The following is a 112,063-nucleotide window of genomic DNA, read 5'->3' as shown; positions in this document are numbered from 1 at the left end:
TGCGTATCCCGGCAAGCAAACATCCCCTGCTCATCGCCTATCTGGCGGAGCGGGTCCTAAGCACCGGCAACGGCCCGGTGTTTCGCCGCAGACTCAACGCGGCAAACGCGCTTTTGGAAAAGCGTGGCATAACGCCTCCCGGCAAACGAGGGGGCAGCAAATGAAATACCTAGGCAAGGCGGGCAAGGCACATGGGAAAGATATGGCTTCATATCGGGTCACCTAAAACAGGGACCACATCGCTTCAAAACTTCCTCAACGACAACGCCAACACGTTGCGTGACACAGGGCGTTTGAATTTTATGTCAACTGGGCGCGCGCATATCGCGCATAACCAGCTGGCCGCCTCGGCACGCACCGGGAACGCGACCAAGCTGATGGAGGATATGCTGCGCGAATCTGACGCCATGCCGGATATCACGCATGTCGCCTCCTCGGAGATGTTGTTCAACCTGCACACCGCTCGCAAATTATCAAGTGCCGCCCCGGTCGAGTTCAAGCAGCGTGCCAAGGTCATTTGCTACATTCGCCGTCAGGACAGCTATCTCGAGGCACTCTACAAGCAACTGCTAAAAAACAGCCGCATCCCGCCGGATCGTCAAGCCTTCCTTGATGACGCCAAACGCCGCCTGCACTATCTCAACACCTTCAACACCTATGCCGACATGTTTGGCGAGGAAAACATCATCGTACGCCCCTTCGGCCCCAAATGGTTGGTGGATGGCGATGTCGTGCGTGATTTCGCGCATCATCTGGGCATGCCGATAACCCATGACCTTCGGGTTATGGAAGGCTTCTCGAACAAGACCTTCTCGGCCGAGATGTCGGAGCTTTTGTCGCTGATGGGCGAGCGCACCGACTTTAATACCCGCGAGGTCATCCGTGAATTGATCGCCCTGAACCACCCAGGCACGATCAAGTCCCGCGATGTTTTCTCCCGCAGCGAGCGGTTGGGGTTGATGAATCAGGTCACCCGCGAGAACCGCCGTCTGGTGAAGCGCTTCATGCCTGATTGCAAAGACTTTTTCCTAACCGATGACCTCGAGGGCGAGGATACCAGCGCAAGCACCGAAGACCAACTTGCCTCGCAGCTGGCGGACCGCGCCGCAGCAACCGAGGCACTGTTGACCGCCATGGGCAACCTGCAAGCCCGCCGCAAACAAGAGGCCGAACTGGCCGCGAAAACCGAAGATATCCCCGCCGCCAGCCCTGCCAATGACGCGCTGGAAGAGACCCTTGCCCCGCCCACATGGTACCGCGAGATCTATCCCGGCGGCGATAAGCGCGGCTGGTTCCATTCACACGGCAGCTACGCCGCCTCGTTTGTGGAGCGGGACACAGACCAACTTGTGGTGTCCTTCGACAACCTCTCGCAAGCCGGCAATGACGCATATGCCCGCGAGCCGTGGGCGCAAAAGTTCTGTGCTGACCGCGAGTTTTCCCATCTTGGTATCTACGCTCAGGAGCCCACGTGGTTTCGTGACGAGGGATTGATCGCGCATCTGGAAGGGTTGCGCGACGAAGGGTTCTTTTCCGGTTTCAAAAAAGTGGCATTTGTCGGCACGTCCATGGGCGCATTCGGCGCGCTGACGTTTTCGTCACTGGCCCCTGGTGCCAAGGTGGTTGCCTTCTCCCCGCAAACCACGCTCGATGCGGCCAAAGTCCCGTGGGAAGGGCGTTTTGCCAAAGGTCGTGCCGCTGATTGGGGCCTGCCCTATTCGGACGCCTCCGAGCAGACCAAATCCGCCTCACAAGTCTATCTGATCTATGACCAGTTCCACGAGGGCGACCGCAAACATGTCGAGCGCCTCAAGGGCGGGAATCTTGTTCACCTGAAAGGGGCGGGCTTGGGCCATAAATCGGCGTTGGTTCTGAGCCGGATGAACGTCTTGAAAGACGTTATGGAAGGCGCTGTCGAGGGAACGTTGAGCGAGCTGGACTTCTACCGCGCAATTCGGGCCCGCAAGGATATCTATCTGTACCGTCAAGCTATGGAAGGGTATCTCACGGATCGCGGAAACGGCAAACGGGCCGAGCGTTTCGCCAATGCCTTCAAAAAACGCCGACGTTTGCAAAACGCATCATAAAGTTGCGAAATTACATGTGACAAAGAAAAGGGCGCTATTTGCGCCCTTTTTTATTCGATAAAGACAAAGCGTTGATCGCCCTAGCCTCTGTCAAAGGTGGTAAACGTCCCGAAAAACATGCCGCGCAATATCTTCGCGGCGCAGCCCCATTTTTTCAAGTTGGGCATCGGATCGTGCGTTCAAATGCTCCATCTCGCGGATGCGGGCGCTGGCGCTCGCCGCCACATCTGCAGCTCTGAGCAACGACGCAAAGATATCACTGATACGCTCGAAGAATGCGATTGGTTGAGTTTGGCTAAAATAGGCCATATCCGTCTCCGTCTGAATGCAAGCCTAAGCGCTTGCCTTGCGACAGATATAGGACTTGGCACCCTCCGGCACGACCGACAATCGGGCAATGCCGCATTGCAGCACACGCAACCCTAAGATACCGCTCGTCCTAGCAAACATAAACCTTGGCTGGCACGTCATAGACTTCAGCGCCTTCTGGGATCGGCTCGAACACAACCGTGTTGCCGCCAACCTCTTTGGCCTTCACCTTGGCCGCACGACGCGCATCCTTCAGGCCAATATCCTTTAACGGACCAAAGACCGCAGGAATCCCGCGCACCGTTCCGATAAACTGGCAGGACGCGACATCGGCCGCGCCGCGCTCGGCTACGTCGGCTGTGTCGTATATCTTGGGGGTACAGGCGGCCAGAACGGCCAATATCAGTGCTGCTCGCTTCATTATTCGCCTCATAACGTGTGTCATCGGAATTATTTCACTTTGGTTAGCACACCAAGATGGCCTTGCCCTGTGTAAAATGCGCACCGCGCCCGTCTCGCCGCTTCCCGCTTATTGCAGCACCGCTTTTTACCCCAATTGCTCTGCGCCCTCTGGCCTTGCGGCTGTCAAAGCGCTAATCACCGCCAACGATAGAGGTGCGACCAATGACCAGCTTAACCCTGACCCGCCCGGACGACTGGCACTTACACCTGCGCGACGGGGATATGCTCAAAGCCGTGCTGCCAGAGACCGCGCGCCATTTCGGGCGCGCGATTATCATGCCGAACCTCGTGCCCCCCGTGGTCACCGCCAAGGATGCCGCCGAATATCGTGACCGGATCATGGCGGCCAAACCTGACAACTCGAAATTCCAGCCCCTGATGACGCTCTACCTGACCGAGGACACCGACGTCAAAGACCTGCGCGCCGCAGCCGAGATCGGGCTGATCCACGCGGTCAAACTCTATCCGGCCGGCGCCACCACCAACTCCGCCTCGGGCGTAGCGGACTTCTCCAAGGTGCAACGCGTTCTCGAGAACATGGCGCAAATCGGCTTGCCGCTCTGCGTGCATGGCGAGGTCACCACCCCCGAGGTCGACATTTTCGATCGCGAAGCGGTGTTCATTGACACTGTGCTCGACCCGATCCGCCGCTCGGTTCCGGGCCTGCGCGTGGTGATGGAACATATTACCACCAAGCAAGGCGCGGATTATGCACGCGAGGGCGGCGATGACCTGGCCGCAACCATTACCACGCATCACCTTGTCATCAACCGCAACCACATCCTCGCGGGTGGCATCAAGCCGCATTACTATTGCCTTCCCGTGGCCAAGCGCGAGGAGCATCGCCTCGCCCTTCGCGCGGCCGCGACTTCCGGTGACAAAAGCTACTTTCTGGGAACCGACAGCGCGCCGCATACCGATGCCAACAAACTGCTGCCCTGCGGCTGCGCGGGCTGCTTCACCGCGACCAACACCCTATCGATCCTCGCGGAGGTGTTCGAACAGGACGGCGCCCTCGACAAGCTCGAAGGCTTTGCTTCGCTTCATGGCCCCGCCTTCTACGGCCTGAAACCGAACCCCGACACGATCACCCTGACCAAGGGCGATCCCGTCACCTATCCCGACCACATCCCAACGCCTCAAGGCGATGTCACTGTGTTCGACCCTCAAATGCCGCTGCATTGGCGCGTCACCTAACCTATCATTGCTTCATAAATACCTCCGCCGGAGGCTCCGACCTACGCCACAAGGACCGCCCATATGATCCCGACCACCTACCCCAGCCGCGAAGAAATTGCCCGCCTGTCTGCCTCCATGCTGCTGGAGGTTGGCGCGGTGCATTTCAACGCGCGCGAGCCATTCACCCATTCCTCCGGCAAGAAAGCCCCGACCTATGTCGATTGCCGCAAGCTGATCTCCTTCCCGCGCATCCGCGCGACGCTAATGGATTTTCTTGCCTGCACCGTCATGCGCGATGCGGGGTTCGAGGCGTTCGACAATGTCGCGGGCGGCGAGACGGCTGGCATTCCCTTCGGCGCGCTGATGGCCGAACGGCTGGGCCTGCCCATGACCTACGTGCGCAAGAAACCCAAAGGCTATGGTCGCAACGCCCGCATCGAAGGCGTGATGAAAGAGGGCGAGCGCGTCCTGCTGGTCGAGGATATGACCACCGATGGCGGCTCCAAGATCAGCTTCGTCGAAGCGATCCGCGAAACCGGCGCCACCTGTTCGCACACTGCCCTGATCTTCTTTTACGACATCTTCCCCAACACCCGTGAGGTGCTCGACGGCCATGGCATTACCTTGCACTGCCTGTGCACGTGGTGGGACGTATTGGCGGTCGCCAAGGAACAGCAATCCTTCGATGCGGAGACCTTGGCCGAGGTCGAAAAATTCCTGCGCGACCCTGCCGGATGGCAAGCATCGCATGGCTGACGAATCGCAATTTGGCGCGCGGGTTTTTGCCAGCGCGCCAAATTGCATATATCAGCCACCCGTAAGGTTGCCCTTACGTTAAGATAATCGGTCAAGACCAGATTTATTTCCCACATGTTGACGAATACGACCCCGACGTCGCAATATGCATCCTTAAACTGCCAATCATGAGTTACCCACAGGATATCCAGATTGATCCGACTCCCGTGATCCGTCATTGGTCTTATCCAGGGACAAGGGGACTGTAATGAATGATCTGAGTACGGCACCGAGTGCGGGGCCAGGCGCATCTGTGCATGTGGATGCGGGCGGGGCGTTGCCCCACAATATCGAAGCAGAGCAACAGTTGTTGGGTGCGATCCTGACCAATAACGACGTGTTCGACCGCGTCGCCTCGGTGATCTCTGCGGATCACTTCTTCGACCCGGTCCACCGGCGTATCTACGAGACCTCTGCCGCGCGCATTCACAAGAACCTGCTCGTTTCCCCTGTCACGCTGAAGCCCTATTTTGAAGACGACGAAGGCCTGCAAGAGCTGGGGGGGCCTGCCTATCTGGTCCGTCTGCAAGGCGCGTCGATCTCGGCCTTTGCCGCCCGTGACTACGCACAAATGATCTACGACCTCGCCATTCGGCGCGAGTTGATCGAGTTGGGGCAGGAAATTGCCTTGAAGGCCGGCAAGGTCGAAACCGAAAGCGACCCGCGCAGCCAGATCGTTGACGCGGAGCAGCGGCTCTACGCACTGGCCGAGGCTGGCCAGACCGAAAGCGGCTTCCAAAGCTTCCTGAAAGCCGTGACTGACGCAGTTGAGGTCGCGAACGCCGCCTACCAACGCGAAGGCGGGCTTGCGGGTGTCTCCACCGGCCTAATTGACATGGACAAGAAGCTGGGCGGATTGCACCGCTCCGACCTTTTGATCCTTGCCGGACGCCCTTCTATGGGGAAAACCTCGCTGGCGACGAACATCGCATTCAACGTGGCGAAGGCCTACAAGAAGGGCACCACCCATGACGGCTCCGAAGGGGCGATCGAAGGCGGCTCCGTCGGGTTCTTCTCACTGGAGATGAGCGCCGAGCAATTGGCCGCCCGTGTCCTGTCCGAGGCTGCCGAAGTGCCGTCCGAGCAAATCCGCCGTGGTGACATGAACGAGACCGAATTCCGCCGTTTCGTTGAGGCCGCCAAGTCCTTGGAATCCTGCCCGCTCTTTATCGACGATACGCCTGCCCTGCCCATCTCCCAACTTGCCGCCCGCGCGCGCCGCTTGAAACGGACGCATGGTCTGGACGTGCTGATCATCGACTACTTGCAGCTTGTCCGCCCCGCCACTGCGAAAGACAGCCGCGTGAACGAGGTCTCGGAGATCACCCAAGGCCTGAAAGCCATCGCCAAGGAACTCGACATCCCCGTGATCGCGCTCTCGCAGTTGTCGCGGAACGTCGAAAGCCGCGAAGACAAGCGCCCGCAGCTCTCCGACCTGCGTGAATCCGGCTCGATCGAGCAAGACGCCGATGTGGTGATGTTTGTGTACCGCGAAGAATATTACAAAGAACGCGAGAAGCCTGCCGACCACGAGTTGGAGAAAATGGCGAATTGGCAAAACGAGATGTCGCATTGCCACGGCAAGGCCGAGGTGATCATCGGCAAGCAACGCCACGGCCCTATCGGCTCCATTGAGCTGTCTTTCGAGGGTCGTTTCACCCGCTTTGGCAACCTTATCAAGCCTTGGCAGGACGGCGCAGGCGAAGGCGGCGGCGAGTTTTAAAACTCTATAGCTGCGACTCAGCAAAAATTGTGGTATGAGTGTCGGTAGAAGCCAGTCCGTCCTGCTCTAATTCCAGGAAAACCCTCTTAACATATAGCAGGTGAGAGGCTTCCAAGAACCGCCGCAACCCAGCGGCGGTTCTGGCTTTTCAAACCTACTTCTTACGCCCGTCGATATGCTTGCGCAGCTTGGACGGTGGCGCTTTCTTGCGTCCCTTGAACGGGTTGTCCTCGTTCTGCGAGCGCATGAACAGGCGGATCGGCGTGCCGGGCATCTCAAAGTCTTCGCGTAGACCGTTCACCAGATAGCGCGAATAGCTCGCTGGCAGCAGATCAGGATGCGAAGCCATCACAACGAATCCCGGCGGTCGGGCTTTTACTTGCGTCATGTAGCGCAGCTTGATGCGCTTGCCTTGCGGTGCGGGCGGTGGATGTTGCTCCAGCATACCAACCAGCCAACGGTTCAGCGCCGACGTGCTGACACGGCGGTTCCAGACCTGATGCGCTTCCAGAATGGCGTCGTGCAAGCGCTCCAGCCCTCTGCCGGTTAGTGCAGAAACGGTGATCAACGGCGCGCCGCGCAATTGCGGCAACAGGCGTCCGAACTGCTCTTTCAGCTGTTTGAGCTTGTCCTGCTTGTCGCCTTCCAAATCCCATTTGTTGACGGCCAGCACAACCGCGCGGCCTTCGCGCTCGGCCAGATCGGCGATGCGCAAATCCTGCTGCTCGAACGGGATATCCACGTCCAAAAGGACCACCACAACCTCGGCGAATTTCACCGCCCGTAGCCCGTCGGACACCGACAGTTTTTCCAGCTTGTCCTGAATCTTGGCCTTCTTGCGCATCCCCGCCGTGTCGAAAATCCGCATCGGCGTGCCGGACCAATCGGTCATCACGGAAATCGCGTCGCGGGTAATCCCCGCCTCCGGTCCGGTCAGCAAACGCTCCTCTCCGAGGATCTTGTTGATCAGTGTCGACTTGCCCGCATTCGGGCGGCCAACAACGGCAATTTGCAAAGGTTTAGAAGGGGTTGGCGGGATATATTCAACCACCTCGTCCTCGTCATGTTCTTCGTCTGTGTCGGTCAGATCAATGTCGACTTCAGGGATGTAGTCGACATGCTCTTTCTCGGCCAGATCAATCATTGGACGCAACACATAGGCCAGATCGGCCATGCCTTCGCCGTGCTCGGCAGACAGGCCTAACGGCTCGCCCAGCCCCAAGGAGTAGGCTTCCATCAACCCCGCCTCGCCAGCCTTTCCTTCGGCTTTGTTCGCAGCCAGAATAACTTGCGCATTCTTCTTGCGTAGGATGTCGGCGAAAATCTCGTCGGCGGGCAAAACGCCGGCACGGGCGTCGATCAGGAACAGACACGCATCTGCCATCTCAACCGCGCGCTCGGTCAGCATCCGCATCCGGCCTTGCAGCGACTCGTCCGTGGCCATTTCCAAGCCAGCGGTGTCGATGATGGTGAACTTCAAATCCCCCAGCCGCGCAGCCCCTTCGCGCAAATCGCGGGTGACGCCGGGTTGGTCATCGACCAGCGCCAGACGCTTGCCCACCAGACGGTTGAACAGCGTGGATTTGCCCACATTGGGACGGCCCACAATGGCGAGGGTGAAAGACATGACAATAGCTCCGAAGGTCGGTCAGAGGCGCGTCATACAGGCAAACGGCGTCAACGGAAAGCGGCGAGTTGTCCCTTGCCCGTCATGACGTAGAGCGTGCCGTTCACAACAACCGGTGCAGAAGCGGCACCGCCTTTGAGCGGTGTCGTGCCGATCAGCGCGCCCGATGCCGGGTCATAGCTGCGGATTTGGCCATCGCCAGAGGCCACGACAAGACGGCCGCCCGCAAGAATTGGCCCGAAATGCGCGTAAATTTCGTCCCGTTTGCGCAGCTTGCGCGCTGTGTAATACGGCAACTCGGTGCCCCAGATACGCTCGCCCGTTGCGCGGTCGAGACGCAGCAATTCGTTTTGGTCCGAGACGAGGAACACGCTGTCGCCTGACGGCCAGACCGGTGAGTAAGAGCCTTCGCGGGCCGTCCAGATGCGCTCGCCCGAGGACGCTTTCATTGCCACGACGCGTCCGGACTGGTTCGCCGCATAGATCACGCCGTCAACGATAACCGGATCACCGGTCACGTCCGAGATCGTCGCGTAAGCCACCCCCTTGCGCTTGCCCGCCACAGACGAGCCCCACACGCGGATGCCGGATTTCTTCAACGCCCCTGCCAGCTCGCCAGAGCTGAACGGGAACACCACCAGTCGTGGCGCTATGGCGGGACCTGCCCCGCCACTGATTGCCGCGTTGGACGGCGTTCCAGGCAGTTGCCACTTGATGCGACCATGCGTCGTGTCCAGTGCCCAGGCTTGGCTGTCGCGGCTCACCACATAGACCAACCCGCCCTCGACCGTCGGGGCCGAGGTCAGTGGCGCGTCAAGTTTCTGCCGCCACTTCACCGCACCCGAAGTGGCCTCGATGGCAAAGAGTTCACCAAATCCGGTCGTCGCGTAAATCGTGCCGTCAGCGAAGGCCAGCCCGCCGCCAGTGGCGTCGCCATCCTTGTCCGTCGATGGGATCAGCGCACGGGTCCACAGGGCTGCACCGTCAGAGCCGGTGGCAACCACGGTCGACGCGCTGTCCATGGTGAACACACGACCGCCCGCAACCACTGGATCGGCGGTGATCCGCGCCTTGCGGCTGTTGCCTTTACCGATGTTGGCCGTCCAGATGGGGGTCAAATTGGCATTCAGCGCCGGATGCGAAACTTTATGGGTGTTGCTGCCGCCACGATGCGTCCAGCTGGCATGGTTCACTTGCGCAGGCGCGTTGAAGGCTTTGGTCAGGTTCACGTCACCGCCGCCGTCGACACCAGCGGCACCGTCAGTGCCCGGAAGCGGGGCGCGGACGTCGTAGCGTTCGCCATCCAGCACCAGCTCGTCTTCGCCACATGCGCCTAGCGCCAGCAATGCGCAGATCGCCACGCCCGTCAGTGAAGTCTTGGAAAATTTCACGCCCATAGCCCCTGCTGACCCTCTCTCGTACTACTCTGCCGCGCTGTTCTGCGCGCGGTCAATTGGTCTGTCTCGGGCTGCGCCCGTATCTTACTGCGTATTCGCAAGCTCGCCGCCCAGTGCCACAATCAACTCTGCGGCGCGTCGTTGCAAGCCCGGTGTGATTTTCGCCGAGTCCAGCAGCCCCTGAAGGATCGCAATGGCGTCCTCCGGTTTGCCGGTTTCCGCCGCGATCAGTGCCAGTTGTTCCTCGGCCAATGGCTGAAACGGCGCACCCGGGGCTGCCAAGGCTTCGAATGCCGCGCGACGTTCTTCCACCGGCGTTACCGGCGGCAAGGCCAAAGCGCGCTTGAGCTTTGCAAGCTCGGCGTAGACGGCCGGCACTCCCTCGGTGCCGACAACCTTGTCCAGCGTATCCATTCCAAAGTCGGTGTTCTGGGCGGCAAGCGCGTCAGCGGCGGCCAGATGGCCCGCAATCGCGGCTTGCTGCGGGTTCGATGTCGGAACCGTCGCCAGCGTCGCACCAGCGTCATTCGCGTCAATCCCCGCCAGCAGCACGTCACCAAAGCCCTCGGCTTCGGCTTTGATCGCGGACTTGCGGTATTCGTTGTAAGCGGCGCCGCCAACGATCATCAGAACGACCAGAATAGCGACCCACCCCCACTTCTTGATCATCGCGAACAAACGGTCGCGGCGAACCTCTTCGGTTACCTCTTCGATGAAGCTGTCAGTTTGGCTCACAGGTGTTCTCCGTCAATGCGTTGCGCGAGGCATACCCCGAAGGGCCAAACCTTGCCAAGGGCAAAGGCGCACCTGCAAAAAAGCTCTGTCGTTCGCACTTTGGCCACAAATACCGCACTTCACGCACAAGTGTTGCGCGAATATACGGATTTCAGGCCCTTGCGGAAAATCCGACAAAACTATAATCTGAACCGGTCGGTTTAGCGTATAAAGAACTGACGGCCAATAAATACAGCCGAATTCGGCACAGGGAATAATTTGATGCGCTTCTTTCCGATCGTCACCGCCGTTGTGGTGACCCTCGCTCTTTATCTTATCGTGTTCGAACGCGATCGGCTTCTTTCGTTCGCCTCAAATGATGCGGAAACACCCGTCACAGACGTTGCAACCAAGGTGGAAGCCTCTGCACCCGCCGCTGAAGATGGCGCGCGTGTGGTCTCCGTCGTTGCGATGCGCTCCACCGCGCAGGCCATCGATAACGCGGTCTTGCTGCGAGGCCGCACCGAGGCGGCCCGTCAGGTCGATGTCCGCGCCGAAACCTCCGGCTTGGTCAATTCTGAACCGCTGCGCAAAGGCTCTTATGTCGAGGCGGGCCAGTTGCTGTGCGAAATCGCCCCCGGCACCCGCCAGTCCGCATTGGCCGAGGCCGAAGCCCGTTTGCCCGAAGCCAAATCCCGCCTGCCAGAAGCGGAAGGCCGTGTGCTTGAATCCGAAGCCCGCCTGAACGAGGCCCGCATCAACGACAACGCCGCCAAGCAGCTTTCAGCCGACGGTTTCGCGTCCGACATTCGCGTGGCCGGAACGCAAGCCACCGTGCAATCCGCACTGGCCGCCGTTGAGACCGCACGTGCCGGTGTGGAGAGTGCGCGTGCCGGCATCCTGGCAGCCGAGGCCGCCATCGCATCCGCGAAAAACGAAATTGGGCGTTTGCAGATCACCGCACCATTCGCAGGCCTGCTGGAAACCGACACCGCAGAGCTGGGCGCCTTGATGCAACCCGGCGGACTGTGCGCCACCATCATCCAGCTTAACCCGATCAAGCTGGTCGCCTTCGTTCCGGAAACCGAAGTCGCCAAAGTTGCGGTCGGCGCGCGTGCCGGTGGCCGCACCACGGCAAACCAAACGGTCGAGGGCCGCGTCACCTTCATGTCCCGCTCCTCCGACCCTGAGACCCGCACCTTTCGCGTAGAGATCACCGTCGACAACGACGACCTTCAACTGCGCGACGGCCAAACCGCTGAAATCCTGATCGGGGCTGCGGGGGAAAAGGCACATCTTTTGCCCGCTTCCGCCCTCACCCTGAACGATATCGGCACCTTGGGTGTGCAGGTCGCGACCGAAGACAATGAAGCAGCCTTCATGCCTGTGTCCATTTTGCGCGACACCGCTGACGGCATGTGGGTCGCCGGTCTACCGGAAGACGTGGCTGTTATTATCGTTGGTCAGGAATACGTCACCGACGGGGTCGCGATCAAAACAACCTACGCCGAGTCCAAGTCATGACCGGCATCGTCGACTGGGCGGGCGAACGCGCCCGCATGATCATCGCCTTCATCGTGATGTCGGTGGTGATCGGGGCGTTTGCCTATACCGGCCTGCCAAAAGAGGGCGAGCCGGACATCGAGATTCCAGCCCTGTTCGTCTCCGTCCCCTTCCCCGGCATCTCGGCGGAAGACAGCGAAAAGCTGCTCGTCAAGGTGATGGAGACCAAGCTGCAAGACCTCGACGGGCTAAAAACCCTGTCCGGCACCGCCGCCGAGAACTACGCGGGCGTGGCGATGGAGTTTGAATTCGGATGGGACAAAACCAAGATCCTTGCCGACGTGCGCGACAAGATGGGGCAGGCACAGGCCGAATTCCCCGAAGGCGCCGAACAATATAACCTCATAGAGATCAACTTCTCCGAGTTCCCGATCATCATCGTGTCGCTGTCTGGCGATCTGCCCGAACGGACGCTAACCAAGGTCGCCAAAAACCTGCAAGATGTCATCGAAGCCATGCCTCCTATCCTAGAGGCTGGGCTGGCAGGGCAACGCGACGAGATGCTGGAAGTCATCATCGACCCGCTGGCATTGGAGGCCTACAACGTCTCGGCGGGCGAGTTGATCAACGTCGTGAACAACAACAACCTGCTGATCGCAGCGGGGGAAGTGGAAACCGACCAAGGTGCGTTCTCGGTTAAAATCCCCGCCTCCTTTGACGAGCCGCTGGACGTCTACAAACTGCCCATTAAGGTCAATGGCGACCGCGTCGTGACACTGGGTGAGCTGGCCGATATCCGTCTGACCTTCGAGGACCGCACCGGCACCGCACGGTTCAACGGCAACGACACCGTGGCCCTGCAAGTGGTCAAGCGGAAGGGTTACAACATCATCGACACCGCGCAACTGGTGCGCGACACGGTCGCCGACGTGCAAAAGCAGTGGCCGCAAGAGCTGCAAGAAGCCATCCGCGTCGACGTCACCCTCGACCAGTCCAAGACCGTCGACAATATGGTCCGCCAGCTGGAAGGCTCCGTCCTGACCGCCATCGCGCTGGTGATGATCGTGGTGTTGGCTTCGCTTGGCACACGCTCGGCTTTGCTGGTGGGCTTCGCCATTCCGACGTCTTTCCTGCTGTGCTTCATCCTCTTGGGCATCATGGGCATCTCGATCTCTAACATCGTGATGTTCGGTCTGATCCTTGCCGTGGGGATGCTGGTCGACGGGGCCATCGTTGTGGTCGAATACGCCGATAAGCGCATCGACGAGGGCGCGGGCCCGATGGAGGCCTATACCGACGCCGCCAAGCGCATGTTCTGGCCCATCGTGTCGTCGACTGCGACGACCCTTTGTGCCTTCCTGCCGATGCTGTTCTGGCCCGGTGTTCCGGGTGAATTTATGGGCATGTTGCCCGTCACGCTGATCTTCGTGCTTTCTGCCTCGCTGATCGTGGCGCTGATCTACCTGCCCGTCATGGGTGGCGTGTCGGGCCGCATCTCGCGGATGATCACCCGTGCCTCCGGCTTCCTGCGCCAGTTCCACATCGCGATCCGTTTGGCGCTGGTTGCAGTTGCGATGTTCGGTTTGTTCATCTCTGCAATGCAGCTGCTGAACCCCAGCTACCTGCTGCCAATCCCGCGCGGCCAGGGCGGCGTTGGCGTTATGGCCTTTGGCGGAGTCTTCTTCGTTGTCATGGCAATGTTTGCCTCCACCGCAATGGGCGCGGTGTCCCGCCCCCGCCGCGAACGGCGCATCAATGCCGGCTACCGCCGCACCCCATTCGGCCATTTCATCAAGCTGATTTCCGGCAACCCGATCATGCCACTTGTCGCGATCGGGGCTGTCGGAGCATTCGTCTTCGTCACATTCGTGACCTTCTCGGCCAACAATAACGGGGTCGAGTTTTTCGTGGAATCCGAGACCGAGCAGGCGATCGTCTATGTCCGCGCCCGCGGCAACCTGAGCCTTCCGGAAAAGGACGGTTTCGTGCGGCAGGTCGAAGCCCAGATTGCCACCGTGGACGGCATCGAATCGATCTTCGCCTTTGCAGGTGAAGGCGGTTTGGACACCAACACAGGCGGCGCGACGGGTCCCTTGGACACAATCGGCCAAATCCAGATCGAGCTGGCCGAATGGGGCAACCGCCGCGACGACACGGAAATCCTGGCCGAGATGCAGGCGAAAATGGACGCGATCCCCGGTATCTACACCGAGGTTCTAAGTCAGGACCGTGGCCCTGCGGGCGGTAAGCCGGTGAACCTGCGCCTGAAAGGTGACAACTGGGCAGACCTGCAAGAGGCCACCCGCATCGCCCGCGCGAAGTTCGAGAATATCGAAGGCCTCATCACCATCGAAGACACACTGCCCCTGCCCGGCATCGACTGGCAGATCGACGTCGATGTGGAGGCCGCTGGCCGCTACAAGGCCGATGTCGCCACCGTCGGGGCCATGGTGCAGCTGGTCACCCGAGGCTTGTTGCTGGACACGATGCGGATCGACAGCTCCGACGAGGAAATCGAAATCCGCGTCCGCCTGCCCGAAGAGAGCCGCGTGCTGTCCACGCTGGACAACCTCAAGGTGCGCACGCCGGACGGGCTGATCCCGTTGTCCAACTTCATCACCCGCAAACCGGTGGCGAAGCTCGGCCAGATCGACCGCGTCGACCAGACCCGTTTCTTTGATGTGAAGGCGGATGTGGCACCCGATCTCAAAAACGAGGATGGCGACATCATCAACGCCAACGAGCGGATCGCCTACATCACCGACTGGCTGGAGACCGAAAAGCCTCTGCCCGCATCCGTGACATTCGAATGGGCTGGCGACACCGAGGAAGAGGCGGAGTCACAAGCCTTTCTTGGCAATGCCTTTCTGGCCGCCCTTGGGCTGATGTTCGTGATCCTGCTGGCGCAGTTCAACTCGTTCTACAACTCGGTGCTGGTGTTGCTGGCGGTGGTCCTGTCCACCACAGGCGTGCTGATCGGGATGCTGGTTATGGATCAGGCGTTCTCCATCATCATGACTGGTACGGGGGTCGTGGCCCTCGCGGGGATTGTGGTGAATAACAACATCGTGCTGATCGACACCTATCAGGAATATTCCCGCTACATGCCACGCCTTGAGGCGATCACCCGCACCGCCGAGGCGCGTATCCGTCCTGTGCTGCTGACGACAATCACCACAATGGCGGGCCTTGCCCCGATGATGTTCGGCCTCAGCCTCGACTTCTTCGGCGGCGGCTATTCCATCGACAGTCCCACTGCCCTGTGGTGGAAACAACTGGCCACCGCCGTGGTCTTCGGCCTCGGCGTGGCAACGGTGCTGACGCTGGTGCTAACCCCGGCCATGCTGGCACTCAGGGTCTGGATATCGCTCGGGGCCTACGCGTCGTTGCAACAATTGCGCGCCCTTGGCGGCCGCGGCTCACAAACCGCCCGCGATCTGGCTTTGAACAAGAACGCCCGCAAGGTGCGCGACCCGTTGATCTTGTGGTCCGACCCGACCGAGCCGGAAGCGCGAAGCGCGGATGACATTTTGAAAGCCGCCCAGAAAACCGTGAAAGCGGCCAAGGACAAGCTGGCCAAAACCGCCGAGGATCTCGACGGACTGACGGAAGGCACCCCCGACACCGCAACCGATAACGACGATCCGGATGGCAGTCCGAAACAGTCGCAACTCCGCGCGGCGGAATAGGGCCTTACAGGTCAGGGGCTTCCAAAAGCCCTTGACCTCCCCGCCCCCATGTCTCACCCAGAACCTATGGGAACCGGAACTCTACATATCGACCTGAACGCGCTGGTGGACAACTGGCAAGTACTGGACCGCCAGTCCGCAACCGAAACGGGCGCTGTGGTCAAGGCCGACGGCTACGGTCTGGGCGCTGGCCGCGTGGCCAAGGCGCTCGCCGGTGCGGGCGTGCGCACCTTCTTTGTGGCCGCTGTCGAAGAAGCGACCGCCTTGCGCGCGACGCTGGGCCAAGACCCTGTGATCTATGTCTTTTCCGGCCATATGGACGGTGACACGCAAACGCTGTCCGACCTCGGTGCGGTTCCCTTGTTGAATTCGCCCGAGCAGGTTTCCCGCCACCAAGCACGCCTGCCCGACCATCCGTTCGGGCTGCAAATTGACACCGGCATGAACCGCCTCGGGATCGAGACCTATGACTGGTCCCCGGAGATGAGCCAGGATGCCTCTCTGGTGATGTCGCACCTCGCCTGCGCGGACGAGCCGGACCATCAGGGCAACAAAGACCAGCTCAAAGCGTTTCTGGACATGACTGCGGGCCTGCTCGCCCCCCGCTCGCTGGCCGCGACGGGTGGCATCCTGCTTGGCCCCGAATACCATTTCGACATGACCCGCCCCGGCATCGGCCTATTTGGCGGGCTGCCCTTCGAGGGGGCCAAAGCCGTAGCACGGCTGGACCTGCCGGTGATCCAGACCCGCACCGTTAAAGCGGGCGAGGCCGTGGGCTACGCAAAGGCCTTCATCGCCGATAAGCCCCACACGATTGCCACTGTCGCAGGCGGCTATGCCGACGGGTTGATCCGCGCGCTGTCCGGCAACGCCACGCTTTATGCGGGCGAGACGCCCTGCCCGTTGATTGGTCGTGTGTCGATGGATTTGATAACCGTGGACGTGACCCATTTGGACACGGTGCCGGATCATCTGACCATCCTAGGCCCGCAACAAAGTGTGGACACGTTAGCCGACGCCGCGGGCACTATCGGCTATGAAATCCTGACCTCGCTCGGCCATCGCTACAAGCGGTCCTATTCATGAGCCGTGTCTTGTCGCCCTTGGCCATTCTTGGCGCGCTGACCCTGTCGGCGCTGGCCGCCTTGGGCCGTTTGGCAATCTTCACCGGCCAGACCTTCGCCCATATGATCCGCCCGCCCTTCTACCTGAAGGAATTCGGCGCGGCGCTGATGAATGTGGGCTACTTCTCCCTGCCCGTCATTGGCCTTACGACCCTGTTCACCGGAGGCGCGCTGGCATTGCAGATTTACGCAGGCGGCGCACGTTTCAGCGCCGAGGCCGTAGTGCCCCAGATCGTCGCCATCGGCATCGTGCGGGAGCTTGGCCCTGTCATGGTCGGCCTGATGATCGCTGCCCGCGTGACCTCCTCCATCGCCGCCGAGATTGCCACCATGAAGGTAACCGAGCAGCTTGACGCGCTGGTCACGCTGTCGACGCACCCGATGAAATACCTCACCGTGCCGCGCGTACTGGCGGGCATCATCGTGGTGCCAGTGCTGGTCGCCGTGGGCAATATCATCGGCATCATGGGCGGTTGGGCCGTGGCCGTCGGCACGCTGGACTTCAACTCCGCGACCTACCTGCAAAATACCGCTGATTTTTTGGAAACCTCCGACATCGTGACATCGCTCGCCAAAGGTGCCGTAAACGGTGGCATCGCCACGTTGATGGGGTGCTACTACGGCATGAATTCCGGTCGCGGGGCCATGGGCGTGGGCAAGGCCACCAAAGGCTCGGTCGAGGCCGCCGCCGTGCTGATCCTAGCTGCGAACTTCATCCTAACGGGGATATTCTTCTCGTCATGATCCGCTTTGAAAACGTCCATAAAGCCTTCGGCTCCAACCACGTCCTGCGCGGGGTGAACCTGCATATCCCCAAGGGCGAAAGCATGGTGATCATCGGTGGCTCCGGCACTGGCAAATCCGTGGCATTGAAGTCGGTGCTGGGGCTGGTGACGCCCGATAGCGGCACCATACTCGTGGACGGCAAGGATTCGACTAAAGGCGACCACGACGCCTTCCTCGCCCGTTTCGGGATGCTGTTCCAAGGCGGCGCATTGTTCGACAGTCTGCCCGTGTGGCAAAACGTGGCCTTCCGCCTGATGCGCGGCTCGCTGAAACGCCCCTCCGATGAGGCCCGCGCCATCGCCGTCGAGAAGCTGCGCCGCGTGGGCCTGAAAGAAGAGGTCGCAGACCGCTTCCCCGCCGAGCTGTCAGGCGGAATGCAAAAACGTGTGGGTCTTGCCCGCGCCATTGCCGCCGAGCCCGAGATTATTTTCTTTGACGAGCCGACAACCGGTCTCGACCCGATTATGGCCGGTGTGATCAACGACCTGATCCGCGAAATCGTGGTGGAAATGGGGGCCACCGCCATGACCATCACCCATGATATGTCGAGCGTCCGCGCCATTGCCGACAAGGTGGCGATGTTGCATGACGGGGTGATCCAATGGACCGGCCCCGTGGCCGATCTGGACAAGTCCGGCGACCCATACGTAACGCAGTTCATTTCCGGCAGTGCCGAGGGGCCGATCGAGGCGGTGCGGTAAGAAGGCACCGATCTCTGCCCCGCACTTTGTCCAACAAAGCCCTCCGCCCCAATACTGTTTCCCATACAGAAACAATTAACCCGATCCCTCAAGATTTCGCGACAGCCCTCTGAAACTACGCCACATTTTGGACAAAATTCCCCGTGGTCAATCGGCGGTTTTCCGCTACTATAAATTTATAAATATTTAACCAGTACCTTTGGGGGGTGTCGGAATGACTGGTGCAAACCAGACTTGGCTGCAATTGCAGCAGTTCTTTCAGCGTGTGGCCTTGGTGGCCGTTGTGGTATTTTCCATCGTAGTTATCGGGGCCACTTTGGCCGCAGCCGTCGGCCTCGCGCCGTGGTTGAGTTTCACCGCCGCCTATGGCGAAACGGTCGTTCCCTACGCGGGCATGATCACCCAGCTGTTCCTTGCAGCGCTTGCCGTATCGCTGTGCTTCTACTTGCCCTCCAACCGCCGCATCCTCGAGCTGGAGAAATCGCACCGCAACTTCCACCTGTCGATGGAAGACGTCACCCGCGCCTATCTGGCGGCCCACAAGGCCGACAAGGAAAAGCTGTTCTCCCTGTCATCGGAATTCGACTCGGTGCGCGAACGGATCATGCATCTGCGCGACCATCCCGACTTACACACGCTAGAGCCGACGGTTCTGGAAGTCGCAGCCCAGATGAGCCACGAATCCCGCGATCTGGCATCCGTCTATTCCGAGGAAAAGGTAGACCGCGCCCGCACCTTCCTGCGCCAGCGCCAACGCGAAATCGAAGATTACCGCGAACAGATCGCACTGGCCCAGCAAACCTGCGCCGATCTGAAACGCTGGTCCCAGCAGGTCAATGTCGAAGACAGCGTCGTAACCGCACAAATGCAGCGGCTTGAAGCCGATCTGGCCGAAATCCTGCCGCTCATCGGCTACGAGATGGCCGACGCGCCGGAGCCGGAAAACGTCGTGCCTTTGCCAAAACCAAAAACCTCGGACAAGAGCGCTGGCTAACCCATTTGACCGCTTGAGCTTTCAGGCAAAGCGGGGTTCAGTGCGCCCATGTTTTTGAAGATCGCCAACCTGTCGCTTCTGGTGCTGTTCCCCATCGCGTGGGCAGCCCCCTTGTTGAAAGCGGGGCTGCTGCCCTTCTTTTCCCTGTCGGAAATCTCCGTGCTGACGGGCATCCAGACGCTTTGGGGCAAGGACGTATTTCTGGCGCTGGTGGTGACGTTCTTCGCGCTTGTTGCACCCTTCTTGAAAACCGTCGGGTTGGCACTAATCCAGTTCCGCCTCGCCTCCCCCCGCCTGCTGCCTGCGATCACGGTGTTGGGCAAACTGGCGATGGCCGACATCTTCCTCATCGCGCTCTATATCGTGCTGGCCAAGGGTGTGGGCGTCGGACGGGTGGAAACCGGCTGGGGGCTGTACCTGTTCACCGCCTGCGTCATCGCCTCGCTCGCCATATCATTCGCCAGCGCACGTAAGTGACGTATTATCGTCTTGCCTGCACCTAGCGCCTGAGCGAAAACACCCGTCATGGCAAAACAACCCACGCACAAATGCACCGAATGCGGCGCCGCCCATTTCAAATGGTCCGGCCAATGTGACGCCTGTCAGGCGTGGAACTCCATCATTGAGGAAGCCCCGCTAAGTACCGGTCCCGGCAAGAAATCCTTGGGTGCCATGCGCGGCAAGGCCTTGGCGCTGTCGGATTTGAATGCCAAGGACGACCCGCCCTCGCGCACCGCCTCCGGCGTCGCTGAAATGGATCGCGTGTTGGGTGGTGGATTGGTCGAAGCCTCCGCCATTCTGGTGGGTGGCGATCCGGGTATCGGGAAATCCACGCTGCTCTTACAAGTCGCCGCACGCTTCGCGCGCAACGGGATGCATGTGATCTATGTGTCTGGCGAGGAATCAGCCGAACAAATTCGCATGCGCGCCGCCCGCCTGAAACTGTCGGAAAGCCCCGTGCGCTTGGCCGCCGAGACCAACCTGCGCGACATCCTCACCACCTTGGACAAGGAACGCCCCAAGCTGGTGATCATCGACTCCATCCAGACCATGTGGTCCGATCAAGTGGACAGCGCCCCCGGCTCCGTGTCTCAGGTCCGCGCCGCGTGCCATGAGCTGGTGACCTTCGCCAAACGCACCGGCACCGCGATCATCCTTGTGGGTCACGTCACCAAGGAAGGGGCGCTCGCAGGCCCGCGCGTGGTCGAGCACATGGTCGACACCGTGCTTTATTTCGAGGGCGAGCGTGGCCACCAGTTCCGCGTGCTGCGCGCGGTCAAAAACCGCTTTGGCCCCGCCGACGAGATTGGTGTGTTTGAGATGACAGGCCGCGGCCTGGCCGAGGTCACCAACCCCTCCGCCCTGTTCCTGTCGGACCGCGACAAGCCCGCCCCCGGTTCGGTGGTGTTTTCCGGCATCGAAGGCTCGCGCCCCGTGCTGACCGAAATTCAGGCGCTGGTTTCCCCTTCACCCAATCCACAGGCCCGCCGCACGGTTGTGGGGCTCGATAGCCAACGGTTGGCGACCATTCTGGCCGTGCTAGAATCACGCTGCGGGGTGCCGTTTGCGGGTCTCGATGTCTATTTAAACGTCGCGGGCGGCATGCGCGTGAACGAACCCGCCGCCGATCTGGCTGTTGCCGCCGCGCTACTGTCCGCCCGCGAGGACATCTCTTTGCCGCCTGAATCAGTGGTTTTTGGTGAAATAAGTCTCTCAGGTGCGTTAAGGCAGGTCACACAAGCCGAAAACCGGTTGAAAGAGGCGTCCAAACTGGGCTTTACCTCCGCCATTGGCCCCGAGCAGAAAAAGCTGCCTCGGGTAGACGGCATGACACTGCGCACGATGCCGGACTTGGCAACATTCGTGCAGGAACTATTCGGCACCGATCCGGCGCCCTAGGAGAAGAGACGAGATGGAAGGTTTCACGATTATTGACGGCGTCGCCGCTGGGGTCATCGTTATCTCGGCGATCCTCGCCTATTCGCGCGGCTTGGTCCGCGAGGCGCTGTCCATCGTCGGCTGGATCGCCGCCGCCGTGGTGGCCTACATCTTCGCCCCGCAAGCCGTTCCACTTGCTAAAGAAATTCCATATCTCAATACCCTGATCGAAGGCTGCGAGCCTGCCACGATCACCGCCTTCGCGCTGGTCTTTGCCGTGGCGTTGGTGGTGGTGTCAATCTTCACCCCGATCCTGTCGGGCGCAGTACAGCGTTCCGTTCTGGGTGGCATCGATCAAGGCCTGGGCTTCCTGTTCGGCGTCGCGCGCGGCGCGTTGCTGGTCGTGGTGGCCTTCGTGATCTACGACCGCGTGGTTGCCGATCAGGCGATCCCGATGGTCGACGATTCGCGCACCGCCAAGGTTGTGGCGCAAATGTCGGGGTCGGTGGACGAGGTCATCCCCACAGACGCACCGGGCTGGATTGTCGGAACCTATGAAGATCTGATCAGCCACTGCACCGAAACCACTGGGCAATCTGACGCATAGGGCCTGATCTGCTCTAATAAACTTGCGTTAACTCCTTATTGCTATATCGCTGTTCGGAACCGGACCAAAGAGACGGACGTAGCAGTATGTTCCAAGACCCAGTCGCGCCAGAAGCGCTCACCTTGCCCGCGGGCGCCCCTGCCAAGATTTGGATTCGCCATCTGGCGAAGTATCGTGATCCAAACCCGGCACGCTCGGGGTTCGAGTTGGCTGTGACGTTACTGCCGTTCATCGGGATTTGGGCCGCTGCTTGGGCGATGCTCTCGGTTAGCTATTGGCTTGCCGTCGCACTGGCCTTGGTCAACGGGCTGTTTCTGGTCCGCATCTTCTGCATCCAGCATGATTGTGGCCACGGCTCTTTCTTCTCGAATTCTACTCTCAGCGATTGGGTCGGGCGCGCCTTGGGCGTGCTGACCATCACGCCCTATGACGTCTGGCGTCGCAGCCACGCGATCCATCACGGGGCCGCTGGCAATCTGGACGCGCGCGGCTTTGGTGACATCGACACACTGACGGTCGAAGAATACAAGGCCCGCAGCGCTTATGGCCGTTTCAAATACCGCCTCTACCGCAATCCCGTCACCCTGTTCTTCATCGGCCCTGCTTATGTGTTCTTCCTCGAGCAGCGCCTGCCGATCGGCTACATGAAGGCGGGTGCAAAATACTGGCTGTCCGCCATGGGCACCAATGTTGGCATCGCGGTGGCCTTGGGCCTGATCGTCTGGTTTGGCGGCATTATGCCCTTGTTGCTGGTGTTCATTCCTTCGACAATGGTGGCTGCCGTGCTCGGTGTTTGGCTGTTTTATGTACAGCACCAGTTTGAAGAAACGCATTGGGATCACAAAGAAGACTGGCAGGTCCACGAGGCCGCGTTGCATGGCTCCTCGCACTATATTCTACCACCGGTTCTGGCATGGTTCTCCGCCAATATCGGCATCCACCATGTGCACCATCTGTATTCTCGCATCCCGTTCTACCGCTTGCCGGAAGTGCTGAAAGACCACCAGCAACTGGCCGAGGCCAACCGCATGTCGATCCGCGAAAGCATCAAAACGGTCGGTTTGCAGCTTTGGGACGAGCAAAGCCGCCGTCTGCGGTCTTTCCGCGATGTGCACAGAAATCTGCTAGGCTCGAAATAGTCTAAAGCAGCGGGCGAAGCTGCTCCAAGATCGCATTGGCCCACATCTCGTAAACTTCAGGCCCCGGGTGAAACCCGTCCTCCGCCATCTGGTCAGGGGCAAGACTTTCCGCCGCCTTCACATGGTGGCAGCCATCCATCCCGTCCAGCATCGCGATCAACGCACGGTCCCAACGACGCCCCTGCTCGGCCAAGACCCATCTAAGCGGATCTGGCAAAAGCGGAAACGACCCGATGGGCGGCACACCCGAGATGAACAAATGCGCGCACCCGAAATCCGTGCGCAGTCGTTCGCACAGTTCGCGCTGCTGTCCCAACCAACGCCGTAACGTAGCACCCTTGGTGATGTCATTCACCCCAAGCGCCACCACGGCCATGTCAAACGGCCCTGTTTCGTCGGTGGTCAGGCGTGCCAGCGTCGCCGCCGTGGTCGCGCCGCTTACTGCGTTGAGCCGCCACGCGACACGGTGCGTCTGCGACAAGGACTGCACCAAACGCCCCGTAATGGCCTCGCGCTGATGCGCGACCCCGACCCCCGCAGCGGAACTGTCCCCAAGGACGAGCAGCCGCAGCAAAGGCCCCTCCCCGTCGATGCCTTCTCGTGGGCCGTCAGGCTCCGGCAGTTGGCGGGCTGTCTTTCGGGCGCGCCAGCCTTGCGCCGCCAGAAGCGGCAACAACGCCAGCTTTACGGCAGCGTCACGCATCGCGCCAAGCCCCCGGTTCGAGCCCGTCCAGCGACCACTCGCCTACAGCGATACGGATCAAGCGCAGGCAAGGATACCCCACGGCGGCACACATCCGGCGCACCTGACGGTTGCGGCCTTCGGTAATGGACAGCTCAAGCCAGCTGTCCGGCACCGTCTTGCGCACCCGCACCGGCGGATCACGCTGCCACAGCCAGTCCGGCTCCGCCACCGCTGCAACCTTCGCGGGTCGCGTGCGCCCGTCTTTCAAATCAACTCCGCCGCGCAATTGCGCAAATGCCGCAGCGTCAGGTTCCCCTTCCACCTGCACCAGATAGGTCTTGGCCGCCTTGTATTTCGGATGCGCGATGCGCGCTTGCAGCTGTCCGTCATCGGTCAGGATCAACAACCCCTCGCTGTCTCGGTCCAGACGTCCGGCGGCGTAAACCTTTGGCACGTCAATGTAATCCGACAACGTGGCGCGGGCCTGCCCGTCGGTGAACTGGGACAACACCCCGTGTGGTTTATTGAACAAAATGGTGCGTGACATGGCCTTTTCATGCCATGCGCGACTTCTGCTCGCAACGGGGCAAAGCGCCCGTGACTTCCCGACGCAAACCCCGTATCCAGTGTCATACTCATGTCACGCGGATTCGGAGCTGCCCCTAATGACGCATGCGGACCTTGACCAAAGTCCCGAGCCTTGGCTCACCAACCCGTTTGACGACGACAAACTCAAAGAAGAATGTGGTGTGTTTGGCGTTATCGGCACTGCCGAGGCGGCCAACTTCGTGGCCCTCGGCCTGCACGCCCTTCAACATCGCGGCCAAGAGGCCGGCGGCATCGTCTCCTACGACGCCGACGCCGGTTTCCAGCAGGCACGCCGCTTCGGCTATGTCCGCGACAACTTCACATCCCACAAGGTCATGGAAACCTTGCCGGGCGAGTTGGCCATCGGCCATGTCCGCTACTCTACCGCCGGCAACAAAGGCCAGACCGCCATCCGCGACGTGCAGCCCTTCTTCGGGGACTTCTCGCTGGGCGGTGCCGCGATTGCGCATAACGGCAACATCACCAACGCCGAAGCCTTGCGCAAAGAATTGGTCGAGCGCGGCTCGATCTTTCAAAGCTCCTCGGATTCCGAATGTATCATCCACTTGATGGCCCGCTCCATGGGTCGCACCATCCCTGACCGCATGGAAGAAGCCTTGCGCAAGGTCGAAGGCGCGTTCTCCGTGGTGGCCATGACCCGTACCAAACTGATCGGCGTGCGCGACCCGTTGGGCGTGCGCCCGCTGGTCTTGGGCAAAATCGGTGACGGCTACGCGCTGTCCTCCGAGACCTGCGCGCTGGACATTATCGGCGCGGAGTTCGTGCGCGAGATCGAACCGGGCGAAATGGTAGTCATCACCAACAAGGGCATCGAAAGCCACCGCCCGTTCCGTCCCGCCAAGTCGCGTTTCTGCATCTTCGAGCATGTGTATTTCTCCCGTCCGGATTCGATTCTTGGCGGGCGGTCTGTCTACGAGACCCGCGAAAACATCGGGCGCGAGCTGGCCAAGGAAAGCCCTGTCGAGGCCGACATGGTCTGCCCCGTGCCTGATTCCGGCACGCCTGCGGCTATTGGTTACAGCATCCAAAGCGGCATTCCCTACGCCATGGGCATTATCCGCAACCAGTATATGGGCCGGACGTTCATCGAGCCGACCGAGCAAATCCGCAACATGGGTGTGCGCCTGAAGCTCAACGTCAACCGCGCGCTGATCAAGGGCAAGCGGGTGATTTTGGTGGACGATTCCGTGGTGCGCGGGACAACCTCACGCAAGATCAAGGAAATGATCCTTGATGCCGGTGCCGCCGAGGTCCACTTCCGCATCGCTTCGCCCCCAACCGCATGGCCGTGTTTCTACGGCGTGGACACCCCGCAGCGCGAAAAGCTGTTGGCCGCGACCATGTCCGAGGACGAAATGCGCGAGCATCTGGGCGTCGACAGCCTCAAGTTTATCTCTCTGGACGGTCTTTACCGCGCTGTCGGGGAGGCTCAGGGCCGTAACCCCAAGTCGCCGCAATATTGCGATGCGTGCTTCTCGGGCGAGTATCCGATTGCGCCGTCAGACCAGATCACCAATGGCTTTGAGCTGAAGACCGCGGCGGAGTAAGGCCCGGCGAATTGCTGCACTGCGGCGAAATCCCGCCGACGCGGGCATAGTCCGCTTTCCATTAGACGCCACGCCCCTTATCTGCCGATCGCTAGACGCGATCAGCGACAAGGACAAAAACCGTGACCGAAACGACCGAAACCCCAATCGAGGCCCTGAAAGCCGCGACGGAAGAGAACACGCTGCCGATGGCGCAGCTAGCCCTTCTCGGGACAGTTGAAACCCCGGGCGAGACCCGTGCGCTGCTCCGGCATGGGAACAAGCAGGTCGAAATCGTGCGGGCTGGTGATGTGGTCGGCGGCCACAAAATCGTAGCTATAGAAACCGGTGCGGTGATTTTCGATCGTAACGGAACCGCTGATCGGCTCGAAATCCCCGAACGCAGCGCGCAAAATCAACAGCCTGACGCGGCTTAAGGCCGATGCACCGCTCGCAGGTCTAACGCGCCCTTAACGCGACCAGCTTAAACCCCTTCTCGGATCCAACGTGCCCCTCTTGGCACATTTGAAAACTGTGACTTCACGCTTGGCGGCATAATCATCCGTCGGGTATCGAGCCGTCACCGGTGACTGACAACGCAAGGGTGACCCCCTTGCTGGATGCGCCAAGCGTTGTCTTGGCGTCGTGCGACCACAAAGCTTTTCAAGGCGGCCGCCTCTTTTACCTGCTGCGAGACAAACGAAAAACGCCGCCCCCGGTTTCACGGGAGCGGCGCCAAACTCGTAGGGCGGGGTTCACCCCGCCACGCGGCTTACTTGGCGAAGAATTTCATCCCGCTAGCAACAGCCAACGCGGCCAGTACGGCTTTCACGACGTCGCCCAACAGGAACGGCGTGGCGAACGCGCCTAGAACCTTGTCGAAGCTCAAGCCAGCCCAGCCAGCTTCAACGCCCGTGGCTTGTGCCACGCCCAGCGGCCATGCAAGGCCCGGCAGGTAGATCAGCGCGGCAGCAGCGAAAGACGCCACCAGCATTGCAACAACACCGCGACCCGCAGCCAGACCGGCCACATAGGCCATTGCGATGAAGCCCAGCAGGAAGCCTGCGGTCGGGCCTATCATGTAAGGCAGGCCTGCGCCCATATTGGCGAAGACCGGCAGGCCGGCAGCCCCTTCGGCCAGATAGGCCAGCACGGTCACAGCGCCAAGGCGCGCGCCGAAGGACAGGCCGACGATCAGGATCGCCAGCGTTTGCAGGGTCATCGGCACGGGGAAGAACGGCACGCTTATTTGCGCGGCCAGTGCGATGAAGAGCGATCCGCCCAACACCAGCAGTGTTTTCTTGGTGAATGTGTCTGCTCCGAAAGCGGCTTGGGTCAAAGTCATGGCTGTTCCTCCAGCATTATACGTTGCGATCTTTTTCGGCAGCGCAGCATGGAAAGTCAAGCAAATGGGCTTGATCTAGGCCCCCGCCAGTGAGAAAGACGCCGCTATGACAGAACAATCTCAGAAAATCGCCCTCGTGACAGGCGCGTCCCGTGGCCTTGGGGCCGCAATGGCTGAAAGCTTGGGCGCGCGCGGATATCATGTAATCGCCCTCGCCCGCACCGTGGGTGGCCTCGAAGAGTTGGACGACCGCATTACTGCCAAGGGTGGCAGCGCCACGCTGGTGCCCGTCGACATCAACGATGACGACGCCATGGCGCAGATTTGCCACTCCATTCACGACCGCTGGGGCCATGTCGATCTGCTGGTTCACGCCGCCATTCACGCCCCGCCCCTTGCCCCGATGGAGCATGTGGACGCCAAAGATCTCGACAAAACGCTGGCCACAAATATCCGCGCCACCGCACGTCTGATCCTGAACACCACGCCGTTGCTGAAAGCCTCCAAGGCGGGCCAAGCGGTGATGTTCGACGACCCGGAGCAAGGCGACAAGTTCCACGGCGCCTATGGCCTGAGCAAAGCCGCACAAATGCGCATGGCCAGCAGCTGGCGCGACGAGACCGCAAAGACCGGCATCACCGTCCATATGATGACCCCTGCCCCGATGCCCACCGCCACACGCGGGCGGTTCTATCCGGGCGAGGATCGCAGCAAGCTGGCCGATTGCCATGCCGAGGCCGCGCGTCTGCTGGATCAATTGCCGCTCTGAGGCCCTAATCCTGCCAGATTGGGCGCGTACCCCTCGCGCCTATGAAACGTGTATTGCTGTCCTTGTTGATGGTTTGCGCCTCGGCGCAGCCGCAAATTCTGGCCAAAGAGGCCACGCCGCATCAGGCTTTGGACACCCCGTCCGAAGTGTTGCCATGGCAGGCCGTTGGTCGCCTTGATCTGGGGCGTTCCGGATTTTGCACGGGGGCGCTGATCTCTCAAAAGCTGGTGCTGACTGCCGCGCATTGCGTCTATGACAAACGCACCGGCAAGCTGCGGGATGCCGAGGATATCGTCTTTCGCGCGGGCTACCGCCATGGCCGCTCTGCCGCCAGCCGCGCAGGCAAACGCTTCGTGGTTCATCCAGAATATGACTATGGCGGCGGCACCAATAGTTATTCCGAGATCGCCACGGATGTCGCGATGATCGAGTTGGAACACCCCATTAACAGCGCCGCCATCCAGCCGTTTCGCACCCACCGCCAGCCGTCGGCCAATGACCGCGTGATGGTGGTGTCCTATGCGCGGGGTCGCTCCGAGATACCGGCACTGGAAGATGGCTGCAAAATGACTCATGCCGCAGCAGATGTGCTGCATTACACCTGCGATATCGACTTCGGCTCCTCCGGCGCGCCGGTCTTCGTGATGACCGATCAGGGACCGCAAATCGCGTCGGTAATGTCTTCAAGCGGCAGACGCGGTAGCCGCGATGTATCGCTTGGCGTTGCCATGGGGCCGTCCGTCGACCGGATGGTGCGTCAACTTCAAACCTCGAATGCGAAGTCGAAATTCGTGAAAGTTGGCGGGGCAAAGCGGACCACAGGGGTGGTCACATCAAGATTGCCGCAGATTACGAATTAAGGTTTCAGCGCGACCTCAGCCGTCCCGATCACGCTCGAATGACTGCGCAAAGGGAAACGGCGGCAGCCACGCTTCGCGACGGATCGTCCAGCTTTCATAGGTTGGCGTCAGTTGATCCGGCGAATCCAGCGTTCCCAGATGCACTTCGACCTCTTCATCCGTGCGGGCAAAGACCGAAGAGCCGCAATTTGGACAGAAAAACCGCCCGAGATATTCAGCGGTCTCACCCTCAATCGCCACCGCATTCTGATGAAATACAGCCGACGCATAGAACAACGCCCCATGATGCTTGCGGCAATCGAGACATTGGCAGACACCGACCCGAAGGGGGCGTTCTGATGCTACGATGCGAACCCTGCCGCAAAGACAACCTCCGGTGAAGTGTTCCATATCCGGTTTCCTTAACTGGTACACCGGCGCGAGGCCGCGCCCAACTGAACATCAATCAAAGGCACGATCACGTCGCGCTGCCTTCACTTAAGAGCATTTCCACCCGCGCCCCGCACCATTTCACTTTATACTCCATCGGTTTTCTGCTCTGATAGGGGTATTGTAGGAGACGCATTATGACCGATTTGAGTACCAAGACCCCGCTCGACATCAGCTATGACCAATCCGAAGGGCGCCTTGTCATTACGACACCCGGCGGTCTGGTTGTGCATATCGAGGACCCGAGGGAGGCCAAAGCCCCCTCCAAAACACCCGATCTGGTGATCACCCCGGACGAGGACAGCCTGCGCATTAACGCCCGCCAGTCCTTGTCGGTGAACTCCATGGGCCATCTGAACCTGTCCGGTCAGGACGGCGTGACCATCAACAGCGGCGGTGACGTGACGCTGGTGGCCGACAAAAACGTGACCACGGCGGCGGGCGAGACCCTGACGCTGAACGCGACCGACATCAAGGCGGACGCCACCAAGACGTTTACCGGAGCCAGTGGCGAGGAATCGACCCTGATCTCTGACGGCGAGACCATCGTGCGCGGCGCGATGATCCGCATCAACTAAGGAGGCGCCGATATGCCCCCCGCAGCCCGTCTTGGCGACAACCACGTCTGCCCCATGGTCGATCCCGGCCCGAAGCCCCATGTCGGTGGCCCGATCTCCGGCCCCTGCGCGCCCAATGTGTTAATCGGCGGCGCACCTGCCGCTGTGCTGGGCGATATGTGCGTCTGTGTCGGCCCGCCGGACACGATTTCGGCAGGGTCCAGCAAGGTTATGATCAACAACAAACCCGCCGCCCGCATGGGCGATGCAACAGCCCATGGCGGCAAGATCGTTGTGGGTTTCCCGACCGTGATCTTCGACTAGGCGCAAAGCTGGCGGCAAATCCTCTTCCGAGGATTTGGCCCCAGAGTTTCCATAAAACTCTGACCTACGCCGCCTCGGCATCCTCTGCCTGCTGGCGGTGCCATAGAGACGCGTAACGCGCGTCACGCGTCAGCAACTCGTCATGGGTGCCCTGCTCCACCACCACACCGTTCTCCAGCACCACGATCAGATCCGCGTCGGCAATGGTCGAGAGGCGGTGCGCGATGGTCAACGTGGTGCGGCCTTGCGCCATCTCTTGCAGCGAATGCTGGATATCGGCCTCGGTCTCGGTGTCGAGTGCCGAGGTCGCCTCGTCCAGCAACAGGATCGGCGGGTTTTTCAGCAAGGTGCGCGCGATGCCCACCCGTTGCTTTTCACCACCCGACAGCTTTAACCCGCGCTCGCCCACGGTGGTGTCGTAGCCGTCGGGCAGCTCCATGATGAAGTCGTGGATTTTTGCCGCTTTCGCAGCACCCTCGATCTCGGACCGCGTAGCTCCTGCCTTGCCGTAAGCAATGTTGTAAAGGATCGTATCGTTGAACAGCACCGTGTCCTGCGGCACCACACCGATGGCGTCATGCAGGCTTTCTTGCGTGACGTCCCGCACATCCTGCCCGTCAATCGACAGGCTGCCACCGTTCACGTCATAGAACCGGAACAGCAACCGCCCGATTGTGGATTTGCCCGAGCCTGACGGGCCAACGATGGCCACCGTCTGCCCCGCCTGCACCTCCAGCGACACGCCTTTGAGGATCGGACGCTCCGCGTCATAGCCGAAATGCACATTGTCCAGCCGCACGGCCCCGTCGGTGACTTTCAGCAGTTTGGCGTCCGGCTTGTCATTCACCTCGGCAGGTTGTTCCAGCAGGTTGAACATCTCGGCCATGTCGACCAGCGCCTGCCGGATTTCGCGGTAGACCGTACCAAGGAAGTTCAGCGGCATGGTGATCTGGATCATATAGGCGTTAACCATGACGAAATCGCCGACGGTCAACGTCCCGTCCTGCACGCCCATCGCCGCCAGCACCATCACGATGACCAAGCCCGCGGTGATCAGCACCGCCTGCCCGAAGTTCAAAAAAGCCAGCGAATAAGAGGTTTTCAGCGCGGCTGCCACATAGCCTTCCATCGCCCCGTCATAGCGCGCGGCTTCGCGTTTCTCTGCGCCGAAATACTTGACGGTTTCGAAATTCAGCAGGCTGTCGATGGCCTTCTGGTTGGCGTCGGTGTCCTGGTCGTTCATCTCCTTGCGGATTTTCACCCGCCATTCGGTGACCGCAAAGGTGAACCATGTGTAGAGCGCAATCGTGCCAACAACGACCACCAAGTACCAGATATTAAACACAAATGCCAAAATTACCGCGATCATCAGCAGCTCTAGGATCAGCGGCCCGATGGAGAACAGCAAGAAGCGCAACAGGAACTCGACCCCCTTCACCCCGCGCTCCACGATGCGGCTCAGACCACCTGTCTTACGGGTGATATGGTAGCGCATCGACAGGCGGTGAATATGGGTAAACGTCTCCAGCGCTAGCATGCGCAGCGCCCGCTGCCCCACAAGTGCGAACACCACGTCGCGCAGCTGCTGGAAGCCGATATTCATCACCCGCGCCATGCCGTAGGCCACGGTCAGCCCAACAGCGCCCAAGGCCAGCATCCAGCCCGCGTCGCTGGCATCGCCCGACAGCGCGTCGACCGCGCCCTTGTAAAGCACCGGCGTGCCCACCGCGACCAGCTTGGAGATGATCAGAAAGGTCAGCGCGAACACGACGCGCCGCTTCACCCAAGGCTGGTCGTCCGGCCAAAGATAGGGGATGACCTTGCGCACCACATGAAACCCGTCCTTGCGTAAATCCTGCTGCATGCGGGCGTCTGAAACTTCGGTGACCATAGGGAACGGGCTTTCTTGAATATAGGCCGCTTAACTTAGGGCCAGCCTGCCCGAAGAACCAGAGGGGCGGGCAAAGAAAGGTGGAGGTACCAGCCATGGACTGGCCTCTTGAAGCTCCAGCGACACTTACATCGCAAAGATTATGGCGTCGGGTCAGCGTTCATCACATGACGCAAAGTGAGACAGGCTGAATTTCGGAACTTTTCTTCATGCCCGATTGTTTGTTTGGACAGAAAGGATGGGCATATGAAATTCTCTCGAACCAGCAAATCCCGTGGTGCCGGATCGCCGCAAGTCACCGGCTTTTATGATGATGACACCGGCAGCATTCAATATCTCGTTTCCGATCCCGAAACTATGAAAGCCGCACTCATTGACACGGTGCTCACGTTCAACCCCGAAAGCGCATCGACCGATACGCGAAGTGTGGATGCAATCTTGCGATACGCGGACCACGAAGGTTTGGAGATTGTCAGGATTTTGGACACTCATCCGCATGCCGATCATCTGATGGCATCCTCCGTTCTGAAGGATCGTCTGGGCAAGCCAAACGGAATTGGTGAAAAAGTTTTGGAGATCGCGACGCTCTGGCGTGATTATTACAACCTGCCCGATGCTTTCGATCCCGAGCGGGATTTCGACTGCCTTTTTCAGGATGGCGATACTTTCGAGATCGGGTCTCTTCCGGTTCAGGTCATGTTGTCACCGGGCCATACGCTTGGCTCGATCACATATGTCGTGGGCGATGACGCCGCGTTCGTTCATGATACGTTTATGCAGCCTGACGTCGGCACGTCGCGGGCTGATTTCCCCGGCGGGACGGCCGAAGATCTGTATGAGTCATTGCAGGAAATTCTGCACCTTCCCGACGAAACGCGCCTGTTTATCGGTCATGACTACGGCACCGATTACCGGTCCGAACCGGCTTGGGAATCGACCGTTTCCGAGCAACGCAGACATAACGCCCATATCGGCGGCGGCGTGTCCAAGGAGGCATTTATCAAAACACGGACCTCGCGAGACGACACATTGGCGCTACCGGACAGAATGTTGCAGGTTTTGCAGATGAACCTTCGCGCGGGGCGTCTGCCCGCGCCTGAAGGCGACGATAACCGATATCTAAAAATCCCGTTGAACCGATTTTAAGGAGCTCAAAATGGAAACCGAAACAACCGAAAATGGAACACTGGAACACTGGAACCCCGCCGACGTGAAAGAGGCCTTCGAGCGAGGAGACATCGTAATGATTGATGTGAGAACGCCTCAGGAATTTACCTTCGAGCGGATCGAAGGGGCCTTGCTCGCGCCGATGCAAGCCTTTCAACCCATTCATATGCCCGGCCAGTCAGATAAAAAGATTGTATTCTTCTGCGGCTCTGGCGTGCGGTCGGGCAAGGTTGCCAAACAGTTTCTGGAAAGCGGGGTAGACCGCGCCGCGCACATGAAGGGCGGGTTTGGTGCATGGAAAGACGCAGGGTTCGAATACACTGGGACAGATATGTCAACTGGCGCGCCCAAGACGATGAGTAAATCTGACGGTTAAGCCAATAAGCAAAAGCGCACGATACTGCGCTACCCCTCCGGCAGCGCGAACACCTGTCCGGGATAGATCAGATCGGGGTCGCGGATCAGGTCGCGATTGGCCTCATAGACCCGCACATATTGCTCGCCGGACCCGAACCGGTCGCGCGCGATGGCCCAAAGGGTGAACCCCGGCTGCACCGTCACCGCCGTCGCCGTTTGCGGGGCGGAGGTGGCAATCTCGGGCGCCTCGCGCTGGAACGGGGTCTCGACGCGACTGGTCACGGTGCCGCCCGCGTCCACCTCGTCGACCCGCAAGCGGTACACCCCTGCATCCACATCCGGCAGCGGCGCTTCCCACGCGCCGTTCTCAGAAATGCGCGTGGTCTTCACGGCCTCATCGTTCAGGTAAACCCGAACATACCCTTGCGACGTCCCGCGCCCCGTCAAAGCCACCTCGCCCTCGGCGTCATAGGTGATTGTGTCGATCACCACATTGGCCGTCACAGGCGCGTCGGCCACAGCTTTCGGGGCTTGGGGTTGCGGGGCCGGTTGAAGCAGGGTCACGCCGGCATTATCTGCCAGCACCACCGCAGGGGCATCCGGTGTGGACGCATCCTCCGCTGTTTCTGCGATGTCATTCGCCGCCGCCGGAGCTTGCGCAATTTCAGTCGCATCAGTGGCAGGCTGCGTTTCCACCCCGCCTTCAACCACCGCCTCCCCATCGTCCGGCTTGGCGCTGGTGGTGCGAACAGGCGAAATCAGCAGCGTCCCTTCGGAGGCGATCTGCGTGCCATCAGCAAGCTCGGTGAGCATCGACAAGGCGCGCGGCGTATCTGCTGCCGGAAAATCAAGCAACACGCCGAACTTTCCCGCCGCATCCGCTTTGCCCCGCGCGATTTCCACCCCGTCGAGCAGGAAAACCACCTCGCTCTCCGGCTCTGCCGCGCCCGCAATGACGCCTCCTCCATCAGGCGCCACCTGCACCACGTCAAAGGTCGGTGCTGCGGGTGCCGGGGGTTGCTCCCCCTCCGGATCCGCTTCGGCAACTATCTCTGCTACACCTTGCGCAGTCGGGGTTTGCTCTTCCGGCGCATCCGCGACCGCCTGTTGGGTCGCCGGTGCGGCCCCATCGCTCGGTGTCGCTGGCTGGTCAGGCTCCCCCTTCACCATAGCCACCGCGTCCAGCGCCGCTTGTTCCGCCGCGTCCGGCACGGCTTGCACATCGGCCTCCGGCATCACGACATCGCGGTTTTGCGTCACCAGATACGCGCCACCGAGAATGATAATCACAACAGCGGCTCCGGCGGCCGCCGCAGGTCCGCTCATCCCCAGTCTGGACCAGATAGCCATATGTGTCTTCCTTCTCCCTCGGCCCTCCAAGAAAGGCGTTGTGACAGCGTAGCAGCCCCCATAGAACAAGGCAAAGCCACTTATCCGTCCGGAGCCCGCCCCATGTCCCAGCAAAAATCCGTCTGTGTTTATTGCGGCTCCCGCTTTGGGGCCAATCCCGACTACAAGCAGGCCGCCCTTGATCTAGGGCAGGCTCTGGCGGCCAATCAATGGCGGCTGGTTTACGGCGCGGGCGATGTCGGGCTGATGGGGGCGGTGGCGCAATCTACACAAGCGGCGGGCGGCGAGACCTTCGGCGTGATCCCCAGCCACCTTTTCAAGCGCGAGGTCGGCAAGCGCGACCTCAACACCTTCATCGTCACTGAAACCATGCACGAGCGCAAAAAGGTCATGTATATGAACTCCGACGCCATCGTGGTGCTGCCCGGTGGTGCCGGCTCTCTGGACGAGTTTTTCGAGGTGCTGACATGGCGCCAGCTGGGCCTGCACAGCAAACCGATCTTTCTGCTCAACACCAATGGTTTCTGGTCACCGCTGGTCGCCCTCACCGATCATATCGTCGCGCAAGGCTTCGCCGACGCGTCGCTGCTCGATTTCATCACCGTCACTGACACCGTCCCCGACCTGACGCGCCAGTTAAGGGATGTGCTGCGCTAACCCCATCATTGCTTCAAAAATACCTAAATCCCCGACATCAGCCCCGATCGCAGCGGTCTGACCAAGACGTGATCCCCCCTCATCCTTCCTTCTTGCTACGCTCGTGAAAAGAATCACCGGAGGACACCCATGAAGCTCACAAAAAACCTTGCGGCCCCCCTATGCGCTTTAGGCGCTCTGGCCCTGACCGCCCCCGCCAGCGCGACCGAGGGCGAACGCATCCAGATCACCGGCGAGATCATCGACACGTGGTGCTATTTCTCCGGCGTCATGGGCGGGCCTGACGCGGTTGTCGGCTCGGCCCATCACACCTGTGCGCTGTGGTGCTCGGCGGGGGGCATCCCCGTTGGCCTGTTGGGCGAAGACGGCGAGGTCTATATGGTTCTCAAGATCGAGGGCGACGACCAGAACGCCTCCGGCGACACCAATCTGAACCTCGCCAGCCACGAGATTACAGCCGATGGCATGCTCTACAAGCGCGACGGGCTAAATTATCTGGTGGTCGAAAAGGTCGTGACCGACCACGGCATCACCAACCTGAACCACGAAGATTACGGCGTCGTGCCGGGCTTCGCCATTCCGGAGCCAAAGAAATGAGGGCCGCATCCATGACACGTCTCATCGCCTTGGCCCTGATCGCCGCCAGCCCCGTCTATGCCGCCGATTTCTCCGAAGGGTCCACCGCGAAAAGCTGGAATCTCTATGCCGAAGCCCCTGCGCTCTTCGAGGCCAAGGTCGTTGACATCACCTGTGAAGTCACCGGAGACTGCCCCGACAATTGCGGCGACGGCGACCGCCAGCTGGGTCTTTTGCGTGCCGCGGATGGCGTGCTGGTTTTCCCCAACAAGAACGCGCAAAGCGGCTTTCAGGGGGCCACCGTCGACCTTCTGCCGTTTTGTGACAAGCAGGTCGAAGTTGACGGATTGCTGATCGAAGACGAAGACATCCAAGGGGCCACGAATATCTATCTCGTTCAAAAAGTCCGCGAGGTCGGCTCGGAGGACTGGGTCAAGGCCAACACCTGGAGCAAGGTTTGGGCCGCCAAATACCCCGAGGCCAAAGGCAAAGGCCCGTGGTTCCGCCGCGACCCGCGCGTCAATGCGCATCTGGCCGAGACCGGACATTTCGGGCTGGGCCTCGAGAAAGACGCGGAACTGATCAAGGAGCTGTTCGAGTGATCAAGCCTGTCCTTGCCCTGCTGGCGCTGTGTTCTCCGGCGCTGGCGGATCAATCCCCCCTGCCCTTCGATCTGGGCGGGGCGTTCGAACTGGTTGACCAGACAGGGACCGCACGCACGCAGGCTGACCCGCAGGGACATCCGCAATTGCTGTTCTTCGGCTATGCCAATTGCCGCGAAATCTGCTCTGCCGCGCTACCGATGATGGCGCAGGTGGCGGATGCAGTGGCTGAACAGGGGATCACCGTGACACCTGTCATGATCACCGTCGATCCGGCCCGCGACACAGTCGACACCCTCGGCCCCGCGCTGGCGCAGCATCATGCGGATTTTGTCGGGCTGACCGGCACGGCGATGCAATTGCAAGTGGCCTATGACGCCTACCAGATCGAAACCGAGGAGGTTTTCACCGACCCCGAATACGGACCTGTCTATGCCCATGGCAGCTTTCTCTATTTGCTGGACGCGCAGGGCAAGTTGCTGACCCTTGTCCCCCCCGTCATCACACCGGAGGCGGCGGCAGGGATCGTTGCGAAATATACCCAAGGCCAAAGCTGATGGCCGATCTGTCGAGGCGTGCGCTGCTGACCGGCGGAGCAATCGTTCTGGCGGGTGGCATGATCTATGCCGCGGGCGGGCGCAACCTGTTTTACTCTGCGATCACCGAGGCGTCGGAGGCTGTGCATATCGACCCACCCACCGCACATCAGCAGGCCGTGGCGGGTGATATCCTGTTGGTCGACATTCGCCGCCCCGATGAATGGACACGCACGGGCTCCGGCGAAGGTGCCACCCGGCTCGACATGCGGCGTGAGGATTTCGTGGACGCATTGTTAACACTGACGGGCGGAGAGACCGCCCTGCCCGTCGCCCTGATCTGCGCGCGCGGTGTGCGCTCGGCGCGGCTTAGCAACCAGTTGGCAGCGGCGGGGTTCAGTAACATCATCGACGTGCCGGAAGGCATGCAAGGATCGCGGGCCGGACCGGGATGGCTGAAGCGCGGGCTTCCGGTGGTCCGATGAAATGGCTCGCTGCATTGGCCTTTCTGGCCACCCCCGCCCTTGCCTGCGGCGACGCGGAACAGCCCTGCGAGCTGCCGCTTGGCAGCTATCATATCGAGGCACCTGAAGACGCGGATGGTTCGGTCCCCGCCGTAGTGTTTCTGCACGGCGCAGGTGGTAAAGGCACCGGTATCCTGCGGATGGGTGGCCCAATCCTGAAGCGCGGTTATGCGGTAATCGGCCCCAACGGATTGAAGCGCCCGAACTCGCGTTTCGGCTCCGGCTGGTCCTTCCATCCCGACCGGGTGCAACAACGCGACGAGCTGGCTTTTGTCCGTGCCGTCATCGACGACGCCGTCGCCAATCATGGTGTCGACCGCGACCGTATCTTGCTGGCGGGGTTCTCTATTGGCGGGTCGATGACCTCCTATCTGGCCTGCGACGCGCCTGATCTGGCCCGCGCCTACGCCCCTGTGGCGGGCAGCTTCTGGCGGCCCCATCCGGCGATGGATGCGTGCAAGGGTCCGGTGAAACTGCTCCACACCCATGGCTGGCGCGACACCACCGTGCCGCTGGAAGGCCGTCCTTTGGGCGGCGGGCGCATTTATCAAGGCGATGTGTTCCAAGCGATGCAGATCTGGCGCGAAACCAACGGGTGCAAGAACATGCGCGCTGATACGTTCGACACCTCCGGCGAGTTCTGGCGGCGCAGCTGGGACACCTGTGACGCAGGTGCGCTGGAGTTTGCCCTGCACCAAGGCGCGCATGGCATCCCCAAAGGCTGGGCGGTTATGGCGTTGGATTGGTTCGAAGCGCTGGAGTAGCTATTCGGCTGCGACCTGGTCGGCATTCTCCAAAACCACCCGAATGCGGGAGCGCTCGCGCTTGGCGCTTTGGATGATCGCGGGGGCGTTGAACACCTCCGCCGTGCCAAGCTGGCGGGAGGTCCATTTAAACCGCGTCAGCTTCGCGCCGCTCAGCATCGACAACGGTACCGCAAGGGCCAAAGACACCGCGATGGGCAGCAGCCATAGCGTGATGATCCCCTCGGACATACCCGCCACCAACAAGGCCCCTGCGACCGTTTCCAGCGCGTGGAATTTCAGGACGGTGGTAAAGCCGTAGCGGCCACCTTGGCGGGCTTGCGGGGTCCATGTTTCCTTGAAGCCGATCCATGTGCGGGCGACGGCAATGGTTTGCTGCACCATCAAAATAGGCGCGTAGAGCACCGAGACGATAATCTCCGTCACGAAGGACAGCACGAACTGCCCCGCTCCGCCAAGATCACGCAGCGACGGGCCGGAGCGCAGCAGCGCGGCGGCCCCGAGAAATTTCGGCGCAAGCAGCATGCCATACATGAACACCAGAATGGCAAGGTTGCTGACATGGCCCATTTCCGGCCACGCCACCTGTGGGTTCTCGCCGGTGAAATAGCGGATAACGTTGGCTTCCTCGCCCTTGCCGATCAGCGCCCAGACGGTCAGCAGCGCGAACCATGCGGGGGATAGCAGATAGCCCATCGCGCCGTGGAACAGGTGAAAACGGGTGACCGGATGGAAGCCCTTGGAGCCGAGAATATTGAGGTGTTGCAGGTTGCCCTGACACCAGCGGCGGTCACGAAGCACGTAGTCGATCAGCGTCGCGGGGACCTCTTCATAGCTGCCTTTGACCTGCGGCATGAAGCGGACGCCCCAGCCCGCACGGCGCAGCAGGCCCGCCTCGACAAAGTCGTGGCTGAGGATCAGCGCGCCTTTGGAGCGGAACGTGTCGAGCCGTGGCAGCCCCGCACAAGACGCAAAGGCGGCGGTGCGGATGATGGCGTTATGGCCCCAGTAATTGCCCTCGTGGTCGGCCCAGCGGGCCAGCCCTTCGGCCAATGCGGCACCATAAATGGTGCTGGAGAACTGCTGCACACGGCCAAACAGGGTCTCGGCACCAAAGAGTTGCGGGAAGCTCTGGATCAGGCCGGCGGACGGGTCGTGGGCCATCTCGTCGGTCAGGGTGATAATGGCTTGGCCGGACATCAGGCTGTCAGCGTCGAGCACCAGCATGGCGTCGTAGCCACCACCCCACCGCTGCACCCAATCAGCCAGATTACCGACCTTGCGGTCGATATTGTCGATGCGGCGGCGGTAGTGCAGCGCGATGTGGTCCGGCAGATTGGCGCGCAGCATGGCGAAGGCGCGCAGTTCTTGCTCGGCAATGACCTCGTCGCGGGTGTCAGACAGGATGAACAGCGTGAAGCTGTGGGGGTGCTGCGTGCGGTCCAGCTCTTCGAGCATGGCGCAGGCATTGCCGAACACGTCCCAAGGCACCTCGTTATAGACAGGCACCAACAGCGCCACGTCCTGCGCAGGCGCAGGTTTTCCAGAGCGCGCAATGCGCGGGCGCATCATGTTGACCAGCCCGACCGTGACGGTCGACACCGACAGGGAAATCCAGAAGAACGTGCAGGCGATCAACGCGATCAAGATGCCTTCGAACACCGACAACCCGCCCATGGCGAACCAGTCGGTGAAGGCGGCGATCAACCCGCCTGTGGTGATGATCGCGGGCAAAAATGTCGCCAGCCGCCAGAGCCGCGTGGACGGATCGTTGGGCAAGTCGGGTGCCGCCCCGTCGCGGTAATCGGAAGACAGGTCTTGCACAGGAAACGCCAAGGGCTGTTCCGGCGGCATCATCGGCATGCGGGTTATCGGGCCATGTGCGGTCATGCGGTCCACCTGTAGAGCCACACTTCGGTCAGTGATTTTCCGTCTTTCACCAGCTGCACCCTGAGTTCCGCCGAGGCCACCTCACCCGGCTCGAACTTGAACGCGAGACGCACGCCGCCGGTTCCCTCGTTGCGCTGCAAAATGCCGTCGCTGACGGTGCCGCGATTGGCGCTGATGAACCGAGTGATGTCCTCTAACTCCGCCTCTTTGGTGCCGAACGCCTCGTGATCCGCAAAGTCGACGGCCATGATGATATAGGGCTTTTCCTTGTCGTAGCCCTTGCCGATACGGGTGTTCAACACGCGCGAAACCGGCCGCGTGTCCTCGGGCTCGCCACCCCATGCCATCTGGTAGGCGAAGCTGTAGCCCTGCCCTGCGGCCATCGGATCACGGGGCCGCCAATAGGCGACGATGTTGTCGTAGATTTCCTTGTCGGACGGGATTTCCACCAAAGTCACGGCGCCCTGCCCCCAGTCGCCTTGCGGCGTGATCCAGAGCGAGGGTCGGTTGTGGTAAAGCGCCTCCAGATCGGCGAAATCCTCGGACTGGCGGGCGCGTTGCATCAGCCCGAAGCCACGCGGATTGGTGTCGACGAAACTGGAGACCTGCAAGCTGGACGGGTTGGCCAAAGGCCGCCACAACATCTCGCCCGCGCCGTTCCAGACCAGCAGGCCCTCGCTGTCATGGACCGCCTCGCGGAAGTCGTCGAAGCGGGCGCGGTTGGTCTGGTCGAACAGGAACATCGACGTGAGCGGGGCAAGGCCCACATGGGTCAGTTCCGTGCGCGGGTAGAGCGTCGCCTCCACTGTCACATGCGCAGGTTGGCCGGGGGTGATACGGAAGCTGTAAGCGCCTGTCGTGGACGGGCCGTCGAGCAAGGCGTGCACGGTGATTGTGGTGGCGTCACTTGACGGGGCCTCGACCCAGAAACGGGTGAATTCGGGGAACTCCTCGCCCTCCGCCTCGCCGGTGTTCAGCGCTAAGCCGCGTGCGGACAGGCCATAGGTCTGGCCAGTGCCGATGGCGCGGAAGTAGCTGGCGCCTTGGAACACCATGAACTCTTCGAAGCGGCCAGGTTTGGTCAACTCGTGGCGCAGGCGCAGGCCGGAATAGCCAAGCGTGCTTTCCATCGGGTCTTCGGCCATGGCGGCGTCGACCAGCTCTTTGGGGAACTGCTCGTAGCGCTTGAACAGCGACAGATCAAAACCCAGCTTGCGGGCGGTGTCGCCCTCGACAATGTTGATCTCGATCGGGCGCGGAAAGTAGAGACCGGGATGGAAGAAATCCATTTGGAAGGCGCGGTCGGTGTCGGACCAGAGCGCTTTCTTGGTGTTGAACACCAGCGCCTTGTACTGGTCATAGGTCAGGTTTTTCCACGCGTCGGGCACTTCCGGCATGGGCGCATAGTCTTCGCCCGCGAGGCGCTGCGCCTCGGCCTTCAGCCAGTCGAGCGAGAACGGGACCGCCTCGCCCTTGAACATCGGCAAAGCGCTTGCGGGTCCAGCCATAGCGGCGGCCCCCAGCATGGTCAGGAAAGAGCGGCGCGACAGGCTCATGCGGTCGCCCCTTTCGCGGGTTTCCACGGTGTGCCTTTGATCCAAGCCACGAAGTAAGCCACCGCGATCAAGGCGGCGACGCCGACGAGGTTCACCAGCACAACAGTGCTTGTTTCACGGCCGATCTGGTCCATCGTGAAACCCGCGATGCGCGCGAACACCATGGAAAAGACAAACACGGCAAGGCTTTGCTGGCCGATCTTCATGATGATCTTGACGAACTTGCCCCATGCGTTCGATAGCGCGGTGCCGCCAGTGGCGATCAGGCGATGCCCGCCCGCACCCGCCACGACCCAAGCGAGGTAAGCCAGCGACAGGAATTGCACATAGCGCAGGATGGCGAAGGACGACTTGTCGATCAGCGGCTTGTTGGCCACGCGCCAGTCGATTACCGGATTGCCCTCGAACGCGCCGAACCATTCCTGATTGACCGCGCGCACCCCGATATTGGACAGAGGGATGTTGGCCACGACGATCACCGCAGCAAGCGCGATCAGCCATGTCTTGACGGGCGGGGCCGGAATCCAGCCGCGCATGAAGGCAAAACCGGTGAAAAAGCACAGCTGCCAGCCGAACGGGTTGAAGAACCAGTGACGGTCGGACCATGGCTCTGCCGGAAGGCTCAGCCACAGATGACTGGCCCCGAGCCATTCCAGCACCCCTTCTTGTGCGAACAGCCAGACGGTTACGACAACGGCGGCGGTCAACCACAGGTTTACGCGGCTCAGCGCCATGACGACGGGCATCATCACAAGGATCGCCATATACATCGGCAGAATGTCGAAATAATTCGGCACGTAGGTCAAGGTAAACAGCCCGACCAGATTGTCGGCGGTGGTGGTGACAATCCCTGTCGTGCTGCCGGTGCGGCCCTCGAAAATCGGCACGAGGTTCAGCGAGTTGATATATTCCTTGCCGAACACCCCGAGGCTGTCCCACCACGCGACCATCATGGCGATGGTGAAGAACATGCAGATATGGGCCCAGTAAACCTGCCAAACACGGTAGCCGACACGGGCGGTCCCAAGCACCCATCCGGCGCGGTCAAAGGTGCGCCCGAAGGCGATGGCGGACGCCATGCCCGAGCAGAACACGAAAATCTCGGTCGCGTCGGAGAAGCCCCAACGGGCCGGAATCCAGCTGGTGAAGAAATTTCCCGGCGTATGGGCGAACAGGATGATGATCATCGCAATGCCACGATAAAAATCGAGCCGCGGATCGCGTGTTGTGACGCCAGAAGTACCCGACGCCGTCGCGCTGGCCGCATATACGCCCGCGGCTGGAGAAAGAGAGGAACTGGAGGCCATGGTCATGATTTTGCGTTTCTTTTCGCCGATTCTACTTCGCGCTTATTCAGCAGGGACACGGGCCTTGCAAGAGCTTGCGTCGCGCCCTTCCGAAATGAGCGAAAAACGGGCGGCGGCGTAGCCGTCTTCGCAGCCCCCGCGCTTGCGCATCCGGTCTTTAAGTATGGTTTCCGCGTCATCCAGAAGGCCCGCGCGGATGCCCGCGTCGATGGTCAGGCGCTCGAACACGTCGCGTTGGGCATGCGAGCCGCCTGCCCGTTGCATCGTATGGCGTGCGCGCGACAGATTGAAGAAGGCGGTCTTGTAATCCGCCTCGCCGAACGCTTCCAGTCCGGCGGCAGCGCTGAGGCCGGGGCTGGCCATGATCCGGTCCATCTCCAGGCGGTTTGATTGCGCGTCCCGATGCATGCGCCCCAGCAGCTTGGTAATCGCCTGTTTGCGCGATCCGCCAATCAGTGCCAGTAGGTAGTGCAAATCGGCAAAGATCAGGCAGCCGTCTTCGGTGCGGTTCGCCGACAGGTCCGCCAGTTCCTCCCAACGGTCGCCCACGTCGATGCCGTTCAGCTCCAACCGCGACAACAGCGAAGTTGCGTTGGAGATATCGCGGTAATCGTCGGTTTTGTCGGCACGGATCTGGCTATCATAAAGCGCCAGAACCGCATCGTTCTGGCCTAAATCAAGATGCATCAGCGCCTTGTGCCACCACACATGGTAGCGAAAATTGTTGCAATGGGACCAAGCCGCCTCGCGGCCTTCGAGCCATTTCAATCCGCCTTCGGCATCGCAGGTCATATCGTAGACATGAGCGATAGCGTGCAGGCCCCACGCGTCGTCAGGGCTGACGGTCAGCCCCATGCGCCCGACGGTTTCGGCGCGGGCATATTCACCGGTTTCTTCCAACGTGAAGGCGTGACAACCCATCAGGTAGCCGCGCCCCGCATGGTCCGGCCCGTAGGCCCCCATAACCGCCTCGACCGACGTTCGCATCCCCGCACCGTCGCCCAGCACAAAGCGGATCGCGTGGCTCAGTTTCATCGCCAAAGTGTCGGCAGGATGCACCGCCAGCACGTCTTCCAGATGCTGGATCGCCTGCGTCAGACGACACCCGTAGAGCGCCTTCAATGCGTCGACGAAAGAGCGTTCACGGGCTGTGATCGGGGTGGCCAAGGCCGACGCTTCCGCCAACCCAAGTGCCTCGCGGGCGATCTCGCTCAATTCGCGACGGCCCAACAGCAGGTAGAATATACCTTTCACCGCATGGCCCAAGGCAAAATCCGGATCGCGGGTCAGCGTGTCACCCAGATGCGTCGGCGTCGCCGCCCCATGGGCCATGAACGCCATCAGTGTTTTATTCCACGCCTCAAGCGCGTCGCGGGAATTGATCGTGGTGTCTTGCCCGAATACGTCTTGATACATGCTGTGGTCTCACGGTTGATTCTGGTGCGGAGCAAAGCCCGCATCCTCTGTGATAGCGATTAGTCGGCACCGGTAAACGGCTGGGCCCATTGAATAACGCATACGTGAGGCCGCGTGGGGGATAGGTGATCGAAAACAAGGCATGTGCGCGGCAATGCGCCGATTTACCAAGGGGTTAACGCCAGCGTCATTGCGGAATTGCGGGGGCCAAGCTGTGTTTTGACCCTGCGACCGCCGCCCCAAAGCCGCCACCCCACGGCCTCAGATGTTCCATTCTTGACGGGTAGAAGCGCCGTGCAGGAAGTCGCAGATTGCAACATCTTATCCAAATTCTGATCTATGCGATCGCGGGCTACACCGCCGCTTACATGGTGTTGCGCCCTAAGACATTGATTGACGCGCTCTCGACCGGTCCCGGTATGGGCGCGCCCGGATGGGCCTTTCACCGCGAACACTACAAGCTCACCTATCCGGTTCTGGCGATGCTGCTGGTCGTGTTGGCACTCGCCATCGCGCAAATCCCTAGCGCACCGGCCTAAGACGTCCCCAAATCAAAATCGCGTCTGCACGAGGCTGCCTGCTATGGTTGCGGAGCGGCCTTTGCCACCTGCTCCAGCCACTCCAACACCGCATCCGTGTCCTCGCCGAAATGCGGCGGTGGGCGGCGATAGGTGACAGGGGTCTTCGAGAACTTCAGTGGGTTGCCGATCAACGACACCGCCCCGTCGCGCACATCGTCGCGCGCCATGTCGATCTTCATCTCGCGCGCCGCGACTTGTTCGGAGGCAAAGACCTGCCCAAGCGTATTCACCGGCCCCACCGGAACCTTGCGCGCCTCCAGCCCGTCGAGGATGTCTTGCATGCTCCGCTCGACCATCAGACCTTCAATGATTTTTAGCAGCTTGGTGCGGTTTTCAATCCGCGCAGGATTGGTGGCAAAGGCGGGGTCCTCGGCCAGATCGGGCCGCCCCAGATAGTCGCAGAACCGCGCATACTGGCTGTCGTTTCCGACCGCCACCAGCACATGACCATCTGCGGCCTCAAAAGTCTGGTACGGCACAATCGTGGCATGTTCATTGCCTTGGCGCTTGCGCTCCTTACCGGTGGTCAGATGCGCGACACCTTCGTTGATCAGCCACGCGATCTGGCTATCGACAAGGGCGATGTCCACATGCTGCCCTTCTCCGGTGGCGTCCCGGTGACGCAGCGCTGCCAGAATCCCGACGGTCGCATACATCCCGCACATCACGTCCGCAATGCCGACGCCGACCTTCATCGGGCGGCCCTGAGGCTCTCCGGTCAGGGACATGATGCCGCCATAGCCCTGCGCCATCAGGTCGTATCCGGGCTTGCTGCGGTTGGGGCCTGTCTGGCCATAGCCGGAAATCGAGCAATAGATCAGCTGCGGATGCGCGCCCAATAGACTGTCGTGATCCAGCCCGTATTTCTTCAGCCCGTCAGGTTTGAAATTCTCGATCACCACATCCGCCTGCGCCGCCAGTTGGTGAATGACCGCCTGCCCCTCCGGCGTCGCAATATCCACGCCCACAGACAGCTTGTTGCGGTTGGCACACATGAAATACGCGGACAGATCGGTGCGGTTCCCGTCCGGCCCGTCCACAAAAGGCGGGCCCCATTTGCGGGTGTCATCGCCGTCAGAGCCGGGGTTTTCGATCTTCCAGACCTCCGCCCCCAAATCGCCCAGCAATTGCGTGCAGGTCGGGCCTGCCAGAATGCGGCTGAGATCCAGCACTTTAATTCCGTCCAAAGTGCGTGCCATTTGCCCGTCCATCATTGCTTCGTAAGTACCTCCGCCGGAGGCATTAAAATCTAGATCCGCCCGTCATAGGCCTTCCGGTCAATCACGGCAGCGATCACGGTGAAGGTCTCAGCCTGCATCGCCGCCGTCAAGGCGTCTTGCAACTGCGCGCGCGAGGTCACGGTATGCCCCTCGCCGCCAAAGGCCCGCCCGATCGCGGCAAAGTCGTGGGCGTCAAAATCAACCCCCGCATTGCCCATCTGCCGCTGGCGCTGTTTCAGCTCGATCAGGGACAAGGAGCGGTCGACGAAGACCACGAATATCGTGTTCAACCCGTGCTCTTTGGCGGTGGACCACTCGCCGGCCACCATCAGCGCCCCCGCATCACCCGAAAAGCTGACGACACAGCGCGTAGGATCCGCATATTTGGCCCCCATGGCCAGCGGCACCGCGCAGCCCATGGTGCACAACGCCGAGGATTGCAGCAATGTGCGCGGCGCGTGGCAGGTCCACATCTGGGACAGCAATATCCGGTGCGCCCCGCTGTCCACGGTGGCGATGGCATCCTTGGGCAGTGTGTCGCGGCAGGTGGCGATGATCGCTGCGGGGCCCCATGTTTCATCTGTCGGGAACGCCGCTGCCAGTGCGGATTTGGTGGCCGCAACCTCGCCCTCGGGCCACGTGTCGCGCGCTGCGCCGGATGCCGCCAACGCCCGCAAAGCGGCCCCCGTGTCACATATAAAACTCAGGCCCGCTTGATGCATGTAATGGTGGTTCGGCGCGGCAGATATGTCGATCACCCGCACCTGATCGGGGTCCCAGACCTCGCGCCAGCCTGGGCGCATCTCGATCGGATCATAGCCGACGCAGATCACCAGATCGGCCTGCCGCACCAATGGCAGAAGATGTGTGTCCGCCAAAGGCGACAGCCCTGCCCCGCCTAACGCTAGCGGATGGGTCTCGGGGATCACCCCTTTGGCCTTGTAGGTCGTGATCACGGGCGCGCCCAGAGCTTCGACAAACCGCAACAGCTCCGCCGCGCTGTCATCATAGAGCACATCCAGCCCGGCGATGATCACCGGTCGCTCCGCCCCATCAAGCCAGGCGCGGGCCAAGGCCAGATCATCCGCGACGGGCGCGGTCCTGCCCGCTGGCGCACGGCGCCGCAGCTTCGGGGCCGCAACTTCGTCTGCCACAGAGATCGGCACATCTATATGGACGGGACCTCCGCGCCTTTCGGTGGCAATCCCCACGGCCTTGTCGGCCACGATGTCAGCGCCTTCGGCGGTCAGGGTAAAGGTCGCTTTGGTGATCTCGTCGAACACACGCTGGTGATCAAGCACCTGATGCGTGTAGGTCAGCGCCTCGTCAGGGTCGACGCATCCGGTGAGCACGATCATCGGCACCCGCTCCTGATGGGCGTTGGCCACTACATTGACGCCATTCATCGCCCCCGGCCCGACGGTGGCTACCAATATTGCGGGCGCGCCGTTCACGTGATGCACCCCTTCGGCCATAAAACCGGCGGCGTTCTCATGCTTGCACAACACGAATTCGATCCCGGCCTTCTCCAGTGCATCAACAAGCGTCAGCACCTCTCCGCCGGGCATCCCGAACGCATGGCGACACCCGGCCTCGAATAGCCGCTCGGCGAGCAAGTCAGCGGCGCGTTTAGGGCTGCCCATTTCCGTCTCCTTCAAAGCTCGGGATGCTGGTATCAACCGGCAGCGGCGTCAGCAATGGTCTTGAAGATCACGTCCAGTTCGGATGCGGCCACGCCAAGGTCGGGGTCTGACTCTTCCATGTAAGGTGCAAACACCAAAGACGGCGTTTTGTAGCTGAGCGTCGCGCCGCTGTGCGTTTCGGTCACATAGAGGCGAACCGGCGCTTCGATCATCGCCGACGTGGAGAGCGCCAGTATCCGGACGGCGAATGCGTTATTGAACACGCCGATCACCCGGTTGCCCGGAATGGTGATCCCGCGCGCCTTGGCGGCGCCTGTGGGTCCCGCTTGGGTCACCACGCCCATTTTATTGGCCTTCACCGCCTCAACGACGTCTTGCACCAGCTGGTCATAGGGTTTGGAGGTCTCCATCACCACCCATCCCGGTCGCGCAGTGACGTCCGCTGCGGCAAAGCCGGCCCAAAGGCTCAGGGCAACACTCAAGATCGCGCGCATGTCAGGTCTCCATTTGGTTTTAAATACTCATAAAGACATGCCAGAGCCCCGCACGCACCGCCAATCACGTCTGCGCCAGCGCTTGCCAAACAGCCAAAGGGCCCCCGAGCGGCAGCTCGGAGGCCCTTTCAAACAAAATCGCGCGCAGGCATCGCCTGCGTTCAATCAGATCAACACATAGCGCCCGGCGTCATCCGGCCAGCTCCGCTTTCACGATTTTTTCAATGTCGCGCACGCTGTGATTGGTCAGCGTCTTGTCGATCTCGCCGATGACCTTGCTCGACACTTCTTGGTGCAAGGCGTCGCGCAATTCGCCCAGTATTTTCGGGGCGGCGACAATGACCAAGGCCGCGAACATCCCGGCATGCGCTTTCTCGTAAAGCATGTCTGCCAGATCGCTCGCGAAGCGCTCTTTCGCCAGTTCGTGCCAATCAGTGTCATCAAATGCGGAGCGGTGGCCCGGGCCTCCGTCATGCATCCGTCCGGGACGGTTGGCAGACTGGTCAATGTCTTTGGGGTTGTCCTGTTCGTCCTTGCGGATGACGTCCAGATTGGGGTTCTCCCCGTCTGTCAGATTTTCAAGGATCAGAGCCTTTTCGCCATCGGCAACGACCACCCACGCTTTATGAGGAAGTTTGGTCATTCCGACGTCTCCTCGTTTTCCTTGGTGACACGTGTCTTGCCTGCGGGCCGTTCGTTCGAGCGTTTCAACTCGTCAGCACTGCCAATTTCGCGGGCGAGCCTGCCGCCGTCACGGCCTTGACCGGAGGGCGCACCGGTCTCGCCTAGAATTTTGTCCGTGTCGCGTGAGTTGTCTTTGGATCTGTGGCGCTCTGCCATGGGGACCTCCTGCGTTTGCGTTGGTTCACAAGATCAACCCCTCGCATCCGTCATAGTTCCCCAGCCCAAAGAAAAACCCCGCAAAAAGGCGGGGTTCTTCGACGTTAAGGGTGGCCACGCATCACATGCGTAAGAGCGGCAGCCACGCATCACATGCGCGAGGCGACGTTTTCCCAGTTCACCAGATTGTCCATGAAGTTGGACAGGTATTTCGGACGCGCGTTGCGGAAGTCGATGTAGTAGGAATGCTCCCACACGTCGCAGCCCAAAAGCGCGGTCTGCCCGAAACACAGCGGGTTCACGCCGTTCTCGGTTTTGGTGACTTTCAGCCCGCCATCGGTGTCTTTCACCAGCCAGCACCAGCCGGAGCCGAACTGGCCCGCGCCGGCGGCCGCGAACTCTTCTTTGAATTTGTCGACAGAGCCGAAGCTGTCCTTCAACGCCGTTTCCAGCTCGGATGGCATTGCGGATTTGCCCGGGCTCATCATTTCCCAGAACTGGTTGTGGTTCCACAGCTGCGAGATGTTGTTGAAAATCCCGCTCTGCGCCACGGCGCCCTTGTCATAGGTGCCCTTGATGATCTCTTCGAGGGATTTGCCTTCCCATTCAGTGCCCTTGATCGCCTTGTTGCCGTTCTCCACGTAAGCGTTGTGGTGCTTGTCGTGGTGATATTCCAGCGTCTCCTTGGACATGCCGGCATCAGCCAGCGCGTCGTGGGCGTATGGAAGGTCAGGAAGTGTAAAAGCCATTATCTGGGCCCCCTTGTTGGAATGAGTTGCTACCTATCATAACTGAGGGCGCGAAGGCGTGGGGTCAAGGCTCGTTTGGACTAACAAGCGCACCGCCGCCCGCCTATTTACAATTGACGGGAACTCTGGAGGACGACTTGCGGCGGCTCGGAGCCGCCGAAGATTGCAGTGACGCCCTGCCGGATTTCATATCGACGCTCAGATTGTATTGCACGGTTGCGTTCAGCGGCTCGGTGAACCCTTGCCCCTTTTTATCGTCCACAGTTTGGGCCCAGCTATAGGTCACAAACTTCTTTGATTGCTTGACCTTGGCGCGGGTTTTGGCCTTACCGCTGCGGGTCGTGAATTCGACCACTGCCTCGCCAGCTTTCGCCTTCTGGCGGATGGCCACCTGCGTGGCGGACCAGTCATAGGCTTTGCGCGGCTTGCCCACCTTGCACGAAAAACTTCGGTTCTGCCCCGATTTCCACAATGTATGGAGCATGCCGCCGTTCTTGGTCGCAACCTTGCCCGCCGATTTGATCTTCGCGGTCAGGGCTTTTACCTGCGCGGCTGGAACCACCGCGCAGCGGCCGCTTCCGGTGAACGTATCGGGGTATCCGAGCGGGGTCGCCACCACCTTATAGCTCAGGTCGGATTTGTTGATCACCGCACGAAAGGCCAAGGCAGGTGTGCGGGACCCGCGACTGTCGCGCACGCCCTTGACCTTCCACGTCAGCACCAGCTGACGCGCGTTGTCCCGCCGGACCTTGGCCGTCACCGGCACCTTCATGAAGGCCAGGATCAACGGATCGGATACGGTGACTTTCTTGGAGGTCCCCTCGCGGGCATAGGTGAAGGCATCAGGCACCCAGCCCGACGATCCCGACGTTTTGGTGCATTGCACCAAGGCCTGCTGCGCCTGTGCGCCCTGCGGGGCGGTTGTCAAAACCAGTGCTGCAACAATGGCGGCGAACATCCGAGAAAACATAGCAAAATCCTGTTTGGCCTATGGCGGCTTTCCTAGCCCAGAATTCGCGGAATGTGAACCGTCGCGACCTCGGATCATCGCCGCACCCAACCTGAAGCGCGGCGTGCTTGTCTCATGGCTCCGTGGCCCGCAGGGTTAGCCGCGTCGGCAGGTCCCAAAGCCTTGCATGTTCAAACCACCGGAAGCGCTCGACACGCTGGTGACAAAATTCCCACGCATCGAAAACTTGCCCGTTTTCGTGTCCAGACGTGCCCGATAGTTGACCGTCGGCTCATAAAAATTGGTCTCGGTTGGCGGCAGCATGGAGCGCGGAACTGGCGATAGCTTCCACGAGAAAATCTGCACCTTACCGACTTTTCGACCCAAGTTGCCTTCAACTGACCGGCGGCCCGCTTTCGCGCTCACATTGTCTGATACGACGACGCGCCCTGCATTCGAGATGGTTACCCTTAGACGCGAAGGTGTGACACCCGTATACAGCCCGACACCCTTTTTCGGGGAGATCTTGCAATTTTTTCGGGGAGATCTTGCAATTGTAGGTAGCCGACATCGCTGGGGCGGTAGCCGCGATCATCACACCCGCCAGAATTGGCAACAGATAGCTTTTCATATTCAATCCCTTACACTAAAAATCAATGGCCCTATAAAAGCTGCCGGATGGTCGGCGCACAAGGCAAGATTTACTCAATGTTTCTCCTCGGGGCCGAGTTTTGTCGATCAGAACAAATCATCGGATACCGAGCAAGCACAGAAAGGTTGATTTGGACCGCGATCCGAGCGTGTCAAGCTCTCCGGCAAACCGGCATTTCGAGACGCACTCAGGGCGCGTCATCCTTAGAAAGAATGCTCAAGGGTTCAGGTCAGAGAAATCCAACCTCAGAACCCGTCCGCGCCGACATGCTCAGCACGTCGAAGACATATTGTGCCTCGGAGCGGAAGCAGACCAGTTCGAACGTGGTCTCGTCGCGCATCCAGAAGGCCACCGCAGCTTGTGCCAGCCGTGTGCGGCGGAACATGCCTGTGGTGAACGTCTCGCGGGACAGATCGACCGGCGACAGCTTGGCCAGCACCTCGCGCCCGCCCTCACCTTCAATGGTGAACACGGCGCGCGCGTCGGAGACGTTGACCGCCAGCGCGTGCTCGCCTTCCAGTGCTTTGACGAGGCGGGATGTGGCGTCGACCACCTCCGCATAAGGCACCATCACCAGCAATTCGTCGGGCGACATCCACGCGACAGCCTTGTCGCCCGCGCTGTTGCATGCGCGTTGCGCAGGGACATCGACGCCAGCGGCGGATTTGACCGCCTTTTTCAGTTTTGCCGACGACAGGTCGCCGCGCAGGGTGATCATTCCGCGCAATCCTGCTTCGGTGATGGTCACGAAGCCTTTAGAAGTTACGCCTTGCAAGGCGCTGACAGCATTAGACATTTTGCTTCTCCCCTTCGGGGTCATAGAACACGGCACTGACGATTTTCGCCTGCACGATAGAACCGTCGAGATTGGGGAAATCAATCACCTCTCCCATCCGTTCCGGCCCATTATGGATCAATCCCATGGCGATCCCTTTGTTAAGCGTCGGCGAATGGTAGGTCGACGTCACGCGGCCTTGCGTGTTGCGTTGGCCGTTGGCGTTGGTGCCATCCGCGACCGCATAAGCGCCGTCGGGAAGGGTTGAGCCATCGACGGTTTCCAAGCCGACCAACTGCCAGCGCTCGGGATCGGTCATATGCACCCGCTCCTGCGCGCGTTTACCGAGGTAGTCTTCCTTCTTCTTGGACAGCGCCCAGCTCAAACCGAGGTCTTGCGGGATGATCGTGCCATCCGTCTCGTCCCCGATCATTATGAAGCCCTTCTCGGCGCGTAGGATGTGCAGCGCTTCGGTGCCGTAGGCAGTGGCGTTAAACTCCGCCCCCGCCTCGTGCAGCGCGTCCCAGAAGGCGCGGGTCTGGCTGGCGGGTACGGCAATCTCGTAGCTGAGTTCGCCGGAGAAGGAGATACGGAAGACGCGGGCGTCGAAATCGCCGATCTTGCCCTCTGTCCACTCCATAAAGCCGAGCGCCTCTTTGGACAGGTCCATGCCGCCCAGCTTCTCCAGCACTTTGCGGGCATTGGGACCAACGACGGCGATCTGGCCGAATTGTTCGGTCGCGTTGACGGTGTAGATCTTCCAGTCCCACCATTCGGTTTGCAGCCATTCCTCCATGTGCCCGTGGATACGCGAGGCCCCGCCGGTGGTGGTGTGGCAGAGCCATGTGTCGTCGTCGATCCGCGCGACCACGCCGTCATCGGTGAGGAAGCCGTTTTCGGTGCACATGAGGCCGTAGCGGCATTTGCCCGGCTTCAGGTTGGACATCATGTTGGTATACATCATATCGAGGAATTTGCCCGCGTCGGGGCCTTTTACGATGATCTTGCCAAGGGTGGAGGCATCCAGCAAGCCGAGGCTTTCACGTGTGGCCTTGACCTCGCGATGCACCGCTTGTTCTACCGTCTCGCCGCTGCGTTGGTAGCAATAGGCGCGACGCCAGTGGCCGACGGGTTCCCAGTACGCCCCGTTGTCGTCACCCCAAGCGTGGAGCGGTGTGCGGTTGAGCGGCTGGAAGATATCACCCCGCGCCTCGCCACCGATAGAGCCCATGGAAATAGGGGTATAGGGCGGGCGGAAGGTGGTGGTGCCAACGGAGGGGATCGGCGCGTTCAGGCTGTCCGCTAGGATCGCCAAGCCGTTGATATTGCTGAGCTTGCCTTGATCCGTGGCCATGCCGATGGTGGTATAACGCTTGGTGTGCTCGACGCTCTCGTAGCCCTCTTGGGCGGCGAGCTGCACGTCGGAGACCTTCACGTCGTTCTGGAAATCGAGCCACATCTTGGAGCGCAGCTTGTAGCCAGCACCTTGCGGCATTTTCCAGACGGGCAGCATCGGAGCCTCGTTCATGGCGTTGGCTTTCGGGGCCGCTGCCTTGGCGGGTTTGTGACCAGTGCGTTTGGCGGCGGTTTTGCCCGCCTGATCGGCGTCGGCCAGCACGGACGTGCTGTCCATCGCGCCATTGGCAATACCGGCGGTGATCACGAACGGCTCGCCCTGCGCGCCTTTGGGGGCGGCGTCGGGGTTGGGGCGGAAATGGGCTTGCGCGTCGTCCCAGACCAACTTGCCACCGCAATGGGACCACAGATGCACTACCGGAGACCAGCCACCGGACATGGCGACCGCTTCGCAGTCGATCGGCTCCAGCGCGTTGCCTTCCCCTGCATGGGCGCAAATCTCGACGCCCGTGACCCGTTTGGAGCCTTTGACCTTGGCAATGGCTTTGCCGTTCTCGATGCGGATGCCCAAGGCGCGGGCCTCGTCCGCCAGCGCGCCGCCGCCTTGCGGGCGGGCGTCGATGATCGCGGGGATTTCAAGTCCTGCCTGTTTCAGCGTGATCGCCGTGCGGTAGGCGTCGTCATTATTGGTCACGACCACCGTGCGGTCGCCGGGGCTGACGGCCCAGTTCGTCGCGTAGTCGCGTATTGCGGAGGCCAGCATCACGCCGGGGATGTCGTTGCCTGCGAAGGCCAGCGGACGCTCGATCGCGCCTGTCGCGGTGATGATCTGGCCAGCACGGATGCGCCACAAACGGTGACGCGGAGCATCCTGCGTGGGGGCGCGATCGGTCAGGCGTTCATAGGCCAGCGCGTAGCCGTGGTCATAGACGCCCGCGCCCATGGTGCGGATGCGTAGCGAAACGTTGCCCATCTTTTCAAGAGCTTGGATGGTGTCGTTGATCCAAGCGTCAGCAGGCTGGCCGTCGATTTCAACGCCATCGACGGGCGCACGACCGCCCCAATGGGCGGTCTGTTCGACCAGTAGAACCTTGGCGCCTGCCTCACCTGCGGCCTTGGCCGCTTGCAAGCCCGCGATGCCACCACCGACGATGAGGACGTCCACGAACGCGTAGAAATGCTCGTAACGGTCGGCGTCACGGTCTTTGGGAGCTTTGCCGAGGCCCGCCGCGCGGCGGATGAACGGCTCGAACACGTGTTTCCATGCAGGGGCCGGTGCCATGAAGGTCTTGTAGTAGAAGCCCGCAGGCATGAAGCGCGAGGCGTAGTTGTTGATCACACCCACGTCGAGTTCCAGCGAGGGCCAGTGGTTCTGGCTTTCGGCGGCCAACCCATCGAACAGCTCGGTGGTGGTGACGCGGGCATTGGGTTCGAACTCTCCGCCTTTGCCAAGGTTGACGAGACCGTTCGGCTCTTCCGCACCCGAGGCCACGACACCACGCGGGCGGTGGTATTTGAACGAGCGGCCCATGAGCATCTGGTCATTGGCCAGAAGCGCCGAGGCGAGGGTATCCCCCTCGAAGCCGCGCATGGTTTTGCCGTTGAACTGGAAGCTGACCTGCCTGGATTTGTTCAGCAGGCGGCCGCCGGTGGACAATCTGGTGCTCATGAGATCGGGCCTTCGTCTGTGTGGAAGGGTCGGACCCTCCGGGGGAGGTATTTAGGAAGCAATGATAGGGTCATGTTGCGCCCTGCCAGTTTTTGAAGCTCCAGTCGGGGCGTTTGGCGGTGATGGCGTCGATGATGTCTTTGGGCGGCTCAAAGGTTTGGGCGGGATATGTGCCGAAGACCTCCAGCGTGGTGGTGTCGCGGGCTGCGTGGAACCACTTGCCGCAGCCATTGGCGTGACGCCAGCGTTCCAGATGCACGCCGCGCGGGTTGGCGCGAGTAAACAGGTAGTGCTCGAATGCGTCATCGTCGGAGCCGACGGTTTCGCGTTTGATGTGGGCCTGACCGCCGCCATGCAGCTCGGTTTCCTCGGCTTTGACGCCGCAATAGGGGCATTCAAGGATCAGCATGGGGCGCTCCTTCGGGTAGACACGACAAAGGCGGGTGCCGCGAAGCACCCGCCCTGATTGGGGAGGAAAACAGAGTGGTCGGTGTTAGCCGTCGACAGCCGGGGCAGCGTTTGGCGCAATGGCCGCTGGTGCTTCGAGCGTTTCGGCTGGCACCATCGTTTCGCCTTCGGTGACCGAGCCGGAGCCCAGCATGGCGAGCACGATGATAAACAGGCCGATAAGCACGGCTGCAACGACGAGGCCGGTGGTGCCGACGCCTTCGTTCTGGGTTGTGTAGTCAGACATGGGAGTACCTCCTTTGGTGAGGTCTCCATGATGGCGGGTTGGGCCGTTGGCTCAACGGGCATTGGGGTTTGCGCGCAATTTGGGCGGGGTGTAGCCGGAAATGCGCCAAGAGGTGCGCTAAATTGTGCTGAGCGGGAGTTCGCCATCAGTGCGCCACCCCTGCCGCGACGCTTTCATCAATGAACCGGCCCTCTTTGAAGCGGTCCAGCCCGAATTCGGCAGTCAGGGGCGAATGGCCTTTGGCGACCAGCTCTGCCATGGCCCAGCCGGAGCCGGGAATAGCCTTGAAGCCGCCGGTGCCCCATCCGCAGTTGATGAAGCAGTTGCCCAACGGGGTTTTCGACAGGATCGGGGAGCGGTCGCCGGTGACGTCCACGATGCCGCCCCATTGGCGCAGCATCTTGAGGCGAGACAGCATCGGGAAGGTCTCGATCAGCGCGCGCACGGTTTCCTCGATATGCTGGAAACTGCCGCGTTGGGTGTAATTGTTGTACCCGTCGGTGCCGCCGCCGATGACCATCTCGCCTTTGTCGGATTGCGACATGTAGCCATGCACCGTGTTAGCCATGACGACGATGTCCATGCAGGGCTTGATCGGCTCGGAGACCAGCGCTTGCAGGGCCACGGATTCGATTGGCAGCCGGAAGCCTGCAAGCTCCGCCACATGGCCGGAATTGCCCGCGACCACGATGCACAGCTTGTCGCAGTCAATCTCGCCCTTGGTGGTGGAGACGCCTTTGACCTCGCCACCCTCGCGCCGCACGGCGGTGACTTCGCATTGCTGGATGATGTCCATGCCCATGTCCGAGCAGGCGCGTGCATAGCCCCATGCCACCGCGTCATGGCGTGCGGTGCCGCCGCGGGCCTGAAACAGACCGCCCAGCACCGGATAGCGCGGGCCGTCGACATTCATGATCGGGCAAATTTCCTTGACCTTTTGCGGGCCGATGAATTCGGTTTTCACGCCCTGCAATGCGTTGGCATAGGCCGTGCGCTGGTAGCCGCGCACCTCGTGGTGGGTTTGCGCCAGCATCAGCACGCCGCGTGGCGAGAACATGACGTTGTAGTTCAGGTCCTGGGACATGGTCTCGTAGAGAGAGCGCGCCTTCTCGTAGATCGCGGCCGACGGATCTTGCAGGTAGTTGGAGCGGATAATCGTGGTGTTGCGCCCCGTGTTGCCGCCGCCAAGCCAGCCCTTCTCAATCACCGCCACATCGGTGATGCCGTGGTTTTTGCCAAGATAATAGGCCGTGGCCAGCCCGTGCCCCCCTGCACCGATGATGATGACCTTGTATTTCTTCTTCGGCGTGGGCGAGCGCCATGCGCGCTCCCAACCGGAGTGGAAGCGGGCCGCCTCGCGGGCGATGGCAAAAGCCGAATAGCGTTTCATGGCGAATGGTCCCTTCGGGCGGCGGCGTCGTGCCCGTTTTGCGACAGGACGGGCGGGCGCGTCCCATCGGTTTCGGCATATCACACGCCGCTTGCGACACGCCAGCACCAAGCGCGGCAAAAAGTGACGCGGGTGTGGACTTTCGGGCGGTGCTCCTCCTATCTGGAGCGAAGCAAAAAGGCGCAGACCATATGGGCGAAATATTTGACGAGATGTCGGCGTTTGCCGCCGCCCTGCCCCCGATGCAACCTCTTGTCGGGCTTGATTTGGGGACGGTGACCTTGGGCGTGGCCGTCTCGGACAGCTTTCTGTCGGTCGCCACCCCGCTGGAGACCATCAAACGCAAGAAATTCGGGCTGGATGCCGCCGCTTTGCTGGCGATCATGGACAAGCGCTCGGTCGCGGGGGTCGTGCTGGGGCTGCCTTTGAACATGGATGGCAGCGAGGGGCCTCGGGTGCAATCGACCCGCGCCTTTGCCCGCAACCTGTCGCGCCTGACGGACGTGCCGATCACCTTTTGGGACGAGCGCCTGTCCACCGTGGCCGCCGAACGTGCACTTTTAGAGGCGGATACGTCGCGAAAACGTCGCGCGGAGGTCATAGATCATGTCGCTGCCGGGTTTATCCTGCAAGGAGCGCTGGACCGCATCCGGCACATAAAGGGTAACGCATGAGTGACGACATCTGGCAACGCGACGAGGTCGAGAGCCCCTGCATCAAGGTGTGTATCGTGCATCCTGCGGAGCGGATCTGCACCGGCTGCCTGCGCACCATTGACGAGATCGGCGCGTGGTCGCGTATGTCCAACGAGGCCCGCACGGCGCTGTTGGAGGAGCTGCCGTCCCGCGCGGCCCGCTTGAAGGTGCGACGTGGCGGACGCAAGGCCCGTTTGGGGTAGCGTCTGGGCTAGCGTCTGGGGCCATGTGGCCCTATGGACTGTGCCATGACTGATACACTCGAAATTTTTGCCGTCACCCCGCCCGGGCTGGAAGCCGCTTTGCTGCCGGAATTCCGCGCTTTGGGCTACAAAGACGCGCGCTATGGTGCAGGTGGTGTGACCATGATGGGAGACTGGCCGGATGTCTGGCGGCTCAATCTGGAGCTGCGCGGGGCCACTAAAGTGCTGGCACGCATCGGGACGTTTCGTGCCATGAGCCTTGCAGGGCTGGACCACCGCGCCGACGAGTTCCCGTGGGACGAGACGTTCTATTCCGGTACCACCGTGCGGGTGGAGGCGACGTGCAAGCGCTCCAAAATCTACCACGCGGGGGCGGCCATTGAGCGGGTGGAGCGTGCGTTGCTCAAAGCGGGCATGAAACCCTCCGCCGATGGCGAGGTGACGCTAAAAATCCGCATCGAGCAGAACATCGTGACCCTCAGCGTGGATACGTCGGGCGAGAGCCTGCATAAGCGCGGCCATAAGGAAGCCATCGGCAAGGCGCCCATGCGTGAAAACATGGCGGCGCTGTTCTTGCGCCAGGCGGGCTATGACGGGTCCGAGCCGGTGCTGGACCCGATGTGCGGCTCTGGCACGTTTCTGATCGAGGCCGCGGAGATTGCTGAAGGACTGCAAGCCGGACGCTCCCGCAGCTTTGCGTTCGAGGCTTTGGCGAGTTTCGACGAGGCTGCGTTCAAGGCGCTGCGACGCTCGGTCAGCGTGATCAACGGGCCTGCGCGCTGCTTTGGGTCCGACCGCGATGCGGGTACAATCAAGGGCGCGATTGCAAATGCGGACCGTGCGGGCGTGTCAGCCTTGTGCGACTTTCAGTGCAAGCCCGTCTCTGACGTGGACCGGCCTGACGGCCCCGCCGGTCTGGTGATCGTGAACCCACCCTATGGCGGGCGGATCGGGGATAAAAAACAGCTCTTCGCACTTTATGCGAGTTTGGGGACAACCCTTAAAGACCGCTTCTCCGGCTGGCGCGTGGCAATGGTTACGTCCGAGCCGGGATTGGCCAAGGCCACCGGATTGCCGCTGACCCAAGGGCCAGCTGTGCCCCATGGCGGCTTGAAGGTCTGGCTGTTCCAGTCCCCACCGTTGAAATAGCGCGCCAAACAAACAAGGATGCGCGCCGCGAGGCGCTCCTTTAGGTCAGGCCAGCCACGTGGCGATGTCATCAAGTTCGGGGCGAAAGTAGGCAATCATCCGGCCTTCGGGCGGCGCAACGTCACCGTCTTTCCACGGGGCGACCCCATGCAAAGAGAGGCGATGCATCACGTAAGATTCGCCCGGTAGTGCCTTGATTTCTATCCGCTTGCAGGTCTCGAAACACTGCTTTCGTGCGGCTTGGTAAGTGTCCGTGATGTCCTCGATCGCCCACCGCTCCGGCGGCACCGCCTCCAGACGTTTCGCGAAGGCGTCGCGCATGATGTGGTGACTGCCTTCCCACACCACCATCGGACTGGCGCTGGCCTCGTTCAGTGGCAAGCCCAACACGAAGCCATGCGGCTCGTCAACATGGCGTCGCTTGTCGGGAAGTACCAGCTTCAACCCGTCCACATGCGCCGCGTCGCGATCGCGGCGAAAGCGGAACGCAGCGGGACTTTCCGCATTCGAGGGTTTTGGATAGCCCTCGTAGATCACCGAAACCTGCGCAGGATCAAGAGGAGTCCAAAGCCCCTCGCGCTGCAAAAACGCGATTGCTGGACCCGCCAAGGGCGGACCGTCCGGCAAGCGCCCCTGCCCGTCATTGGGCAGCAGGTTTACCCCGACGAACCACGTCCCGCCGCAGCGCAGCCACTTCTTGGTGTATTGCGGGTCTTGTGCGAGCGGTATCGCCCGCTGTCGCGCATGGTCGGCCCATTTGGCAGTGGCCGCGTCATGGGCAAATTTCACCCAGCCTTTGGCGGCGAAACTCATGCGGCCTGTGCGACGTGGACCGCATCAAGCGCTTGCAGCACCAGCGCTGTCCCTGCCTCGGGCTTATGCGCCCCCTCCGACAGGGTGCGTCGCCAGCCCCGTGCGCCGGGCTGGCCTGCAAACAGGCCGAGCATATGGCGTGTGACTTGGGCCAGCTTGCCGCCTGCGTCCACATGCGCCTCGATATAGGGCAGCATGGCGTGGACCACATCGGCGCGGGTTGTGGCACGGGGCGGTGCGCCGAAGACCTTCTCGTCGGCATCCGACAGCACGTCCCAAGGCTGGTGATAGGCCGCACGGCCATACATCAGCCCGTCGAGCGTTTGCAGATGCGGCAGCCCCGCCTCCAACGTCTCCAACCCGCCGTTGAGCGAGATATGGAGATCGGGAAATGCGGCTTTCATCCGGTGCACCAAGTCATAGTCCAGCGGCGGCACGTCTCGGTTTTCTTTGGGGCTTAGCCCTTGCAGCCACGCCTTTCGCGCGTGGATCGTGACGCGAGAGACGTCTGCATCCCGAACGCGGCTCAGGAAATCGGGCAAAACGGTCTCTGGGTCCTGATCATCCACGCCAATCCGGCATTTCACAGTGACTTCAACCGGTTGTGCCTTGATCATCGCGGCGACGCAATCGGCCACCAGCGCGGGGCGTTCCATCAGAACAGCCCCGAAGCAGCCCGATTGCACGCGGTCGGAGGGGCAGCCGACGTTAAGATTGATTTCATCATATCCGCGTTCGGCGCAAAGACGTGCGGCCTCTGCCAGCTCGGCCGGATCAGAGCCGCCAAGTTGAACCGCGACCGGATGCTCTGGCTGCGAGAACTCCAACAAATGCACCGCCCCGCCGCGCACCAGCGCGGGTGCAGTTACCATTTCAGTGTAGAGCAAGGCACGGCCCGAGATCAGCCGGTGCAAATACCGGCAGTGGCGATCCGTCCAATCCATCATCGGCGCCACGGACAGGCGGGCGGCGGCTGTCACGTCAGCGTCAGGGCTGTTTTTATCAGGCATCGGGCGTGTACTTCTCGTTTCGCGTCAGGTTTGTGTCAGCAGGCAGTCGGTCGAGCCTCGACAGGGAGGTCTAGCACTTTTTCAACACGGATTTCCATTGCCCAAATCGCGGACCTGTATTCTGCGCCATGGCTTCATTTTTCGTATGCAGCTTGACCTATCGCAACTCCTGCGTCCAACTCGCCTGATAGCAACCCCGTGGAAAAGCCTTCACCGATTGACGACGACGGGCCGCATGAAGTTGAGAACAGAGGATTGCCTGAAAATGACGACCGACCCGAACCTGCCTTTGGAGGACAGTGGAATTTCCAAAGCTATCGACACACCAGCCCCGAAATCTACCGGACGGTCACGGCTGTTTTTTATCCCGCTGCTCATGCTGACGCTGTTCACGGGCGCTGTGATCGGCATGTATTTCCAACCGCCGGGCCTGCGCGTGTTTTTCAACGCCACAGGTTTGCAGCCGGGTGCAGGCACCGAAACGCCGATTGCGGTGGCCATCCAGCAGGTCGAGAAGCAAGAACAGGTGGCGGTCATCAGCGAAGGTGACGTGGTGGCCTTGGGCCGGATCATCCCCTTGGGGGATGTGATCAGCGTGGCAACCCCGTCCGGTGCAGGCGATGCCCGCATCGCCGAAATTCGCGTGAGCCGTGGTGACGTGGTCGAAGCAGGCGATGTGCTGGCGGTGCTAGACAACCTGCCGCAATTGCAAAGCATCGCCACGTCCGCGCAGGCCAATCTGGGAGTGCGCGAGGCCAATCTGGCACAAACCCGCGCCTCGATCCTTGCCAGCCAAGCCGAAGCCAAAGCGACACTTGAGCGGGCCGAGACCACCGCGAACGCCGCCAGTGCTGACCTGACGCGGATGACCTCCCTGCTGGAGCGGGGTGTGACCACACGTGCCGAGTTCGACGAAACCGTTGCCCGCGCCAACGAGGCTGGCCGCGACGTGGAGCGCGCCATCGCGACCTTGTCGCGCTATGCCACCGGTTCCGACACCGTGCAGGCCGACATTGCCGTGGCGGAGGCCAATCTGGAAGCCGCCCGTGCCGACCTTGCCCGCGCCACGCAAGATCTGGAGCGCGCCTATGTTCGGGCACCGGTGCGAGGCACCGTGCTGGATATCAATGCGCGCGCGGGCGAGCGTCCGCCAACGAGCGGTATGGTTGACTTGGGCGACACCTCGCAGATGACCGTAGAAGTGGAAGTTTACCAAACGCTGATAGGGCGTGTGACCATTGGCGATCCGGTCACGGTTTCTGCCCGCGCCTTGTCACAAGAGCTTAGCGGAACCGTGACGGCCATCGGGCTGGAAATCGGGCGGCAATCCATCACCTCCGACAATCCGGCGGCCAATACCGATGCGCGGGTTGTGGATGTAATCGTGACGCTTGATGCGCCATCGTCGGAACTGGCACGCAACTTCACCAATCTGGAAGCCTTGGTGCGGATCGACGCAGGTCGCCCTGAATGAGCCGCCTTCTGACCTATCTGTTCGGGCGGCTACCCATTGGCTGGCTCCAGCTGTCGCATAACAAGGCGCGGCTGGTAGCTGCTGTGTCCGGTGTGTCCTTCGCCACGTTACTGGTGTTCATGCAGCTGGGCATCATGGGCGCGTTGAACTCGTCGACCGTTGCCCCCTACGGGCTGTTGAGCGCCGATATCGTGATCTCGTCGGAGGAAGGCAACACGCTGACCGACGCCGGCGAGATTGCACGCGCGCGGATGTTTCAGGCGCTTGGGGTTCCCGGCGTTGCCGACGCCACACCGCTATATATCGGCAACCTGCCCTTCACGCTGGACAATGGCAGCACCGTGTCGCTATTGAGCTTCGGGTTTGACGTCTCGCAGCCTGAGTTTGTGTCGCCGAGCATTGCGGCGAGTTTTGCCAGCCTGACGATTGAGAACACCGTAATTTTGGACCGTGACACCCGTGGAATGCCAGCGTCCGTCATTGATGCACTGATGGCTGGTGGCCGCTACGAGTTCGAGGCAAATGGCAACACGCTGGTCGCCGTTGGCACGATGAATATTGGTGGCGGCTTTCTGGCCGACGGGATGCTGGCGATGTCGGACCAGACGTTTCTGCGCTCCTTCCCTGCCCGCACCAGCAGCGCGCCAAACCACATCCTGCTGAATGTCGATGACGGCGTCTCGGTGGACACCGTGGTCGAGCGTCTGCGCGACGCTCTGCCCAGCGCCAATGTCAAAGTTCTGGCGGCGGACGCGTCGGCGCAGGCCGATCTGGACTTCATGTCGTCAGAGCGGCCCACGGGCATCATCTTCGGCTTTGGCGTGTTCATGGGCATCCTTGTGGGCTTGGTGATCGTCTATCAGGTGTTGTCCACGGATGTGGCCGACCACTTGGGCGAATATGCCACCTTCAAGGCCATGGGCTACGGCCAGCCGTTCTTTCTGGGCATCGTGTTCGAGGAGGCCATCGTGCTGGCGGTCTTCGGCTTCATTCCGGGGCTGATCGTGTCGATCGGGCTTTATGCGGGGCTGAGGGCCGTGACCGGATTGCCCGTCGAGATGGACGCGAGCCGTGCGATCCTTGTGTTTCTGGGCACGCTGACAGCCTGCACCATATCGGGTGCCATCGCCACGCGCCGCTTAGCGGCGGCTGACCCTGCGGATTTGTTCTGATGGCTGAGAGTTTCCCGATAGAAGCCAGCGGTTTGAACCATTTCTTTGGCGAGGGCGAAGCGCGCAAGCAGGCCATTTTTGACCTGAACCTGAACATCGAGCGCGGCAGCTTGACCATTTTGATGGGGCCGTCCGGCTCTGGCAAGACCACCGTGCTGACGTTGATGGGGTGCTTGCGCGAAGTCCAGGACGGCAGCGTGCGACTGCTGGGCCAAGAGTTGAACGGTGCCAACGAGGCGCAGCTGGTCAGCTTGCGCCGCAGGCTGGGGTTCATTTTTCAGGCGCATAACCTGCATGAGAGCTTAACGGCAGCGCAAAATGTGCTGATGGGTTTACAGGTCCACGGCAACGCCAATCCCGCCAAGCAACGTGCCGCGGCCGACCACGTTCTTGATCTGGTAGGACTGGCGGATCGCCGAACCTATCTGCCCGGCAACCTATCGGGCGGGCAAAAGCAACGGGTCGCGGTTGCGCGGGCGCTGGTGTCGAACCCTGACATCGTTTTCGCGGATGAACCCACCGCCGCGCTGGACAAGGAATCCGGTCATACGGTGGTGCAAATGCTGAAAACGCTTGGGCAAACGCGGCAAACGACGACGGTCATGGTGACCCATGACAACCGCATTCTGGAGATGGCGGACCGGATCATCACCTTGGAAGACGGGCGGGTCGTGTCGGACAGGGTGCCTAAGACAACGCCCTAGGATTTCGGGTACAACTGCCTAATACTCCTGCGCAACACCAAGGAGATTTCGCGTGTCCAACCCATCCCAGCGCAGCTGCCCATGAATATCCTGTTCATCATGTATGACCAGTTGCGGTTCGACTACCTTAGCTGTGCGGGCCACCCGCATCTGCGTACTCCAAACTTTGACCGCGTGGCGGCGATGGGTGTCCGGTTCACCAACGCTTATGTCCAGTCGCCAATCTGCGGCGCGTCGCGCATGTGCTATTACACGGGGCGCTATGCCTCATCGCATGGGGCGCAGTGGAACGGGTTTCCGTTGCGCGTGGGCGAGCAGACACTGGGCGACCATCTGCGCCGCGAAGGCATGGAGTGCTGGCTGATCGGCAAAACCCATATGCGCGCCGACGCCGAAGGCATGGCGCGACTGGGGCTGAGCCCTGACACCACCATCGGCGCGCGTCAGGCGGAATGCGGCTTTGACGCGTGGATCCGCGATGACGGGCTGTGGGGCGAAGGGCCGGACGGGTTCTATGATGAGCGCCGCTCCCCCTATAACGAATACCTGAAATCCAAGGGCTACCCGTCCCAGAACCCGTGGGCAGACTTCGCCAATGCGGGGGTCGAGGGAGGCAACATCGCCTCCGGTTGGATGTTTCGCAACGCTGACAAGCCCGCCAACATCCGCGAAACGGACAGCGAGACCCCGTGGCTGACCCGCGAGGCGATTGCGTTCATCAAGCAGGCCAAAGCGCCGTGGTGCGCCCATGTCAGCTATATCAAGCCGCATTGGCCCTATATCGTGCCTGCGCCCTATCATGACATGTATGGCAGCGCGCACGTTCCCGCCCCCGTGCGCGATGACGTCGAGCGTGAGGACCCGCACCCAGTGTTCGGGGCTTATATGGGCAACAAGATCGCGCAGGCGTTTCAGCAGGACGAGGTCCGCCAGAAGGTGATCCCTGCCTACATGGGGTTGATCAAGCAATGCGACGACCAGTTGGGTGTATTGCTGGACTATCTGGGCGAGAGCGGCGCGATGGAGGACACGATGATCGTTCTGACCTCGGACCATGGCGACTATCTGGGTGACCACTGGCTGGGTGAGAAGGATTTGTTCCACGAGCCATCGGTCAAGGTGCCGATGATTATCTACGATCCGCGCTCCTCTGCGGACGCGACGCGTGGCACGACCTGTGACGCGTTAGTGGAAAGCATTGATCTGGCCGCCACCTTTGTGGAGGCGGCAGGAGGCACCGTTCCGGACCACATCATCGAAGGGCGATCTCTTATCCCGTGGCTGATGGGAGAGCAGCCGGAGTGGCGGGAGTTTGCGATCAGCGAATACGACTACTCCGCCACGGCCCATTGCGAGAAACTGGGGTTGGAGCCGCGTGATGCCCGCCTGTTCATGGTCTTTGACGGGCGGTTCAAGCTGATCCATGCGGAGGGCGGCTTTCGCCCGATGCTGTTCGATCTGGAAACCGACCCCGAAGAGTTCCACGACTTGGCCAAGGGCGACGCGCATCAGGGCGAGATCGACAGGCTTTATGGCTACCTTGCACAATGGGGACGTCGCCTTGCCCAGCGCGTGACGCGGTCGGAGGACGACATCAAGGCGTCGCGCGGCAAGTCGATGCGGCGAGGCATTTTGCCGTTCTTGGTCGACGGAACAGAAGTGCCGGACGAGCTGACATCAAAATACACCGGACCCGCGCCGAAATCCTATCTGGAGGAGTGACGCGCCTATGACGCCGCGAGTTTCACGCTGACGCTTGGCAGCCCGTCGATACCGGCCTCCATCACATCACCGCGCCCCACTGCCGCGACCCCTGCGGGGGTGCCGGTCATGATCAGATCGCCCGGTGCGAGCGCGACCAGTGTCGACAGATGCGCCACGCAATCTGCGGCAGACCAGATCATCTCGGCCAGATCACCGGTTTGACGAGTCTCTCCATTGACGGTCAGCCAGATTTTGCCAGAGGTCAGCCCCCCCGCTTGCGACAAGGGAACCAATGCGCCCATCGGGGCGGAGCGGTCGAAGCCCTTGGCCATATCCCACGGGCGGCCCGCCTTCTTGGCGACGGCCTGCAAGTCGCGGCGGGTCAGGTCGATACCGACCCCTGCGCCCCAAACGTGATCCATCGCATCCGCGAGCGCGATATCGGAGCCACCCGTGCCAATGGCCAAAACCAGCTCCACCTCGTGATGCAGGTCTGATGTAGCGCGGGGATAGGCAATCTCGGCCCCGCTTTCGACCACCGCATCGGCGGGTTTGGTGAAATAGAACGGCGGATCACGCTCGTCATTGCCCATCTCGCGGATATGTTCCGCATAGTTCCGGCCAACACAGAATATGCGGCGCACGGGAAACCGATCAGAGGAGCCGTAGACAGCGACAGAGGCCTGAGGTGCGGGCGGGATGACGTAGCTCATGATGGACCTTCCAGTGAGAATCTTTGGACGCAACCTAGCTTCACGCGGATTAGTTGGACAGCGCCCGATGCATCAGGTTAGCTTTCGGGCATGATTTATATTGCCCTGAGCCTGTCCGCCCTGCTGTTTTTCACCAATCTTGCTGGTGCCGACACCCGCCGCTTCGCCGAGGACGAGCAGCTTCGCGCCGCGGCGCGCCAGATTCTAACCGGTCTTCAAAGCCGCAGTTTCAAGACGGGTCGCGAGTTTTGCGGTTTGCTGGGGCGCAACGAGGATGGTGCCATCGTCTCCACGCGTCCGCGCAAGGGAAATGCCGATAACTGCCTGCCAAACGAGTTTCGGGGGCGAGGGATCACCGCCCTCGCCTCCTACCACACGCATGGGGCTTACGATCACGAGGCCGATAGCGAAGTGCCGTCGTTCGAGGATTTGTCGGCTGATATTGGTGAGGGGCTGATCGGGTTTATCGCGACCCCCGGTGGCAGGCTTTGGGTCAACCTGCCGCACCGGAGCATGAGCTTCCAGCTGTGTGGTTTGCGGTGCCTTCCTCAAGACCGCCATTTCCATGCGGGTGACTGGGGATTGATCCGCGACAAATACACCTTGCGCCAGCTCAAGCAGCGCCAACAGCTCTACTGACCAATCTTGCGATTAATTCGCAACTAGCTTGACTTATTGCAAACGACTCGCATATAGGATGGGAGCACCATCCCCCTATTCAGAGTGGTTTCCCACCTATGCGTATTGCCCTGCCCGCCCTACTTACGATTTGTCTCAGCGCGCTGCCTGTTGCTGCCGCTGACAAGTTCAAGGCCGTCACCACCTTCACCGTGATCGCCGATATGGCGTCCCGTGTGGCAGGGGATGCCGCTGTTGTGGAAAGCGTTACCAAGCCGGGGGCCGAGATTCACAACTATGCGCCGACGCCGCGCGACATCGTGCGCGCGCAAGACGCCGATCTGGTGTTGTGGAACGGATTGAATCTTGAGCTGTGGTTCGAGCAGTTCTTCCGCAACCTGCGCGACGTGCCGTCCGCGGTGGTCTCGGATGGTGTGGAGCCTATGGGTATTTCCAAAGGCCCCTACTCCGGCAAGCCCAACCCCCATGCGTGGATGTCGGTCGACGCGGCGTTGATCTATGTCGACAACATCGCGGACGCCTTCGCGGAGTATGACGCGGCAAACTCTGACATCTACCGCGCCAATGCTGACGCCTATAAAGCCGAGATAATCGCTGCCCTTGGGCCGCTGAAAGACCGCATTGCCGCTTTGCCGGAAAACAAGCGCTGGTTGGTGACGTCGGAAGGCGCGTTTTCCTACCTTGCCCGCGATCTGGGGCTGAAAGAGCTGTATCTGTGGCCGATCAACGCCGACGCCCAAGGCACGCCTAGCCAGGTGCGCGAGTTGATCGACGCGGTGCGCGACAACAATATCGGCGTGGTGTTCTCGGAAAGTACCGTCTCCGCCGCGCCTGCCGAACAGATTTCGCGCGAAACTGGTGCCGCTTATGGTGGGGTGCTCTATGTGGACAGCCTGAGCACCGAGGACGGCCCCGTGCCGACCTATCTGGACCTGCTCAGGGTTACTGTTGAAACCATCGTGGAAGGTCTGGAGCAATGAGTTTTGGCAGCCTGCCTGACGACGCCGCCGGCATCTGCGCCGAAGGGATCACCGTCACCTACCGCAACGGGCATACGGCCTTGCGCGATGCGTCCTTCTCTCTGCCCAAAGGCACCATTGCCGCCTTGGTGGGCGTGAACGGCTCCGGCAAATCCACATTGTTCAAGGCTATTATGGGGTTTGTCCCTACGTCCTCAGGCAAAATCTCCATCCTTGGCGGTACCGTGCGCGACGCGCTGCGGGCCAATACCGTGGCCTACGTGCCGCAAGCCGAGGAGGTCGACTGGACCTTCCCCGTGCTGGTCGAGGACGTGGTGATGATGGGCCGCTATGGCCATATGGGGTTCTTCCGCATCCCGCGCGCCGAAGACCACAAGATGGTCGAGAAGGCGTTGGAGCGGGTCAACATGCTGGAATTCCGCCACCGCCAGATCGGTGAGTTGTCCGGCGGGCAAAAGAAACGCGTATTTTTGGCGCGGGCTTTGGCACAAGACAGCCGCGTGGTGTTGCTGGACGAGCCGTTCACCGGCGTGGACGTGCAAACCGAGGACGCGATCATCGCCCTGCTGCGCGAAATGCGCGACGAAGGGCGGGTGATGCTGGTCTCGACCCATAACCTTGGCTCTGTTCCGGAGTTCTGCGACCGGACGATCCTGATCAAAGGGACCGTGCTGGCCCATGGGCCGACGGAAGACATTTTCACCCGTCAGAATCTGGAACTGGCCTTCGGCGGCGTGCTGCGTCACTTCGTGATGCAAGGCGCCGACCTGCATGACGACGAGGAAGATACACGCCGCCTGACCGTTATCTCGGATGATGAACGTCCGTTCGTGATCTACGACCACCACGACGATGAGGAAGACGAAGAGGCGGATGCGTCATGATGGACGCCTTGTGGGAACCGTTCACCTATAATTACATGCTCAACGCCATGTGGGTGTCGGCCTTGGTGGGGGCGGTCTGCGCCTTCCTGTCGGCCTACCTGATGCTAAAAGGCTGGTCGCTGATCGGTGACGCGCTGAGCCATTCTATCGTTCCGGGCGTGGCGGCGGCGTATATGCTGGGACTGCCCTTTGCGTTGGGGGCGTTTTTTGCGGGTGGCTTGGCGGGGGCGTCGATGCTGTTTTTGAACCAGCGCACCGGACTGAAAGAGGACGCCATTATAGGGCTGATCTTCACCTCGTTCTTCGGGCTGGGGTTGTTCATGATCTCGCTATCGCCCGCCTCGGTTAACATCCAGACGATCATCATGGGCAATATATTGGCCATATCCCCCGCGGATACCTTGCAACTTGCCCTGATCGGAGGCGTCTCGCTGATTGTGCTCCTGGCCAAGTGGCGTGACCTGATGGTGACGTTCTTTGACGAGAGCCATGCGCGGTCTATCGGACTGCGGCCTGAGCTGTTGAAGGTGGTGTTTTTCACCCTGCTCTCCGCCTGCACCGTGGCGGCCATGCAAACCGTCGGCGCGTTTCTGGTCATCGCCATGGTGGTGACGCCGGGGGCGACCGCCTATTTGCTGACCGACCGCTTCCCGAGCCTGTTGATGATCTCCGTAGCCATCGGGACGCTGACCTCGTTTTTCGGGGCCTATGCCAGTTACTTTCTGGATGGGGCGACGGGCGGCGTGATCGTCTGCCTGCAAACCCTGCTGTTCCTCACCGCGTTCGTCTTTGCCCCAAAACACGGGATCTTAGCCGCGCGCGCCCGTGCACGGGAGGCGTTGTGATGGAGTGGTCTCTTCCCTTCCAGTTCCCGTTCATGGTGAACGCGCTGATCATCTCGGTCATGCTGGCGATCCCTGCGGGGCTGTTGTCGTGCTTTCTGGTCCTCAAGGGCTGGTCGCTAATGGGCGATGCCATTTCCCACGCCGTTTTGCCGGGGGTGGTCTTGGCTTACGTCTTGGGTCTGCCCTTGGGCTTGGGCGCGTTTACCGCCGGCATGGTCTGCGCGGGGCTGACGGGCTGGATCGACGAGAACTCCCGCGTGAAGCGTGACACGGTGATGGGCGTCGTGTTCTCGGGCATGTTTGGGCTTGGGATCGTCATGTATACCAAGATCGAGAGCGAGGTTCATCTGGACCACATCCTGTTTGGCAACATGCTGGGCGTCGGACCGGAAGACATGTGGACCACGGGCGTGATCGCGGTTGTTGTTACCGGGCTTATCGGATTTTTCTGGCGCGACCTGCTGCTGCAGGCCTTTGACGAGCAACAGGCCCGTGCACAGGGGCTGCATGTCCGTGCGTTACATTTCGGGATGCTGGCGGCAATCTCACTGACAGTTGTCGCGGCGCTTCAGGCGGTCGGGATCATCCTTGCGATTGCGTTCCTTGTGGCCCCCGGTGCCATCGCCTTTCTGCTGACCAAGCGCTTTGGTATCATGCTGTGGCTGTCTATGGGGATCGCGGCGGTTTGCTCGTTCCTCGGGGTCTATGCGAGCTTCTTTCTTGATAGCGCCCCTGCCCCGACGATTGTGTTGCTGATGACGGCAGCCTTCATCGGCGCCTTCATCCGCGCCACGGTGCAATCGCGGCGCGCGACGGTTTAGGCGGGTTTGCCGATTTTGGTGAGGCCAATGCAGGCCAACAGCAATGCAACCCCGCTGGCGATTGTGCGGGCTTGGTTCCAGAATTGCCATTTGGGTGAGTAGTCCTCCCAGATGACCTGCGCCGCGGCGCGATCATCGGGGATATCGACCAGAGCCAGCGCTTCGTTCATCGGGACGTTGACTGCCATCGTTAGCAAAGTTCCAAACACAAGTGACACAGCGGCGGCCACACCGAACCAAAGCGATGCACTGCCCTTGCCCGCCAGCTTTAGCGCCAGCGCGGCAAGCGCCAGAACCACAGGCGTACCAAAGAAAGCAGGCGCGAAGACAGCGTTGCGGACCGAGCCGTTCATCGCGTTCATCGCCGCGATGGCTGTGCGCGGGTCGAGCGTGTCCAGCCCCCACATCGTCGAACAAACCCACGCGTAGAAGAACCCGAATATCGCCCCCGCAAACACGGTGGAGATTACGGCGAGTGACTTGGCAGCTTGCTGCATGGTGCATTCCTTTCAAAAATCGTACACATCTATACGTCTTTACATTTTCGTACACATGTGTTCGGTAATGTTCAAGCTATTAAAGAGGCTAAGGTGCGGGCAGAGCGAAAAGACAAGCGGCGATCAGAAATCGAGAGCGTCGCGCTCGAAGTGATGCGCCAGCGCGGGTATGAGGGTGCGTCGATGCTGAACATCGCCAAGGCGGCCAAGGCCTCGAACGAGACATTATATCGCTGGTATGGCGACAAGCAGCAGCTGTTTCTGGAGATCGTGAAATCGAACGCCGCGGATGCGGAGGCGGCTTTGGACAAGGCGCTTGCCGCAGATTTGCCGCCCGAGAATATCCTTGAGGAAATGGGCAAACGCATGCTGCACCTGTTGCTGGGGGAGCGTGCCGTTGCGCTGAACCGCGCAGCGGCGTCAGACGCGAGCGGGCATCTTGGCGCGGCCATCGCGAAAGGCGGGCGTGAGCGGGTGTTTCCGAAAATCGTGATGCTTATGGGCGCGCTGCGAAAGGCCGGATTGATTGATCCGCCCAACGACGAACAGGCCGCGAAGTGGTTTCTAGGCTTGCTGATTGGCGACCTGCAAACGCGCCGCATCATCGGCACATTACCGCAACCGACCCGCACGCAGATCAACGATCATGTCGAGACAACTTTGCAGGCCTTTTACCGCCTGTGCGGCCCCCGCTAAAGTGGCGTGAACAACGCGCGCCGATAGATGTGCCATGTTGCGTGGCCCAGGACCGGCAGGGCCAGAAACAACCCCAGAAACATCGGCACCATCGCCGCCAATACGGTCACCGCGATAATCGCCGCCCAGAGCAGCATGACGACGCGATTGCGCAACACGGTGCGGATGGAGAAGCCCATAGCGGTCATGAAATCAATCTCGCGGTCCAGAAGCAGCGGCATCGAAACCACAGTGATGGAATAGGTAAACAAGGCCACGAGGCCGCCCACCAGAAGTTGAAATGCGATCAGCATCATGCCGTGCGGTGTCAGGAACATTTCCCACGAGGTGGTGATATTGATCAGCTGCATATTGCCCAAGAACATCGCGAAGGACATGTGGGCAAAGAAGCTCCAGAACAAGAAGATGATGACCAGCAAAGCGCCGATCCATGGCAGCTGCCTGCCCCGCTCTGCCCAGACGACCGACAGGACCGAGGACCAGCCCAATGGCTCATCCGCTTCCAGGCGGCGGCTGACCTCGTAGAGGCCCACCGCAGCAAAGGGCGCGAAGATCGGGAACCCCAAGGCCAGCACCAAAGTCCATGTGAAGGTTCCGGCTCCCCAATAGATCAGCCCTGCCCCGCACAAAACGTAGAAGGCCGAGAAGAAAAGCCCGTACATCGGTGCCCGCGTAAAATCGCGCCACCCTTCGCGAAGTGCTCGAAACAGCTCCCATAGGGTGACGGTTCCGATTTCAGGGCGTGGTGAGGCGGAGAGTGCGGTATCTTCAGTCATGGCACATGACAGCACAAGTCGAGGCGCGCGAGCAAGCATTAGCTGTCTTGCGGAACAGTCTTTCAAATTAAATTTGAAATACGGAAAGATTAAGATGATGTAGCCATAAGGTAACAAAGGATGACCATGATGCGATACACACGAGATTTGCGAGGCCACGGGCCTACCCCACCAAGCGCCAACTGGCCCGATGGCGCAAAGATTGCTGTGCAAATTGTCGTTAATTATGAAGAGGGTGGCGAGAATTGCGTGCTGCATGGCGACGCCGCCTCTGAGGCGTTCCTATCCGAGATTGTAGGGGCCGCGGCATGGCCGGACCAGCGCCACTGGAATATGGAATCAATCTACGAATACGGCGCCCGCGCCGGTTTTTGGCGGTTGCACCGGCTTTTGAAAGACCTGCCGATCACGGTTTACGGCGTTGCCACGGCGCTTGCGCGCTCTCCCGAGCAGGTCGCGGCGATGAAAGACGCGGGCTGGGAGATTGCTTCGCACGGGCTGAAATGGATTGAATACAAAGATTACGCGCCAGAAGACGAGCGCGCGGACATTGACGCCGCCGTAAAGCTGCATACCGAAGTTGTGGGCGAGGCACCGCGCGGATGGTACACAGGCCGCTGCTCCGAGAACACCGTGCGACTGGTGACCGAGCATGGCGGTTTCGACTATGTGGCTGACAGCTATGCCGATGATCTGCCCTATTACGTGCGCTATGACGGTCGCGACCAGCTGGTGGTGCCCTATACGCTCGATTGCAATGACATGCGCTTTGCCACGCCGCAAGGGTTCAACTCGGGCGACCAGTTCGAGGCCTATCTGCGCGACAGCTTTGATGCCCTGTACGAAGAAGGCAGTGACGGCACGCCGAAAATGCTGTCGATCGGGCTGCACTGCCGCTTGATCGGACGTCCGGGCCGTGTGCAGGCGCTGAAACGATTTCTGGCGTATGTGAACGGGCATGAGGGCGTGTGGTTCGCCACCCGCGAACAGATCGCACAGCATTGGATGGCAGAGCACCCGCCGACCCCTGCAACCCGTCCGGCGATGATGGATAAAGCCACGTTTATAAATACTTACGGCAGCATCTTCGAGCATTCTCCATGGGTCGCCGAGCGCGCATGGGAGCTGGAGCTTGGCCCCGCGCATGACAGCGCGGAAGGTCTTTGGAATGCCATGGCGCGTGTTTTCCGTGCAGCCAGCCCGACGGAGCGGCTGGAAGTGTTGGACGCGCACCCTGATCTTGCAGGTAAGCTTGCAGCTGCGAAACGGTTGACGGCGGAAAGCACCACCGAGCAGGCAAGCGCAGGGCTGGACTCGTTGACTGATGAGGAACGCCGAGCCTTCACCGACCTGAATGAAGAATACGTCGCAAAGCATGGATTTCCCTTTATTATTGCAGTTCGAGACAACAGCAAAGCCAGCATCCTTGCGGCCTTCCACAGCCGCATCAACAACGATAGCGAAACCGAATTTGCTGAGGCCTGCAGACAGGTCGAGCGGATAGCGCAGCTACGCCTACAGGAATTATTGCCATGAGTTATGCCATCCCCCCCGCAGGCCTGCCGTCGCAAGCGGATGACTTAACCGGAACGGCAGTTTTCACAGAAGCCTATGCGTTTATGCCGGCTGGCGTGATGCGCGATATCGTGACGAGCTTCATTCCCCATTGGGACAAGTCGCGCGCATGGATCATCGCCCGCCCGCTGTCAGGCTTCGCGGAAACATTTTCGCAATACATTGTGGAAGTCAGCGCGGGCGGCGGCTCTGACCGGCCAGAGGACAACCCAGACGCCGAAGCGGTGCTGTTTGTGGTCGAGGGGCAAGTCGAGCTGAAAAACAGCGCTGGCACCCATGTGCTGGAAGAAGGCGGCTATGCCTACCTGCCCGCAGGCCAAGGCTGGACACTTCACAACCGCAGCGACAAGAAGGCGACCTTTCACTGGGTCCGCAAGCGCTACGAAGCTGTCGACGGCATCGCCGCACCGGAAGCCTTCGTAACCTCGGACGCGGAAACGGCACCGATCGCGATGCCCGACACCAACGGCGCATGGGCCACGACCCGCTTCGTCGAGCCGACGGATTTGCGCCACGACATGCATTTCAACATCGTGACGTTTCAACCGGGCGGATTGATCCCGTTCGAGGAAACGCATGTGATGGAACACGGGCTTTATGTCATTGAAGGGACGGCTGAATACCTGCTGAACCGCGATTGGGTTTCGGTCGGCCCCGGCGATTTCATGTGGCTGCGCGCGTTCTGCCCGCAGGCCTGCCGTGCCACGGGCGACGGGCCATTCCGCTACCTGCTCTATAAGGACGTGAACCGTCACGCGAAGCTGCCATGGTGATCCGAACGCAGCCTTTGACGGCTGACGCCTTTGCGCCCTATGGCGACGTGCTGGACTGCGCGGGCACCCCCGACAAAATGATCAACGAAGGCCTGTGCGGGCGGTTTCATGACCGTGCCGCACTGGACTTTGAAGATGGCCGCGCGGGCGTCAGCTTGTTTCAGGCGCAGCCGCGTGACCTGCCCTACGAATTGACGCTGCTAGAGCGCCACCCGCAGGGCTCTCAGGCTTTCATTCCGATGAGTTTTGACCCGTTTTTGGTCATCGTCGCCCAAGATTTAGGCAACAAGCCCGGAGAGGTTGCGGCATTTTTGACCGCCCAAGGTCAAGCCATCAACTTTCACAAAGGCACATGGCACGGGGTTCTGACACCGCTCCACGCGCCGGGGCTATTCGCCGTCGTTGACCGCATCGGAGACGGCGCAAACCTAGAAGAATTCAGGCTGGAACACCCAGTCATGATCGAGCGCGGGTAACGCGTCACTGAGCGGCCACACTATCCAGTGTGGTCAAAGAAACAGTCGAACGGGGAGAAAACGTCATGGCTGATACTTCATTGGGGACCGCAGAACAACTGCGTGATCCGAACTACACACCAGCTCTCGCGAAAGCGATTCCACTTGGTATCCAGCACGTGCTGGCCATGTTCGTCTCGAACGTGACACCGGCCATCATCATTGCCGGGGCTGCTGGCTTCGGGTTTGGCTCGGACGCAGGGGCGCAGGGTTTCCCTGACATGACCTACCTGATCCAGATGTCGATGCTGTTTGCTGGCATTGCTACATTGTTCCAAACCATCGGCTTTGGCCCGGTTGGCGCGCGCTTGCCCATCGTGCAAGGCACGTCGTTTGCCTTCATCCCGATCATGATCCCGCTGGTTGCGGGCAAAGGTGTTGAAGCTTTGCCGGCCTTGTTTGGCGGCGTCATCATCGGTGGCCTGTTCCACACGTTCATCGCCACGTTCATCGGCAAAATCCGCTTTGCCCTGCCACCGTTGGTGACAGGTCTTGTGGTGACAATGATCGGTCTGGCGCTGGTCAAAGTAGGTATCCAATACGCCGCAGGTGGCGTTCCTGCCATCGACAAGCCGGAATATGGCTCGCTGTTGAACTGGTCGGCGGCTTTGGTTGTGGTCTTCGTAACACTGGCGCTTAAGTTCTATGCCAAGGGCATGTTGGCCGTATCCGCAGTCGTGATCGGCATCTTTGTCGGCTACTTCTACGCCATGGCAATGGGCATGGTCACGCTCGAAGGCATTGCAACAAGCTGGGGCCGTGCGGCACCTGTCGCCTTCCCGATGCCGTTCAAATACGGCTTCGAGATGAGCTTTGCTGCGATCATCGGCTTCTGCCTGATGGCCTTCGTGTCTGCAGTTGAGACCGTGGGCGACGTCTCGGGTATCACCAAAGGTGGCGCGGGTCGTGAAGCGACAGAGGAAGAAATCACTGGTGCGACCTATGCGGACGGTCTTGGTTCCGCAGTTGCAGGCGTCTTTGGCGGCTTCCCGAACACCTCGTTCAGCCAGAACGTGGGCCTGATCGCCATGACCGGCGTTATGTCCCGCCACGTGGTGACCATCGGTGCGATCTTCCTGATCATCTGTGGCTTGATCCCGAAAGTGGGCGCAGTCATCCGCACAATCCCGATCGAAGTTCTGGGTGGTGGTGTGATCGTGATGTTCGGAATGGTTGTGGCCGCCGGTATCTCGATGCTGTCGGACGTGAACTGGAACCGCCGCAACATGGTGATCTTCGCGATTGCCCTGTCGGTTGGCCTTGGGTTGCAGCTTGACCCGAAGGCGGTGCAGTACCTGCCTGACACGCTGCGCATCTTGATGACGTCTGGTCTTTTGCCAGCGGCGTTGATCGCGATAGTGCTGAACCTGATCCTGCCGGAAGAGTTGTCCGGTGAGGCGACGGAAGAGGTTTCCGGCGGCATGGCAGGCCATGGCGAAGGCTCGCTTCCGAAGAGCTAGGCTTACCAAATGAATTACGAAAAGGCCCCGTTGGAAACAGCGGGGCCTTTTTGCTGTCGTGTCCCCTTGGAGCGGTGCAGGCTTCGCGCTAAGGCTATGGGTAACAATACGAGGCGAGATAATGAGCACCCTGACCTGTTTCAAAAGCTACGATGTGCGTGGCCGTTTGGGCGACGAGCTGAACGAAGACATCTGCTACGGCATCGGGCGGGGCTTTGCGCGCTCGATTGAGCCGGAGACGGTGGTGGTCGGGTATGACATCCGCCCGACCTCCCAAGCGCTTGCCGGGCAATTGGCTGAGGGGCTTCGTGATGAAGGTGTTGACGTCATCGACATTGGTCTGTGCGGCACCGAGGAAGTGTATTTTGCCACGTCACATTATGAGGCGGGTGGCGGGCTGATGGTCACCGCATCGCATAACCCCATCGACTATAACGGCATCAAGATGGTGCGCGCGGGCTCGCGGCCGGTCTCCTCGGCAGATGGTTTGAGCGAGATACAAGCCTTGGTGGAAGCGGACGACTTTGGCCCTGCCAAAACCCGTGGCACGTTGGAGCAACGCAACCCGCGGGACGCCTATGCCGACTGCGTGGTGGGGTTTGCAGATGTTTCGACATGGCGTCCGATGAAGGTCGTGGTCAATGCGGGCAATGGTGTGGCCGGCCCCGCCTTTGACGTGATCGCCGCCAAGCTGGGCGCGCCTGTCGACTTTGTGCGCCAACATCTCACCCCGGACAGCACGTTTCCCAACGGCATCCCAAACCCCCTGCTGGAAGAAAACCGCGCGCAAACTGCCGAGTTGGTTTTGTCCGAAGGTGCGGATTTGGGCGTGGCTTGGGACGGTGATTTCGACCGTTGCTTCTTCTTTGACGAAACCGGAGCCTTCATTGACGGCGAATATGTCGTGGGTCTTCTGGCCGGTGCGTTTCTTGGCAAACATGCGGGCGCGAAAATTATCCATGATCCGCGCGTGATCTGGGCGCTGCTTGATCTGGTGGAAGCTGGCGGCGGCGAGGCTGTGGTGTCCCAATCGGGCCACTCCCACATCAAAGCGAAAATGCGCGAGGTGGACGCGGTCTATGGCGGCGAGATGTCGGCGCACCACTACTTCCGCGACTTCATGTATTGCGACAGCGGGATGATCCCGTGGATCTTGCTGATCGAGCATATGAGCACGTCCGGCAAGAAGCTGTCGGAGCTGGTCGCTGACATGCAGGCGCGGTTCCCGTCCTCGGGTGAGATCAACTTCAAGCTGGCCGACAAACAGCCCGCGATTGACGCGTTCGAAGCGACCTATCTGCCGGATGCAAAGGGCGTGGACCGTCTGGACGGGCTGTCACTGGATTACGGGGAGTGGCGGGTGAACCTGCGTCAGTCCAACACCGAAGCGCTGCTGCGCCTGAATGTGGAAACACGCGGCGACCGCGCGCTGTTGGCGTCGAAAGTGGCCGAGATCAGCAAACTGATCACCGAGGCCTGACCCACCCAGTAGATACAAAACGGGCGGTGTGCACCTATGCCACCGCCCGCTTTTAGTCAGATCACGCGGACTTGCGTGCCGACAGGGCACAACTCGAAAAGCTGTGCGATCTGTTCGTTATATAGACCGATGCAACCCGAAGACGAGCGGCGCCCGATCTTGCGTGTGTCATGGGTGCCGTGGATCAAATAGGCGGGCCAGCTCAGATACATCGCGTGGGTCCCAAGCGGGTTGCCGGGGCCCGGCGGCATATAGGACAGATCCGGATCTTCAGCGATCATATTCGCGGTCGGCGTCCAGTCAGGACCGACCCGTTTGCGCACGATCTTGGTATAACCGCGCTTGGTCAGATCCTCGCGACGAGGCACCGAGGTCGCAAAAACGCGGTAATCAGAACCGTCGGAATTCCAGTAATGCAGCGCGCGCGATGTAGTGTCGGCCACGACTGTGGCGACGCCCAGCGTGTCAAAATGGTCCTGCCATTGCTGGTACTGGAAGCTCGATGCGTTGCGGCGCACGCCTTGCGGTGTTTGCGGGACGTCCAGCTCGTCGACAGGCGTCTCGACATTCTGCGCCCGCAACAGCGCAGGCGTGACCAAGGCCGCCGAAGCGGTGGCAAGGAAAAGACGACGGGATTGATTGTTGCTCATAGGTTTCGGGCCTCCGGCTTTTATTACTGTTTGACACGGATTATCAGGTTGCTGGCGTGCCAGAAACTCACATCTTTGTCATGCGTCGGGCGAGGTCGATCATACGGTTGGAGAAACCCCATTCATTGTCGTACCAGCCGAACACCCGCGCCATGCCACCGGATTGCGTGACATGTGTTTCCGGCAGTGCCATCACGATACTTTCAGGCCGCGCGCGCAGATCGGAGGACACCAGCGGCTCGTCCGTGTTTCCGATGATTGCCCCCTTTGCCGCGATCAGGATATCGTTTATTTTCTGTTCAGTAAAAGGAGCTTGCGCCTGAAAGCTCATGTCGATTGCCGAGACAGATGCCGTCGGAACACGCACAGAGGTCGCGAATATCCGTCCCGCCAGATCGGGCAATACCAGATCGGTGAGCTTTCCTGCCGAGGTCGTGGTCGGCACCATCGACAGCGCGGCGGCGCGCGAGCGCACCAGATCACCGCGCGGGGCATCAACCGTAGGCTGCGACCCCGTGTAGCAGTGGATCGTCGTCATATGAGCGGTGACCAGCCCGAAGGCGTCGTCGATCACCCGTGCCAACGGGGCCAGCGCATTGGTGGTGCAGGACGCGCAGGAGATGATGGGTTGATCCGCCAAAGCGTCATCATTGGCCCCCAGCACCACAGTTTGATCTGCGGTCGGACAAGGACCGGAGATCAGCACCCGCCCCGCCCCTGCACGCAACCCGCGCTCGGCAAATTCGCGGGTAGAGGATTTGCCGGTGCATTCGAGGACCAGATCAACGCCGCTCAGGTCAATTTCGGACAGGTCGGGATTGTCTGTCAACGGATAGCGGGTGCCGTTGATGGTCAGGGAATGGTCGTCATAGTCGATGTCACCCGGGAACGGGCCAAAGACGCTGTCATGCTTCAACAAATAGGCACAAAGTTCCGGCCGCGCGATGTCGTTGAGGGCTACGATCTCGAAGCCGTCACCCGCAGATGTGGTTGTTAACAAACGCAGAATGGAGCGCCCGATGCGCCCTAGCCCGTTGATCGCGATCCTTGCCATGAGCCCGTCCCTTTTACCTTATGGTCAGCCGAATTTTCCCGACACTAGGCCGTTAAAAAATCCGATTGAAACCCCAAAAGTGACGGGAGGTGATTGTAGGCTTAGCCCGCCTCGCGGATTTGGGCGACGAGGTCCTTCATCTGGTCCAGCTCAATCGCGCCGGGTGCGATCTGGTCACCAAAGATAAACGCAGGTGTTCCGTTGAGATCCAGCGCACGGGTCAGCTGTATACTGGTCTGGATGTGGGCCACCACCTCCGGTGCGTCCATGTCTTGTTTGAGCTTCTCGATATCCATCCCAAGCTCTTCGGCGATGCGGATGACGCTGGCCTCGTTGGCACGGCCCTCGTTGCGCATCAGCGCGTTGTGGAACGCTTCGTATTTGCCTTGGCTGCGCGAGGCGAGGGCCGCGCGTGCTGCATATACACTTTCTTCACCAAGGATCGGCCATTCGCGCATCACCACGCGCACATTGGTGTCGTCGCGGATCAGCGCGTGAACATCGTCGAAGGTGCGGCGGCAATAGCCGCAATTGTAGTCGAAGAACTCGACCACGGTGACGTCGCCATCAGGATTGCCCAGCACAGGCGCGTTGGGGTCCCGCTCCAACACCGCGCGATTGGCCGACAGCACCGATTGTGCCTGCGCCGCGTCTTCCTGCTCCTTGCGTGCTTGCAGGGTTTGGAGCGCCTCCATGACGATTTCCGGATTCTCGCGGATGGTTTCCAGCACCAGCTCCTGCATCTGGGCGCGGCTCAGGTCTTCTGCGGAAACCGAAGGGGCGGCAAGGCACAGCGCAAGGGCAGTCGAGGTGGCAAAACGGATCATTGGGCAAGCTCCTTGGCAGCCGGAAAAGTTGACGAGACCGTGATGCGCGACGCGGCAATTGTCAAACACATGGCAATCACGAGGCGGTGACACAACGGCAAAAGCGCTTGCCTTTGCCGCCCCTTTCGGTGGACCAACAATCCCATGAGAATTTTGGCTTCCCTTATCTTGATCTGGCTGTCCGCAGCCTTGACACCTGCTCTTGCCGCGTCGTCACTGGCGTATCAAAGCGATCAACTGACCGCGCGCCTGATTACGGCGGAAAACGCGGTGACTCCGAATGCGGGAACGATATCGGCGGCATTGCAAATCGAGCTTGCCGACGGTTGGAAAACCTACTGGGAAGCGCCAGGCGCGGTAGGCTATCCGCCGGAGCTGGACTGGGCGGGATCCTCCAACGTCGCCGGGGCAGAGTTGTTGTTTCCGGCCCCGACACGGTTTGAAGCCTTCGAGATTGAAAACTACGGATACGCAAAGAAAGTCACCTTTCCCATACAGCTGATGCTGGAAGAGGCTGGGGGTGCCGTGGTCGTCAACATGTCGGCCAATGTGCTGGTATGCGCCGAGTTGTGCATCCCCGAGACGTTTGATCTGTCCCTAACCCTTTTGCGGGGGGACGGTGGCATTGATGCGGATGCGGCCGCTGAAATCGCGCGGGCCGCGGCACTTGTACCCGCCTCGTTGGACGATGCGGGCATGGGCAATGCCCGCTTCTGGGTGTCACCTGACCAGTCCGAATTGCAAGTTGCGGTAGACAGCGATGAGGCGTTCGGGAGCGATCTGCAAGTATTCGCCAATATGGGACTGGACGCGGCATTCGGTGCGCCTGTGTTCGACGTGTCCGGAGACCGGACATCGGTGGTTGCGATCTTGCCGATCCTGACTGCTCCGCCAACGATAGAGCCGTTCGAGATTACACTGACGGATGGTCGCCGTGCGGCCAGCTTCATCGCCCAGACCCCAAGTGACCAACCGTTGCTGTCTGGGGGCTCCACAGCGAGCCTGTGGTCCATCGCATTGATTGCGCTTTTGGGCGGGTTGATCCTGAACATCATGCCATGCGTGCTGCCCGTTTTGTCGATCAAATTTGCCTCGGCATTGAAATCCAGCGACCAGAGCGCCGGCCGCATCCGCACGGGCTTCCTAGTCTCGGCGCTTGGCGTGCTGGCCTTCATGTGGGCGCTGGCGGCGGTGTTGCTGACGATCCGCGCAGGCGGCGGGCAAATCGGCTGGGGGGTGCAGTTTCAGAACCCTGTGTTCCTTGGCATCATGATTACGCTGATCTCGGTCTTTGCGGCCAATATGGCGGGGCTGTTCGAAATCACCCTACCGCAACGCCTGAACACTTCTATGGCGCGACTGGAGCACGGTCCGGGCCTGCTGGGCGACTTTGCAACGGGGGCCTTGGCAGCCGTGCTGGCGACCCCGTGCTCCGCGCCGTTTCTTGGCACGGCGGTGACGTTCGCGTTGGCTGGCAGCGGGTTCGAGGCGATGGTGATCTTCACCGCGCTTGGGCTTGGGTTGGCCACACCCTATATCGCCGTCGCCCTGCGCCCCTCGCTTGTGCAGGCGTTACCGAAACCCGGCCCATGGATGGTACGGGTCAAATGGGTCATGGCAGCCCTGTTGGCGTTGACCGTGATCTGGCTGGCATCTGTTATGGCGCTTGTCGCGGGCTGGGGCGTTGTGCTGGCACTGCTTAGCTTGCTCGCGGCCGCGTTGCTGGCGATGAAAACTCCGCGCCTGAAGCCGTTCGGCGGCTTGATCCCCGCGCTGTTTGTTGTGGCAGCTGTGATGGTGCCTGTTGTGCTGCGCCCTGCACCGCAGGCGATTGCGCAAAGCGCGGATTGGGCGGCCTTTGATGAAACCACCATCGAGGAGCACGTCGCCAAAGGCGAGGTCGTGTTCGTGGACATCACCGCGTCATGGTGCCTGACCTGCAAGGCCAACAAAGCCCGTGTTCTGGACCGCGATCCGGTGGCAAGTCTGCTGACCTCGGACGGGGTTACCGCAATGCGTGGCGACTGGACCCAGCCCGACCCCGCCATACTTGCCTATTTGCAAGAAAACGGCCGCTTCGGCATCCCGTTCAACATCGTCTACGGTCCCGACGCCCCCAAAGGCATCGCCCTGCCGGAGTTTTTGAGCACCGATGCGGTGATGGAGGCCTTGGCCGCCGCCCGTCTTTAGTTTCCGAGCGCGGCCAGCCCCTGCTCCACCGTCACGCGGCGCGGATCGTCTTCAGGCAGCTTGTCGGTCAATGCCTTGGCGCTTTCATAGGCGGCGCGGGCGTTATCGTCTTCACCCAACACGCCATAGGCGCGGGCCAGTTGTAGCCAGCCTTGCAGGTTGTCAGGCTCGTCCTTCATCCGCTCTGCAAGATTACCAACCATGGTGCGCACGAACTCCTGACGATCCTCGGCAGACATTTCCGACGCCGCATCGACATCGGCGGCCGACGGGCCGCGCGGTGCGTCAGGGAAGTCCGGCAATGTGGCAGGTTCCAGCCCCAGCAAGTCGCCCAAACGGTTGATTTCGCGCAGGTAGAACGGCATCCAAGGCGCCGGAGCGGTTTCGAGCGCCAGACGGTCCAAAAGCGATTGGCGCGCTTGCTCTGTTTGTCCGGCCTGCCCCATAGCCACGGCGTTATAATAGGTGCCCGCAGGGTTCAGCGGGTCCAAGGCAATAGAGCGTGCGATCGCCTCCTCGGCAGTTTTGGTGACCGTTCCGTTCTCCGCAGAGATCAAGGCTTCGGCGTATTGTGACCACGTGGCCGACGTGGCCCCGTCACGCTCTACAATGCGCGAATAGGCGTAGGCGGCATCACCGTAGCGCCCCATATTGCCATAGGTTGTCGCCAGAAGTTCCCAGCCTCGGGTCTCGCCGCCATCGGGTTCGCTTTCCAGCTTGGTGCGCAGCTGCGTTGTCAGCTTGTCGAGGTTTTGAGCCTCGGTCAGCTCTGCAGCCCGCTCCGCAAACGGTATGGACGGGACCGTTGGTGCGCCAAGCTGCGTGTAAAGAGCGGCCCCGGCCAAAGGTGTGAGCAAGGCGCAGGCGATCAGCAGCTTGCGCCCTGACAGTCCACCGCTATCGACCGGACCGCGCCCTTTGTCGGCAGCGATCATCCGGCGTTTGATTTCGGTGCGCGCCGCCTCAGCTTCGAGCCCTGAAATGATCCCGCGCTCCGCATCGCGGTCCACCTCACCCAACTGATCGCGGAAAATGGCAATCGCGCCGTCTGCACGGTCCATAGCCCCTTCGTTCCGGCGCAAAAGCGGCCATAGAAATGCAAGCATCGTCAGCAGCGCAAGTGCGGCTGCGGAAACCCAAAAGATCATAGGGATTTGTCCTCTTCCATGAGCTTGGCCAATTCGGTTTCCTCTTTGGTGCTCAGGTGGGTGTCTTTGGTTGCGGGTCTGCGCGGGCGACGCGACAGCGAGATCGCGACGGCTGCCCCCCCGATGAACAGAATGGCGAACGGTCCAAGCCATAGCGCATAGGTCGAGGGCTTGAACGGCGGTTTGAACAGGACGAAGTCGCCATAGCGCAGCACGAGGAAATCATAGATTTCCTGATCGGTATCCCCTGCCACAAGCCGCTCGCGGATCAGCACCCGAAGGTCCCGTGCCACGCCTGCGTTGGAGCTGTCTATCGGCTCGTTCTGGCACACGACACACCGCACATTGGCCGAGATCGCACGGGCGCGGTCTTCCAATGCGGGGTCGGATAACACCTCGTCTGGTTCCACAGCGAAGGCGGGGCTGGCCAGCAGGGCAAGCGCAACAAGGGCGGCGCGGATCATTTGCGCACCTCGTCCAAAGCGTCCATGAACCGTTTGAGACCATCGCCCACGACAGGCCCCGCGAACCGGTGGCGGATGATGCCATCGGCGTCGATGATGAACGTCTCCGGCACGCCGGAAATGCCCAGATCAATGCCCGCTCGGCCCGCGTAGTCGGAGCCGAGGGCTGTGTATGGATTGCCCAGCTCTTCGAGCCATTTGGCGGCGGCTTCGGGTTTGTCTTTGTAGTTGATGCCGATGAGGGTCAGCCCCTCCTCCTGTCCCAAGCGGGTCAGGTTGGGATGTTCCGCACGGCACGGCGCGCACCAAGAGGCGAAGACGTTGAGCAGTTTGATGCCCTCCATCCTAGAGATATCTGCAGTGGTCAGGCCCGGACGGTCGACACCCTCGATCGGGCCAAGGTCCAGTTGTGGGACCGGCTGGGAGATCAACACGGATGGCAGTGCCGACGGGTCGCGTCCACCGGACAGTCCCCAGATGGCAAAGCCGCCGATGATCAAGGCCACCAACAATGGCAGCGCGAAGAGTAGCCGTTTCATCTGATTACTCCGCCGGTGTTGCGCCAACAGGCGCGGCTTTGGATTTGCGTGGCGCACCGACGCGCAGCCTGCGATCCGACAAGGACAACCCGCCCCCAAGAACAAGAAACGCGGTCCCGATCCACAGGAAGTTCACCAAAGGCTCGTACAACACGCGCAACGTCCACTGGCCCTTGGCCCCTTCCGCCGCAGGTTCCGCGATGGAGGTATAAAGGTCACCCGCCAAGGTTTGCCGGATGGAACTTTCAGTCGTTGTGGAGCCCGCCGCCGGATAGTCCCTGCGCTCTGGATACAGCTTGGTGACGAAATCACCGTCACGGGTCACGTTCAAGGTGGCGACTTGCGCGATATAGTTCGGGCCTTGCTGGCGCTCGATGCTTTCAAATGTCAGCTCGAAGCCTGCGATCTCGACCTGCGTGCCGGGGCTGGCGAAGGTGACGATGTCCTCTTTCCAAGCCGACGATCCCGTCGCGCCCATCGCCAAGATTGCCACGCCCAGATGCGCCAAGGTCATACCGTGGGACGCACGGGGCTGGCGGTGGATGCGCGCCACGGCACCGGGCTGAAACAGCTTCACGCGTTTGATCCATTCCTGCGCCGTTGCGACCAAAAGCCAGACCGACACACCCATGGCGATGATCGCAAGAACGGGGCCGCCCGTGGTGATATACCAGACGACCAAGGCGGCGATGACCGCGATGGCGAAAGCCAGTTTCAGGCGGGACAGCACGCCGCCGATATCCGCCCGTTTCCATGACAGGAACGGGCCAATGCCCATTACCAGCAGCAGCGGCAGCATGATCGGTATGAAACCGGCGTTAAAGAACGGTGGCCCGACGGAGATTTTGTCGCCGGTGACGGCCTCAAGGAACAACGGGTAGAGCGTGCCGAACAGAACGGTCGCAGTGGCTGTTGCAAGCAACAGGTTGTTAATGAGCAACCCTGCTTCGCGGGAAATTGGGGCAAATAGGCCCCCGCCTTCCATGGAGGGCGCGCGCCAAGCGAACAGCGCGAGCGAGCCGCCGATTGAGACAAACAACAAGCCAAGGATATAGATGCCGCGCTCCGGGTCGACCGCGAAAGCGTGGACCGAGGTCAGCAGGCCCGAGCGCACGATGAAGGTGCCGAGCAATGACAGCGAGAAGGTCAGGATCGCCAGCAGGATGGTCCAGCTTTTAAAGGTGTCCCGCTTCTCTGTCACGATGGCAGAGTGCAAAAGCGCTGTACCAAGAAGCCACGGCATGAAGGAGACGTTCTCGACCGGGTCCCAGAACCACCAGCCTCCCCAGCCCAACTCGTAATATGCCCACCACGAGCCTAGTCCGATGCCAGCGGACAACGCAGTCCAAGCAGCCAACGTCCATGGCCGCACCCAACGCGCCCATGCAGGGTCCACGCGCCCTTCGATCAGGGCGGCGACGGCAAAGGAGAACACGATGGAGAACCCGACATAGCCGACGTAAAGCAAAGGCGGGTGGATCGCGAGGCCGATATCTTGCAGCAGCGGATTCAGGTCATTGCCGTCCAAAGGGGGCGGGAAGACCCGCGTAAACGGGTTCGAGGTGAACAACATGAAGCTGATAAAGCCGACGGAAATCCACGCCTGCACGGAGAGCGTGCGGGCTTTCAACGCCTCGGGGATATTGCGTCCGAAGAAGGCCACCGCCGCGCCGAAACCCGCGAGGATGAAGACCCAAAGCAACAACGAGCCTTCGTGGTTGCCCCAAGTGCCCGCGACTTTGTAGATCATCGGCTTTAGCGAATGCGAGTTGTTGACCACGTTCACCACGGTGAAATCGGAGACAATATAGCTGCGCATCAAGGCTGCGAACGCAAAGGCGATGAGCGCGAACTGTGCGAGTGCGCTGGCCTGAGCCGAGCGCATCCATAAGGCGTTCCCCCGCGCGGCACCCATCATGGGCAGTACACTTTGCACGACCGCTGCGATAAGAGCCAGAGAGAGGGCGAATTGTCCGAGTTCAGGGATCATGGGCCAGCCTGTCTAGAGGGTTTGATCTAATTGCGCGCAAGCGAGCAGGAAGGTCAAGCAATCCAGCCGCGACGCGTTGACCCGATTGATCACATTCCGGCTATCTGGCCGCTCAAGACCGTGTCGCGCGCAGCAAGATGACACCAAGCAGCGTGATCATGGTCGAGACGACCTTGCCAAGGCTGAGGCGCTCGCCCATCAGGAGCACCCCGATCAAAAGCGCGAAGATGATAGATATCTCGCGCAGTGCCGTCACAAGCGCGATGGGTGCTTGGGTAAACGCCCACATCACAAGACTAAACGCGACAAACGAGGCCGAGCCGCCAACAAAGAATATCTTCTTCCCCTTGATCGGGAGGTCACGCAGCACCTGAGGCGTTGTCACCGCCATGAACACCACAAAGAGGACTGCATTGGCGATGCCCAGCCAAGCGTAGAACCCAAGCGCCGTTCCCGCTACGCGCGCGCCCAAACCGTCCACAAGGGAATAGCTGGCGATAAAGCACCCTGTAGCAAGTGCCATGGCCGTTGCGCGACCGTTGCGCAAGCCATCAGCCCCCCGCACCAAAGAGATGCTCAGTATCCCTGCGGCGATGGTGACCACCGCTAGGATTTCCATGCTAGATAGGTCTACCCCAAGGAACACCAGCGATACGACGGCTACCAGCAATGGAGCGACCCCACGGGCGATGGGATAGACCTGTGTCAGGTCCCCTATTCTGTAGGACTCAAGCAAAAAACACTGATAGCCGAAATGCAGGGCTATGCCTGCAAAAAGATAAGGATAGGACGCCGGGTCCGGCGCAGGTACGAAAGCCAGCATGGGCACCGCAATCGGCAAATGCCCGATCACCACACCTGCCATATTCAACCGCTTGTCAGCCCCACCTTTCACCAAAGCGTTCCAGACGGCGTGCAGCAAGGCGGCCGTCAGTACGGCAAAGAAAACCAATGGTGTCATGCGAGGACGCTAGGGCGCAACTCTTTGGGCGGCAAGTGGTTTTGCGGGGTGCTCTTGATTTAGGTCAAGGCAGTTTCAGTCATTTTTTGTTAAGGTTTGCGCGCTGGATAAGCAGCCCTTTCCATTCCAACACTCGAAGGCCCATATGACCACATCAAAAGCAAACGCCACACCGACAGCACCCAAACCAGCCCATGATACCATCACCGGTTTCGAGCAAGGGGAGTACCCCTACGCCAAGAAGCTGGGCCGCGCGCCCTACGAGGCCGAAAAGGCCGCGTTGCAGGTGGAGTTGCTGAAGGTCCAGCACTGGGTTCAGGAAACCGGTCAGAAGTTCGTTTTGCTGTTCGAAGGGCGCGATGCGGCAGGCAAAGGCGGCACGATCAAACGCTTTACCGAACACTTGAACCCACGTGCGGCGCGTGTGGTGGCCTTGAACAAGCCCACCGACGAAGAGCGCGGCCAGTGGTTCTTCCAACGCTATGTGAAGCATCTGCCGACGGCGGGCGAAATGGTGCTGTATGACCGGTCATGGTACAACCGGGCAGGGGTCGAGCGGGTGATGAATTTCTGTGCGCCAACCGAATATCTTGAATTCATGCGCCAGACCCCTGAATTCGAGCGCATGCTGACCCGCAGCGGTATCAAGCTGTTCAAATACTGGTTTTCGGTCACTCAGGAAGAGCAGAAGCGTCGCTTTGCCTCGCGTGAGACCGACCCGCTGAAACGCTGGAAGCTGTCTCCCATTGATCGCGCCAGCTTGGACAAATGGGACGACTACACCGAGGCGAAGGAGGCGATGTTTTTCTATACGGATACGGCAGATGCGCCATGGACCGTTATCCGCTCGAACGACAAGAAGCGTGCGCGGCTGGCTTGTATCAAGCACTTCCTATGGCAGCTTGACTACCCTGACAAAGATGACAGCGTTGCAACTGCGCCGGACCCGAAAATCTACCATCAGGCTGAAGCGGTTGTGCATGATTCAGACCACATCCTGTCGTCCTCGTTGCATCCCGCAAACCGTAAGGGATAAGCGCCACACTTGACCCACCGCCCTGTCTAAGCGCAGTCTGATAGCAGTTTTATTGCTTTTCAAACGCGCGCAGTCCGTTTTTCTGCGCCCATTTTAGACAGGGGGCATCCCCATGGGGATCATTCCACCCCGCCTGCGGCCCCGCGGCCGACTGGTCATCGCGCCCAAGCATCTTGGCATCCTTGCGTTGCCGGCCTTTGTGCTGCTGGCCTCCGAATATGTTCTGGGCAACTTTGGCAACAGCGCATTGGTGCTGCCAGATGCGGTGACCGTCACCCCTGCCCCGTTGCTGGAACTGACGGCCCGTTATCGCTTCCTATCGGCATGGTTTTTCTACTTCGCCGTTTGCGTCATTTTCATTGCGATCTTCTTTTCAGAATTGTGGTCCCAACACAGCCCGAAATCTGCCGTCCGCATCCTGCTGGGATTGGTCGCCGTGGTCGCGTTCACGATGGTGTTCAACACGCTCGAGCCCGCATGGATGGGCAGTTTTGAAGCTTATGAGCTGCTGGGCAAATCCCTGTTCGTCGACGCGCTGAGTTCCGGATGGCTCAGGGCGTGCGAGACGTCGCTTGCTTGCGACGATGAGGGAGCCTTTCACGGGATGGAATTTCTGCTCGATAAGGCGAACCACATCACGTCCCTTGCGGCAGCTGCGGTCATTGCCGGAATGGTTCTGGCGCTTGCCCGCCCGCAGGGCCCACATCTTCTGAGCCGTGAAGGCCTCGCCGCAGAGGCTGAAATCCTACGCCGCGCGCAAGACGCATCGACCAGATACCTTTATTGTTCGGGCATCTTGCTGAGCGTCGGGATGGTGCTGGTCCTGTCCTGGATGAAATGGCCCGGACCGATGATTGCCGACCCCGAACTGCGTGGGCGTCATGCGGAGCTGGTCAATGCCATCTCGCTTTACCGCGGGGTCAGTTATTCGGTACTCATTCTAAGCTACTATATGCCCGTGAGCCTGATCCTGATGGTGCGTATCGAGCGGTTCCACGACGCCGTGGCAGCCCACGGAAGCCCCGAGGTTGGCGCGCAGGTCATGGGGTTCGACATCAACAGGATTGCGTCACTGGAGGCGTTCAAAAAGATCGTTGCGATCGTCTCGCCGATCCTGGCAAGCGCGTTGGGCGCGGCAGTGACGTTCGAGGGAATTGGGGGCTGACACCCCAAGGGTCGAGATGGGCGCAAAACGCCCATCTCACTCGTTGATTACTTCAAAGCTTCGTCCGTGATTTCAGCGGTCCAAGCTCCTTCGGGTGTTTTCGTGATCACCGGATCAGAGCCACCAGCAAGCAGCGTTGCCACCGTGCGCTCGTAATCCGCCTCGTCCAGCGCCCCGTTGGAGCCTGCGGTCAGCTTGGCAATTTCACGCATCATGCGACGCTGGTGCGCCTCGGTCTGCGCGCCGGATTCGTCGTTCTCCAACACGATGTCCGCCGCCTCGTCCGGATTTTCCTCGGCGTATTTCCAGCCCTTCATCGAGGCCCGCACAAAACGCACCATTTTGTCCTTGAAGGCCGGGTCCTTGAGGTTGTCCTCAAGGACGTAAATGCCGTCTTCTTGGGTCGCAACACCTTGGTCCTCGTATTTGAAGGTCACCAGCTCGTCCTCCGACACGCCAGCGTCCAGCACCTGACCGAATTCATTATAAGTCATGGTCGAGATGCAATCAGCCTGACGTTGCAGCAGCGGATCGACGTTGAAGCCCTGCTTGAGAACGGTCACCCCGTCCTCGCCGCCATCGGTGGAAATGCCCTCTTGGGACATCCAGCTCAGGAACGGATACTCGTTGCCGAAGAACCAGACACCAATTGTGCGGCCCTTGAAATCTTGCGGGCCGGTAATGCCCGTGTCTTTCCAGCAGGTCAGCATCAGGCCAGAGGTTTTGAAAGGCTGCGCAATGTTCACTAGTGGCAGCCCCTTTTCGCGGGCTGACAGCGCCGATGGCAACCAGTCCAGCATGACATCCGCACCACCGCCGGCAAGCACTTGCGCAGGTGCAATATCGGGACCACCCGCCATAACCTCAACATCCAGATTTTCTTCGTCATAGAAGCCTTTGTCCTTGGCGACGTAGTAGCCTGCGAACTGTGCTTGCGTGACCCACTTAAGCTGCAATTTCACCTCATCGGCGGCATGGGCTGTCGTCGCCATGGCCAAAGCCGCAGCGGTCATCAGTAGTTGTTTCATGTGTTTTTCCTCCAGGTTGATACTCTTGTTATACGTTATTTTCGTTGTGACGGGTGCCAGAAGGTCACCGACTTTTCGACCAATGCGACGACGCCGTAAAAGGCCGACCCTGCGAGGGCCGCGACCACAATCTCCGCCCAGACCATATCAAGCGCAAGCTGGCCAACCGAGGTCGAAATACGAAAGCCCATCCCCATGGTGGGCGAGCCAAAGAATTCGGCGACAATAGCGCCGATAAGCGCCAGTGTTGTCGAAATTTTAAGCCCGTTGAAAATAAACGGCATCGCTGCTGGCAACCGCAGCTTGGTGAGGCTTGGCCAATAGCCCGCGCCATAGGTACGCATCAGGTCGCGTTGCATGGCGGTGGTCTCCTGCAACCCTGCGACCGTGTTTACCAGCATCGGGAAAAACACCATGACGACGACAACTGCCGCCTTGGACTGCCAGTCGAACCCGAACCACATGACAAGGATCGGCGCGGTGCCGACAATCGGCAGCGCCGCCACGAAGTTTCCAACAGGCAGCAATCCGCGTTTCAAAAAGTCGTACCGATCAACCAGTATGGCCGTCAGGAAGGCGGCTCCGCAGCCGATGATATATCCACTCAGCGCGCCCTTTAGGAATGTCTGTTGCAGGTCGAGCCAGAGCGTCGGCAGCTCGCTTAAGAAAGTTGAAAGAACATGGCTCGGGGCAGGTAAAATAACCAGCGGCACAGCAAGGCCACGGACCAAAAGCTCCCAAACGACAAGAATTGTAAGGCCGAAAATGGCCGGAACCAAAAGCCCTATGGTGCGGGTGTTCGCATTCTCACCCGTCGCGAGCCGGACATTCAACACCCACATGGCAATCCAAATGAGCAAGGCAAGAGCGACCAGCATCATGACAGGTCCATCCGCTTTAAGGTGAGCTTTTGCGCGAACCCGATCAGCAGAACCAAAGCCGCCGCAAGAACCGCCGCGAAGACGAGCGCCGACCAGATTTGCACCATTTGCCCGTAATAGCTGCCGGTGAGCATGCGTCCGCCCAACCCTCGCGCTCCACCCGCGGGCAGCTCCGCGACAATGGCCCCGACCAAGGCCGCTGCGACACCAATCTTCAAGGACGCAAACAGGTAAGGCATCGATGCAGGGAGCCGCAGTTTCCAGAACCCTTGATTTTGCGACGCATTATAGGTTTTGAGCAGGTCAAGCTGCATGGCGTCGGGCGCCCGCAGACCTTTGACCATGCCAACGACGACTGGGAAAAAGCTCAGATAGGCCGAGATGATGGCTTTCGGGATGAGTCCCTGAACGCCGATCGAATTCAAAACGACAATAATCATCGGCGCGATGGCAAGGATCGGGATCGTTTGGGATGCAATGGCCCAAGGCATCACGCTCATGTCCATCGCCCGATTGTGGACGATCCCGACGGCCAGTAAAATTCCCGCCGCGGTGCCGATCGCAAAACCTAGAAGTGTGGCACTCAGCGTGATCCAGCCGTGATACACCAATGAGCGTTTTGACGAGACCTTTTTCAGGGCCGTAGTTTCCCACAAATCCTGCGCCACCTGGTGGGGGGCAGGCAGACGTGGCCGATCCTGTGCATAAGTCGCTGGAATGGCAAAGCTGTTACGAAAGACCAACCCGAATGAAGAGGCATCGCGGCGCTCGATCGGATTATCGGGGGTGACGACCGCCCCTGCCCGCTCCAAACCTGTCAGGGTCTCTTTCACGTTCATGAAGGGAACAGCCGCATACCACAGGGCGAACATGGCCGCGACGACCGTCAACACAGGCACCACCTTATGCATGGTACGCACCCTCCCCTATCATTGCATCAAAAATACCTCCCGCGGAGCGTTCCGATATCACATCAAGCGCCCAGGTCGCCGGTAGGGGAATTAGGTATTTATGAAGCAGTGATGCTAAGGGTTCGTTCACCATTTCGGGGCTAAGCTGGCTTTGCGGAACAGGCTGAGGAGCCGATGGCCGTAAGCGGTGATGGGATGCAGTGGCATCACGTTTCCAGCGCCCCGGCTCTTCGGGTCGGGGCGCATCTGGGACAAGGTCAGTCATCCTCATGCCCCGCTCGCAGTCCTTCGCGCACGCGGTGGGCGATTTCGATAAACTCTGGCGAGTCCCGAATATCAAGAGGACGTTCTTTGGGCAGCGGGCTTTCGATCACATCGGTGATGCGGCCGGGGCGCGGGCTCATTACTACGATCTTTGTCGACAGATACACCGCCTCCGGGATCGAATGGGTGACGAAAGCGATGGTTTTATTGGTCCGCGCCCAAAGTGCCAGCAATTGCTCGTTCAGGTGGTCACGAACGATTTCGTCCAAGGCCCCGAACGGCTCGTCCATCAGCAAAATATCAGCGTCAAAGGCGAGCGCGCGGGCGATTGACGCGCGTTGTTGCATCCCGCCGGAAAGTTGCCACGGGAACTTCGCACCAAAATCCGACAGTTCGACCAAGTCCAGAACCCGCGCTACGCGGTCATTCTGCTCGGCTCTGGAATAGCCCATAATTTCTAGTGGTAGCTTGATGTTTCCGGCAATCGTGCGCCAAGGATATAGACCCGCAGCTTGAAACACGTAGCCATAGGCACGGGCGCGCCGCGCCTCGTCCGCCGTCATGCCATTGACGGTCAAGGTCCCGCCGGTCGGCGTTTCCAGCCCGGCAATACAGCGCAAGAATGTCGTCTTGCCGCAACCGGACGGGCCGATAAAGCTGACAAAATCACCCTGAGAGATATCCAGCGAGACATCTTTCAAGGCATGGACCGGCGCATCTGCGGTCTGGAACGTCAAATCCAACGCATTGGCGGAAATGACTATCGAGTTTGCGTTCGGGGCCATTTAGAGCGGCCCCGCTGCAAAACTTAAGCTGCTGGCAAATCCGCCGGCATTTCTTCCGCTTCGGCTTCCGCCGCTGCACTGTATTTCGACCAGACGCCACCAATCGCAAAGGCCGCGAAGATGAACATCGCGTCGGCGATCGCTACGTCGTTGATCCAGGTACCCAAAGCAAGCAGGCCGAGTGCCAGCACCAAGAGTAGCTTCGTGAAGAGAACTTGCATGTATAAACCCCTCTGCGTGTCCCGTTTGTGGGAAGAGGTTTTGCAGCGTATTCAGGCAATTCTGTGACACGATCCGGGCATTTCCTTCATTTTTGTCCATTTCGGCGCCATTAAACTCCTGCCGGGATGTTGAGCGGGTTGCGCTCGATCTTGCGGGGTGTGTTGAGCGACTTCCATTTGCTGAGCGCCTGAGACGCGCTGGCAAAGGCTGGGCGGCGGACGAATTTGCCGCGACCGGGCTGTGGTTGCGAGTTTTGACCATAGGCCCAAACCACATCCCCGCGCGACAATGTATAGCGCGCCTGTGCGGTCACGGTCCTGCCTTCGAACACGTTATAATCAATAATCGACTTCTGCGTGCTCACGGCAATTTCGCGGCTGATCGTCGGATCCCAGACAACAACATCGGCATCCCCGCCAACGGCAATGCCCCCCTTCATGGGGTAGATGTTGAGAATTTTGGCGATGTTGGTCGAGGTTGCCGCCACGAACTCTTCGGGTGTCAGGCGACCGGTTTCGACGCCGGTGGTCCAAAGCATCGCCATACGTTCCTCCAGCCCACCCGTGCCGTTGGGGATGGTGGTGAAGTTGTCGAGACCCATTTGCTTTTGCTTGTCCGTAAAGGCCGCATGATCGGTGGCGACGACTTGCAGCGACCCCGATGACAGCCCCGCCCAGAGCGACGCCTGATGGTCCTTCGAGCGGAACGGCGGCGACATCACGCGACGGGCCGCATATTGCCAGTCTTTGTTAAAATACTCGGTCTCGTCGAGGGTCAGGTGCTGGATCAGCGGCTCGCCATAAACGCGCATGCCTTTTTGGCGCGCCCGACGGATAGCCTCGTGGGCCTGCTCGCACGAGACGTGGACGATATAGAGTGGCGTGCCTGCGGCGTCGGCAATCATGATCGCACGGTTTGCGGCCTCGCCCTCGACCTCGGGCGGGCGGGAGTAGGCGTGGCCTTCGGGACCGGTGATGCCCTCGGCCAGATATTTTTGCTGCAACTCCTGCACGATGTCGCCGTTCTCGGCATGCACGAGCGGCAATGCGCCCAACTCGGCGCAGCGTTTGAAGGAGGCGAACATTTCGTCGTCCTCCACCATCAACGCGCCTTTATAGGCCATGAAATGCTTGAACGTGTTGATGCCACGCTCTTTAACAACGGCTTCCATCTCGTTGAAAATGTTCTCGTTCCATCCGGTGATCGCCATATGGTACGAGATGTCGGTGCAAATCTGGTCGCGCGACTTGCGATCCCAATCGTCGATTGCATTCAGCAACGAGCCGTCTTCCCCCGGCAGGCAGAAATCGACCAGCATGGTGGTCCCGCCAGCGGCGGCGGCGAAGGTTCCGCTTTCGAATGTTTCGGCAGCCGTGGTGCCCATGAAGGGCATTTCCAGATGGGTGTGCGGGTCGATCCCGCCAGGGATGACATAGGCACCTTCGGCGTCAATGGTTTCGTCGCCCTTCAGGTTTTCACCGATCTCGGCGATCTTTTCGCCCTCGATCAACACATCGGCCTTCCAGCTGCGATCTGCGGTGACAATCGTGCCGCCTTTAATGACTTTGCTCATCTGCGTCTCCCTTCGTGTCTTTCAATCGGCGCAGGCCTTGCCGCCTGCGGAAATGTCTCGGTCCTTCATCAGCAGGTGGAATCCAAAGTCCTTGGCCTGCATACAGGTGGTGTCCCAGTCCAGCCCTGCCTCCGTATATTCCACCACAAGGACATCCTTTCCGGCGTCCAGATATGGCTGGGTTTCCTCACAAAAGTCGTATTCAAAGCATTGTTCGAGCAGCAGGAAATCCATCTTATCGACCAAATCCGGTATCAGCTCCGGCGCATTTTTCTGGGCAATGGTAAGCCCCTTGCTATGGGCATAATCGGCAAGAGCGCTGGTATAGGTCAGGCTGTCGGCCTTGGTAATGCCGAACCCGTTTTCATTTTCGAACAGGTCAATATTGTCAGGCTCCACCCCGACGAACCCCATTTCGGCACAACGGTCGATACGCGCCTTCATGACGGTCATCACCTCGGGACTGCGTATGTCGACATAGACTTCATCGGGCCAATCGCCCAAAGGTTTGCCGACCACATGGGCCGGAAAATCGGCGGCATCTTCGCGGTAGTTCTCACGTGTGCCAACACTGATGTAGCATACCGGTTGCGTGTCGCGGGACTTCAGCTGCGCTATCTGCTCTGGTGTCACAGCATCCATGTCGGTGATCAGGAGAGACACCCGCACGGTCAGATCCAGCGGCTCGGTCAATTGCCAATCCCAATGCGCGGGTTGCTCCCCGCCGATGATAAATACCGCCATGGGTACAGTGAGAAACATCGAGAGATTGGCCATCGCTCTACTTCCTCCGGATCGCGAAGGAGGTTCGCCGCGCACCCGATCCGCGCATCACCACCATGTCGATCAGAACCGCATTTTTGTCGATGGAATAGACGGCGCGGCGGATTTCGTTGGTCAAACCGGGATTCTTGGCTTTCGGGTCAAGCTCCGTTTTAGAGCGCCAGACGCCGTCCTGCTCGGTGGTCTCGGAGACCAGAGCGGCAACGCGACCGGACCGGTCAATTGCCTTGTAACGACAGGTGCCGAGGACCGCGAAACAGTCATGTGGCGCGTATCTGGTGACGTCGGATGTGATGTTGGAGCGGGATGATCGAAACCTGTTATCCGTGGTCAGCCCCACGGGAATAAACAACTGGTTGCCCCGCGCCCGCACGGTGGTTTTGCCCAAGGCTTCCGCGATGACGGCGGCCACCTGTTCAAGGTTTTCCGCCGCAGGCAAGGTCAACACCATCTGTCCGTTATAGGTGTAGCGATTGCCACTGCGTTTGCGCGATGTGATGGACATGGTTGCAGGGACAGGTGCGCCGTCATTTGTCAGGATAAAGTTGTAGGTCGCCCCGGAAGGCGGGCGGATTGCGTCCAGATCAGCCTCCGCCCCAAGACCGGGGCGGATTGACACCGACCCTTGCGGCGCAGCACAGCCCGCAAGCGCGAGACCTACCAGCACAACAAGGGATTTATAGTGCTTCACCCGACGATCTCCGCTGTTTCGACGACCGCGTGGAACAGGACGTTCGTGCCAGCTTCTGCCCATTCGGGGCTAATCTCCTCGGCCTCGTTGTGACTTAACCCGTCCACGCATGGGCACATCACCATCGCGGTCGGGGCGACGCGGTTTATCCAGCATGCGTCATGCCCCGCGCCGGAGATCAGGTTCATATGCGAGTATCCCAGCCGCTCCGCCGCGGTTCGAACTGCGGCGACGCAGCCTTCGTCAAAGGTCACAGGGTCGAAGCCGCCAACCTTCTCTAACTTGATCCCCAGCCCCATTTCGTCGCAAATCACCTGCGCACCGGTGGTCAATCGTCGCTCCATATCCTTGATCACCATCAGATCCGGCGAGCGGAAATCAACGGTGAACACCACCTTGCCCGGGATCACATTGCGCGAGTTCGGGTAGACGTCGATATGCCCCGCTGCGCCGACGGCATGCGGCGCGTGCGACCATGCGATCTCGTCCACCAGTTCCAGCACCTTCGCCATGCCCAGCCCTGCGTTTTTACGCATCGGCATCGGCGTTGAGCCGGTGTGGCTGTCCTTGCCGGTGATTGTGATTTGCGTCCAGCTGAGACCTTGACCGTGGGTGACCACACCAATTTCTTTGTTTTCAGCTTCTAGAATAGGGCCTTGCTCAATGTGCAATTCAAAGAAGGCGTGCATCTTGCGAGCGCCCACCTCTTCGTCGCCACGCCAACCAATGCGCTGCAACTCGTCGCCGAATTTCTTGCCGTCGGCATCCTCGCGCTCATAAGCCCAATCTTGCGTGTGAATGCCTGCAAATACCCCTGAAGACAGCATGGCAGGCGCGTAACGTGTGCCTTCTTCATTGGTGAAATTGGTGACGATGATCGGGTGTTTGGTCTTGATATTCAGGTCGTTCAACGTGCGCAGGATTTCCAAACCGCCCAAGACGCCCAGCACCCCGTCATACTTGCCACCTGTTGGCTGAGTATCGAGGTGAGAACCCACATAGACCGGCAGTGCGTCAGGGTCCGTCCCTTCGCGTCGCGCGAACATGTTGCCCATTTGGTCAAGACCCATGGTGCAGCCCGCGGCCTCGCACCAGCTTTGGAACAAGGCGCGCCCTTCGCCATCCTCATCGGTCAAGGTCTGGCGGTTGTTGCCGCCCGCGACGCCGGGGCCAATCTTGGCCATCTCCATCAGGCTGTCCCACAGCCGAGCGCCGTCAATCTTCAAGTTTTCGCCAGGTGCTGCCATTTGAATGTCCCCCAGTATTTGACCAGTCGGTCAAAGGAAGGCTACCAGTGGTCTAGGGGCTGTCAAGGATTCCCCTTGGAAAATCCACCGCCCAACGCGGCAAATGCGAACGAAAGAGGCATTTCTTCATGCCAGACGGACAAGACGCCAAGCGCCCGCGCACGCGCATCCAACAACGCAACCGCGACCTGATTTTAGGGGCCGCGTTGGAGGTGTTCTCGACTCACGGGTTTCGCGGTGCGACTCTGGACCAGATTGCCACCGAGGCGGGGCTCTCGAAGCCCAACCTTTTGTACTATTTCCCGTCAAAGGAAGCCATCCACAACGAATTGCTGTCCGGTCTTATGGACACATGGCTTGACCCGATGCGCGCGTTGGAGTCCAGCGGTGAGCCCATCGCCGAATTGCTGGCTTACGTTGACCGCAAGCTGGAAATGAGCCGCCTTTATCCGCGTGAAAGCCGGCTGTTTGCCAACGAGATCGTGCAAGGCGCCCCGCGCATTCTTGAGGCGCTGAAAGGCGATCTAAAAGAACTGGTTGATGAGAAAGTCGCGGTGATCCGCGACTGGACAAATCAGGGCAAGATTGCCGATGTGCATCCCTACCATCTGATTTTCTCGATCTGGTCTTTGACCCAGCATTATGCCGATTTTGACGTGCAAGTGCGCGCTGTGTTGGGGGAAGAGGAGCCGTTTGACGCGGCCCCCGCCTATCTTCGCGAAATCTTCCTTAAGATACTGACCCCATAAGGCTATTCAGCAGCGCAGGCTCCGGGATTGTTCGGGTGCGTCGTCCAGTTGGCGTATTCTTTTTCGACCACTTTACCGGTCCGTGGGTCGACTTCGCCGGGGGCCATTTGCACCATCGTGATACAATCTTCCACGGGGCAAACATCCACACACAGATTGCAAGCCACGCATTCCGCGTCGATCACTTCGAACACCCGATCCTCGGACATGGAAATCGCTTGGTGCGACGTGTCTTCACAGGCCGCATAGCAGCGACCGCATTTGATACAATCGTCCTGACTAATCTTGGCCTTGGCGATGTAATTCAAGTTCAGGTACTGCCAGTCAGTGACATTCGGCACGGCCATTCCGACAAAGTCCTGAATGGAGGTGTGGCCCTTCTCGTCCATCCAGTCGGACAGGCCGGAGATCATTTCCTGAACCACCTTGAACCCGTAGGTCATGGCGGCTGTGCACACCTGCACATTGCCGCAACCAAGGGCCATGAATTCCGCCGCATCGCGCCATGTGGTGACCCCGCCGATCCCAGAAATGGGAAGGCCGTGAGTTTCGGGATTGCGGGCAATTTCGGACACCATGGACATTGCAATCGGCTTCACCGCCGGACCGCAATAGCCGCCATGCGAGCCTTTGCCGTCAATGCTGGGCTCAGGGCTCATTGTGTCGAGATTCACCGCGGTAATCGAGTTGATCGTATTGATCAGCGACACCGCATCCGCCCCGCCCCGCATCGCAGCAGCCGCAGGTTTGCGCACATCTGTGATATTCGGGGTTAACTTTACGATCACCGGTTTGGAGTAGTACTGCTTGCACCAGCGGGTGACCATTTCGATGTATTCGGGCACTTGGCCAACTGCCGCCCCCATGCCGCGCTCCGACATGCCGTGCGGACAACCGAAGTTCAGCTCAATCCCGTCAGCGCCGGTCTCCTCGACCAATGGCAGGATGTCTTTCCACGCCTGCTCCTCGCAGGGCACCATCAGCGACACGATGATTGCGCGGTCAGGGTAATCGGCTTTGACGCGCTTGATTTCTTCGAGATTGGTCTGCAACGGGCGGTCGGTGATCAGCTCGATATTGTTAAGGCCAAGCAACCGGCGGTCGGCACCATAGATCGCGCCGTAGCGCGGGCCGTTGACGTTGACGACCGGCGGGCCTTCCATGCCCAGCGTTTTCCAGACGACGCCACCCCACCCCGCCTCGAAAGCACGGCGGACGTTGTATTCCTTGTCCGTGGGCGGCGCGGAGGCCAGCCAGAACGGGTTGGGGCTTTTGATACCCAGAAATTCTGTCGTGAGATCGGCCATATTACTTGCCTCCCATCAATGTGGAATGAATGTCTTCCGCCGCATCACGTCCTTCGGCCACCGCTGTCACGGTCAAATCGTCCCCGCCGGACGCACAGTCGCCACCGGCCCAGATACCCTTTACCGAGGTGCGTCCTGCCCCGGTCACCGCGATCTTGCGACCATCGAGTTTCAATGCCTCCGGTGCACCTTCCAACGTCTGGCCAATGGCTTTGAACAACTGGTCCGCTTTGATACGGAAGGTCTCACCGGTGCCTTTCAGCGTACCGTCCTTTGTCGTGGTGTACTCGAACTCCGCCTCGGCCACTGCGCCGTTGCCGTGAATTGCGACAGGTTGTGCGTTGGCGACGATGCGCACGCCTTTAGAGGTTGCCAAGTCTTGTTCGAACCGCGAGGCGCCCATCTGGTCCTGCCCGCGTCGATAAACGATGGTCACATTCTGCGCGCCCAGCAACTTGGATTGCACGGCGGCGTCGACGGCGGTCATCCCGCCCCCGATCACAACAACATCACGCCCAACAGGCAGCCCCGACAAGTCTGACGCCTGACGCAAATCAGCGATGAAAGAGACGGCGTCAGATACGCCCTCTCTCTCCTCGCCGGCGGCGCGCAGGGAGTTCACGCCGCTTAACCCGATGCCGATAAACACCGCGTCGTATTCGTTTTGTAATTCATCAAGGCTCAATTCTTGACCAAGCCTTTGCCCCGTCTCGACGGTGATCCCGCCGATCTTCAGAAGCCAGTCGACCTCTTGCGCCGCAAAACCGTCGGTCGATTTATAGGCCGCGATCCCGAACTCGTTCAGACCGCCCGCTTTTGCGCGCGCATCGAACAGCACAACATCATGGCCGTGCATCGCCAGCCTGTGCGCACAAGACAGACCCGACGGCCCTGCCCCGACGACCGCGACGCTTTTTCCGGTCGACTTCGCGCGGGTGAAGGGATGCTTGCCTGCCCGCATCAGCGTGTCCGTGGCGAAGCGTTGAAGGCGGCCAATCTCGACGGGCTTGCCCTCCGCCGCTTCGCGAACGCAGGCTTCCTCGCACAAGGTCTCGGTCGGGCACACGCGGGCGCACATACCGCCGAGGATGTTCTGGCTCAGGATTGTCTTGGCCGCAGCCTCCGGCGTGCCGGTCTGGATCTGCCGCAGGAACAAAGGAATGTCGATATCCGTGGGGCATGCCGTGATGCACGGCGCATCGTGGCAAAAGTAGCAACGATCCGCGGCAACGGCGGCCTCGTGCGGCGCATAGGCCGGATGCAGATCGTCGAAATTTTGCGAAAGAGTCTCGGCACTCAGTCGGCCGGACGTGATACCGGGTGTCAGGGGCGTGGCGTCGGGCATGGTCTCTCCGGGCTGCGTCAACTTGCCCATTCAGAGTGCCACAGTTAAAAATTTTATCAACTGGTAAAATTTCGACATGGCGAAATTCTACAAGTCGAAGCCCTTGCCCGGCCCGCAATCCAGCCGCCAGCAATAGTCCGGCCCATCCTGCGGGAACAGCGTCGTCACCAGCGGATCATGGCCCGGTATTATCAGGGAGCGTTCGGACGCCAGCTTATGTAATCGCGTGAAGCCATCGAGCATGTTTTGCAGATCAACAACGATCGGGAATGGCTTCTTTTCAAATACATTTTCGTAGTAATGCGCCGCATCAGACGCAAGGCACAACCACCCTGCCTCTGTGCGCACCCTGACCGCTTGCAGGCCGCGCGAATGGCCGCCCAAACAATGCACCGTGACCCCTTCCGCGACCTCTCCGTCCCCGTCGTGAAAGACGCAGAGCCCTTGATAGACGCGCTTGACCGCTTCGCAGACGTGATCCGCCGTAAACGGCATTTTCAGCGTATCGTGGCACATGCAGGGGCCAGTGGCGTAGGCCATTTCCGCCTCTTGCAGGTGAATTGTCGCGTTGGGGAACAGGTGCAAGCCGCCGGCATGGTCATAATGCAGATGGGTCACGACGAGTTGGGTGATGTCCTCTGCCCTCAACCCTATCCCTGCCAGCGCCTCGCGCGGATCACGCAAGATGGGACGGTCGCGGAGCGCGGCTTCACCGGCATCGTATCCGGTGTCGACAAGGATCACCTCTGCCCCGCGCCGCAACACCCAGATGAAGTAGTCCATCGCATGAGGCGCATCATGGTTGTCGTCAAAGATAAAGCTGTCTGCCCGCGTCCGGCTGTTCCGGTCCGCGTATTTGAGGGCATGGACCTGCCACTCGGTCATTGGTGAACTTCCTTGAAGAAGCGAACGTTTTTGTCTTTCACCATCCCCTTGGTCGTCGACTGGAGCGTGGCATAATGCGCGGTTTTGGTGTGGGCATCGAACGCCGCCTCGTCGTCATAAATCTCGTAAAGGAAGATTTCGTAAGGACGCTCGGGGTCCATACATACATCGAACTGCCTGCATCCCGGTTCGGTCGACAAGGAGGCTTTCGCGTTGATCAGCATAGCCGCCTTGAAGGCATCAAGGTCGGCAGGAACGATATCGAAGGTCACGGCGAGGGCAAACATGGGATAGTCCTTGGATTGTTGCATACGTTAACGTATACGTTATTAAGGGTCGAAACGTCCATTCATAAAGCCGGATACAACGAACAATGACAAAGACTTTCAAGATTGCGGTTTTCAACGGCGACGGCATCGGGCCAGAAATCATGCAACCGACCGTCGACCTGCTGGCAGACATCGCGAAAACATCGCAGACCTATGGCCTTGTTTTTGATGCCGTGCCGGCCGGTGCCGCTCATTATGCAGAGCATGGCGAAAGCTTGCCCGCCAGCTCTTTGGCGACCGCACGCACCGCCGACGCGATCTTGCTATCCGCGATGGGGCTTCCCTCCGTGCGCTACCCTGATGGCACCGAAATTTCCCCGCAGATTGAAATCCGCAAGGAGTTGCAGTTGTATGCAGGCGTGCGCCCTGTGCGCATCGTCCCCGGTCAACCCACGCCGCTGGCATTCAACGGCGGGCGAGCGGTGGACTTCGTTCTGATCCGCGAGAGCACCGAAGGCCTGTTCCATTCCCAAGGCACCCGCGATGTGCGCAATGACGCCGCCGCGTATGAGACGCTGAAGATCACCCGCGCGACCTCCGAGAAACTGTTCCGCTTTGCCTTCTCGTTGGCGAAAGCGCGCAAGGCGGCGGGGCGTGGCAGCGGTCGCGTCACCTGCGTGGACAAGGCGAATGTCTTCGCGGCCTTCGCCTTCTTTCGCAAGATTTTCGACGAAGAGGCCGCACGCCACCCCGACCTGACATCAGATCACGCCTATGTCGACGCGACGGCCCTGTGGATGGTCGAAAAGCCATGGGTCTTCGACGTTATGGTCACCGAGAACATGTTCGGCGACATTCTGTCAGACCTTGGCGCAGGTCTTATGGGCGGCTTGGGGCTGGCCCCGTCCGCGGATATCGGCGACGATCATGCGGTTTTCCAGCCGTGCCACGGCTCCGCCCCCGACATTGCGGGGCAAGGGATTGCCAACCCGTTCGCGATGATCCTTTCGGCCGCGATGATGCTCGACTGGTTGGGCGAAACCCATGGCAACACAGAAATGGCCGCCGACGGGATACGGCTGCGCGAGGCGGTGGAGGCCGCAATCGCGGACCGCGAAGGTGTGACGCGCGATCTTGGCGGTACCGCAACCACGGCAGAGGCCGCAGCCGCGATTGCTGCGCGCTTGGCATGAAGGTTGCGTGTCTTGGCGCGGGCTACTTCGCGCAGTTCCACTATGATGCTTGGCGACGCCTTTCAGGTGTCGAGCTTGTGGGCGCGTGCGATCACAACTTTGCCAAAGCCGAAGGCACTGGCGCACCTGCATTCACCGAATTAAGCGCGATGCTGGATGCGGTGCGACCCGATGTTCTGGATATCATTACACCGCCCCCCAGCCACGCCAGCGCGGTCGCAGCGGGGATTGCAGCTGGAGTGCAGGCCATCATTTGCCAGAAACCGTTTTGCTCCTCCTTTGAGGAGGCGCGTCAGGTGACGGAACTGGCAGCTTCGGCAGGCATCCCCGTCATTATTCATGAAAACTTCCGCTTCCAACCTTGGTACCGCAGCGCCAAAAAGCTCATGGACGACGGCGATATTGGAACGCCATTGCAGCTAACATTCCGGCTGCGCACAGGGGACGGACAAGGGCCGGATGCCTATCAGGACCGACAGCCATATTTTCAAACCATGCCGCGCCTGCTGGTTCATGAAACGGCGGTGCATTGGGTGGATACATTCCGGTTCCTGTTTGGCCGCCCCACCGCAGTTTACGCCGACCTGCGTCGATTGAACCCTACGATATCCGGCGAAGATGCGGGGCACATTCTGTTCGAGTTCCCTGAAGGCCGCCGCGCCCTGTTCGACGGCAACCGGTTGTTGGACCACGCTGCCGAAAACCACCGGATGACCTTGGGTGAAGGATTGTTTGAAGGGACCGAAGGTACGCTCTCGCTGACAGGTGACGGAGCTTTGCATCTGCGCCGCTTTGGCGAGGTGAGGACCGACACTATCCTTCCTGCCCGCGAATGGTCCGGTTTTGGCGGGGATTGCGTGTTGGCGTTGCAGCGGCATGTTCTAGAAGGACTTACGAACCGGCAGCCCTTTGAAAATGTGGCGGCGGACTATCTGTTTGTGCGCGAGGTTGAGGAAGCGATTTATCGCTCCTCCGAAACCGGCACGCGTGTGGAGATTTAGACATGGGGCAATCACAAACCGAACAGGCACTCTCCCGCTTGCGGGAGATGGTCTTCAGTGGAGAACTTGCCGCCGGATCAAACCACTTTGAGGCTGATCTGGCGGACAGGCTGGGCATGTCCAGAACACCCGTCCGGGAGGCAGCGTTGACGATGAAAGCGCAAGGATTGGTGGATGTGCAACCCCGACGTGGCGTCCGTATATGTCCGATCTCAGCCGAGGATATGGCCGATATTTATGACGTTTTGTGCGAGCTGGAAAGTCTCGCTGCCGCCCGCGCTGCGGAGCGTGGTTATACCGCTGACGATCTACAGATCGCGCAAAACTGCATTGATACTATGGACGCGGCGCTGACGGATAACGACCGCACCGCTTGGGCAGAGGCTGATGACAGGTTTCACACGGAATTGGTGCGGTTGGGGGGCAATGCGCGGGTGATCGAAATCGTCGCGCGCTATACCGACCAGGTTCGACGGGCGCGGATGATGACGCTGCCGCTGCGCCCGCTGCCGGTTAAGTCCAACGCAGACCACCGCGCGGTGCTCGACGCGATCCAGATCGGTGATGCTGCGCGCGCAAGAGACCTGCACCGCGCGCACCGCTACGCAGCACGAACGCTGCTGACCGGACTCATCCGTGATCTGGGGTTGCACCGGCTATAACGCGGTATGGTTGGCCCGCATTTGAGTGCAGCCCGACCCGCTCATTCGCTGTTCAGGTTGTTGGGATCGAACACATTGCCAAACGCACCCGTTCCGGAGCTTGGTGCAGGGTCTGACGCCGGAGCTTCCTCTTCGGACAGATTGCCCGGCGCGAACACGTTGCCAAAGGCACCGCTGTTCTGCGGTGCGTTCGCCGGAGCCTGCGCTGGTTGCTTGGCTTCTTCGGCCGCCCTCGCCTCGTCTTTGATACGACGCGCTTCGCGAAGCTCTTTGATCCGCTGCTGGATTTCAACCTGCTTGGCCTCACGCACCTGAATTTTGCACGCCTCAGGGCTATATTTCTGCGCGGTGCCAACAAGGACGATCACCACGAAGGCGAGCAAAACCAAAACAATCGCAGCAGGGTTACCTGTCATGAAGCCGGGCAGCACACCAGATTTCTCAGCTGATGCCTTACCTTTCCGGACAGCCAGTTTGCGTTCTTTGTTGCGGTTGGCCGCCTCGAAAGCCAGCGCGGCAAAGATCGTTAGCACAATGATGATAAACGCCAGTGACGAGATCGACGGGTTGATCCCCAATCGCACCTTTTGCGCCAGCACGGTGGTCAGGGTCTTGTAGTCGATGATGGTGAAGGTGGTGGTGTTGTAGTTCTCGAACGACGCGAGGAACGCCAGCACGGAGGCCGACGCGATGGCCGGACGCATGAAAGGCAGCAGGATTTTGCGGAATGCTTGGGTGTGGGTCGCGCCCAAGTCCAACGCGGCTTCGGTCAGGCCGGTGTCAAAGCGTTGCAGGCGAGCGACGAACACCAACATCGCATAGGACGCGATGAAGGAGGATTGGCCAAGGATGGTCAGGAATATCCCGTTGTGGAACAGCCCGTGCAGGAACGACCCGTCCGTTGCACCAAGGAAGGCCCCTGCCCGATCCCAAAACACCAGCGTCGAGATGCCCAGCACCACGCCGGGAATAAGGATCGGTGCAATGATCATCGTATAGTAGGTCGAGCGTAATTTGGGCCACACTTGCGTCAATACGATTGACGCTGCCAGCCCCATAGAGACCGACAGGATGACCGTGCCGATGCCGATGACGATGCTGTAGTAGATGCCGTCGCGGATGTGCTTGTCGTTGAACAGGACGTCGAACCACTCATACGAGAAGCAGGCCCATGGCGACACGGTCGGGAAGCTGGAGGAGTTGAAGGCCGTGAGGCTCATCACCACAAGCGGGCCCAGAAGGTAGCTAAAGAAGATCAGAAGATAGGCACCAAGGGCGATGCGGATAAGGTTGGCGGAACTCATTTGCCAATGTCCCCCATGTTGACCTTAAATATCTTCATCACCGTCAAAACGATGATGATCGTGGAGGCCAACAAGACGATCGCGTAAGCCGCACCCTGCTGCCAGTTCAGCGAGTCGTTGAACCACTGATAGACCAGCTGCGTGAACCAAAGACTGCTTGGCCCGCCCAAAATTTGCGGTGCGGCCAACGCACCCGCAGACAACATAAACACCATCGTCGCGCCGGACACGATGCCGGGTTTTGCGTGCGGGATAACGATACGGCGGTGAATGCGCATCCAGCTGGCTCCCATGTCGCGCGCCGCCTCGATCTGGTTGCGATCAAGGCTTTCGATGACGTTATACATCGGGAACAGCATCAACAGGATGTAGGCATAACCAAGCCCCGCATAGAGGGCGATATCTTGGCGAATGAAGTCGATCGGCTCGCTGGTCAGGTGCAGGAACATGAGCGCTTCGTTCAGCAACCCGCTGTCTCCGAAGATAATTCTAAGCGCGAAGGCCCGTAGGATTTCGTTGATCCAGTACGGGATGATCAGCAGCACAACCAGCAGACGCACAAAGCCGGAGCCTTTGGATTGCCCTAGGAAATACGCCAACGGGTAGCACAGGAAAATGTTGAAGATGGTGACCAGCATCGCCGCAATAATCGTGCGCACGAACACTTTAAGATCGACTGTGTTGTAGGTCTGATGCGTCGTATCCGAGCCGTAGATCAGATGTTGATAATTGCTTAGCGTGTAGACATCTTTCGGGCCGCCCACCTCGGCGGGTGGCAGGTTGAAGCGGAAGGAGTAATCCAGCATCGACAGCTGCGGCAGGATGATCAGGAAGATCAGCCAGAAGGACACTAGCCCGATCAGCAGGCAGCCCATGACAACGCCGTTGTTTTTGAAGAAGTCGGAGAAGATCATTTTCTTTTTCATCGACGTCTACTCCGACGCCAGTTCGCCCGCGGGCATCGTGACGGCGTTCGACGCATCGTAGCGCAGCGACAGGTTCTCGCCCCGCACCGAGATGCGATCCTGCCCCAGATTGGGAACAGACATCTTGATCTGCTTGCCACCATCGCCTTCTAGGAAGACGCTAAACGAATTGCCCTCGAACTCTTCGTTGATCACATTGGCTGAAATCGTGGTTTTGCTGTCCGCGTCGCGTGGAGCAAGCTCAAGCGCCTCGGGTCGGATGAACATCATTGCGTCGTCACCCACGGCCAGTTTGCCAACCTGAGCGGGTGTAATTCTTGTGAGAAGATCGCCGGAGCGGTTCGTGGTGATCACCGCCTCATTGCCGCTGACAGATTTAACCTTGCCACGGAAGACATTGTTTTCACCGACAAAAGAAGCCACAAACGGAGTCGCGGGATCGTCGTAAATATTGTGACCGGTGTCGATCTGGTCGATCACCCCCGCCTTCATGACGGCCACGTTGTCGGACATGGTCAAGGCCTCGCCCTGATCGTGGGTGATGTAGATAAAGGTGATCCCAACCCGCTGCTGGATTTCACGCAATTCGGTCCGCATGTGTTGGCGCAGCTTCAAATCAAGCGCTGAAAGCGGCTCGTCCAAGAGCAGCACATCAGGGTTCGCACAGAGCGCCCGTGCGATGGCGACGCGTTGCTTTTGGCCGCCGGACAGCTCGCTTGGCAGCTTGTCGCCTTGACCGCCCAAGGCGATCATATCGAGCAGTTCGTCGGCGCGTTTGCGGCGCTCGGCAGCGCTGGCGCCCGCGACCTCCATGGAAAACGCGATGTTCTCCCAAACCTTCATCAACGGAAAAAGTGCGAGATTTTGGAAGATCAACGCGGTCGGGCGTTTGTTCGGGCCGATCCCTGCCATGTCGTTGCCACCAATCAACACACGACCTTCGCTTGGCTCCAGGAAGCCGGACACAGCGCGCAAGATCGTCGTTTTCCCGCAGCCCGATGGCCCAAGGAAAGAAAAGAAATCGCCGCCGTTGATATTCACATTTGCATCTTTTACGGCCGTAAAGTCGCCGAACCTGATCGTGATGTTCTCAAGATCAACCGCTACACCAGAACTCATGTAGTCATTCCCCGTTGTCAGTTTTATTCCGAGCCCTGTACCGAGCCCTTGGTCGGGGTTTTCCCCTTGCAGTCCGGCCACATCAAGGATGCCGCCGGACCAAAGTGTTTTACGCTCATGCGCTTTGGAACTTGTTCACAAACTCCGTGCGCACATCGGCGTACCAAGGCGCTTCTGCTGGCCATGCGTTGAGATTGGCCAAAGCGTCGCCCGGATAGGCTTCCGCGAAGTTTTTCGCATAAGCTTCGCCCGCCAGTTTGTCCGCCCCGAGGATCGGGGAGTTGTAGCCGTGCTGGTCGATGGCCGGACCTGCGTTCTTCGGATCAAAGGCAAACTTGATCAGCTCGTAGGCTTGATCAATGTTCTTCGCACCTTTTGGCATCGCCAGACCGTCAACCCACGCCATCGCACCTTCTGCCGGTGCTTGGTAGGTCACAGGCTCGCCTGCGGTTTTCAGCGCAAGAGGTGGGCCATCCCATGTCTGGCCGACAACAACGCCATCGTTCAGCAGACCGTTTTTCTGCGTATCTGCGTCGTTCCAGATCAGCTTCAGGTTGGCTTTGCGTGCGATGCACCAGTCGGCGATCATGCCCCAGGTTTTGCGCATGTTCTCTTCGGACTCGTAGGCGGCCCAGACAGAACCCGGATCCATTTCACCGGACGCTTCCATATAGAGGCCTGCACACAGCATGCCGGAATGCGCACGGATCATGGTTTTGCCCGCGTTCTCTTCAGACCAGATTTCACCATAGCTTGGCACACCAGACGCATCGGCTGGCGACCATTTGTCGACACGCCAGGACATGCCTTCGGTGCCCCAGATGTGTGGAATCCAGGTGTTGCCACCGAAATCCCAAGCGTCCGGACCGATTTTGGCCATTGCGGGGTTTGCCGCGTCAATTGGAATGCGGGTCATGTCGAATGGTTGCAGAAGTTCTAACGGACCCCATTGCAACGAGCGGTTGTTGGTCGGGCCGATCAGATCAGCGCCGGAGCCTTGCGAGGCTTTCATCTTGTTGATCAGCTCTTCGTTGGAGCCGATGCCGATGTAATTCACCTTGATGCCGGTCTCGGCGGTGAAATTTGCCAGCATGTCTTCGGGCCAGTAATCAGACCAGTCCATCAGGGTCATCTCGCCGGATGTCGCAAATGCCTTGGACACCAGTGCGGGCGTTGCCAAAGCGGCCACACCAGCGACCGCACCGGACTTGAGGACCGCGCGGCGGCTCAACGTGTTTCGAGTGTTTTTCATAAAGTTATTCCCTCCCGGAATAGTTGGAGCACCACAGGATGTCGTGCTTTTCGCAATTTTCATACCCAGTTATCTACAGGGTTTTTGATGTCACTTTTGTTACATTAGCCCCACTGTGACAGCCCGATGGCGCTCAATTGCCCCTCTTTTTGCCCCGCAGAGGGTGATACGCATCGCATTTTCAGTCAATCGGCGGGCTCCGATATTCTAAGCGCTACATCTCGTCCGGCGCATGCTGCCGCAATTTCATGCGTTTGCACAAGTACGCGCTGTTCAGGGCCGGCACGCAGTTTCCGCCCCCAGATCTTTTTGCCGTCACACTCCGCAATCAAGTCCCCATCGACATGTTGAGCAACACGAAGTTGAATGTCTCTCATACCTCCGACGTCTTGTGATAAAACGATATTTTGAGGCATGGCGAAGCGCAGACGGTGGTCGTTCACCGAAACCCTTACAGATGGTTCGGATTCTGGCAATAGTCCCGCAAGGTCCCGAGCGACCCATTGACCGGTCCGCCCTCCCTCTGACCAACTCCATCCGGCCGTCTCGACGGGGCGTAAAACATTTCCTGTGGCGAAATATGTGGGGTCGGATAGCCGTCCCCATTGATCGACCTGCGGACCACCAGTTGCCGGATCAAC

At 60.2% G+C, this 112,063-nt stretch carries 113 protein-coding genes (2 of these 113 cut by a window edge); 55 read left to right on the top strand and 58 right to left on the bottom strand.

Annotated features, from left to right (window positions below; all coding sequences use genetic code 11):
• Both BUB72_RS04260 and BUB72_RS04255 read left to right on the top strand, forming a co-directional pair.
• Positions 1–164, top strand: partial view of a hypothetical protein gene (locus BUB72_RS04260; protein ID WP_073141048.1) — the 3' end only. It extends 799 nt beyond the left edge of the window; the window shows 164 of its 963 coding nt (coding positions 800–963); its start codon lies beyond the left edge, outside the window; the stop codon is at positions 162–164.
• A 27-nt stretch (positions 165–191) separates the two neighbouring features.
• A complete protein-coding gene (locus tag BUB72_RS04255; protein WP_073141046.1) occupies positions 192–2,087 on the top strand; it encodes an alpha/beta hydrolase in 1,896 nt (631 codons plus the stop codon).
• A gap of 90 nt (positions 2,088–2,177) precedes the next feature.
• On the opposite strand, the gene BUB72_RS04250 is transcribed toward BUB72_RS04255, so the two are convergent.
• A complete protein-coding gene (locus tag BUB72_RS04250; protein ID WP_073141045.1) occupies positions 2,178–2,396 on the bottom strand; it encodes a hypothetical protein in 219 nt (72 codons plus the stop codon).
• A gap of 130 nt (positions 2,397–2,526) precedes the next feature.
• Positions 2,527–2,817, bottom strand: coding sequence for a DUF4156 domain-containing protein (locus BUB72_RS04245; RefSeq protein ID WP_073141044.1), 291 nt, complete (start codon positions 2,815–2,817; stop codon positions 2,527–2,529).
• Positions 2,818–3,020: 203 nt separating this feature from the next.
• On the opposite strand from BUB72_RS04245, the gene pyrC reads away from it, so the two are divergent.
• From pyrC to BUB72_RS04230, 3 genes are all read left to right on the top strand, one after another.
• Positions 3,021–4,055: a dihydroorotase gene (gene pyrC / locus BUB72_RS04240; RefSeq protein WP_073141043.1), complete on the top strand. Its 1,035-nt coding sequence runs from the start codon at positions 3,021–3,023 to the stop codon at positions 4,053–4,055.
• 63 nt (positions 4,056–4,118) lie between these two features.
• Positions 4,119–4,793, top strand: a complete 675-nt coding sequence (locus BUB72_RS04235; RefSeq protein ID WP_073141041.1) for an orotate phosphoribosyltransferase — start codon at positions 4,119–4,121, stop codon at positions 4,791–4,793.
• Positions 4,794–5,040: 247 nt separating this feature from the next.
• Positions 5,041–6,555 carry a replicative DNA helicase gene (locus BUB72_RS04230; protein ID WP_073141039.1) on the top strand — a complete coding sequence of 505 codons (1,515 nt, stop codon included), beginning with the start codon at positions 5,041–5,043 and terminating at the stop codon, positions 6,553–6,555.
• Between the two features lie 154 nt (positions 6,556–6,709).
• Here BUB72_RS04230 and der read toward each other — a convergent pair whose 3' ends face one another.
• The 3 genes from der to BUB72_RS04215 all read right to left on the bottom strand — a co-directional run bounded on the left by der (position 6,710) and on the right by BUB72_RS04215 (position 10,314).
• Positions 6,710–8,182, bottom strand: coding sequence for a ribosome biogenesis GTPase Der (der, locus tag BUB72_RS04225; RefSeq protein WP_073141037.1), 1,473 nt, complete (start codon positions 8,180–8,182; stop codon positions 6,710–6,712).
• A 50-nt stretch (positions 8,183–8,232) separates the two neighbouring features.
• Positions 8,233–9,573 carry a PQQ-like beta-propeller repeat protein gene (locus BUB72_RS04220; RefSeq protein WP_425435148.1) on the bottom strand — a complete coding sequence of 447 codons (1,341 nt, stop codon included), beginning with the start codon at positions 9,571–9,573 and terminating at the stop codon, positions 8,233–8,235.
• A 90-nt stretch (positions 9,574–9,663) separates the two neighbouring features.
• Positions 9,664–10,314 carry a hypothetical protein gene (locus BUB72_RS04215; RefSeq protein ID WP_073141032.1) on the bottom strand — a complete coding sequence of 217 codons (651 nt, stop codon included), beginning with the start codon at positions 10,312–10,314 and terminating at the stop codon, positions 9,664–9,666.
• A gap of 261 nt (positions 10,315–10,575) precedes the next feature.
• Here BUB72_RS04215 and BUB72_RS04210 point away from each other — a divergent pair, with 261 nt between their 5' ends.
• The 10 genes from BUB72_RS04210 to BUB72_RS04165 all read left to right on the top strand — a co-directional run bounded on the left by BUB72_RS04210 (position 10,576) and on the right by BUB72_RS04165 (position 22,714).
• Complete coding sequence (locus tag BUB72_RS04210) at positions 10,576–11,817, top strand: efflux RND transporter periplasmic adaptor subunit (RefSeq protein ID WP_073141030.1); 1,242 nt, start codon at positions 10,576–10,578, stop codon at positions 11,815–11,817.
• Positions 11,814–15,485 (top strand): efflux RND transporter permease subunit, encoded by a 3,672-nt coding sequence (locus tag BUB72_RS04205; protein WP_083588560.1) that lies wholly within the window; start codon positions 11,814–11,816, stop codon positions 15,483–15,485. The genes BUB72_RS04210 and BUB72_RS04205 overlap by 4 nt, the downstream gene beginning before the upstream one ends.
• Before the next feature lie 66 nt (positions 15,486–15,551).
• Positions 15,552–16,571 carry an alanine racemase gene (gene alr, locus BUB72_RS04200; RefSeq protein WP_073141028.1) on the top strand — a complete coding sequence of 340 codons (1,020 nt, stop codon included), beginning with the start codon at positions 15,552–15,554 and terminating at the stop codon, positions 16,569–16,571.
• Entirely contained in the window at positions 16,568–17,353 is a 786-nt protein-coding gene (locus BUB72_RS04195) for an MlaE family ABC transporter permease (protein WP_425435147.1), read from the top strand. The genes alr and BUB72_RS04195 overlap by 4 nt, the downstream gene beginning before the upstream one ends.
• A complete protein-coding gene (locus tag BUB72_RS04190) occupies positions 17,350–18,096 on the top strand; it encodes an ABC transporter ATP-binding protein (RefSeq protein ID WP_073141026.1) in 747 nt (248 codons plus the stop codon). Before BUB72_RS04195 ends, BUB72_RS04190 begins: the two co-directional genes overlap by 4 nt.
• A 214-nt stretch (positions 18,097–18,310) precedes the next feature.
• On the top strand, positions 18,311–19,090 hold the full coding sequence (locus tag BUB72_RS04185) for a DNA repair protein (protein WP_073141024.1): 780 nt from the start codon (positions 18,311–18,313) through the stop codon (positions 19,088–19,090).
• Between the two features lie 48 nt (positions 19,091–19,138).
• Positions 19,139–19,567, top strand: a complete 429-nt coding sequence (locus BUB72_RS04180; protein ID WP_073141022.1) for a paraquat-inducible protein A — start codon at positions 19,139–19,141, stop codon at positions 19,565–19,567.
• A 48-nt stretch (positions 19,568–19,615) separates the two neighbouring features.
• Positions 19,616–20,989, top strand: a complete 1,374-nt coding sequence (gene radA / locus BUB72_RS04175; protein ID WP_073141020.1) for a DNA repair protein RadA — start codon at positions 19,616–19,618, stop codon at positions 20,987–20,989.
• A gap of 13 nt (positions 20,990–21,002) precedes the next feature.
• Entirely contained in the window at positions 21,003–21,575 is a 573-nt protein-coding gene (locus BUB72_RS04170) for a CvpA family protein (protein WP_073141018.1), read from the top strand.
• 86 nt (positions 21,576–21,661) lie between these two features.
• Positions 21,662–22,714 (top strand): fatty acid desaturase, encoded by a 1,053-nt coding sequence (locus tag BUB72_RS04165; RefSeq protein ID WP_073141016.1) that lies wholly within the window; start codon positions 21,662–21,664, stop codon positions 22,712–22,714.
• Position 22,715: 1 nt separating this feature from the next.
• Here BUB72_RS04165 and BUB72_RS04160 read toward each other — a convergent pair whose 3' ends face one another.
• Both BUB72_RS04160 and BUB72_RS04155 read right to left on the bottom strand, forming a co-directional pair.
• Complete coding sequence (locus tag BUB72_RS04160) at positions 22,716–23,417, bottom strand: SGNH/GDSL hydrolase family protein (RefSeq protein WP_073141014.1); 702 nt, start codon at positions 23,415–23,417, stop codon at positions 22,716–22,718.
• Entirely contained in the window at positions 23,410–23,946 is a 537-nt protein-coding gene (locus BUB72_RS04155) for an rRNA large subunit pseudouridine synthase E (protein WP_073141013.1), read from the bottom strand. Before BUB72_RS04155 ends, BUB72_RS04160 begins: the two co-directional genes overlap by 8 nt.
• 118 nt (positions 23,947–24,064) lie before the next feature.
• Here BUB72_RS04155 and purF point away from each other — a divergent pair, with 118 nt between their 5' ends.
• Positions 24,065–25,555 carry an amidophosphoribosyltransferase gene (purF, locus tag BUB72_RS04150; protein ID WP_073141011.1) on the top strand — a complete coding sequence of 497 codons (1,491 nt, stop codon included), beginning with the start codon at positions 24,065–24,067 and terminating at the stop codon, positions 25,553–25,555.
• Between the two features lie 122 nt (positions 25,556–25,677).
• Complete coding sequence (locus tag BUB72_RS04145; RefSeq protein WP_073141009.1) at positions 25,678–25,971, top strand: hypothetical protein; 294 nt, start codon at positions 25,678–25,680, stop codon at positions 25,969–25,971.
• A 335-nt stretch (positions 25,972–26,306) separates the two neighbouring features.
• On the opposite strand, the gene BUB72_RS04140 is transcribed toward BUB72_RS04145, so the two are convergent.
• Complete coding sequence (locus tag BUB72_RS04140) at positions 26,307–26,879, bottom strand: biotin transporter BioY (RefSeq protein ID WP_073141007.1); 573 nt, start codon at positions 26,877–26,879, stop codon at positions 26,307–26,309.
• A 106-nt stretch (positions 26,880–26,985) separates the two neighbouring features.
• On the opposite strand from BUB72_RS04140, the gene BUB72_RS04135 reads away from it, so the two are divergent.
• Positions 26,986–27,648, top strand: a complete 663-nt coding sequence (locus tag BUB72_RS04135) for an SDR family NAD(P)-dependent oxidoreductase (protein WP_073141004.1) — start codon at positions 26,986–26,988, stop codon at positions 27,646–27,648.
• 41 nt (positions 27,649–27,689) lie between these two features.
• On the top strand, positions 27,690–28,508 hold the full coding sequence (locus BUB72_RS04130) for a trypsin-like serine peptidase (protein WP_073141001.1): 819 nt from the start codon (positions 27,690–27,692) through the stop codon (positions 28,506–28,508).
• A gap of 15 nt (positions 28,509–28,523) precedes the next feature.
• Here the strand turns inward: BUB72_RS04130 and BUB72_RS04125 are convergent, their stop codons facing one another.
• The gene (locus BUB72_RS04125) at positions 28,524–28,898 is read right to left on the bottom strand and encodes a GFA family protein (RefSeq protein ID WP_073140999.1); all 375 of its coding nucleotides are present in this window, start codon (positions 28,896–28,898) and stop codon (positions 28,524–28,526) included.
• Between the two features lie 176 nt (positions 28,899–29,074).
• Here BUB72_RS04125 and BUB72_RS04120 point away from each other — a divergent pair, with 176 nt between their 5' ends.
• On the top strand, positions 29,075–29,515 hold the full coding sequence (locus tag BUB72_RS04120) for a hypothetical protein (RefSeq protein WP_073140998.1): 441 nt from the start codon (positions 29,075–29,077) through the stop codon (positions 29,513–29,515).
• Positions 29,516–29,527: 12 nt separating this feature from the next.
• A complete protein-coding gene (locus BUB72_RS04115; RefSeq protein ID WP_073140996.1) occupies positions 29,528–29,818 on the top strand; it encodes a PAAR domain-containing protein in 291 nt (96 codons plus the stop codon).
• A 64-nt stretch (positions 29,819–29,882) separates the two neighbouring features.
• Here the strand turns inward: BUB72_RS04115 and BUB72_RS04110 are convergent, their stop codons facing one another.
• Positions 29,883–31,682 (bottom strand): ABCB family ABC transporter ATP-binding protein/permease, encoded by a 1,800-nt coding sequence (locus BUB72_RS04110; protein ID WP_425435150.1) that lies wholly within the window; start codon positions 31,680–31,682, stop codon positions 29,883–29,885.
• Positions 31,683–31,955: 273 nt separating this feature from the next.
• Here BUB72_RS04110 and BUB72_RS04105 point away from each other — a divergent pair, with 273 nt between their 5' ends.
• Together BUB72_RS04105 and BUB72_RS04100 are read left to right on the top strand one after the other, a co-directional pair.
• Positions 31,956–32,855 (top strand): MBL fold metallo-hydrolase, encoded by a 900-nt coding sequence (locus BUB72_RS04105; RefSeq protein ID WP_073140991.1) that lies wholly within the window; start codon positions 31,956–31,958, stop codon positions 32,853–32,855.
• A 10-nt stretch (positions 32,856–32,865) separates the two neighbouring features.
• Positions 32,866–33,252 carry a rhodanese-like domain-containing protein gene (locus tag BUB72_RS04100; protein ID WP_073140989.1) on the top strand — a complete coding sequence of 129 codons (387 nt, stop codon included), beginning with the start codon at positions 32,866–32,868 and terminating at the stop codon, positions 33,250–33,252.
• A 29-nt stretch (positions 33,253–33,281) separates the two neighbouring features.
• Here BUB72_RS04100 and BUB72_RS04095 read toward each other — a convergent pair whose 3' ends face one another.
• Entirely contained in the window at positions 33,282–34,583 is a 1,302-nt protein-coding gene (locus tag BUB72_RS04095; RefSeq protein ID WP_073140986.1) for a LysM peptidoglycan-binding domain-containing protein, read from the bottom strand.
• Positions 34,584–34,685: 102 nt separating this feature from the next.
• Between BUB72_RS04095 and BUB72_RS04090 the strand changes: the two genes are divergently transcribed.
• From BUB72_RS04090 to BUB72_RS04065, 6 genes are all read left to right on the top strand, one after another.
• Positions 34,686–35,240 carry an LOG family protein gene (locus tag BUB72_RS04090; RefSeq protein ID WP_073140984.1) on the top strand — a complete coding sequence of 185 codons (555 nt, stop codon included), beginning with the start codon at positions 34,686–34,688 and terminating at the stop codon, positions 35,238–35,240.
• A gap of 129 nt (positions 35,241–35,369) precedes the next feature.
• Positions 35,370–35,837 (top strand): hypothetical protein, encoded by a 468-nt coding sequence (locus BUB72_RS04085; protein WP_073140983.1) that lies wholly within the window; start codon positions 35,370–35,372, stop codon positions 35,835–35,837.
• A gap of 11 nt (positions 35,838–35,848) precedes the next feature.
• Complete coding sequence (locus tag BUB72_RS04080) at positions 35,849–36,418, top strand: hypothetical protein (protein WP_073140981.1); 570 nt, start codon at positions 35,849–35,851, stop codon at positions 36,416–36,418.
• Complete coding sequence (locus BUB72_RS04075; protein ID WP_139250607.1) at positions 36,415–36,975, top strand: SCO family protein; 561 nt, start codon at positions 36,415–36,417, stop codon at positions 36,973–36,975. Before BUB72_RS04080 ends, BUB72_RS04075 begins: the two co-directional genes overlap by 4 nt.
• Positions 36,975–37,439 carry a rhodanese-like domain-containing protein gene (locus BUB72_RS04070; protein ID WP_073140978.1) on the top strand — a complete coding sequence of 155 codons (465 nt, stop codon included), beginning with the start codon at positions 36,975–36,977 and terminating at the stop codon, positions 37,437–37,439. Before BUB72_RS04075 ends, BUB72_RS04070 begins: the two co-directional genes overlap by 1 nt.
• Positions 37,436–38,242 carry a CE1 family esterase gene (locus tag BUB72_RS04065; protein ID WP_073141683.1) on the top strand — a complete coding sequence of 269 codons (807 nt, stop codon included), beginning with the start codon at positions 37,436–37,438 and terminating at the stop codon, positions 38,240–38,242. Before BUB72_RS04070 ends, BUB72_RS04065 begins: the two co-directional genes overlap by 4 nt.
• Here the strand turns inward: BUB72_RS04065 and mdoH are convergent, their stop codons facing one another.
• The 4 genes from mdoH to BUB72_RS04045 are packed head-to-tail and all read right to left on the bottom strand — an operon-like array spanning position 38,243 to position 44,411.
• The gene (gene mdoH, locus BUB72_RS04060; protein WP_245814717.1) at positions 38,243–40,132 is read right to left on the bottom strand and encodes a glucans biosynthesis glucosyltransferase MdoH; all 1,890 of its coding nucleotides are present in this window, start codon (positions 40,130–40,132) and stop codon (positions 38,243–38,245) included.
• Positions 40,129–41,688: an OpgD/OpgG family glucan biosynthesis protein gene (locus BUB72_RS04055; protein WP_073140976.1), complete on the bottom strand. Its 1,560-nt coding sequence runs from the start codon at positions 41,686–41,688 to the stop codon at positions 40,129–40,131. Before BUB72_RS04055 ends, mdoH begins: the two co-directional genes overlap by 4 nt.
• Positions 41,685–43,001 (bottom strand): OpgC family protein, encoded by a 1,317-nt coding sequence (locus BUB72_RS04050; RefSeq protein WP_083588559.1) that lies wholly within the window; start codon positions 42,999–43,001, stop codon positions 41,685–41,687. Before BUB72_RS04050 ends, BUB72_RS04055 begins: the two co-directional genes overlap by 4 nt.
• Positions 43,002–43,037: 36 nt before the next feature.
• A complete protein-coding gene (locus BUB72_RS04045) occupies positions 43,038–44,411 on the bottom strand; it encodes a tetratricopeptide repeat protein (protein ID WP_073140974.1) in 1,374 nt (457 codons plus the stop codon).
• Positions 44,412–44,722: 311 nt separating this feature from the next.
• On the opposite strand from BUB72_RS04045, the gene BUB72_RS04040 reads away from it, so the two are divergent.
• Complete coding sequence (locus BUB72_RS04040) at positions 44,723–44,950, top strand: hypothetical protein (RefSeq protein WP_073140972.1); 228 nt, start codon at positions 44,723–44,725, stop codon at positions 44,948–44,950.
• Positions 44,951–44,991: 41 nt separating this feature from the next.
• On the opposite strand, the gene BUB72_RS04035 is transcribed toward BUB72_RS04040, so the two are convergent.
• From BUB72_RS04035 to BUB72_RS03975, 12 genes are all read right to left on the bottom strand, one after another.
• Complete coding sequence (locus BUB72_RS04035; RefSeq protein ID WP_073141677.1) at positions 44,992–46,191, bottom strand: CaiB/BaiF CoA transferase family protein; 1,200 nt, start codon at positions 46,189–46,191, stop codon at positions 44,992–44,994.
• A gap of 50 nt (positions 46,192–46,241) precedes the next feature.
• Complete coding sequence (locus BUB72_RS04030) at positions 46,242–47,855, bottom strand: thiamine pyrophosphate-binding protein (protein ID WP_073140970.1); 1,614 nt, start codon at positions 47,853–47,855, stop codon at positions 46,242–46,244.
• Positions 47,856–47,887: 32 nt separating this feature from the next.
• On the bottom strand, positions 47,888–48,349 hold the full coding sequence (locus tag BUB72_RS04025) for a DUF302 domain-containing protein (protein WP_073140969.1): 462 nt from the start codon (positions 48,347–48,349) through the stop codon (positions 47,888–47,890).
• A 190-nt stretch (positions 48,350–48,539) separates the two neighbouring features.
• The gene (locus tag BUB72_RS04020; protein WP_073140967.1) at positions 48,540–48,992 is read right to left on the bottom strand and encodes a host attachment family protein; all 453 of its coding nucleotides are present in this window, start codon (positions 48,990–48,992) and stop codon (positions 48,540–48,542) included.
• Positions 48,989–49,189, bottom strand: a complete 201-nt coding sequence (locus tag BUB72_RS04015; protein WP_073140965.1) for a hypothetical protein — start codon at positions 49,187–49,189, stop codon at positions 48,989–48,991. The genes BUB72_RS04020 and BUB72_RS04015 overlap by 4 nt, the downstream gene beginning before the upstream one ends.
• A 149-nt stretch (positions 49,190–49,338) precedes the next feature.
• Complete coding sequence (locus BUB72_RS04010; RefSeq protein ID WP_073140963.1) at positions 49,339–49,938, bottom strand: superoxide dismutase; 600 nt, start codon at positions 49,936–49,938, stop codon at positions 49,339–49,341.
• A 103-nt stretch (positions 49,939–50,041) separates the two neighbouring features.
• Entirely contained in the window at positions 50,042–50,908 is an 867-nt protein-coding gene (locus BUB72_RS04005; RefSeq protein WP_073140961.1) for a hypothetical protein, read from the bottom strand.
• 860 nt (positions 50,909–51,768) lie between these two features.
• Positions 51,769–52,335 carry a sarcosine oxidase subunit gamma gene (locus BUB72_RS03995; protein WP_073140957.1) on the bottom strand — a complete coding sequence of 189 codons (567 nt, stop codon included), beginning with the start codon at positions 52,333–52,335 and terminating at the stop codon, positions 51,769–51,771.
• Positions 52,328–55,339 carry a sarcosine oxidase subunit alpha family protein gene (locus BUB72_RS03990; protein WP_073140955.1) on the bottom strand — a complete coding sequence of 1,004 codons (3,012 nt, stop codon included), beginning with the start codon at positions 55,337–55,339 and terminating at the stop codon, positions 52,328–52,330. The genes BUB72_RS03995 and BUB72_RS03990 overlap by 8 nt, the downstream gene beginning before the upstream one ends.
• Positions 55,340–55,409: 70 nt before the next feature.
• A complete protein-coding gene (locus BUB72_RS03985; protein ID WP_073140954.1) occupies positions 55,410–55,748 on the bottom strand; it encodes a sarcosine oxidase subunit delta in 339 nt (112 codons plus the stop codon).
• 84 nt (positions 55,749–55,832) lie between these two features.
• A complete protein-coding gene (locus BUB72_RS03980; protein WP_073140952.1) occupies positions 55,833–56,033 on the bottom strand; it encodes a hypothetical protein in 201 nt (66 codons plus the stop codon).
• A gap of 145 nt (positions 56,034–56,178) precedes the next feature.
• The gene (locus BUB72_RS03975) at positions 56,179–57,423 is read right to left on the bottom strand and encodes a sarcosine oxidase subunit beta family protein (RefSeq protein WP_073140950.1); all 1,245 of its coding nucleotides are present in this window, start codon (positions 57,421–57,423) and stop codon (positions 56,179–56,181) included.
• 191 nt (positions 57,424–57,614) lie between these two features.
• Here BUB72_RS03975 and ruvX point away from each other — a divergent pair, with 191 nt between their 5' ends.
• From ruvX to BUB72_RS03960, 3 genes are read left to right on the top strand one after another with little or no spacing between them, the layout of a single operon-like run.
• Positions 57,615–58,097: a Holliday junction resolvase RuvX gene (ruvX, locus tag BUB72_RS03970; protein WP_073141675.1), complete on the top strand. Its 483-nt coding sequence runs from the start codon at positions 57,615–57,617 to the stop codon at positions 58,095–58,097.
• Entirely contained in the window at positions 58,094–58,321 is a 228-nt protein-coding gene (locus BUB72_RS03965; protein ID WP_073140947.1) for a DUF1289 domain-containing protein, read from the top strand. Before ruvX ends, BUB72_RS03965 begins: the two co-directional genes overlap by 4 nt.
• Positions 58,322–58,366: 45 nt before the next feature.
• Positions 58,367–59,470 carry a THUMP domain-containing class I SAM-dependent RNA methyltransferase gene (locus BUB72_RS03960; protein ID WP_083588558.1) on the top strand — a complete coding sequence of 368 codons (1,104 nt, stop codon included), beginning with the start codon at positions 58,367–58,369 and terminating at the stop codon, positions 59,468–59,470.
• Positions 59,471–59,515: 45 nt separating this feature from the next.
• Here BUB72_RS03960 and BUB72_RS03955 read toward each other — a convergent pair whose 3' ends face one another.
• Together BUB72_RS03955 and dusA are read right to left on the bottom strand one after the other, a co-directional pair.
• Positions 59,516–60,283 (bottom strand): hypothetical protein, encoded by a 768-nt coding sequence (locus BUB72_RS03955; protein WP_073140943.1) that lies wholly within the window; start codon positions 60,281–60,283, stop codon positions 59,516–59,518.
• On the bottom strand, positions 60,280–61,293 hold the full coding sequence (gene dusA, locus BUB72_RS03950; protein WP_073140941.1) for a tRNA dihydrouridine(20/20a) synthase DusA: 1,014 nt from the start codon (positions 61,291–61,293) through the stop codon (positions 60,280–60,282). The genes BUB72_RS03955 and dusA overlap by 4 nt, the downstream gene beginning before the upstream one ends.
• A 235-nt stretch (positions 61,294–61,528) precedes the next feature.
• Between dusA and BUB72_RS03945 the strand changes: the two genes are divergently transcribed.
• From BUB72_RS03945 to BUB72_RS03930, 4 genes are all read left to right on the top strand, one after another.
• Positions 61,529–62,767, top strand: coding sequence for an HlyD family efflux transporter periplasmic adaptor subunit (locus tag BUB72_RS03945; RefSeq protein ID WP_217653840.1), 1,239 nt, complete (start codon positions 61,529–61,531; stop codon positions 62,765–62,767).
• Positions 62,764–63,939 (top strand): ABC transporter permease DevC, encoded by a 1,176-nt coding sequence (gene devC / locus BUB72_RS03940; protein ID WP_073140938.1) that lies wholly within the window; start codon positions 62,764–62,766, stop codon positions 63,937–63,939. Before BUB72_RS03945 ends, devC begins: the two co-directional genes overlap by 4 nt.
• Entirely contained in the window at positions 63,939–64,643 is a 705-nt protein-coding gene (locus BUB72_RS03935; RefSeq protein ID WP_073140936.1) for an ATP-binding cassette domain-containing protein, read from the top strand. The genes devC and BUB72_RS03935 overlap by 1 nt, the downstream gene beginning before the upstream one ends.
• A gap of 81 nt (positions 64,644–64,724) precedes the next feature.
• A complete protein-coding gene (locus BUB72_RS03930; RefSeq protein ID WP_073140934.1) occupies positions 64,725–66,365 on the top strand; it encodes a sulfatase-like hydrolase/transferase in 1,641 nt (546 codons plus the stop codon).
• A gap of 5 nt (positions 66,366–66,370) precedes the next feature.
• Here BUB72_RS03930 and BUB72_RS03925 read toward each other — a convergent pair whose 3' ends face one another.
• Complete coding sequence (locus tag BUB72_RS03925) at positions 66,371–67,060, bottom strand: fumarylacetoacetate hydrolase family protein (RefSeq protein ID WP_073140932.1); 690 nt, start codon at positions 67,058–67,060, stop codon at positions 66,371–66,373.
• Between the two features lie 90 nt (positions 67,061–67,150).
• On the opposite strand from BUB72_RS03925, the gene BUB72_RS03920 reads away from it, so the two are divergent.
• The 5 genes from BUB72_RS03920 to BUB72_RS03900 all read left to right on the top strand — a co-directional run bounded on the left by BUB72_RS03920 (position 67,151) and on the right by BUB72_RS03900 (position 71,229).
• Positions 67,151–67,699 carry a DUF4329 domain-containing protein gene (locus BUB72_RS03920; protein WP_073140930.1) on the top strand — a complete coding sequence of 183 codons (549 nt, stop codon included), beginning with the start codon at positions 67,151–67,153 and terminating at the stop codon, positions 67,697–67,699.
• A 98-nt stretch (positions 67,700–67,797) separates the two neighbouring features.
• Complete coding sequence (locus BUB72_RS03915; RefSeq protein WP_073140928.1) at positions 67,798–68,679, top strand: metal ABC transporter substrate-binding protein; 882 nt, start codon at positions 67,798–67,800, stop codon at positions 68,677–68,679.
• Positions 68,676–69,563: a manganese/iron ABC transporter ATP-binding protein gene (locus tag BUB72_RS03910; RefSeq protein ID WP_073140926.1), complete on the top strand. Its 888-nt coding sequence runs from the start codon at positions 68,676–68,678 to the stop codon at positions 69,561–69,563. The genes BUB72_RS03915 and BUB72_RS03910 overlap by 4 nt, the downstream gene beginning before the upstream one ends.
• A complete protein-coding gene (locus BUB72_RS03905; protein WP_073141672.1) occupies positions 69,563–70,408 on the top strand; it encodes a metal ABC transporter permease in 846 nt (281 codons plus the stop codon). Before BUB72_RS03910 ends, BUB72_RS03905 begins: the two co-directional genes overlap by 1 nt.
• The gene (locus tag BUB72_RS03900; protein WP_073140923.1) at positions 70,408–71,229 is read left to right on the top strand and encodes a metal ABC transporter permease; all 822 of its coding nucleotides are present in this window, start codon (positions 70,408–70,410) and stop codon (positions 71,227–71,229) included. Before BUB72_RS03905 ends, BUB72_RS03900 begins: the two co-directional genes overlap by 1 nt.
• Here the strand turns inward: BUB72_RS03900 and BUB72_RS03895 are convergent.
• Positions 71,226–71,726 (bottom strand): anthrone oxygenase family protein, encoded by a 501-nt coding sequence (locus tag BUB72_RS03895; RefSeq protein WP_073140921.1) that lies wholly within the window; start codon positions 71,724–71,726, stop codon positions 71,226–71,228. The two genes, BUB72_RS03900 and BUB72_RS03895, sit on opposite strands and share 4 nt — an antisense overlap.
• 93 nt (positions 71,727–71,819) lie before the next feature.
• Between BUB72_RS03895 and BUB72_RS03890 the strand changes: the two genes are divergently transcribed.
• Complete coding sequence (locus tag BUB72_RS03890) at positions 71,820–72,422, top strand: TetR/AcrR family transcriptional regulator (protein ID WP_073140919.1); 603 nt, start codon at positions 71,820–71,822, stop codon at positions 72,420–72,422.
• On the opposite strand, the gene BUB72_RS03885 is transcribed toward BUB72_RS03890, so the two are convergent.
• Complete coding sequence (locus BUB72_RS03885) at positions 72,419–73,198, bottom strand: DUF2189 domain-containing protein (protein WP_073140917.1); 780 nt, start codon at positions 73,196–73,198, stop codon at positions 72,419–72,421. The genes BUB72_RS03890 and BUB72_RS03885 overlap by 4 nt on opposite strands.
• Positions 73,199–73,324: 126 nt before the next feature.
• Between BUB72_RS03885 and puuE the strand changes: the two genes are divergently transcribed.
• From puuE to BUB72_RS03860, 5 genes are all read left to right on the top strand, one after another.
• Complete coding sequence (puuE, locus tag BUB72_RS03880) at positions 73,325–74,734, top strand: allantoinase PuuE (RefSeq protein ID WP_425435146.1); 1,410 nt, start codon at positions 73,325–73,327, stop codon at positions 74,732–74,734.
• Complete coding sequence (locus tag BUB72_RS03875; protein ID WP_073140913.1) at positions 74,731–75,546, top strand: bifunctional allantoicase/(S)-ureidoglycine aminohydrolase; 816 nt, start codon at positions 74,731–74,733, stop codon at positions 75,544–75,546. Before puuE ends, BUB72_RS03875 begins: the two co-directional genes overlap by 4 nt.
• Entirely contained in the window at positions 75,540–76,022 is a 483-nt protein-coding gene (locus tag BUB72_RS03870; RefSeq protein ID WP_073140911.1) for an ureidoglycolate lyase, read from the top strand. The genes BUB72_RS03875 and BUB72_RS03870 overlap by 7 nt, the downstream gene beginning before the upstream one ends.
• A 65-nt stretch (positions 76,023–76,087) precedes the next feature.
• Positions 76,088–77,521 (top strand): nucleobase:cation symporter-2 family protein, encoded by a 1,434-nt coding sequence (locus BUB72_RS03865; protein ID WP_073140910.1) that lies wholly within the window; start codon positions 76,088–76,090, stop codon positions 77,519–77,521.
• 121 nt (positions 77,522–77,642) lie between these two features.
• The gene (locus BUB72_RS03860; RefSeq protein WP_073140907.1) at positions 77,643–79,001 is read left to right on the top strand and encodes a phosphohexomutase domain-containing protein; all 1,359 of its coding nucleotides are present in this window, start codon (positions 77,643–77,645) and stop codon (positions 78,999–79,001) included.
• Between the two features lie 56 nt (positions 79,002–79,057).
• Here BUB72_RS03860 and BUB72_RS03855 read toward each other — a convergent pair whose 3' ends face one another.
• The 3 genes from BUB72_RS03855 to BUB72_RS03845 form a co-directional block, all read right to left on the bottom strand.
• Entirely contained in the window at positions 79,058–79,651 is a 594-nt protein-coding gene (locus BUB72_RS03855; protein ID WP_073140905.1) for a L,D-transpeptidase, read from the bottom strand.
• Between the two features lie 67 nt (positions 79,652–79,718).
• Positions 79,719–80,705, bottom strand: a complete 987-nt coding sequence (locus BUB72_RS03850; RefSeq protein ID WP_073140903.1) for a type I glyceraldehyde-3-phosphate dehydrogenase — start codon at positions 80,703–80,705, stop codon at positions 79,719–79,721.
• Positions 80,706–80,806: 101 nt separating this feature from the next.
• Entirely contained in the window at positions 80,807–81,532 is a 726-nt protein-coding gene (locus BUB72_RS03845) for a DsbA family protein (protein WP_073140897.1), read from the bottom strand.
• 144 nt (positions 81,533–81,676) lie between these two features.
• Between BUB72_RS03845 and BUB72_RS03840 the strand changes: the two genes are divergently transcribed.
• Complete coding sequence (locus BUB72_RS03840; protein WP_073140893.1) at positions 81,677–83,722, top strand: protein-disulfide reductase DsbD family protein; 2,046 nt, start codon at positions 81,677–81,679, stop codon at positions 83,720–83,722.
• Here the strand turns inward: BUB72_RS03840 and ccmI are convergent.
• From ccmI to BUB72_RS03815, 5 genes are all read right to left on the bottom strand, one after another.
• Positions 83,719–84,870 carry a c-type cytochrome biogenesis protein CcmI gene (gene ccmI / locus BUB72_RS03835; protein ID WP_073140891.1) on the bottom strand — a complete coding sequence of 384 codons (1,152 nt, stop codon included), beginning with the start codon at positions 84,868–84,870 and terminating at the stop codon, positions 83,719–83,721. The genes BUB72_RS03840 and ccmI overlap by 4 nt on opposite strands.
• Complete coding sequence (locus BUB72_RS03830; protein ID WP_073140889.1) at positions 84,867–85,334, bottom strand: cytochrome c-type biogenesis protein; 468 nt, start codon at positions 85,332–85,334, stop codon at positions 84,867–84,869. Before BUB72_RS03830 ends, ccmI begins: the two co-directional genes overlap by 4 nt.
• On the bottom strand, positions 85,331–85,873 hold the full coding sequence (locus tag BUB72_RS03825) for a DsbE family thiol:disulfide interchange protein (RefSeq protein WP_073140886.1): 543 nt from the start codon (positions 85,871–85,873) through the stop codon (positions 85,331–85,333). Before BUB72_RS03825 ends, BUB72_RS03830 begins: the two co-directional genes overlap by 4 nt.
• 4 nt (positions 85,874–85,877) lie before the next feature.
• Positions 85,878–87,863, bottom strand: a complete 1,986-nt coding sequence (locus BUB72_RS03820; protein WP_073140883.1) for a heme lyase CcmF/NrfE family subunit — start codon at positions 87,861–87,863, stop codon at positions 85,878–85,880.
• Positions 87,864–87,975: 112 nt separating this feature from the next.
• Complete coding sequence (locus tag BUB72_RS03815) at positions 87,976–88,824, bottom strand: DMT family transporter (RefSeq protein WP_073140881.1); 849 nt, start codon at positions 88,822–88,824, stop codon at positions 87,976–87,978.
• 145 nt (positions 88,825–88,969) lie between these two features.
• Here BUB72_RS03815 and ppk2 point away from each other — a divergent pair, with 145 nt between their 5' ends.
• Together ppk2 and BUB72_RS03805 are read left to right on the top strand one after the other, a co-directional pair.
• Positions 88,970–89,860, top strand: coding sequence for a polyphosphate kinase 2 (gene ppk2, locus BUB72_RS03810; protein ID WP_073140879.1), 891 nt, complete (start codon positions 88,970–88,972; stop codon positions 89,858–89,860).
• Positions 89,861–89,972: 112 nt separating this feature from the next.
• Entirely contained in the window at positions 89,973–91,025 is a 1,053-nt protein-coding gene (locus BUB72_RS03805) for a hypothetical protein (protein ID WP_073140878.1), read from the top strand.
• Positions 91,026–91,072: 47 nt separating this feature from the next.
• Here the strand turns inward: BUB72_RS03805 and BUB72_RS03800 are convergent, their stop codons facing one another.
• From BUB72_RS03800 to BUB72_RS03760, 9 genes are all read right to left on the bottom strand, one after another.
• Positions 91,073–92,053 (bottom strand): ABC transporter substrate-binding protein, encoded by a 981-nt coding sequence (locus tag BUB72_RS03800; protein ID WP_073140877.1) that lies wholly within the window; start codon positions 92,051–92,053, stop codon positions 91,073–91,075.
• 35 nt (positions 92,054–92,088) lie between these two features.
• Entirely contained in the window at positions 92,089–92,934 is an 846-nt protein-coding gene (locus BUB72_RS03795; protein ID WP_073140875.1) for an ABC transporter permease, read from the bottom strand.
• Positions 92,931–93,845 (bottom strand): ABC transporter permease, encoded by a 915-nt coding sequence (locus BUB72_RS03790; protein WP_073140873.1) that lies wholly within the window; start codon positions 93,843–93,845, stop codon positions 92,931–92,933. The genes BUB72_RS03795 and BUB72_RS03790 overlap by 4 nt, the downstream gene beginning before the upstream one ends.
• A gap of 257 nt (positions 93,846–94,102) precedes the next feature.
• Complete coding sequence (locus BUB72_RS03785; protein ID WP_073140871.1) at positions 94,103–94,894, bottom strand: ABC transporter ATP-binding protein; 792 nt, start codon at positions 94,892–94,894, stop codon at positions 94,103–94,105.
• A gap of 23 nt (positions 94,895–94,917) precedes the next feature.
• Positions 94,918–95,115, bottom strand: a complete 198-nt coding sequence (locus tag BUB72_RS03780) for a hypothetical protein (RefSeq protein WP_073140869.1) — start codon at positions 95,113–95,115, stop codon at positions 94,918–94,920.
• A gap of 110 nt (positions 95,116–95,225) precedes the next feature.
• A complete protein-coding gene (gene hydA / locus BUB72_RS03775; RefSeq protein ID WP_073140866.1) occupies positions 95,226–96,689 on the bottom strand; it encodes a dihydropyrimidinase in 1,464 nt (487 codons plus the stop codon).
• 21 nt (positions 96,690–96,710) lie between these two features.
• A complete protein-coding gene (locus BUB72_RS03770) occupies positions 96,711–97,466 on the bottom strand; it encodes an endo alpha-1,4 polygalactosaminidase (RefSeq protein WP_073140864.1) in 756 nt (251 codons plus the stop codon).
• A gap of 4 nt (positions 97,467–97,470) precedes the next feature.
• Complete coding sequence (locus BUB72_RS03765; protein WP_073140861.1) at positions 97,471–98,163, bottom strand: hypothetical protein; 693 nt, start codon at positions 98,161–98,163, stop codon at positions 97,471–97,473.
• The gene (locus BUB72_RS03760) at positions 98,160–99,410 is read right to left on the bottom strand and encodes a Zn-dependent hydrolase (protein WP_073140859.1); all 1,251 of its coding nucleotides are present in this window, start codon (positions 99,408–99,410) and stop codon (positions 98,160–98,162) included. The genes BUB72_RS03765 and BUB72_RS03760 overlap by 4 nt, the downstream gene beginning before the upstream one ends.
• Before the next feature lie 128 nt (positions 99,411–99,538).
• On the opposite strand from BUB72_RS03760, the gene BUB72_RS03755 reads away from it, so the two are divergent.
• Entirely contained in the window at positions 99,539–100,159 is a 621-nt protein-coding gene (locus BUB72_RS03755) for a TetR family transcriptional regulator C-terminal domain-containing protein (RefSeq protein ID WP_073140858.1), read from the top strand.
• A gap of 2 nt (positions 100,160–100,161) precedes the next feature.
• Here the strand turns inward: BUB72_RS03755 and preA are convergent, their stop codons facing one another.
• Genes preA through BUB72_RS03735 form a run of 4 tightly spaced genes read right to left on the bottom strand, consistent with a single transcriptional unit; the run spans position 100,162 to position 103,983 of the window.
• Positions 100,162–101,466, bottom strand: coding sequence for an NAD-dependent dihydropyrimidine dehydrogenase subunit PreA (preA, locus tag BUB72_RS03750; protein ID WP_073140856.1), 1,305 nt, complete (start codon positions 101,464–101,466; stop codon positions 100,162–100,164).
• A gap of 1 nt (position 101,467) precedes the next feature.
• Complete coding sequence (locus BUB72_RS03745) at positions 101,468–102,841, bottom strand: NAD(P)-dependent oxidoreductase (RefSeq protein WP_245814715.1); 1,374 nt, start codon at positions 102,839–102,841, stop codon at positions 101,468–101,470.
• A gap of 57 nt (positions 102,842–102,898) precedes the next feature.
• Positions 102,899–103,696 carry an N-acyl homoserine lactonase family protein gene (locus BUB72_RS03740; RefSeq protein ID WP_073140854.1) on the bottom strand — a complete coding sequence of 266 codons (798 nt, stop codon included), beginning with the start codon at positions 103,694–103,696 and terminating at the stop codon, positions 102,899–102,901.
• Positions 103,693–103,983 (bottom strand): putative quinol monooxygenase, encoded by a 291-nt coding sequence (locus BUB72_RS03735; protein ID WP_073141668.1) that lies wholly within the window; start codon positions 103,981–103,983, stop codon positions 103,693–103,695. Before BUB72_RS03735 ends, BUB72_RS03740 begins: the two co-directional genes overlap by 4 nt.
• Positions 103,984–104,069: 86 nt before the next feature.
• Here BUB72_RS03735 and BUB72_RS03730 point away from each other — a divergent pair, with 86 nt between their 5' ends.
• The 3 genes from BUB72_RS03730 to BUB72_RS03720 are packed head-to-tail and all read left to right on the top strand — an operon-like array spanning position 104,070 to position 106,821.
• Positions 104,070–105,158, top strand: a complete 1,089-nt coding sequence (locus BUB72_RS03730; protein WP_073140851.1) for an isocitrate/isopropylmalate dehydrogenase family protein — start codon at positions 104,070–104,072, stop codon at positions 105,156–105,158.
• The gene (locus BUB72_RS03725) at positions 105,155–106,159 is read left to right on the top strand and encodes a Gfo/Idh/MocA family protein (RefSeq protein ID WP_073140849.1); all 1,005 of its coding nucleotides are present in this window, start codon (positions 105,155–105,157) and stop codon (positions 106,157–106,159) included. Before BUB72_RS03730 ends, BUB72_RS03725 begins: the two co-directional genes overlap by 4 nt.
• Positions 106,160–106,161: 2 nt before the next feature.
• Positions 106,162–106,821 (top strand): GntR family transcriptional regulator, encoded by a 660-nt coding sequence (locus BUB72_RS03720; protein ID WP_073140846.1) that lies wholly within the window; start codon positions 106,162–106,164, stop codon positions 106,819–106,821.
• Between the two features lie 41 nt (positions 106,822–106,862).
• Here BUB72_RS03720 and BUB72_RS03715 read toward each other — a convergent pair whose 3' ends face one another.
• The 5 genes from BUB72_RS03715 to BUB72_RS03695 all read right to left on the bottom strand — a co-directional run.
• Positions 106,863–108,125 carry an ABC transporter permease gene (locus BUB72_RS03715; protein ID WP_073140843.1) on the bottom strand — a complete coding sequence of 421 codons (1,263 nt, stop codon included), beginning with the start codon at positions 108,123–108,125 and terminating at the stop codon, positions 106,863–106,865.
• A complete protein-coding gene (locus BUB72_RS03710) occupies positions 108,122–109,051 on the bottom strand; it encodes an ABC transporter permease (protein ID WP_245814713.1) in 930 nt (309 codons plus the stop codon). Before BUB72_RS03710 ends, BUB72_RS03715 begins: the two co-directional genes overlap by 4 nt.
• Before the next feature lie 6 nt (positions 109,052–109,057).
• On the bottom strand, positions 109,058–110,170 hold the full coding sequence (locus BUB72_RS03705) for an ABC transporter ATP-binding protein (protein WP_073140841.1): 1,113 nt from the start codon (positions 110,168–110,170) through the stop codon (positions 109,058–109,060).
• A gap of 115 nt (positions 110,171–110,285) precedes the next feature.
• A complete protein-coding gene (locus BUB72_RS03700; RefSeq protein WP_073140839.1) occupies positions 110,286–111,422 on the bottom strand; it encodes an extracellular solute-binding protein in 1,137 nt (378 codons plus the stop codon).
• 185 nt (positions 111,423–111,607) lie between these two features.
• A protein-coding gene (locus BUB72_RS03695) for an NAD(P)/FAD-dependent oxidoreductase (RefSeq protein ID WP_073140838.1) crosses the window boundary here: on the bottom strand, positions 111,608–112,063 show its end. Its footprint extends 780 nt past the window's final position; the window shows 456 of its 1,236 coding nt (coding positions 781–1,236); the start codon falls outside the window, past its right edge; its stop codon occupies positions 111,608–111,610.

The organism is Litoreibacter ascidiaceicola, assembly GCF_900129235.1.
In the GTDB taxonomy this organism is placed as follows: domain Bacteria; phylum Pseudomonadota; class Alphaproteobacteria; order Rhodobacterales; family Rhodobacteraceae; genus Litoreibacter; species Litoreibacter ascidiaceicola.
Note: the sequence above shows the minus strand (reverse complement) of the source record. Positions and strands in the feature narration are given on the sequence as shown.

Bases quoted from the DNA above. Each gene is read 5' to 3' on its own strand.
- BUB72_RS04255 (WP_073141046.1), top strand. From the start codon at position 192: ATGGGAAAGATATGGCTTCATATCGGGTCACCTAAAACAGGGACCACA.
- BUB72_RS04250 (WP_073141045.1), bottom strand. From the start codon at position 2,396: ATGGCCTATTTTAGCCAAACTCAACCAATCGCATTCTTCGAGCGTATC.
- BUB72_RS04245 (WP_073141044.1), bottom strand. From the start codon at position 2,817: ATGAAGCGAGCAGCACTGATATTGGCCGTTCTGGCCGCCTGTACCCCC.
- pyrC (WP_073141043.1), top strand. From the start codon at position 3,021: ATGACCAGCTTAACCCTGACCCGCCCGGACGACTGGCACTTACACCTG.
- BUB72_RS04235 (WP_073141041.1), top strand. From the start codon at position 4,119: ATGATCCCGACCACCTACCCCAGCCGCGAAGAAATTGCCCGCCTGTCT.
- BUB72_RS04230 (WP_073141039.1), top strand. From the start codon at position 5,041: ATGAATGATCTGAGTACGGCACCGAGTGCGGGGCCAGGCGCATCTGTG.
- der (WP_073141037.1), bottom strand. From the start codon at position 8,182: ATGTCTTTCACCCTCGCCATTGTGGGCCGTCCCAATGTGGGCAAATCC.
- BUB72_RS04210 (WP_073141030.1), top strand. From the start codon at position 10,576: ATGCGCTTCTTTCCGATCGTCACCGCCGTTGTGGTGACCCTCGCTCTT.
- BUB72_RS04205 (WP_083588560.1), top strand. From the start codon at position 11,814: ATGACCGGCATCGTCGACTGGGCGGGCGAACGCGCCCGCATGATCATC.
- alr (WP_073141028.1), top strand. From the start codon at position 15,552: ATGGGAACCGGAACTCTACATATCGACCTGAACGCGCTGGTGGACAAC.
- BUB72_RS04195 (WP_425435147.1), top strand. From the start codon at position 16,568: ATGAGCCGTGTCTTGTCGCCCTTGGCCATTCTTGGCGCGCTGACCCTG.
- BUB72_RS04190 (WP_073141026.1), top strand. From the start codon at position 17,350: ATGATCCGCTTTGAAAACGTCCATAAAGCCTTCGGCTCCAACCACGTC.
- BUB72_RS04185 (WP_073141024.1), top strand. From the start codon at position 18,311: ATGACTGGTGCAAACCAGACTTGGCTGCAATTGCAGCAGTTCTTTCAG.
- BUB72_RS04180 (WP_073141022.1), top strand. From the start codon at position 19,139: ATGTTTTTGAAGATCGCCAACCTGTCGCTTCTGGTGCTGTTCCCCATC.
- radA (WP_073141020.1), top strand. From the start codon at position 19,616: ATGGCAAAACAACCCACGCACAAATGCACCGAATGCGGCGCCGCCCAT.
- BUB72_RS04170 (WP_073141018.1), top strand. From the start codon at position 21,003: ATGGAAGGTTTCACGATTATTGACGGCGTCGCCGCTGGGGTCATCGTT.
- BUB72_RS04165 (WP_073141016.1), top strand. From the start codon at position 21,662: ATGTTCCAAGACCCAGTCGCGCCAGAAGCGCTCACCTTGCCCGCGGGC.
- BUB72_RS04160 (WP_073141014.1), bottom strand. From the start codon at position 23,417: ATGCGTGACGCTGCCGTAAAGCTGGCGTTGTTGCCGCTTCTGGCGGCG.
- BUB72_RS04155 (WP_073141013.1), bottom strand. From the start codon at position 23,946: ATGTCACGCACCATTTTGTTCAATAAACCACACGGGGTGTTGTCCCAG.
- purF (WP_073141011.1), top strand. From the start codon at position 24,065: ATGACGCATGCGGACCTTGACCAAAGTCCCGAGCCTTGGCTCACCAAC.
- BUB72_RS04140 (WP_073141007.1), bottom strand. From the start codon at position 26,879: ATGACTTTGACCCAAGCCGCTTTCGGAGCAGACACATTCACCAAGAAA.
- BUB72_RS04135 (WP_073141004.1), top strand. From the start codon at position 26,986: ATGACAGAACAATCTCAGAAAATCGCCCTCGTGACAGGCGCGTCCCGT.
- BUB72_RS04130 (WP_073141001.1), top strand. From the start codon at position 27,690: ATGAAACGTGTATTGCTGTCCTTGTTGATGGTTTGCGCCTCGGCGCAG.
- BUB72_RS04125 (WP_073140999.1), bottom strand. From the start codon at position 28,898: ATGGAACACTTCACCGGAGGTTGTCTTTGCGGCAGGGTTCGCATCGTA.
- BUB72_RS04120 (WP_073140998.1), top strand. From the start codon at position 29,075: ATGACCGATTTGAGTACCAAGACCCCGCTCGACATCAGCTATGACCAA.
- BUB72_RS04115 (WP_073140996.1), top strand. From the start codon at position 29,528: ATGCCCCCCGCAGCCCGTCTTGGCGACAACCACGTCTGCCCCATGGTC.
- BUB72_RS04110 (WP_425435150.1), bottom strand. From the start codon at position 31,682: ATGCAGCAGGATTTACGCAAGGACGGGTTTCATGTGGTGCGCAAGGTC.
- BUB72_RS04105 (WP_073140991.1), top strand. From the start codon at position 31,956: ATGAAATTCTCTCGAACCAGCAAATCCCGTGGTGCCGGATCGCCGCAA.
- BUB72_RS04100 (WP_073140989.1), top strand. From the start codon at position 32,866: ATGGAAACCGAAACAACCGAAAATGGAACACTGGAACACTGGAACCCC.
- BUB72_RS04095 (WP_073140986.1), bottom strand. From the start codon at position 34,583: ATGGCTATCTGGTCCAGACTGGGGATGAGCGGACCTGCGGCGGCCGCC.
- BUB72_RS04090 (WP_073140984.1), top strand. From the start codon at position 34,686: ATGTCCCAGCAAAAATCCGTCTGTGTTTATTGCGGCTCCCGCTTTGGG.
- BUB72_RS04085 (WP_073140983.1), top strand. From the start codon at position 35,370: ATGAAGCTCACAAAAAACCTTGCGGCCCCCCTATGCGCTTTAGGCGCT.
- BUB72_RS04080 (WP_073140981.1), top strand. From the start codon at position 35,849: ATGACACGTCTCATCGCCTTGGCCCTGATCGCCGCCAGCCCCGTCTAT.
- BUB72_RS04070 (WP_073140978.1), top strand. From the start codon at position 36,975: ATGGCCGATCTGTCGAGGCGTGCGCTGCTGACCGGCGGAGCAATCGTT.
- BUB72_RS04065 (WP_073141683.1), top strand. From the start codon at position 37,436: ATGAAATGGCTCGCTGCATTGGCCTTTCTGGCCACCCCCGCCCTTGCC.
- mdoH (WP_245814717.1), bottom strand. From the start codon at position 40,132: ATGACCGCACATGGCCCGATAACCCGCATGCCGATGATGCCGCCGGAA.
- BUB72_RS04055 (WP_073140976.1), bottom strand. From the start codon at position 41,688: ATGAGCCTGTCGCGCCGCTCTTTCCTGACCATGCTGGGGGCCGCCGCT.
- BUB72_RS04050 (WP_083588559.1), bottom strand. From the start codon at position 43,001: ATGACCATGGCCTCCAGTTCCTCTCTTTCTCCAGCCGCGGGCGTATAT.
- BUB72_RS04045 (WP_073140974.1), bottom strand. From the start codon at position 44,411: ATGTATCAAGACGTATTCGGGCAAGACACCACGATCAATTCCCGCGAC.
- BUB72_RS04035 (WP_073141677.1), bottom strand. From the start codon at position 46,191: ATGGCACGCACTTTGGACGGAATTAAAGTGCTGGATCTCAGCCGCATT.
- BUB72_RS04030 (WP_073140970.1), bottom strand. From the start codon at position 47,855: ATGGGCAGCCCTAAACGCGCCGCTGACTTGCTCGCCGAGCGGCTATTC.
- BUB72_RS04025 (WP_073140969.1), bottom strand. From the start codon at position 48,349: ATGCGCGCGATCTTGAGTGTTGCCCTGAGCCTTTGGGCCGGCTTTGCC.
- BUB72_RS04020 (WP_073140967.1), bottom strand. From the start codon at position 48,992: ATGACCAAACTTCCTCATAAAGCGTGGGTGGTCGTTGCCGATGGCGAA.
- BUB72_RS04015 (WP_073140965.1), bottom strand. From the start codon at position 49,189: ATGGCAGAGCGCCACAGATCCAAAGACAACTCACGCGACACGGACAAA.
- BUB72_RS04010 (WP_073140963.1), bottom strand. From the start codon at position 49,938: ATGGCTTTTACACTTCCTGACCTTCCATACGCCCACGACGCGCTGGCT.
- BUB72_RS04005 (WP_073140961.1), bottom strand. From the start codon at position 50,908: ATGTTTTCTCGGATGTTCGCCGCCATTGTTGCAGCACTGGTTTTGACA.
- BUB72_RS03995 (WP_073140957.1), bottom strand. From the start codon at position 52,335: ATGTCTAATGCTGTCAGCGCCTTGCAAGGCGTAACTTCTAAAGGCTTC.
- BUB72_RS03990 (WP_073140955.1), bottom strand. From the start codon at position 55,339: ATGAGCACCAGATTGTCCACCGGCGGCCGCCTGCTGAACAAATCCAGG.
- BUB72_RS03985 (WP_073140954.1), bottom strand. From the start codon at position 55,748: ATGCTGATCCTTGAATGCCCCTATTGCGGCGTCAAAGCCGAGGAAACC.
- BUB72_RS03980 (WP_073140952.1), bottom strand. From the start codon at position 56,033: ATGTCTGACTACACAACCCAGAACGAAGGCGTCGGCACCACCGGCCTC.
- BUB72_RS03975 (WP_073140950.1), bottom strand. From the start codon at position 57,423: ATGAAACGCTATTCGGCTTTTGCCATCGCCCGCGAGGCGGCCCGCTTC.
- ruvX (WP_073141675.1), top strand. From the start codon at position 57,615: ATGGGCGAAATATTTGACGAGATGTCGGCGTTTGCCGCCGCCCTGCCC.
- BUB72_RS03965 (WP_073140947.1), top strand. From the start codon at position 58,094: ATGAGTGACGACATCTGGCAACGCGACGAGGTCGAGAGCCCCTGCATC.
- BUB72_RS03960 (WP_083588558.1), top strand. From the start codon at position 58,367: ATGACTGATACACTCGAAATTTTTGCCGTCACCCCGCCCGGGCTGGAA.
- BUB72_RS03955 (WP_073140943.1), bottom strand. From the start codon at position 60,283: ATGAGTTTCGCCGCCAAAGGCTGGGTGAAATTTGCCCATGACGCGGCC.
- dusA (WP_073140941.1), bottom strand. From the start codon at position 61,293: ATGCCTGATAAAAACAGCCCTGACGCTGACGTGACAGCCGCCGCCCGC.
- BUB72_RS03945 (WP_217653840.1), top strand. From the start codon at position 61,529: ATGAAGTTGAGAACAGAGGATTGCCTGAAAATGACGACCGACCCGAAC.
- devC (WP_073140938.1), top strand. From the start codon at position 62,764: ATGAGCCGCCTTCTGACCTATCTGTTCGGGCGGCTACCCATTGGCTGG.
- BUB72_RS03935 (WP_073140936.1), top strand. From the start codon at position 63,939: ATGGCTGAGAGTTTCCCGATAGAAGCCAGCGGTTTGAACCATTTCTTT.
- BUB72_RS03930 (WP_073140934.1), top strand. From the start codon at position 64,725: ATGAATATCCTGTTCATCATGTATGACCAGTTGCGGTTCGACTACCTT.
- BUB72_RS03925 (WP_073140932.1), bottom strand. From the start codon at position 67,060: ATGAGCTACGTCATCCCGCCCGCACCTCAGGCCTCTGTCGCTGTCTAC.
- BUB72_RS03920 (WP_073140930.1), top strand. From the start codon at position 67,151: ATGATTTATATTGCCCTGAGCCTGTCCGCCCTGCTGTTTTTCACCAAT.
- BUB72_RS03915 (WP_073140928.1), top strand. From the start codon at position 67,798: ATGCGTATTGCCCTGCCCGCCCTACTTACGATTTGTCTCAGCGCGCTG.
- BUB72_RS03910 (WP_073140926.1), top strand. From the start codon at position 68,676: ATGAGTTTTGGCAGCCTGCCTGACGACGCCGCCGGCATCTGCGCCGAA.
- BUB72_RS03905 (WP_073141672.1), top strand. From the start codon at position 69,563: ATGGACGCCTTGTGGGAACCGTTCACCTATAATTACATGCTCAACGCC.
- BUB72_RS03900 (WP_073140923.1), top strand. From the start codon at position 70,408: ATGGAGTGGTCTCTTCCCTTCCAGTTCCCGTTCATGGTGAACGCGCTG.
- BUB72_RS03895 (WP_073140921.1), bottom strand. From the start codon at position 71,726: ATGCAGCAAGCTGCCAAGTCACTCGCCGTAATCTCCACCGTGTTTGCG.
- BUB72_RS03885 (WP_073140917.1), bottom strand. From the start codon at position 73,198: ATGACTGAAGATACCGCACTCTCCGCCTCACCACGCCCTGAAATCGGA.
- puuE (WP_425435146.1), top strand. From the start codon at position 73,325: ATGATGCGATACACACGAGATTTGCGAGGCCACGGGCCTACCCCACCA.
- BUB72_RS03875 (WP_073140913.1), top strand. From the start codon at position 74,731: ATGAGTTATGCCATCCCCCCCGCAGGCCTGCCGTCGCAAGCGGATGAC.
- BUB72_RS03870 (WP_073140911.1), top strand. From the start codon at position 75,540: ATGGTGATCCGAACGCAGCCTTTGACGGCTGACGCCTTTGCGCCCTAT.
- BUB72_RS03865 (WP_073140910.1), top strand. From the start codon at position 76,088: ATGGCTGATACTTCATTGGGGACCGCAGAACAACTGCGTGATCCGAAC.
- BUB72_RS03860 (WP_073140907.1), top strand. From the start codon at position 77,643: ATGAGCACCCTGACCTGTTTCAAAAGCTACGATGTGCGTGGCCGTTTG.
- BUB72_RS03855 (WP_073140905.1), bottom strand. From the start codon at position 79,651: ATGAGCAACAATCAATCCCGTCGTCTTTTCCTTGCCACCGCTTCGGCG.
- BUB72_RS03850 (WP_073140903.1), bottom strand. From the start codon at position 80,705: ATGGCAAGGATCGCGATCAACGGGCTAGGGCGCATCGGGCGCTCCATT.
- BUB72_RS03845 (WP_073140897.1), bottom strand. From the start codon at position 81,532: ATGATCCGTTTTGCCACCTCGACTGCCCTTGCGCTGTGCCTTGCCGCC.
- BUB72_RS03840 (WP_073140893.1), top strand. From the start codon at position 81,677: ATGAGAATTTTGGCTTCCCTTATCTTGATCTGGCTGTCCGCAGCCTTG.
- ccmI (WP_073140891.1), bottom strand. From the start codon at position 84,870: ATGATCTTTTGGGTTTCCGCAGCCGCACTTGCGCTGCTGACGATGCTT.
- BUB72_RS03830 (WP_073140889.1), bottom strand. From the start codon at position 85,334: ATGATCCGCGCCGCCCTTGTTGCGCTTGCCCTGCTGGCCAGCCCCGCC.
- BUB72_RS03825 (WP_073140886.1), bottom strand. From the start codon at position 85,873: ATGAAACGGCTACTCTTCGCGCTGCCATTGTTGGTGGCCTTGATCATC.
- BUB72_RS03820 (WP_073140883.1), bottom strand. From the start codon at position 87,863: ATGATCCCTGAACTCGGACAATTCGCCCTCTCTCTGGCTCTTATCGCA.
- BUB72_RS03815 (WP_073140881.1), bottom strand. From the start codon at position 88,824: ATGACACCATTGGTTTTCTTTGCCGTACTGACGGCCGCCTTGCTGCAC.
- ppk2 (WP_073140879.1), top strand. From the start codon at position 88,970: ATGACCACATCAAAAGCAAACGCCACACCGACAGCACCCAAACCAGCC.
- BUB72_RS03805 (WP_073140878.1), top strand. From the start codon at position 89,973: ATGGGGATCATTCCACCCCGCCTGCGGCCCCGCGGCCGACTGGTCATC.
- BUB72_RS03800 (WP_073140877.1), bottom strand. From the start codon at position 92,053: ATGAAACAACTACTGATGACCGCTGCGGCTTTGGCCATGGCGACGACA.
- BUB72_RS03795 (WP_073140875.1), bottom strand. From the start codon at position 92,934: ATGATGCTGGTCGCTCTTGCCTTGCTCATTTGGATTGCCATGTGGGTG.
- BUB72_RS03790 (WP_073140873.1), bottom strand. From the start codon at position 93,845: ATGCATAAGGTGGTGCCTGTGTTGACGGTCGTCGCGGCCATGTTCGCC.
- BUB72_RS03785 (WP_073140871.1), bottom strand. From the start codon at position 94,894: ATGGCCCCGAACGCAAACTCGATAGTCATTTCCGCCAATGCGTTGGAT.
- BUB72_RS03780 (WP_073140869.1), bottom strand. From the start codon at position 95,115: ATGCAAGTTCTCTTCACGAAGCTACTCTTGGTGCTGGCACTCGGCCTG.
- hydA (WP_073140866.1), bottom strand. From the start codon at position 96,689: ATGAGCAAAGTCATTAAAGGCGGCACGATTGTCACCGCAGATCGCAGC.
- BUB72_RS03770 (WP_073140864.1), bottom strand. From the start codon at position 97,466: ATGGCCAATCTCTCGATGTTTCTCACTGTACCCATGGCGGTATTTATC.
- BUB72_RS03760 (WP_073140859.1), bottom strand. From the start codon at position 99,410: ATGGCAGCACCTGGCGAAAACTTGAAGATTGACGGCGCTCGGCTGTGG.
- BUB72_RS03755 (WP_073140858.1), top strand. From the start codon at position 99,539: ATGCCAGACGGACAAGACGCCAAGCGCCCGCGCACGCGCATCCAACAA.
- preA (WP_073140856.1), bottom strand. From the start codon at position 101,466: ATGGCCGATCTCACGACAGAATTTCTGGGTATCAAAAGCCCCAACCCG.
- BUB72_RS03745 (WP_245814715.1), bottom strand. From the start codon at position 102,841: ATGGGCAAGTTGACGCAGCCCGGAGAGACCATGCCCGACGCCACGCCC.
- BUB72_RS03740 (WP_073140854.1), bottom strand. From the start codon at position 103,696: ATGACCGAGTGGCAGGTCCATGCCCTCAAATACGCGGACCGGAACAGC.
- BUB72_RS03735 (WP_073141668.1), bottom strand. From the start codon at position 103,983: ATGTTTGCCCTCGCCGTGACCTTCGATATCGTTCCTGCCGACCTTGAT.
- BUB72_RS03730 (WP_073140851.1), top strand. From the start codon at position 104,070: ATGACAAAGACTTTCAAGATTGCGGTTTTCAACGGCGACGGCATCGGG.
- BUB72_RS03725 (WP_073140849.1), top strand. From the start codon at position 105,155: ATGAAGGTTGCGTGTCTTGGCGCGGGCTACTTCGCGCAGTTCCACTAT.
- BUB72_RS03720 (WP_073140846.1), top strand. From the start codon at position 106,162: ATGGGGCAATCACAAACCGAACAGGCACTCTCCCGCTTGCGGGAGATG.
- BUB72_RS03715 (WP_073140843.1), bottom strand. From the start codon at position 108,125: ATGAGTTCCGCCAACCTTATCCGCATCGCCCTTGGTGCCTATCTTCTG.
- BUB72_RS03710 (WP_245814713.1), bottom strand. From the start codon at position 109,051: ATGAAAAAGAAAATGATCTTCTCCGACTTCTTCAAAAACAACGGCGTT.
- BUB72_RS03705 (WP_073140841.1), bottom strand. From the start codon at position 110,170: ATGAGTTCTGGTGTAGCGGTTGATCTTGAGAACATCACGATCAGGTTC.
- BUB72_RS03700 (WP_073140839.1), bottom strand. From the start codon at position 111,422: ATGAAAAACACTCGAAACACGTTGAGCCGCCGCGCGGTCCTCAAGTCC.